The 108349-nt window shown below is 62.3% G+C and carries 125 protein-coding genes (1 of these 125 cut by a window edge); 65 read left to right on the forward strand and 60 right to left on the reverse strand.

What is annotated here, in order from left to right:
* The coding region (locus ACELLULO517_RS21775; protein ID WP_227309539.1) for a BRO-N domain-containing protein at positions 1 to 633 on the reverse strand (633 nt) is incomplete at its 3' end.
* Between the two features lie 945 nt (positions 634 to 1578).
* Here ACELLULO517_RS21775 and ACELLULO517_RS21780 point away from each other — a divergent pair.
* From ACELLULO517_RS21780 to ACELLULO517_RS21800, 5 genes are all read left to right on the forward strand, one after another.
* The gene (locus ACELLULO517_RS21780) at positions 1579 to 2385 is read left to right on the forward strand and encodes an FAD-binding oxidoreductase (protein ID WP_227309540.1); all 807 of its coding nucleotides are present in this window, start codon (positions 1579 to 1581) and stop codon (positions 2383 to 2385) included.
* A complete protein-coding gene (locus ACELLULO517_RS21785; protein WP_227309541.1) occupies positions 2385 to 2996 on the forward strand; it encodes a hypothetical protein in 612 nt (203 codons plus the stop codon). Before ACELLULO517_RS21780 ends, ACELLULO517_RS21785 begins: the two co-directional genes overlap by 1 nt.
* A 62-nt stretch (positions 2997 to 3058) precedes the next feature.
* Positions 3059 to 3859: a hypothetical protein gene (locus tag ACELLULO517_RS21790; RefSeq protein ID WP_227309542.1), complete on the forward strand. Its 801-nt coding sequence runs from the start codon at positions 3059 to 3061 to the stop codon at positions 3857 to 3859.
* Between the two features lie 12 nt (positions 3860 to 3871).
* Entirely contained in the window at positions 3872 to 4273 is a 402-nt protein-coding gene (locus ACELLULO517_RS21795) for a hypothetical protein (protein WP_227309543.1), read from the forward strand.
* A 32-nt stretch (positions 4274 to 4305) separates the two neighbouring features.
* Positions 4306 to 4527, forward strand: a complete 222-nt coding sequence (locus tag ACELLULO517_RS21800) for a hypothetical protein (RefSeq protein ID WP_227309544.1) — start codon at positions 4306 to 4308, stop codon at positions 4525 to 4527.
* A 165-nt stretch (positions 4528 to 4692) separates the two neighbouring features.
* Here the strand turns inward: ACELLULO517_RS21800 and ACELLULO517_RS21805 are convergent, their stop codons facing one another.
* Positions 4693 to 4869, reverse strand: coding sequence for a hypothetical protein (locus ACELLULO517_RS21805; RefSeq protein ID WP_227309545.1), 177 nt, complete (start codon positions 4867 to 4869; stop codon positions 4693 to 4695).
* 345 nt (positions 4870 to 5214) lie between these two features.
* Here ACELLULO517_RS21805 and ACELLULO517_RS21810 point away from each other — a divergent pair, with 345 nt between their 5' ends.
* On the forward strand, positions 5215 to 5859 hold the full coding sequence (locus ACELLULO517_RS21810) for a nuclease-related domain-containing protein (RefSeq protein ID WP_227309546.1): 645 nt from the start codon (positions 5215 to 5217) through the stop codon (positions 5857 to 5859).
* Positions 5860 to 6329: 470 nt separating this feature from the next.
* Here the strand turns inward: ACELLULO517_RS21810 and ACELLULO517_RS21815 are convergent, their stop codons facing one another.
* Positions 6330 to 6719, reverse strand: a complete 390-nt coding sequence (locus ACELLULO517_RS21815; protein WP_227309547.1) for a hypothetical protein — start codon at positions 6717 to 6719, stop codon at positions 6330 to 6332.
* A 222-nt stretch (positions 6720 to 6941) separates the two neighbouring features.
* On the opposite strand from ACELLULO517_RS21815, the gene ACELLULO517_RS21820 reads away from it, so the two are divergent.
* The 3 genes from ACELLULO517_RS21820 (at position 6942) to ACELLULO517_RS21830 (ending at position 9259) form a co-directional block, all read left to right on the forward strand.
* Positions 6942 to 7613: a hypothetical protein gene (locus ACELLULO517_RS21820; RefSeq protein ID WP_227309548.1), complete on the forward strand. Its 672-nt coding sequence runs from the start codon at positions 6942 to 6944 to the stop codon at positions 7611 to 7613.
* A 190-nt stretch (positions 7614 to 7803) separates the two neighbouring features.
* Positions 7804 to 8472: an SOS response-associated peptidase gene (locus tag ACELLULO517_RS21825; protein ID WP_227309549.1), complete on the forward strand. Its 669-nt coding sequence runs from the start codon at positions 7804 to 7806 to the stop codon at positions 8470 to 8472.
* A 43-nt stretch (positions 8473 to 8515) separates the two neighbouring features.
* Positions 8516 to 9259, forward strand: coding sequence for a DUF5677 domain-containing protein (locus ACELLULO517_RS21830; RefSeq protein ID WP_227309550.1), 744 nt, complete (start codon positions 8516 to 8518; stop codon positions 9257 to 9259).
* 118 nt (positions 9260 to 9377) lie between these two features.
* Here the strand turns inward: ACELLULO517_RS21830 and ACELLULO517_RS21835 are convergent, their stop codons facing one another.
* Together ACELLULO517_RS21835 and ssb are read right to left on the reverse strand one after the other, a co-directional pair.
* The gene (locus tag ACELLULO517_RS21835; RefSeq protein ID WP_227309551.1) at positions 9378 to 9527 is read right to left on the reverse strand and encodes a hypothetical protein; all 150 of its coding nucleotides are present in this window, start codon (positions 9525 to 9527) and stop codon (positions 9378 to 9380) included.
* Between the two features lie 592 nt (positions 9528 to 10119).
* Positions 10120 to 10572: a single-stranded DNA-binding protein gene (gene ssb / locus ACELLULO517_RS21840; protein WP_227309552.1), complete on the reverse strand. Its 453-nt coding sequence runs from the start codon at positions 10570 to 10572 to the stop codon at positions 10120 to 10122.
* Between the two features lie 455 nt (positions 10573 to 11027).
* On the opposite strand from ssb, the gene ACELLULO517_RS21845 reads away from it, so the two are divergent.
* Together ACELLULO517_RS21845 and ACELLULO517_RS21850 are read left to right on the forward strand one after the other, a co-directional pair.
* The gene (locus ACELLULO517_RS21845; protein WP_227309553.1) at positions 11028 to 11213 is read left to right on the forward strand and encodes a hypothetical protein; all 186 of its coding nucleotides are present in this window, start codon (positions 11028 to 11030) and stop codon (positions 11211 to 11213) included.
* 29 nt (positions 11214 to 11242) lie between these two features.
* Positions 11243 to 11590, forward strand: a complete 348-nt coding sequence (locus ACELLULO517_RS21850) for a WGR domain-containing protein (RefSeq protein WP_227309554.1) — start codon at positions 11243 to 11245, stop codon at positions 11588 to 11590.
* Positions 11591 to 11752: 162 nt separating this feature from the next.
* On the opposite strand, the gene ACELLULO517_RS21855 is transcribed toward ACELLULO517_RS21850, so the two are convergent.
* Complete coding sequence (locus tag ACELLULO517_RS21855) at positions 11753 to 12157, reverse strand: GFA family protein (RefSeq protein ID WP_227309555.1); 405 nt, start codon at positions 12155 to 12157, stop codon at positions 11753 to 11755.
* Positions 12158 to 12434: 277 nt separating this feature from the next.
* Here ACELLULO517_RS21855 and ACELLULO517_RS21860 point away from each other — a divergent pair, with 277 nt between their 5' ends.
* Complete coding sequence (locus ACELLULO517_RS21860) at positions 12435 to 12716, forward strand: hypothetical protein (RefSeq protein ID WP_227309556.1); 282 nt, start codon at positions 12435 to 12437, stop codon at positions 12714 to 12716.
* Between the two features lie 36 nt (positions 12717 to 12752).
* Here the strand turns inward: ACELLULO517_RS21860 and ACELLULO517_RS21865 are convergent, their stop codons facing one another.
* From ACELLULO517_RS21865 to ACELLULO517_RS21885, 5 genes are all read right to left on the reverse strand, one after another.
* The gene (locus tag ACELLULO517_RS21865; protein ID WP_227309557.1) at positions 12753 to 13349 is read right to left on the reverse strand and encodes a Uma2 family endonuclease; all 597 of its coding nucleotides are present in this window, start codon (positions 13347 to 13349) and stop codon (positions 12753 to 12755) included.
* Positions 13349 to 13930, reverse strand: a complete 582-nt coding sequence (locus ACELLULO517_RS21870) for a Uma2 family endonuclease (protein ID WP_227309558.1) — start codon at positions 13928 to 13930, stop codon at positions 13349 to 13351. Before ACELLULO517_RS21870 ends, ACELLULO517_RS21865 begins: the two co-directional genes overlap by 1 nt.
* A 184-nt stretch (positions 13931 to 14114) precedes the next feature.
* Positions 14115 to 14324 (reverse strand): hypothetical protein, encoded by a 210-nt coding sequence (locus ACELLULO517_RS21875; RefSeq protein ID WP_227309559.1) that lies wholly within the window; start codon positions 14322 to 14324, stop codon positions 14115 to 14117.
* A gap of 58 nt (positions 14325 to 14382) precedes the next feature.
* Positions 14383 to 14973 (reverse strand): hypothetical protein, encoded by a 591-nt coding sequence (locus ACELLULO517_RS21880; RefSeq protein WP_227309560.1) that lies wholly within the window; start codon positions 14971 to 14973, stop codon positions 14383 to 14385.
* Positions 14974 to 15989: 1016 nt separating this feature from the next.
* The gene (locus tag ACELLULO517_RS21885; RefSeq protein ID WP_227309561.1) at positions 15990 to 16202 is read right to left on the reverse strand and encodes a hypothetical protein; all 213 of its coding nucleotides are present in this window, start codon (positions 16200 to 16202) and stop codon (positions 15990 to 15992) included.
* 341 nt (positions 16203 to 16543) lie between these two features.
* Here ACELLULO517_RS21885 and ACELLULO517_RS21890 point away from each other — a divergent pair, with 341 nt between their 5' ends.
* The 3 genes from ACELLULO517_RS21890 (at position 16544) to ACELLULO517_RS21900 (ending at position 20008) form a co-directional block, all read left to right on the forward strand.
* Positions 16544 to 17098, forward strand: coding sequence for a hypothetical protein (locus ACELLULO517_RS21890; protein ID WP_227309562.1), 555 nt, complete (start codon positions 16544 to 16546; stop codon positions 17096 to 17098).
* 48 nt (positions 17099 to 17146) lie between these two features.
* Positions 17147 to 18502, forward strand: a complete 1356-nt coding sequence (locus ACELLULO517_RS21895; RefSeq protein WP_227309563.1) for a hypothetical protein — start codon at positions 17147 to 17149, stop codon at positions 18500 to 18502.
* 72 nt (positions 18503 to 18574) lie between these two features.
* The gene (locus tag ACELLULO517_RS21900; protein WP_227309564.1) at positions 18575 to 20008 is read left to right on the forward strand and encodes a hypothetical protein; all 1434 of its coding nucleotides are present in this window, start codon (positions 18575 to 18577) and stop codon (positions 20006 to 20008) included.
* Here the strand turns inward: ACELLULO517_RS21900 and ACELLULO517_RS21905 are convergent.
* The 8 genes from ACELLULO517_RS21905 to ACELLULO517_RS21940 form a co-directional block, all read right to left on the reverse strand.
* Entirely contained in the window at positions 19960 to 20379 is a 420-nt protein-coding gene (locus ACELLULO517_RS21905) for a hypothetical protein (RefSeq protein WP_227309565.1), read from the reverse strand. The two genes, ACELLULO517_RS21900 and ACELLULO517_RS21905, sit on opposite strands and share 49 nt — an antisense overlap.
* Positions 20376 to 20696 (reverse strand): hypothetical protein, encoded by a 321-nt coding sequence (locus ACELLULO517_RS21910; protein WP_227309566.1) that lies wholly within the window; start codon positions 20694 to 20696, stop codon positions 20376 to 20378. Before ACELLULO517_RS21910 ends, ACELLULO517_RS21905 begins: the two co-directional genes overlap by 4 nt.
* A gap of 198 nt (positions 20697 to 20894) precedes the next feature.
* Complete coding sequence (locus tag ACELLULO517_RS21915; protein WP_227309567.1) at positions 20895 to 21104, reverse strand: hypothetical protein; 210 nt, start codon at positions 21102 to 21104, stop codon at positions 20895 to 20897.
* Between the two features lie 124 nt (positions 21105 to 21228).
* Positions 21229 to 21414, reverse strand: coding sequence for a hypothetical protein (locus tag ACELLULO517_RS21920; protein ID WP_227309568.1), 186 nt, complete (start codon positions 21412 to 21414; stop codon positions 21229 to 21231).
* Positions 21411 to 21683 carry a hypothetical protein gene (locus tag ACELLULO517_RS21925; RefSeq protein WP_227309569.1) on the reverse strand — a complete coding sequence of 91 codons (273 nt, stop codon included), beginning with the start codon at positions 21681 to 21683 and terminating at the stop codon, positions 21411 to 21413. Before ACELLULO517_RS21925 ends, ACELLULO517_RS21920 begins: the two co-directional genes overlap by 4 nt.
* Positions 21670 to 21933, reverse strand: a complete 264-nt coding sequence (locus ACELLULO517_RS21930) for a hypothetical protein (RefSeq protein ID WP_227309570.1) — start codon at positions 21931 to 21933, stop codon at positions 21670 to 21672. Before ACELLULO517_RS21930 ends, ACELLULO517_RS21925 begins: the two co-directional genes overlap by 14 nt.
* Entirely contained in the window at positions 21930 to 22307 is a 378-nt protein-coding gene (locus ACELLULO517_RS21935; RefSeq protein WP_227309571.1) for a hypothetical protein, read from the reverse strand. Before ACELLULO517_RS21935 ends, ACELLULO517_RS21930 begins: the two co-directional genes overlap by 4 nt.
* Positions 22308 to 22380: 73 nt before the next feature.
* Positions 22381 to 24060: a ParB/RepB/Spo0J family partition protein gene (locus ACELLULO517_RS21940; protein ID WP_227309572.1), complete on the reverse strand. Its 1680-nt coding sequence runs from the start codon at positions 24058 to 24060 to the stop codon at positions 22381 to 22383.
* Between the two features lie 368 nt (positions 24061 to 24428).
* Here ACELLULO517_RS21940 and ACELLULO517_RS21945 point away from each other — a divergent pair, with 368 nt between their 5' ends.
* Positions 24429 to 25046: a cation transporter gene (locus tag ACELLULO517_RS21945; RefSeq protein ID WP_227309573.1), complete on the forward strand. Its 618-nt coding sequence runs from the start codon at positions 24429 to 24431 to the stop codon at positions 25044 to 25046.
* A gap of 290 nt (positions 25047 to 25336) precedes the next feature.
* Here ACELLULO517_RS21945 and ACELLULO517_RS21950 read toward each other — a convergent pair whose 3' ends face one another.
* Positions 25337 to 25897: an NUDIX hydrolase gene (locus ACELLULO517_RS21950; protein WP_227309574.1), complete on the reverse strand. Its 561-nt coding sequence runs from the start codon at positions 25895 to 25897 to the stop codon at positions 25337 to 25339.
* Positions 25898 to 25934: 37 nt separating this feature from the next.
* Entirely contained in the window at positions 25935 to 26339 is a 405-nt protein-coding gene (locus ACELLULO517_RS21955) for a MerR family transcriptional regulator (protein ID WP_227309575.1), read from the reverse strand.
* 67 nt (positions 26340 to 26406) lie between these two features.
* Between ACELLULO517_RS21955 and ACELLULO517_RS21960 the strand changes: the two genes are divergently transcribed.
* The 9 genes from ACELLULO517_RS21960 (at position 26407) to ACELLULO517_RS22000 (ending at position 33894) form a co-directional block, all read left to right on the forward strand.
* Entirely contained in the window at positions 26407 to 27054 is a 648-nt protein-coding gene (locus ACELLULO517_RS21960) for a cation transporter (RefSeq protein WP_227309576.1), read from the forward strand.
* Positions 27055 to 27683: 629 nt separating this feature from the next.
* The gene (locus ACELLULO517_RS21965) at positions 27684 to 28055 is read left to right on the forward strand and encodes an ArsR/SmtB family transcription factor (protein WP_227309577.1); all 372 of its coding nucleotides are present in this window, start codon (positions 27684 to 27686) and stop codon (positions 28053 to 28055) included.
* Positions 28048 to 28575: an arsenate reductase ArsC gene (locus ACELLULO517_RS21970; protein ID WP_227309578.1), complete on the forward strand. Its 528-nt coding sequence runs from the start codon at positions 28048 to 28050 to the stop codon at positions 28573 to 28575. The genes ACELLULO517_RS21965 and ACELLULO517_RS21970 overlap by 8 nt, the downstream gene beginning before the upstream one ends.
* An 8-nt stretch (positions 28576 to 28583) precedes the next feature.
* Entirely contained in the window at positions 28584 to 29009 is a 426-nt protein-coding gene (gene arsC, locus ACELLULO517_RS21975) for an arsenate reductase (glutaredoxin) (protein WP_227309579.1), read from the forward strand.
* A gap of 9 nt (positions 29010 to 29018) precedes the next feature.
* On the forward strand, positions 29019 to 30074 hold the full coding sequence (gene arsB, locus ACELLULO517_RS21980; protein WP_227309580.1) for an ACR3 family arsenite efflux transporter: 1056 nt from the start codon (positions 29019 to 29021) through the stop codon (positions 30072 to 30074).
* On the forward strand, positions 30074 to 30796 hold the full coding sequence (gene arsH, locus ACELLULO517_RS21985) for an arsenical resistance protein ArsH (RefSeq protein ID WP_227309581.1): 723 nt from the start codon (positions 30074 to 30076) through the stop codon (positions 30794 to 30796). The genes arsB and arsH overlap by 1 nt, the downstream gene beginning before the upstream one ends.
* Before the next feature lie 74 nt (positions 30797 to 30870).
* Positions 30871 to 31194, forward strand: a complete 324-nt coding sequence (locus tag ACELLULO517_RS21990; RefSeq protein ID WP_227309582.1) for an ArsR/SmtB family transcription factor — start codon at positions 30871 to 30873, stop codon at positions 31192 to 31194.
* Between the two features lie 46 nt (positions 31195 to 31240).
* Positions 31241 to 32635 (forward strand): FAD-dependent oxidoreductase, encoded by a 1395-nt coding sequence (locus tag ACELLULO517_RS21995; RefSeq protein ID WP_227309583.1) that lies wholly within the window; start codon positions 31241 to 31243, stop codon positions 32633 to 32635.
* Positions 32632 to 33894: an MFS transporter gene (locus ACELLULO517_RS22000; RefSeq protein ID WP_227309584.1), complete on the forward strand. Its 1263-nt coding sequence runs from the start codon at positions 32632 to 32634 to the stop codon at positions 33892 to 33894. Before ACELLULO517_RS21995 ends, ACELLULO517_RS22000 begins: the two co-directional genes overlap by 4 nt.
* Positions 33895 to 34045: 151 nt before the next feature.
* Here the strand turns inward: ACELLULO517_RS22000 and ACELLULO517_RS22005 are convergent, their stop codons facing one another.
* The 20 genes from ACELLULO517_RS22005 to ACELLULO517_RS22100 form a co-directional block, all read right to left on the reverse strand.
* Positions 34046 to 39154: a lactate dehydrogenase gene (locus ACELLULO517_RS22005; protein WP_227309585.1), complete on the reverse strand. Its 5109-nt coding sequence runs from the start codon at positions 39152 to 39154 to the stop codon at positions 34046 to 34048.
* 107 nt (positions 39155 to 39261) lie between these two features.
* The gene (locus ACELLULO517_RS22010; RefSeq protein ID WP_227309586.1) at positions 39262 to 39639 is read right to left on the reverse strand and encodes a DUF6876 family protein; all 378 of its coding nucleotides are present in this window, start codon (positions 39637 to 39639) and stop codon (positions 39262 to 39264) included.
* Positions 39640 to 39812: 173 nt separating this feature from the next.
* On the reverse strand, positions 39813 to 40064 hold the full coding sequence (locus tag ACELLULO517_RS22015; RefSeq protein ID WP_227309587.1) for a hypothetical protein: 252 nt from the start codon (positions 40062 to 40064) through the stop codon (positions 39813 to 39815).
* 21 nt (positions 40065 to 40085) lie between these two features.
* Positions 40086 to 40889 carry a phosphoadenosine phosphosulfate reductase gene (locus ACELLULO517_RS22020; RefSeq protein WP_227309588.1) on the reverse strand — a complete coding sequence of 268 codons (804 nt, stop codon included), beginning with the start codon at positions 40887 to 40889 and terminating at the stop codon, positions 40086 to 40088.
* A gap of 57 nt (positions 40890 to 40946) precedes the next feature.
* Positions 40947 to 41945 (reverse strand): adenine nucleotide alpha hydrolase family protein, encoded by a 999-nt coding sequence (locus ACELLULO517_RS22025; RefSeq protein WP_227309589.1) that lies wholly within the window; start codon positions 41943 to 41945, stop codon positions 40947 to 40949.
* Positions 41939 to 42190 carry a hypothetical protein gene (locus tag ACELLULO517_RS22030; RefSeq protein WP_227309590.1) on the reverse strand — a complete coding sequence of 84 codons (252 nt, stop codon included), beginning with the start codon at positions 42188 to 42190 and terminating at the stop codon, positions 41939 to 41941. Before ACELLULO517_RS22030 ends, ACELLULO517_RS22025 begins: the two co-directional genes overlap by 7 nt.
* Positions 42191 to 42275: 85 nt before the next feature.
* Positions 42276 to 43250 carry an ArdC family protein gene (locus ACELLULO517_RS22035; protein ID WP_227309591.1) on the reverse strand — a complete coding sequence of 325 codons (975 nt, stop codon included), beginning with the start codon at positions 43248 to 43250 and terminating at the stop codon, positions 42276 to 42278.
* A 345-nt stretch (positions 43251 to 43595) separates the two neighbouring features.
* Positions 43596 to 45689 carry a DNA cytosine methyltransferase gene (locus ACELLULO517_RS22040; protein ID WP_227309592.1) on the reverse strand — a complete coding sequence of 698 codons (2094 nt, stop codon included), beginning with the start codon at positions 45687 to 45689 and terminating at the stop codon, positions 43596 to 43598.
* Positions 45690 to 45820: 131 nt separating this feature from the next.
* Positions 45821 to 46048: a hypothetical protein gene (locus ACELLULO517_RS22045; protein WP_227309593.1), complete on the reverse strand. Its 228-nt coding sequence runs from the start codon at positions 46046 to 46048 to the stop codon at positions 45821 to 45823.
* A complete protein-coding gene (locus ACELLULO517_RS22050; protein ID WP_227309594.1) occupies positions 46006 to 46869 on the reverse strand; it encodes an XF1762 family protein in 864 nt (287 codons plus the stop codon). The genes ACELLULO517_RS22045 and ACELLULO517_RS22050 overlap by 43 nt, the downstream gene beginning before the upstream one ends.
* Positions 46856 to 47218 (reverse strand): DUF6915 family protein, encoded by a 363-nt coding sequence (locus ACELLULO517_RS22055; RefSeq protein WP_227309595.1) that lies wholly within the window; start codon positions 47216 to 47218, stop codon positions 46856 to 46858. Before ACELLULO517_RS22055 ends, ACELLULO517_RS22050 begins: the two co-directional genes overlap by 14 nt.
* Before the next feature lie 9 nt (positions 47219 to 47227).
* Positions 47228 to 47710, reverse strand: coding sequence for a DUF6878 family protein (locus tag ACELLULO517_RS22060; RefSeq protein ID WP_227309596.1), 483 nt, complete (start codon positions 47708 to 47710; stop codon positions 47228 to 47230).
* On the reverse strand, positions 47707 to 48012 hold the full coding sequence (locus ACELLULO517_RS22065) for a hypothetical protein (protein ID WP_227309597.1): 306 nt from the start codon (positions 48010 to 48012) through the stop codon (positions 47707 to 47709). Before ACELLULO517_RS22065 ends, ACELLULO517_RS22060 begins: the two co-directional genes overlap by 4 nt.
* Before the next feature lie 116 nt (positions 48013 to 48128).
* A complete protein-coding gene (locus ACELLULO517_RS22070) occupies positions 48129 to 48578 on the reverse strand; it encodes a hypothetical protein (RefSeq protein WP_227309598.1) in 450 nt (149 codons plus the stop codon).
* Between the two features lie 355 nt (positions 48579 to 48933).
* On the reverse strand, positions 48934 to 49848 hold the full coding sequence (locus tag ACELLULO517_RS22075) for a Fic/DOC family protein (protein ID WP_227309599.1): 915 nt from the start codon (positions 49846 to 49848) through the stop codon (positions 48934 to 48936).
* Positions 49849 to 49854: 6 nt separating this feature from the next.
* The gene (locus tag ACELLULO517_RS22080) at positions 49855 to 50067 is read right to left on the reverse strand and encodes an antitoxin VbhA family protein (RefSeq protein WP_227309600.1); all 213 of its coding nucleotides are present in this window, start codon (positions 50065 to 50067) and stop codon (positions 49855 to 49857) included.
* 289 nt (positions 50068 to 50356) lie between these two features.
* Positions 50357 to 52339, reverse strand: a complete 1983-nt coding sequence (locus tag ACELLULO517_RS22085; protein ID WP_227309601.1) for an ATP-dependent helicase — start codon at positions 52337 to 52339, stop codon at positions 50357 to 50359.
* A 1-nt stretch (position 52340) separates the two neighbouring features.
* Entirely contained in the window at positions 52341 to 53000 is a 660-nt protein-coding gene (locus tag ACELLULO517_RS22090; RefSeq protein WP_227309602.1) for a hypothetical protein, read from the reverse strand.
* Positions 52997 to 53932: a DUF3991 and toprim domain-containing protein gene (locus ACELLULO517_RS22095; protein WP_227309603.1), complete on the reverse strand. Its 936-nt coding sequence runs from the start codon at positions 53930 to 53932 to the stop codon at positions 52997 to 52999. Before ACELLULO517_RS22095 ends, ACELLULO517_RS22090 begins: the two co-directional genes overlap by 4 nt.
* A gap of 254 nt (positions 53933 to 54186) precedes the next feature.
* Positions 54187 to 55311, reverse strand: coding sequence for a sugar-transfer associated ATP-grasp domain-containing protein (locus ACELLULO517_RS22100; protein ID WP_227309604.1), 1125 nt, complete (start codon positions 55309 to 55311; stop codon positions 54187 to 54189).
* A 130-nt stretch (positions 55312 to 55441) separates the two neighbouring features.
* On the opposite strand from ACELLULO517_RS22100, the gene ACELLULO517_RS22105 reads away from it, so the two are divergent.
* The 3 genes from ACELLULO517_RS22105 (at position 55442) to ACELLULO517_RS22115 (ending at position 57740) form a co-directional block, all read left to right on the forward strand.
* Positions 55442 to 55939, forward strand: coding sequence for a DUF192 domain-containing protein (locus tag ACELLULO517_RS22105; protein ID WP_227309605.1), 498 nt, complete (start codon positions 55442 to 55444; stop codon positions 55937 to 55939).
* A gap of 94 nt (positions 55940 to 56033) precedes the next feature.
* Positions 56034 to 56468, forward strand: coding sequence for a LexA family protein (locus tag ACELLULO517_RS22110; RefSeq protein ID WP_227309606.1), 435 nt, complete (start codon positions 56034 to 56036; stop codon positions 56466 to 56468).
* 3 nt (positions 56469 to 56471) lie between these two features.
* Positions 56472 to 57740 carry a Y-family DNA polymerase gene (locus tag ACELLULO517_RS22115; RefSeq protein WP_227309607.1) on the forward strand — a complete coding sequence of 423 codons (1269 nt, stop codon included), beginning with the start codon at positions 56472 to 56474 and terminating at the stop codon, positions 57738 to 57740.
* A gap of 736 nt (positions 57741 to 58476) precedes the next feature.
* On the opposite strand, the gene ACELLULO517_RS22120 is transcribed toward ACELLULO517_RS22115, so the two are convergent.
* The gene (locus ACELLULO517_RS22120; RefSeq protein WP_227309608.1) at positions 58477 to 59442 is read right to left on the reverse strand and encodes a replication protein RepA; all 966 of its coding nucleotides are present in this window, start codon (positions 59440 to 59442) and stop codon (positions 58477 to 58479) included.
* A gap of 662 nt (positions 59443 to 60104) precedes the next feature.
* Between ACELLULO517_RS22120 and ACELLULO517_RS22125 the strand changes: the two genes are divergently transcribed.
* Both ACELLULO517_RS22125 and ACELLULO517_RS22130 read left to right on the forward strand, forming a co-directional pair.
* Positions 60105 to 60731, forward strand: coding sequence for a ParA family protein (locus ACELLULO517_RS22125; RefSeq protein WP_227309609.1), 627 nt, complete (start codon positions 60105 to 60107; stop codon positions 60729 to 60731).
* Entirely contained in the window at positions 60724 to 61212 is a 489-nt protein-coding gene (locus ACELLULO517_RS22130; RefSeq protein ID WP_227309610.1) for a ribbon-helix-helix domain-containing protein, read from the forward strand. Before ACELLULO517_RS22125 ends, ACELLULO517_RS22130 begins: the two co-directional genes overlap by 8 nt.
* A gap of 542 nt (positions 61213 to 61754) precedes the next feature.
* On the opposite strand, the gene ACELLULO517_RS22135 is transcribed toward ACELLULO517_RS22130, so the two are convergent.
* Both ACELLULO517_RS22135 and ACELLULO517_RS22140 read right to left on the reverse strand, forming a co-directional pair.
* On the reverse strand, positions 61755 to 62861 hold the full coding sequence (locus tag ACELLULO517_RS22135) for a site-specific integrase (RefSeq protein ID WP_227309611.1): 1107 nt from the start codon (positions 62859 to 62861) through the stop codon (positions 61755 to 61757).
* Positions 62862 to 62922: 61 nt separating this feature from the next.
* Positions 62923 to 63240, reverse strand: coding sequence for a DUF7673 family protein (locus ACELLULO517_RS22140; protein WP_227309612.1), 318 nt, complete (start codon positions 63238 to 63240; stop codon positions 62923 to 62925).
* Between the two features lie 298 nt (positions 63241 to 63538).
* Here ACELLULO517_RS22140 and ACELLULO517_RS22145 point away from each other — a divergent pair, with 298 nt between their 5' ends.
* The 10 genes from ACELLULO517_RS22145 (at position 63539) to ACELLULO517_RS22190 (ending at position 71063) form a co-directional block, all read left to right on the forward strand.
* The gene (locus ACELLULO517_RS22145) at positions 63539 to 63757 is read left to right on the forward strand and encodes a hypothetical protein (RefSeq protein WP_227309613.1); all 219 of its coding nucleotides are present in this window, start codon (positions 63539 to 63541) and stop codon (positions 63755 to 63757) included.
* On the forward strand, positions 63758 to 64093 hold the full coding sequence (locus ACELLULO517_RS22150) for a type II toxin-antitoxin system PemK/MazF family toxin (protein ID WP_227309614.1): 336 nt from the start codon (positions 63758 to 63760) through the stop codon (positions 64091 to 64093).
* A gap of 75 nt (positions 64094 to 64168) precedes the next feature.
* Complete coding sequence (locus tag ACELLULO517_RS22155; protein WP_227309615.1) at positions 64169 to 65389, forward strand: hypothetical protein; 1221 nt, start codon at positions 64169 to 64171, stop codon at positions 65387 to 65389.
* Between the two features lie 70 nt (positions 65390 to 65459).
* Entirely contained in the window at positions 65460 to 65810 is a 351-nt protein-coding gene (locus ACELLULO517_RS22160) for an MbcA/ParS/Xre antitoxin family protein (RefSeq protein WP_227309616.1), read from the forward strand.
* A gap of 2 nt (positions 65811 to 65812) precedes the next feature.
* Positions 65813 to 66316 (forward strand): RES family NAD+ phosphorylase, encoded by a 504-nt coding sequence (locus tag ACELLULO517_RS22165; RefSeq protein WP_227309617.1) that lies wholly within the window; start codon positions 65813 to 65815, stop codon positions 66314 to 66316.
* Between the two features lie 483 nt (positions 66317 to 66799).
* Entirely contained in the window at positions 66800 to 67078 is a 279-nt protein-coding gene (locus ACELLULO517_RS22170; protein WP_227309618.1) for a metal/formaldehyde-sensitive transcriptional repressor, read from the forward strand.
* Between the two features lie 9 nt (positions 67079 to 67087).
* A complete protein-coding gene (dmeF, locus tag ACELLULO517_RS22175) occupies positions 67088 to 68332 on the forward strand; it encodes a CDF family Co(II)/Ni(II) efflux transporter DmeF (protein ID WP_227309619.1) in 1245 nt (414 codons plus the stop codon).
* 110 nt (positions 68333 to 68442) lie between these two features.
* Positions 68443 to 69429 carry a CobW family GTP-binding protein gene (locus ACELLULO517_RS22180; protein WP_227309620.1) on the forward strand — a complete coding sequence of 329 codons (987 nt, stop codon included), beginning with the start codon at positions 68443 to 68445 and terminating at the stop codon, positions 69427 to 69429.
* 12 nt (positions 69430 to 69441) lie between these two features.
* On the forward strand, positions 69442 to 70485 hold the full coding sequence (locus tag ACELLULO517_RS22185) for a WD40 repeat domain-containing protein (protein WP_227309621.1): 1044 nt from the start codon (positions 69442 to 69444) through the stop codon (positions 70483 to 70485).
* A gap of 68 nt (positions 70486 to 70553) precedes the next feature.
* Positions 70554 to 71063 (forward strand): Fur family transcriptional regulator, encoded by a 510-nt coding sequence (locus tag ACELLULO517_RS22190; protein ID WP_227309622.1) that lies wholly within the window; start codon positions 70554 to 70556, stop codon positions 71061 to 71063.
* A 35-nt stretch (positions 71064 to 71098) separates the two neighbouring features.
* On the opposite strand, the gene ACELLULO517_RS22195 is transcribed toward ACELLULO517_RS22190, so the two are convergent.
* Together ACELLULO517_RS22195 and ACELLULO517_RS22200 are read right to left on the reverse strand one after the other, a co-directional pair.
* Positions 71099 to 71269: a metallothionein gene (locus ACELLULO517_RS22195; protein WP_227309623.1), complete on the reverse strand. Its 171-nt coding sequence runs from the start codon at positions 71267 to 71269 to the stop codon at positions 71099 to 71101.
* Complete coding sequence (locus tag ACELLULO517_RS22200) at positions 71266 to 71598, reverse strand: ArsR/SmtB family transcription factor (RefSeq protein ID WP_227309624.1); 333 nt, start codon at positions 71596 to 71598, stop codon at positions 71266 to 71268. Before ACELLULO517_RS22200 ends, ACELLULO517_RS22195 begins: the two co-directional genes overlap by 4 nt.
* A gap of 212 nt (positions 71599 to 71810) precedes the next feature.
* Here ACELLULO517_RS22200 and ACELLULO517_RS22205 point away from each other — a divergent pair, with 212 nt between their 5' ends.
* Genes ACELLULO517_RS22205 through ACELLULO517_RS22230 form a run of 6 tightly spaced genes read left to right on the forward strand, consistent with a single transcriptional unit; the run spans position 71811 to position 77066 of the window.
* Positions 71811 to 72923 (forward strand): CobW family GTP-binding protein, encoded by a 1113-nt coding sequence (locus ACELLULO517_RS22205; protein ID WP_406566285.1) that lies wholly within the window; start codon positions 71811 to 71813, stop codon positions 72921 to 72923.
* Positions 72924 to 72969: 46 nt separating this feature from the next.
* The gene (locus ACELLULO517_RS22210) at positions 72970 to 73890 is read left to right on the forward strand and encodes a metal ABC transporter solute-binding protein, Zn/Mn family (RefSeq protein WP_227309626.1); all 921 of its coding nucleotides are present in this window, start codon (positions 72970 to 72972) and stop codon (positions 73888 to 73890) included.
* A gap of 5 nt (positions 73891 to 73895) precedes the next feature.
* A complete protein-coding gene (locus ACELLULO517_RS22215) occupies positions 73896 to 74717 on the forward strand; it encodes a metal ABC transporter ATP-binding protein (RefSeq protein ID WP_406566286.1) in 822 nt (273 codons plus the stop codon).
* Positions 74717 to 75640 carry a metal ABC transporter permease gene (locus tag ACELLULO517_RS22220; protein WP_227309628.1) on the forward strand — a complete coding sequence of 308 codons (924 nt, stop codon included), beginning with the start codon at positions 74717 to 74719 and terminating at the stop codon, positions 75638 to 75640. The genes ACELLULO517_RS22215 and ACELLULO517_RS22220 overlap by 1 nt, the downstream gene beginning before the upstream one ends.
* A 9-nt stretch (positions 75641 to 75649) precedes the next feature.
* Entirely contained in the window at positions 75650 to 76444 is a 795-nt protein-coding gene (locus ACELLULO517_RS22225; RefSeq protein ID WP_227309629.1) for a metal ABC transporter permease, read from the forward strand.
* A gap of 10 nt (positions 76445 to 76454) precedes the next feature.
* Entirely contained in the window at positions 76455 to 77066 is a 612-nt protein-coding gene (locus ACELLULO517_RS22230) for a DUF1826 domain-containing protein (protein ID WP_227309630.1), read from the forward strand.
* Between the two features lie 173 nt (positions 77067 to 77239).
* Here ACELLULO517_RS22230 and ACELLULO517_RS22235 read toward each other — a convergent pair whose 3' ends face one another.
* Positions 77240 to 77509, reverse strand: a complete 270-nt coding sequence (locus tag ACELLULO517_RS22235; RefSeq protein ID WP_227309631.1) for a TetR family transcriptional regulator C-terminal domain-containing protein — start codon at positions 77507 to 77509, stop codon at positions 77240 to 77242.
* Positions 77510 to 77586: 77 nt separating this feature from the next.
* Between ACELLULO517_RS22235 and ACELLULO517_RS22240 the strand changes: the two genes are divergently transcribed.
* Positions 77587 to 78171 (forward strand): hypothetical protein, encoded by a 585-nt coding sequence (locus ACELLULO517_RS22240; protein WP_227309632.1) that lies wholly within the window; start codon positions 77587 to 77589, stop codon positions 78169 to 78171.
* Between the two features lie 294 nt (positions 78172 to 78465).
* On the opposite strand, the gene fdhD is transcribed toward ACELLULO517_RS22240, so the two are convergent.
* Entirely contained in the window at positions 78466 to 79335 is an 870-nt protein-coding gene (gene fdhD / locus ACELLULO517_RS22245) for a formate dehydrogenase accessory sulfurtransferase FdhD (RefSeq protein WP_227309633.1), read from the reverse strand.
* A 189-nt stretch (positions 79336 to 79524) separates the two neighbouring features.
* On the opposite strand from fdhD, the gene ACELLULO517_RS22250 reads away from it, so the two are divergent.
* On the forward strand, positions 79525 to 80244 hold the full coding sequence (locus tag ACELLULO517_RS22250; RefSeq protein ID WP_227309634.1) for an SDR family oxidoreductase: 720 nt from the start codon (positions 79525 to 79527) through the stop codon (positions 80242 to 80244).
* Positions 80245 to 80428: 184 nt separating this feature from the next.
* On the opposite strand, the gene ACELLULO517_RS22255 is transcribed toward ACELLULO517_RS22250, so the two are convergent.
* Complete coding sequence (locus tag ACELLULO517_RS22255) at positions 80429 to 80887, reverse strand: DUF4126 domain-containing protein (protein WP_227309635.1); 459 nt, start codon at positions 80885 to 80887, stop codon at positions 80429 to 80431.
* Between the two features lie 107 nt (positions 80888 to 80994).
* On the reverse strand, positions 80995 to 81756 hold the full coding sequence (locus tag ACELLULO517_RS22260; protein WP_227309636.1) for an alpha/beta fold hydrolase: 762 nt from the start codon (positions 81754 to 81756) through the stop codon (positions 80995 to 80997).
* 162 nt (positions 81757 to 81918) lie between these two features.
* Between ACELLULO517_RS22260 and ACELLULO517_RS22265 the strand changes: the two genes are divergently transcribed.
* The 3 genes from ACELLULO517_RS22265 to ACELLULO517_RS22275 all read left to right on the forward strand — a co-directional run bounded on the left by ACELLULO517_RS22265 (position 81919) and on the right by ACELLULO517_RS22275 (position 84828).
* Positions 81919 to 82818: an AraC family transcriptional regulator gene (locus ACELLULO517_RS22265; RefSeq protein WP_227309637.1), complete on the forward strand. Its 900-nt coding sequence runs from the start codon at positions 81919 to 81921 to the stop codon at positions 82816 to 82818.
* 426 nt (positions 82819 to 83244) lie between these two features.
* Positions 83245 to 84405, forward strand: coding sequence for an NAD-dependent formate dehydrogenase (locus ACELLULO517_RS22270; protein WP_227309638.1), 1161 nt, complete (start codon positions 83245 to 83247; stop codon positions 84403 to 84405).
* Between the two features lie 87 nt (positions 84406 to 84492).
* Positions 84493 to 84828 (forward strand): antibiotic biosynthesis monooxygenase family protein, encoded by a 336-nt coding sequence (locus ACELLULO517_RS22275; protein ID WP_227309639.1) that lies wholly within the window; start codon positions 84493 to 84495, stop codon positions 84826 to 84828.
* A 23-nt stretch (positions 84829 to 84851) separates the two neighbouring features.
* On the opposite strand, the gene ACELLULO517_RS22280 is transcribed toward ACELLULO517_RS22275, so the two are convergent.
* Complete coding sequence (locus tag ACELLULO517_RS22280) at positions 84852 to 85781, reverse strand: LysR family transcriptional regulator (protein ID WP_227309640.1); 930 nt, start codon at positions 85779 to 85781, stop codon at positions 84852 to 84854.
* 107 nt (positions 85782 to 85888) lie between these two features.
* On the opposite strand from ACELLULO517_RS22280, the gene ACELLULO517_RS22285 reads away from it, so the two are divergent.
* From ACELLULO517_RS22285 to ACELLULO517_RS22315, 7 genes are all read left to right on the forward strand, one after another.
* Positions 85889 to 86125: a CDGSH iron-sulfur domain-containing protein gene (locus ACELLULO517_RS22285; RefSeq protein WP_227309641.1), complete on the forward strand. Its 237-nt coding sequence runs from the start codon at positions 85889 to 85891 to the stop codon at positions 86123 to 86125.
* Positions 86126 to 86197: 72 nt separating this feature from the next.
* Positions 86198 to 86779, forward strand: a complete 582-nt coding sequence (locus ACELLULO517_RS22290; RefSeq protein ID WP_227309642.1) for a YceI family protein — start codon at positions 86198 to 86200, stop codon at positions 86777 to 86779.
* A gap of 25 nt (positions 86780 to 86804) precedes the next feature.
* On the forward strand, positions 86805 to 87416 hold the full coding sequence (locus ACELLULO517_RS22295; protein ID WP_227309643.1) for a cytochrome b: 612 nt from the start codon (positions 86805 to 86807) through the stop codon (positions 87414 to 87416).
* Complete coding sequence (locus ACELLULO517_RS22300) at positions 87413 to 87997, forward strand: YceI family protein (RefSeq protein WP_227309644.1); 585 nt, start codon at positions 87413 to 87415, stop codon at positions 87995 to 87997. Before ACELLULO517_RS22295 ends, ACELLULO517_RS22300 begins: the two co-directional genes overlap by 4 nt.
* Positions 87994 to 88878 (forward strand): pirin family protein, encoded by an 885-nt coding sequence (locus ACELLULO517_RS22305; RefSeq protein WP_227309645.1) that lies wholly within the window; start codon positions 87994 to 87996, stop codon positions 88876 to 88878. Before ACELLULO517_RS22300 ends, ACELLULO517_RS22305 begins: the two co-directional genes overlap by 4 nt.
* Before the next feature lie 141 nt (positions 88879 to 89019).
* The gene (locus ACELLULO517_RS22310; RefSeq protein WP_456304401.1) at positions 89020 to 89994 is read left to right on the forward strand and encodes a glutathione S-transferase family protein; all 975 of its coding nucleotides are present in this window, start codon (positions 89020 to 89022) and stop codon (positions 89992 to 89994) included.
* Positions 89995 to 90231: 237 nt separating this feature from the next.
* A complete protein-coding gene (locus tag ACELLULO517_RS22315; RefSeq protein WP_227309647.1) occupies positions 90232 to 90822 on the forward strand; it encodes a nitroreductase family protein in 591 nt (196 codons plus the stop codon).
* 434 nt (positions 90823 to 91256) lie between these two features.
* Here ACELLULO517_RS22315 and ACELLULO517_RS22320 read toward each other — a convergent pair whose 3' ends face one another.
* From ACELLULO517_RS22320 to ACELLULO517_RS22350, 7 genes are all read right to left on the reverse strand, one after another.
* Positions 91257 to 92330, reverse strand: a complete 1074-nt coding sequence (locus ACELLULO517_RS22320; RefSeq protein ID WP_264481613.1) for a maleylacetate reductase — start codon at positions 92328 to 92330, stop codon at positions 91257 to 91259.
* Between the two features lie 358 nt (positions 92331 to 92688).
* Positions 92689 to 93312, reverse strand: a complete 624-nt coding sequence (locus ACELLULO517_RS22325; protein WP_227309648.1) for a glutathione S-transferase family protein — start codon at positions 93310 to 93312, stop codon at positions 92689 to 92691.
* A 108-nt stretch (positions 93313 to 93420) separates the two neighbouring features.
* Positions 93421 to 93678: a glutathione S-transferase N-terminal domain-containing protein gene (locus tag ACELLULO517_RS22330; protein ID WP_227309649.1), complete on the reverse strand. Its 258-nt coding sequence runs from the start codon at positions 93676 to 93678 to the stop codon at positions 93421 to 93423.
* 12 nt (positions 93679 to 93690) lie between these two features.
* The gene (locus ACELLULO517_RS22335) at positions 93691 to 93987 is read right to left on the reverse strand and encodes a YciI family protein (protein WP_227309650.1); all 297 of its coding nucleotides are present in this window, start codon (positions 93985 to 93987) and stop codon (positions 93691 to 93693) included.
* 11 nt (positions 93988 to 93998) lie between these two features.
* On the reverse strand, positions 93999 to 94871 hold the full coding sequence (locus ACELLULO517_RS22340; protein WP_227309651.1) for a dioxygenase family protein: 873 nt from the start codon (positions 94869 to 94871) through the stop codon (positions 93999 to 94001).
* 64 nt (positions 94872 to 94935) lie between these two features.
* A complete protein-coding gene (locus tag ACELLULO517_RS22345) occupies positions 94936 to 95463 on the reverse strand; it encodes a YciI family protein (RefSeq protein ID WP_227309652.1) in 528 nt (175 codons plus the stop codon).
* A gap of 405 nt (positions 95464 to 95868) precedes the next feature.
* Positions 95869 to 96762 carry a helix-turn-helix transcriptional regulator gene (locus tag ACELLULO517_RS22350; protein WP_227309653.1) on the reverse strand — a complete coding sequence of 298 codons (894 nt, stop codon included), beginning with the start codon at positions 96760 to 96762 and terminating at the stop codon, positions 95869 to 95871.
* Between the two features lie 197 nt (positions 96763 to 96959).
* Here ACELLULO517_RS22350 and ACELLULO517_RS22355 point away from each other — a divergent pair, with 197 nt between their 5' ends.
* The 4 genes from ACELLULO517_RS22355 to ACELLULO517_RS22370 all read left to right on the forward strand — a co-directional run bounded on the left by ACELLULO517_RS22355 (position 96960) and on the right by ACELLULO517_RS22370 (position 102662).
* Complete coding sequence (locus ACELLULO517_RS22355; RefSeq protein ID WP_227309654.1) at positions 96960 to 97382, forward strand: hypothetical protein; 423 nt, start codon at positions 96960 to 96962, stop codon at positions 97380 to 97382.
* A gap of 433 nt (positions 97383 to 97815) precedes the next feature.
* Positions 97816 to 99051 carry a molybdopterin molybdotransferase MoeA gene (locus ACELLULO517_RS22360; RefSeq protein ID WP_227309655.1) on the forward strand — a complete coding sequence of 412 codons (1236 nt, stop codon included), beginning with the start codon at positions 97816 to 97818 and terminating at the stop codon, positions 99049 to 99051.
* Between the two features lie 175 nt (positions 99052 to 99226).
* Positions 99227 to 101506, forward strand: a complete 2280-nt coding sequence (locus ACELLULO517_RS22365; RefSeq protein WP_227309656.1) for an FdhF/YdeP family oxidoreductase — start codon at positions 99227 to 99229, stop codon at positions 101504 to 101506.
* Positions 101507 to 101837: 331 nt separating this feature from the next.
* Positions 101838 to 102662 (forward strand): alpha/beta fold hydrolase, encoded by an 825-nt coding sequence (locus ACELLULO517_RS22370; protein ID WP_227309657.1) that lies wholly within the window; start codon positions 101838 to 101840, stop codon positions 102660 to 102662.
* A 135-nt stretch (positions 102663 to 102797) separates the two neighbouring features.
* On the opposite strand, the gene ACELLULO517_RS22375 is transcribed toward ACELLULO517_RS22370, so the two are convergent.
* Both ACELLULO517_RS22375 and ACELLULO517_RS22380 read right to left on the reverse strand, forming a co-directional pair.
* Positions 102798 to 103724, reverse strand: coding sequence for an NADP-dependent oxidoreductase (locus ACELLULO517_RS22375; RefSeq protein ID WP_227309658.1), 927 nt, complete (start codon positions 103722 to 103724; stop codon positions 102798 to 102800).
* 10 nt (positions 103725 to 103734) lie between these two features.
* On the reverse strand, positions 103735 to 104208 hold the full coding sequence (locus tag ACELLULO517_RS22380) for a nuclear transport factor 2 family protein (RefSeq protein ID WP_227309659.1): 474 nt from the start codon (positions 104206 to 104208) through the stop codon (positions 103735 to 103737).
* Positions 104209 to 104313: 105 nt separating this feature from the next.
* On the opposite strand from ACELLULO517_RS22380, the gene ACELLULO517_RS22385 reads away from it, so the two are divergent.
* The 3 genes from ACELLULO517_RS22385 to ACELLULO517_RS22395 form a co-directional block, all read left to right on the forward strand.
* Positions 104314 to 104754 carry an RrF2 family transcriptional regulator gene (locus tag ACELLULO517_RS22385; protein WP_227309660.1) on the forward strand — a complete coding sequence of 147 codons (441 nt, stop codon included), beginning with the start codon at positions 104314 to 104316 and terminating at the stop codon, positions 104752 to 104754.
* Between the two features lie 254 nt (positions 104755 to 105008).
* Positions 105009 to 105392: a Cif family virulence factor gene (locus ACELLULO517_RS22390; protein WP_227309661.1), complete on the forward strand. Its 384-nt coding sequence runs from the start codon at positions 105009 to 105011 to the stop codon at positions 105390 to 105392.
* A gap of 532 nt (positions 105393 to 105924) precedes the next feature.
* Positions 105925 to 108349, forward strand: the 5' portion of a protein-coding gene (locus ACELLULO517_RS22395) for an ATP-binding protein (protein ID WP_227309662.1). The gene runs 473 nt beyond the window's last position; 2425 of the gene's 2898 nt are visible here — the first part of the coding sequence; its start codon is at positions 105925 to 105927; its stop codon lies beyond the right edge, outside the window.

Here is a 108349-nt window from a genome sequence, read left to right on the forward strand (position 1 = left end):
CCACCAGACCTCGATGCCCTTCAGGGCGTAGCAGAGACCCTGGACATCGAGTGAGGTGTTCTCGGCCAGCATTTCCGCGGGACCGGTGCGCCGGATGTGCGGCGGCTGCCCAGGCAACCCCACAACCACATATCGCGTGCGTCCATCGAGCGGGGGTAGGACGATGCAGCCGTCTTGGCCGATCTGACCATTTGCCGAGTACGAACCGGTGCGCCGGATCTGCGGTAGGACTTCGCCCGTGACCCATCTCCGGAACGCCCTCGCCTGCGGTTTCCGTGACTTGAAGATCAGGACATACAGGGCGCTCTCGGTAATGAGGTTGACGGTCTGCTCCCCGCCAGGGGTGTCTATAGTGCTTACCCCCCTCTCGTCGGGATCAAGGGATTTTACCATCATCCGCGAGTTGGTCAGCTCCAACGCATCGCAGACTTCAGATGCCACGAACCAGGTCGATCCGGCGATATAAAAGGCCCGAACCAAGGTTCCCTGGAAGCGATATTCGCCGATCACGGCTTCCCGAAGGTCCACCTTCTCATCCGGAGTGGCGCCATTAACCCCTTGATCTAGTGGTCCTTCGGTTAATCCACTCTGCGCCAATTTCTGGCTGTTCCTAGAAGCATGTTCGCGTTTCATTCCGACTTTCTCCGGGCTCCCCGGAAACCTTTTTCCGGTTTTCGGAAATCATTTTCCCGCGAACAAATGCGAACGGCGACCTCTTAGAGACGATCGCGGAGCTGTGAACGGTCGGGCCGGCAACGCGATCACGCGCCCGTTACCTTCCGGAAGCCCGAACAAAAAGCACCGATGGTGCATTGGTCCATATATCCCACTTTGCTGTCCCGTTTCCGTCCCGCTTGTGTCGCGTTAGCGTCCCGCTTCTGTCCCGTTCGCGGGAGCGCGGGACGCAAAAAAGAATGCCGTTCGCAGAATCACGCTTCAGCCTGGGGGCATGACAGTGCGAAGACGCGACACCCAAGCGATCCTGAAGACGGTCAAGCGCAGCGAGCGACGCTCGCCGCTTTTCCGCTGGATGGTCAAGCACCACGACGAGTTGGTTGAGGCCTCGCGGCTCGAGCGCTTTCATTGGCCGAGCTTCTGCGCCGAGGCGGCGAAACGGGGCCTGACCGACACGCAGGGACAGCCCCCCACCCCCGAGACCGCTCGCAAGACATGGGCGCGCGCGAGGAAGGCGTATCAGGAGGGTCAAGTCTTGGCGGCGGCAAAGCCGCCCCGCCCGAAGCCCCCTTCCCGCTTTCCGAAGGACTGGTCGCCGACCGTCTTACGGGAACAGGAGATCCCGGTCCCGGCCTATCTCAGGCCGGCCGGGGCAGAGGTGCCCCCGTATCTGAGACCGCCGAGCACGGCGGCCTCAGTGCCAGCACCATTCCATCCCCCGCCGCTGCCGGCGACGACCGCAGGGCCGGCCGGCAGCGAAATCGTAACAGGGCGCCCCAAGCGGGGATCGATGGCTGCTGCCTTGGACAAGCTTGGGGAAGGCGACTGGTGGCTGGGCGACGGGCGTCGGAGGCCGCGGAGTGATGAGCGTTGAAGAGAGTTAAACCCGAGAGGAGAGAGACTATGCCTGATGGACATGTGAAGCCGGTGGATCGGTTGCCGATCCTGTGGATTGCCTTGGGGCGGCAGCGGGTCGGGAAGACCGCGATGCTGAACACGGCGGTCCAGTATTTCAGGGCGAACGGGAACCCGATCCGGGTCTGGAACGCGGATCAGCAGAACCGGAGCCACACGCTCTCGGTTTTTTTTCCGGATGCCGAGACGGTGCCCAATTCCGGGATCGAGGATGGCAAGGCTTGGATCGAGGGGCGCCTCGAGGACCTGATCCAGCACCGGTATGACGCGGTGCTGGATGTCGGTGGCGGCGCGACCGGCTTTTCGCGGCTGGTTCAAGAGGTCCCCCTGCTTGAGGCGATCGAGGGGAGCGCCGTGCGGGTAGTCGGGCTATTCTGCATCGGCCCGGAAACCGCCGACCTGGACTATTTGGAGCTGTTCGCTGAGACGGACATGTTCATGCCAAGCGCCTCGGTCATCGTGCTGAACAGCGGCCTGGTCCTGTCCGGCCGCTCGACGAAGGGTGCGTTCCAGCCGATCGCCGAGCATAGGGTCATCACGAAAGCGACCGACAATGGCGCTTGCGTCGCGGTCTTCCCCGCCCTGACCTGCATGTCGGCCGTGACGGATCGGGCGCTGACCTTCCAGGAAGCGATGAATGGTAAGGCGAAGCCGGGAGGAGAACCCCTGTCGCTGTTCGACCGGGCGCGGGTCAATCGGTGGTGGAGCCGCGATGTCCCGGAATTTTTCGCGAGCATCCCGCGCGATTGGCTGCCGCATGCGGCAGCCAACGGGCAGGAGAGCGAGGCAAGCTGATGGACAGCACGGGGCCGATCACGCCGGCACCTTCCGAGGGCGTAGGCCCGAAGGATTGGGTGGCTGAGTTTCGTCGCCAGACCGAGGAAGTCCGCTCGGCGGCGGCGGAGTGGGCGGTGCGCTGGAATGAACCGGAGGGCCGGTTCATTTCAGCGATGCTGGGCGCGCTGGAGATCGTGGGCAAGCTGACGGCCTCTGTTCATGGCGCGTTCGAGCAGACTTCGCGGGAAGGCCGTATTGCTGCGGAGGCCGACCTTTTGAGGGCGAAGGAGATACACCGGGCGGCGCAGCTAGCCTTGACGCAAATCCGCAATGTCGAACTGGCGGCGAAGGCCGAGCACGAAGCCGTCACCCTGCAGATGATCGACCGGACCATGCCGTTGTTCACCGAGCGGCTGGAGAGGGTGTTGGTCATTCGTGAGCAACGCTGGAACAAGGACGTGGCGCGTCGGCGGTATGCGACGGCGGGCGCGGTTGTGCTGGCAATCTTCCTCGGCGGCTACGGCCTGTCCCGATGGCAAACCCATGACACGGTGTCGCGGATGGAGGCGTGCCAGCTCCACCCTCTCCAAGCGGCCGGGCATTTATATTGTCAGATCGATGGGCAATGATTCGGCGCGCCGTTCGCAGTCATCCGCGCCAGGGTTGGTCGTCTCGAAAAGGAGGACGATCGATGCGAACAGGACAGAGGGGGTTATGGCACGCGGGCGTTGCCGTTAGCGCGCTGACAGTGGTGCTCGGGAGCGGTCTTTCCGCGATGGCGCAGGTGCCGATTCAGGTGACGCCGTATGCGTCCGAGCCCGGCGTACCGACAGTGACGATCACGAGTTCGACCAACCCGCTCGCCGGGGATGGTGACCCGACTTCGGGGACGGGGACAGGCGCCGGCACTGGAACGGGGACGAGTTCCAGCGCAGGGAGCAGCGACGCCCTGGATACGATGCTCGGGCAGTCCTGGGGTGCTCAGGCCGTGTCGGAAGCGGAGGCGGTGGGCGTCAACCCATCGGCCCTCGCGGCGACATGCGTTGTCGAGAGCGGATGCACCAATGCTGGCACAAACGGGACCGCCACGGGAGCGTTCCAGATGCAGCCGGCCGCATTCCAGGAGGGGTTGCAGACCGCGCTCGCGGCCGATCCCGCGTTGGCGTCGCAAATTGTTCAAGGCTCGGCGGGACAGAGCGACCCCGCGACCGAGGCCGTAGCCGCGTCGGGATATTTGATGCAGGCGAACACGGCGCTGGCCAGCAATGGCATAACCAACCCCACGGTGCTTGACGCGCGTGCCTATTACAATTTTGGTCCCAATGCCGGGGTACAGATAGCACAGGCGCAAGGAACCGACTTGATGAGCCAATACATCAGCCCGGCTGCGATGGCGGGAAATAATATTTCGTCAACGGAGACGGTGTCTCAGTGGCAGGCGTCGGTGAGTTCGAAGATCGGGAACGCCGCTTCACAGACGGTAATGTCGTAGGAGGTTTGAGAAATGAGCAGGAAATGGATGTTACTCGCGGCATTGGCTGCGATTGGTGTTGCTCCGGTTTCGAGCAAGGCCGCTGGACTCACCGTGCTCCGTCCGGAGCCCGGCTTGAAGTGCATGCTGCTGGATGACCAGGCTCTGCAAGCTACCGTACAGAGCCAGTTACCGCCGCTCCGCTCGGCACCATCCGCGACCGCGCCAATTGTTGGCTATCCGGCGGAGATCGTTTTCGTTCGTTGGCCGCTACAAGAGAAGGCGGGCTATGTGGTGGCCGTCAAGTTCAATGCCCAGCCGGGATGGATCGAGGCAGACAAGCTCCAACCGTGGCACGCGATGAACGGGCGTCCTGGAAAGTGCATCCCATCGTTAATGTCGAATGGGCTGCTTGGAACGCACATCGAGCAATGATCCAGCTTCGTAGGTAGAGGGGGTGTCTCAGGATGGACGACATCAGCGGCAGTGGATTGGCCAGCATGAAGCGGCGGCCGAAGCGGAGGTTCCGTCTTCGGCCGCCGTCGCCGTTCGTCTTCATGATCCTGAGCGCGGCGCTATTTCTGATCGGTGCTGCGAGCTTTAACGGGCACGGGTCGAGGGAGATGGCGGAGATCGGGGTGGGTGGCGCGGTCCTGGTGATCGCGGTGATCGCGGGGTTCATACTGTAATCTTGATCCATCACCCCGGAGAGGCCGCCAAAAAGCGCCGCTTGCGGCGCGCGGCCTCGTAGGCCCGGAGGGCGCGCGAAGCGCGGGTTGTTTCCACCAGCGCGCCCTGTTGGGACATGACGAAAAGGCCGACCCTGACCGGGCCGGCCTTTCGTGTGTCGGGGCTTAGTAGGGGAGGTCCGCCTCGGTCAGTGCCGGGGCTTCCCAGATGATGCAGGAGTGGTCGAAGTCCAGATGGTAGGTTTCGATGTGGCGGATGGTGTAGCCCTGGGCGGTGAGAGCGTCGTTGTCGGCGTGTGCGTCAATGTCCGTGGCGATGGTTCCGTTGTTGAGGTTTGTCATGTCCCGTGTCTCCGATCTTTTCAGCGGAATTGCTGATAGGCAGTGCGATCGACGGGCTTCGGGACGGGTCAACCTCCGCGGAGGGAGGACCGGAGACACGCGCAGCCACGCGCAGGCGCTACTTCAGCGCCAAGCATGGCGAGCATGGCGAGGACCGGACTGGAGCGGCCCCGAAGGGGTGCCCGCAGGGCAAGGTTGACGCGGCACGACCTTGCCCGGCGATAGACTTGAAGATCAGCAGGCGAGCTTTTGTTGGTGGGGTGGGGCTGCGCGGGTGCCGTTACCTCCCCTCCCCCGCGCCGTTCGCAATCCGATGGCCCACCCTGGCGGGATGGAGGGCCGTGGATGGGTGCTGAAACCGTAATCGAGGCATGGTTGTCCCGCTTCAAGCGCCGCCGAGAGGCCGGCGAGGTGGATGCCCAGGAGACACAGCCTGACCGCGCTGCCGCTATTGGCGCGCTGGGTGAGGCATTGGTGGCTGGGGCGCTTCGCGACATGGGTTGGCCGGTGCTGCGCAACGTCGTGCTTCGCGAGCGCGGAAGATCGACTGAAATCGACGTGATTGCGCGGGCGCCGGGCGCGCTGGTGGTACTCGAGGTGAAGACCTGGTCGGGGTTCATCCAGGGAGCGGCGCAAGCCCCATTATGTACGCGCCATGGTCGAGGCAACGAGACCGTAGCGATGCCGAATGCGGTGACTCAGAACCGCGCACATGTCACCGCCGTCGAGCGGGCGATCGGCGATCGAGAGGTGCCGGTCTGGGGTTTGGTGGTGAGTGCCGGGCACGCGCGCTTTGCTCCGGCGTTGCGGGCGCATGTTGTGCCGGCGGCGGATCTGACCGCCGTGCTGAAGGATGGCGCGCGCGGCGACCATGGGAAACGCCCGAAGATGCAACGGGCCTGGGCCGCACTCAGTCGAGAGGCGGCCCGCAGCCCCGAGCGGCAGACCGATCATATCGCTTGGCTAGTGGGGCGATCGAGACGAAAATAAATTGAGCGCAGCGCTCTACGACACGGGATGATCGTGCAATTCTGTGGATCGAAATCGCGTGGGGCGACCGGGAGGACGACCGCCGCGCAGCAGCACCCGCCCAATCAACGATCCTCTAGGATCACACCACGCCAAAGGCAAAGTGGATTGCGAGAGCCGCCCAAACCCAAACCAGCGCTATGATAGGCTCCCGCCCCTTGCGCCAGTTAAACCCAGCCTCTCGACGGCTTCGCAGATACAGCCGACCCATCTTCCAGCAACCGACCAACGTCATGAATAGGCTTATGACATTCATCGCAGCTCTAGCGTAGGGATTGGACATCACAGCTCCAGCATTCGGCAGAGAAGCGCTGCTCGGTCGAGCATCGTAGCAATCAAGCCATACACGGCAAGTTCGAACTGGTTGATCGTCGAGCCCTTCGGCCGTGGCAGTTGAGGGCCACCTACTGGCGGAACCGAGGGCGCAGCCTTCACGTCCCGGGCCAGGGCAGCGGCTGAATGCGCTCAGCAGGTAGGTGCTGGAGCATCGTATCCCAGTCGGCATAGCGCATATCTTCGGTCCAGCCGAGTTCCTTGAGAATCAACGAGCAGATCGGGCACTCCATTGCGGTGTCGATCAGGGAGCGGACGGGCTGTCTGACGTGATAATCCTGCTGCGGGCCGAATTCACCCGTGTCTTCGTCATAAACAGGACGCGTGTCTGGCTCGGCCTGAGCGAACTGGATGGCAGCCCGGAGCCTGCGCAGGAGGGCCCGCGCGTAGGCTTCGTTACATTTCTGTGTCAGCGCAAGGCGCTGTTCGGCCGTGAGATCGTCGATGTAAAAGATTCCGGCCTTTGCCTTCTCGATTGCTCCGGTCATTTTCGCCTCCATTGTTGACCATGACCTTTGCGCCGCCTTCAATCCGCTAGCCGCGCTCGGGCGGGTCTTCTGGAAGCTGTGCAGCGGCACGGGTCAAAGGCGCGTTAGCGGGACCAGAGCCACGCGCAGGCCTCGGCCGAGCATGGCGAGGACCCACCCTTTGACCCTGGTAAGCGTGCAGCTTATGACCCGCGGCCCGAGCCGGCGGATTGAGAGGGCGGGATGGCTGAGCGTGCTGTCTTTGAGGATGACAAGCTGATCGGGGAATTCGCCGAGGAGGCGATTCGGGCCTATTTCGAGGCGAGCGGCTTCACGATGCATCGCATGGGAATTGAGCATCTGCTGCCGGGCACGATCGACGCCCTCCACGAAGACCTTCTGCCGGACCCGCGTGTGGCGGGTCACAAGGACGCCATGGACCAGAATTTGGAGCTGGTTGCGCGGCTTCGCTTTCTGCCCGACTTCCTGGCGATATCGCGAGATCTCAATGCGCGTGGCGTGCGGGACATATTTCCGGTCGAGGTCAAGTTTCGGACCGAGCGGGACTTCTCCGCCGACGGATTGACGCTTCGAACCGTCCGGCTTTCTCGCAAGAGTGTCGCCGCCTACAGGGATCTTTGGCCGACGACCTTGCTTGTCGTCGTCTGTTATAGGGGCCGAAGGATTATCGGAACGCGAGTTCGAAAGCTGGTGGAGATCCCAGATGGTCGCGTTTCCATTCGGGATTCATTGTGGCGTGGAAGCTGGTTCTACAGCATCAGGTCTTGCGAGTTTCTTGAACTGCCGCGTTTCCGCCAAGGCTGCTTCGACGCTGACGGCGCAAAGGTCATCGTGGACGAGGTGATCACGTTTGCGGAAGAAGTCCGCATGTCGCGGGATTTCGATGAGATCTGAGTGCGGCCGCCTTGGGAGGCAAGTCAGCGACCTTGCCTGGCTCGTGGCCGGCCGGCGCTGGAGGGTACGATTATCTCCCGGTGCCACATGCGCAAAGGATCGTGACCCGGTGGGCCGAGACCCTTGAGGGGCTCGGAGAGCGCAGCGAGGAGAGCCTAGCTGGCACCCGCAGTCGTGCTACAGAAACGGCATGTGTTCCAATTACCAGCGCACTAAGACCTATCGGAGCTATGTGGAGGAATTCACCCACATCCGGCTGCCGCTGCGCTTTCCGGAGCCCCATGCGGCGCCGAACCTCGAGCCACAGCCCGAGGTCCGGCCGACCGTCACAGCGCCAGTCTTTCGCCGCCGCGAAGACGGGGTTGAGATGGTGAGCGCGAGGTGGTGGTTGGTGCCCTGGTGGCACAAAGGCACCCTGAAGGAATTCAAGCTGGCGACTTTTAACGCGCGCGCCGAGACAGTCGCGAAAAGTCGGACCTTCCGCGACGCCTTCAAACAGCGTCGGTGCTTGGTTGCCGCAGAAGGGTGGCACGAATGGACCGGCGAGAAGGGCCAAAAGACCAAATGGCGTTTTACGCCGAACGACGACGCGCCGATCTGCTTCGCGGGCCTCTGGGACCGCTGCGTGACGACGGATGCCGGCGAGATCGAAAGCTACACCATCATCACGCAGCCGGCCGGATCTATGCTGAACGCCTACCATGACCGGGCGCCGGTCGTGCTTCGGCAGAGCGACTGGTCAACATGGCTGGATTTGCAAGCCGATCCGCTACCGCTCCTCGGTCCTGAGAGCATCGACCAGTTCAATGTCGCCTACGTCTCCGGGCCGGAAGTGCCGTTTCGGCACGGTGATGTATGAGCATGAAATCATCTAGCATAGGGCGACCCCACAAAGGATTATCATGTCCCAAGGTGAGTTGATATCGAAGTGGTTTAGCTTAGCGGCTGATTTGAGGGATGATTGTTTGTCGCTTTTAAGTCAAACCAAGGTCGAATTGACTGAGCCGCTTGATGAGAATCCCGACCTATTCGCCTTTCTGCTCTTTTGCCGCACGATCACGAATTTCAAGGGCGCAATGAGCCTCTATCAGCAAGGTCTCATCATAGAGGCCCAAACGCTGCAGCGCTCATGTTTCGAGAATTCCATTTGGCTCAGAAGGTTGGCGCATGAAGGGCCGGCTTTCGCGAAAGCGATCTGGGATGATGGGCGATATAATGAAGCCAGCTTTGCGAGTGTGTTGGTCGCTGGGACCACGGACCTAAGCACGCGTGCCGAGATTGAAGAGCGCATCAAACTTGGGAAGGGTGGAAAACGGATCAACGCCAAAGACGGGCAATCATTGGATGGCGCCAGTGAGGACTATGCGGAATTTCGCCGGCTTAGCATGAGCGCGGCACATCCATCTTCAACAGCGCTCCTGCGGCATTTCGTGAGAGATGACACGACGGGAGAGCTGGAGATTTCTGTTGAGGTGGTCGAAGACGATGGAGAACTCGTTACGAACTTGTTCTTCACAGTTGCCGCGATGATGCACACGTTAGATTCGTTCATCGAGTGTCTGTCCTCGCCGGAGGGATTGAGTATCCGGAACGCTATGGCGGCCCGGATCGTCGAATTGCAGGCACAATCACGAATAGCCGGTTAGCGCTCACCCGCCTCGCCTGATGCTGAGCCTCACTCGATTGGCGCGTAGCGCCGGCATGCGAGGTAGCCGCGCTTTGGTGCGGTAGAGTCGGAAGGGGATTTCGTCCCGGCGGATGGGGTCATCCGTCATGGCCCTGGTCCCGCTCGAATTGATCGGCGAGTGCCAGAATGCCGTCCTCGATTTCGGGCGGTATGGTCTCCAGGGTGAAGGCCGTGCGGGCATCACCTGGCCGGTCCTTGGAGAGTTTATTAAATTCATCGATGCTCATGAGGACGAACCGGGTTCGGCGGTGGTGAATTCTCGCATGACGCCTCTCCATCCAGAATATCCATATTACACGCTCGGACTGTGGTCTAGGCGGTCGGCGGGGCTCTGGGGAGCCTCGACGAGTCTCGGCAGCGAGACGGGCAACGATGTTGCCATGGCAAGGGAGTCCTGCATCTTCGGACCTGCGACTGAGCCAGCCCTGTTGCGCTATAGGTGGCACTTTGTTGGGGGAGATGGTCATCCATCTCCCCCGTCTGACGCGCGTCTGCGCGGCGGGAGACGCCAAGGTTGTTCGGCGTCGCGAAACCTAAGCAGGTCCGCTGTCCGCGGCCTCTCGGCGAGCCTGCTCAGAGGGATGTCATGTTTGGCTTCCTTTTCGAGATGAGGCTGTGAACCAGGCGCGCAGCGCCGGCATGCGAGGTAGCGGCGCCGGGCTGCGGGAGGCTGTGGGGCGAAGCCCTGCAGGCGAGCGGCCCTGCGCTGCGCACGCGAGCGTGCCCCACTCCTTGAATCCACCCCCCAAAAGGCCGGCCGAAGCTGGAACGCAGAAAACGCCGGCCCCGCGAGGGAACCGGCGCTTTGGTGTGGCAGAGTCAGAAGGGGATTTCGTCCCGATCGAGTTCATCGACGGGCGGGCGGCCGCCGACACCGACCGGCTCGCGATCGTCCTCGCGGCGGCTCTGGCGATTGGTGGAGGGCGCATCGAGCAGGACCAGCTCACCGGCGTAGTTTTCAAGGTGGATTTCGGTCGTGTAGCGCTCGTTGCCGGCGTTATCGACCCATTTGCGGGTCCGCAGCTTGCCTTCGAGGTCGAGCTTGCTGCCTTTGGTGACGTATTTCTCGACGATCTTCACCAGGCCCTGGTTCCAGACCACGATGCGGTGCCATTCGGTGCGCTCGACCCGCTCGCCGCTGTTGCTGTCGCGCCAGCTATCGCTGGTGGCGAGGGAGAAGCTTGCGACGCGGTTGCCGTTGCTGACGGTGCGGATCTCGGGGTCGATGCCGACGTGGCCGAGCAGGTTCACTTTGTTCTTCGATCCAGCCATCTTCTTCACTCCTAAAAACCTTCGGAGGTGAGCCGGCGGCGCCGGTTCCGACCTCTCGGGGTGCGGTCGATGGGACTGGCCAGGAGCGTGCGGAAATCCCTGAGAACGGCAGTGGTGCGGGAGCGCAGCGACCCGGTGCCGTTCGAACCGGAGGCGCTTTGCCCGTCAGAACAGGCGCCTTGGCGCCTGGACGGCAAAGCGGGGATTGAAGCGCCAGCGACGGCCGGTCTAGACCGCAGCACCCTCCCGAGAGGTCCAGAACCGCGTCACCGTCTCCCTCCCGTTCGGGTCCAAAGGAGTGAGGTTGGGTGGTCTCGAGAAGACCAGCGTGCAGCTCGACCCCATGACGGCTCGACCGGGCTCCGTCTCTCACCGCCAATGGATCCGGGCGAGCGCCCTCCCTGTCGCCGGCGCCGGCCGCGAGAGACTGGGCACAGCGGCGCCCGGTGCCCCGCATGGCAATGCCGAACGTGGGCGTGGCCGGCGGCCGGAAGGTTCGCGGAGAGATCGCCGCCAAGGGCGATCGCAATACGAAGGCATGCCGGGCGCGCCCCGACGATGCCCCGGCCGAAAGCGGTTCCGACCGAAGAAAATCTTCGATCCGCGCTGTACGGCTGGGAATGATCGTGCGATTCTGCTGAATCGAAAGTCGCACGAGGGGATCAGGAGAATGCAGGATCGGTTCGTCATGCTGCGGGCGGTGAACACCGAGCGGAATGTGAACCGTTCCTGGGTCTGCCGCATCGAGCGGGATCTGTTCGGGGCGTGCGTGGTGAGCGTGACCTTCGGGCGGGCCGGGACGAGTGGCCGGACGATCTGCCGCATGGTTCCGGACGACGCTGCGGCCGACCGATTTCTGGCGAGTGCGATGACCCGCCGCCGGGGGTCAATGAAGCGCTGCGGCGCTGCCTATCGCATCATCGAAATGCGCGGCTTTGACGGCGGAGATTCAGAGATCGCGAAGGTCTTGCGCGAAGGATCGTTACCGGAACGGCCGAGACCCGCAGGGGCTCGGTGAGCGCAGCGAATAGAGCCTGGCCCGGAGCGGAGCGAAGGGACGCGCCCTAGTGGTCAAAATCTGACACTTGGTACCCAAACGCGAGATGTTCACTTGCGCTCAATTGCGGTCGTTCAAGACCGACCGACACTCATCGGAAAGCGCTCATTCCGAACCCACTCATCAGCCAATGATCCGAGCCTCCTGCACATAGCCGAAGGCGCCCTTGCCCGACCAAGCTCGTCCGTCAGGATAGCGCAATTCTATTCCGGCGAGGTCCTTCTCATCCGCCAAACGCATATTGACGCCCATCTGGACGTTGCCGAACTTCGATACGGCGCTTGCGGTCAAATTAAAATGTGTTGTTGAACCACAATTTGGACAGAAATGGATTTCTGCAGCCGGGTCTTCCTTGTCTTCCCGGCTATATCCCTTCGTCGTTCCCACGACGCTGACTTCCGACGGATGGGAATAGGCCCAGCGGGCGCCCGATTTGCTACAAAGCGTGCAGTTGCATTCGTTGATGAAGTCCGGTCGCTTTGGGATTTCGATGCGGACTTGGCCGCAGAGGCAGGAGAGCTTCAACATCGTCATTATCCTCAGCAGAGCCTCTCGCTTGGTAGAGGTCGTTCGATTTCCACATTCATCACGCTTCCGGCTCGGCCGCGCCAGTGTACCAAGCGTCAGGTTTTTACCACTAGCCCCTGTAAAAACCCAAACCGGCGGGAGTTCAACCAGTCGCGACAAGCATTTTGCCAACGTCGGCCAAGAAGAACACTCCGCGCGCGGCATCGAATTCAAACTGTGTTCCGCATGCCGAGCATATGGCGTAGATGTGGCGCACCAGGCGAAACCGAATAGTAGGATGGGTGCGCAAGATGGCCACATGTTGGCTCCAGGCGGCATCGGCGCGCTGCAACGATGCGGCGCCCAGTATTACCCCACAATGGTCACACCGGGTATTTTCAGCGCTGGCGCGGATGCGTCGCTGGTCGCGGCCGTGCTGAATGATTGCGATCGGAAAGAGTATTGGGAGAGCGACTGCAACGCCGATCGTCGTCAGGACGAAGACCGCTTTATTCATGCCGACCCACTTGCCGCGGCGAACAGCATGACGATTATCGACCCGGAGGCCAGCCTGCTGTGAGAAATCCGCAGAACCATTGCCAGCTCTCAGGCAAGCTTACGCTTGCCGGTTATCCTGATCGGTGAAATCGATACCGTCGTAGAATTCGGAGACGGGGATTTCGATGCTGATTTCGGGCATACGGAGGATGTCGTCGGCGGTCAGGACGGTCGTTTTCCAGACCTCATCGGATGATTGCCTGTCGAGCACCATCAAGCCAATGCTGGATGACTCGACAATGACGTAACGGCGGATGGAAGGGACGGCGGCGTATTCGCGGACCTTGATGATGCGATCGATGTGGTCGGAGCCGGGACCAACGACTTCGAAGACCATGCCGGCGGCGGAAACCAGGTATGCCGCTGCGTCTACTTGTGAGCACGTGACGAGGGCGTCGGGGTAACGCACGGCTTTGTTGATTGTTTGGACTCCCACGCCGAGGCGGAAGGCCTGACATGGACTGCCGCGCAGGCGTTTATCCAATGCGTAGGCGATGTTGCCGCCTATGAGGCTATGGCCAACGGTCCAGCCGGGTATGGCGACGGGCTGGCACCCATCGAATTCGTATCCGATGTCCCGGGCTTGGGCCCAGGGGAAGAAGTCTTCTTGTGTCGAAGGTTCCCCCCCAGGCGCCCTGTGAGTGCCGGGTGCCATTAAGCGCTCGCCACCTCATCGTCGGGGAAAGTCATGCCGTCGTAGAATTCGGCGACGGGAATCTCGATGCCGATTTCGGGCATCCGGAGGATATCATCCTTGGTGAGGGGAGCAGCGCGCCACATCTCGTCTGAACCGGAGCGCTCGAACACGGTCAGGGCGATGGTTGTTGATTCGAGGATGACGTAGCGGCGAATGGACGGGATCGCGGCGTATTCACGGAGTTTGACGATGCGGTCGATGCGGCTTGACGAGGGGCTGATGACCTCGAAGACGACGACGACACCGGGGACGAGGTATCCTTCTCCCTCAACCTTCGAGCAGGTGACGAGCGCGTCGGGATACCGAACTGCCCTTCCGGCCGTCTCGACGCCGGCGTTAGGTCCGAGTGGTTCGCATGGTCCGTTGCCGAGGCGGGCGTCGAGGCTGCGGTTGAGTTTCCGGGTTATGCGGTCGTGATTGATGGTGCCGCCTGTCATGGCGACGGGCTGGAAACCGTCGAATTCGTACCGCGGCTCCTGGCGTTCCGCCCAGGAGAAGAACTCTTCCTGTGTCCATGCTTTGCGAAGGGGCGCGTTCATGGGCTCAGTATTAGCATGGGCTGGCATGTTTGGCTTCCTTTTCGAGAACTGGAAATGAAATCAGGCGCGTAGCGCCGGCATGCGAGGCAGCGGCGCTGGTCTGCGCAGGCTGTGGGGCGAAGCCCTGCAGGCGAGCGGGCCTGCGCTGCGCGCCCGAGCGTGCCACCTCTGCGGTTGGGCGTCCTCATGGGTCGCCTGGTAGAGTGCCCTGGAAATGGCCGCACGCGTTGCAGCGCAGGCCGCGGTAGATGTTGATCGAGCCTTCCGCGACCTCGTGGCGCCAGGCGAAGGCTTGGGCAGGGCAGTTCGGGCAGGGCTGGTGCCAGGTGGCGCTTTCGAGTTCGAAGCCCTCGGGCTCGACGGTGGCGCTTGGGCCATAGACGAAGCTGGACATGGGGGTCTCCTTCGTGAAGCGGAAAAGGCGGGGACCCGAAGGCCCCCGCCTGCCCTTCTCAGCCCAGGGCGTCCATCTGGGCGGCTGTGGCCTGGGCGCTAACGCTGCGGGACGGTGCGGTCGGGGCCACGTAGGGCTTCCATTCCTCGCCGGTCAGCTCCTTGAAGGCGTGAACGGCGCCGGACGCTGCCGCGTAGAGGGCGAAGGCGGTGAGGCCGGACTGGGCGGCGAATTCGCGGGCGCGTGCCGCTCTGCTGTCGAACCCGGACACGCCGTCCCGATCTTCGTCCCGATCCTCATTGGCGAGCTTCATGGTCAGCTCGCGGGCGACCGTGACCTTGTTGGAGTAGAAGGTGGCGGCGCCGTGGGCGGAACCGACGAAGGCGCCGACGATGCGCTGGAGGTGGATCTTCAGGGCTGTCTCGTTGACGGTGGGGTGCAGGGCCTTGGCGGACAGGGTGAACTGCTCATCGGTGGCTTCGCACACGCTGTCGAAATCGACCGGATCGAGGCCGAAGGCGGCGCTCAGCTTATCGGCCTGGACGGGGGTTGGGGTGAGAAGGGCGACGAGTTCGAGGGTGATCGGCTGTTGCGTTTGCGGGGCGCGAGCGGGCTGGGAAGCGGACTTCTGAGCGTTCTTCTGGGCCATCTGACTGATCTCTCTACAAAGCCGGGGGATTGCAGAACCCGATGTCCTGCTCTTCCGCCTCGGTGCGGATCGACCAGGCCGGGTAAGGTGAGGGCTGCACCCCTGAAGGACGGCAGTGGTGCGGGAGCGCAGCGACCCGGTGCCGTCCGAACCGGAGGCGCTTCGCCCGTCAGAACAGGCGCGCATGCGCCTGGACGGCGAAGCGGGGGTAAGCGGCCCGAGACGGCCGGCCTAGATCAGCGCAACCGAAGGCCGGAAAGCAGGCTTTGGGTCTGTGAATCCCTTCCCCCGGCTGTTGTGAGATGGGAGATGGCCATGGAACGCTTGGGTAGCAGTCCGCTCCCTGCCCGCCCCGGCCCGAACAACAGCACGACACCACCCCGGGCTAGGCGCTCACCCCACCCGGCCCTGGCGGAGGCGACGCCGCCCCTTAAGCCCGCAATCCGGTTCCGATCGACAGCATCGAAGCCTCGGAGCGAGGACGCCCCGCCGAGGGACCGACCTTGCCAACGAGACGGCCTGTGGCCACCCCCGCCAGATGTCGGGCTTCCCGACCGGATCGCCCGGAGATAGCCGCCACCCCAACAAGGATACCGCGGCCGAGGGCCCGAAGCTCGCGGTGCAGGATCGGGTATCGGGAACGAGGGCTTGGGCGACGGCAACGCCGCCGCTGCCCGCGATGCCAAGCCCGGAGTAGTCCATCGCAGCCCGTGCCGCTGCCGGCTCTGACACCAGGCCACACGGGGTAGACCCCTGGCAAAAGAGAAGCCTCGCTGGCCCCTGCGCCGTCTTGCTGTCAGCGGCAGCCACGGACGCGGAGGATGCGCGGTGGGATGGGCTGGCGTGGGCGCCAGGCCCCGCTGTTGTCAGGTGGGAGACGGCCGCAAGCCCGTCGCGGCCGCAAGGCCATCGTCCGATCCGAAGGAGCGGACCTGAACGCGATCTCGGCCAGGGATGACTGGACGACAGAAACCGGCGCGGCATCGAGCCGCGCCGGTGAAGACCGGCAAAGCCGGTCAGGCCGTGCGACGCTTGCGTGCGTGACGGTTGTCGTTGGCTGGAGATTCAAAGGATTTCTTGTAGTGCAGCTCCATCTTGATGAACGGCGGGATGGCGATGGTGACACCGAACGTCAGTTCGGCCTTCCGGAAGAGAGGGCTGAACAGGCGATGGAAGTAGCGGGCAACGCGGCGGCTCATATTGGCGAGTGCTTCAACGGTTGTAGTCATGATCGGCTCCTTTGGGTGACTTGCGAATTGCGGAGGCGATCAACGGACCGGATAGAGCCTGTTGGCACCCGTTAGGGGCGCAACGGAGAGGAGCACCGCGCAGCGGTTGCCAATAGGCGGCCGGGCCGTAGCCTCACCGCATTAGAATTCGCAAATCCACCCAAAGGAGTCGGTCATGACGGGCAGCACCTCGGCAAGTTGGGACTCGAAAATGCTGCGAAAAGAATCAGTTCCGGACTCTCTTTCGGACGGTTAGAAAAGCGAGACATTACAATAGTTTGTAGTTGCAATCAGCAAGAAATACTATATATTGAATCTCAGACACTTTGTAGGAGGTTCCCATGGCAGATGATCTCTTGCCCGGAACGACCAATGTGGTGCGCTTCCCGGTGGAGGAGCGCGGTCGTCCGACACTGGACTTGATGCGGTTGCTGGCACCCGATGTCCGCACACTCGACATGCTCGCGGGCGCCTATGACCTCGATCTGCCGATGATGGATTTTCGGGATCGCGTCGATGAGGAGGCGGCCGAGCACATCCTCAATCATCTCGACTCCGAACCGGGTGCGCGACGGAACGTACAGCTCCGCGCGATGCTGGATCCGCTGGTGGCAACCGCGGTCGAAGCCGCGCGCTCTGCGCGACGCGCCTGGTCGGCCGTGGGTGAAGGCCGCCGCCAGCTCACACAGGCGAAACGCGATAGCGGCTTCTGGTTGCAGGCGCTCGAGGAGCGGCTGAACGAACAGGAGCGCCGGGCGGCAGAGGCCACGATCGAGGCGCATCTTCGCGCCGAGGAAGCCGAGGGTGTCGCGCGCGCTGTGCATCTGGCGCAGGAAGGCCAGATGTGGTTGCCGCGTGACGTGGCCGCCGACATGGATGCCCTGCTCGCGAGCTAGTCCCGCGCCGTTCGCAAACTGCCATGGCAAAACCTCTCGCTATCGGTGATGGCGGGAGGTTTTGCTATTCTGAAGGCAGCGCTCAAGGGCGACATCGACGGCGCCACGCCCCTCGATGTCGAGGAGGATAATCTCATTCGCGCGGCGTTCGGCCGCTACGGCGGAACCGAGAAGGCGCGCGCCGACGCGATCCCGATCATTCGTCGTCTTCAGACGACGGACCGAGGCTATTGGGTCCATTGCGATTGCCGCCCCGGATTGCCGGCGCCGCCGGTGCTTGTGCCGGTGCTGGAGACCTTTCTGCGCCGGCACGTTACTGACGAATGGCCGCAGCATGCCGAAGCGTGCGAGTTTTACCGCGAGCCCGCCGAGCAGGCCGAGATCAGCGCGAGCTATCAGCCCAAGCGAAAGAACATCCGCCTGGTGCGATCCTTCATGATCGCATCGGCGGCATCGCCGATGCGGCGCGAGATCGCGTCCTCGGCCAATCGCCGGCCGCAGCTCGCGGCCTTGCTGGTGCGGCTGATGACGGAAGCGGGCTTGCAGCGGGTCGAGGCAGGCGGCTTCAAGCCACCGCCCTTGCCCGAGCAGATGCGTCCCATCTGGCCGGTGGCGCGGGAGATCCATCTCGATAAACAGGTGCGCCTGGCGGACGCGCTGTGCATGAGCGTCGCCAAGCTGCCGGCCTTGGCGGCGAATATCGAGGCGGCCAGCGACGAGACCTACCCCCACACGCGGCCGCATGGCGTGCTGCTGGTCCGCGCGCAGTCCGTGCGCGCCGGCATGCTGCGCACGCTGAACGGCGAGGAGTTGCCGGTGACGGGGAGGATGGCCGTCTTCGGGGATCGTCCGGAGGACGAACCGGGCATAGCCGTTGACGCCCGGGCGCCCTATCTCACGCTCTGCATCGTCGCCCGGCCATCGCCGGGCGCCCGGGCACAGATCACGGCGGCCTATGTTCATCCCTGCGCATCGCTCGACCGGCTGATGCTGGTCGATAGCGATGCCGAACGGCATACGCTGATGCTGTTGAAGAACTTCCAGTATGCGATGCTGAAGGGAAGTGGCTCGATCGTCACGATCGACAAGCCGATGGACAGCCTGGTTTCGGACAAATGGCCGGATGGCCGGTCACGGCCGCCGGTCATTCCGGACTTCATCGTGACGGCGCGGGACCGCGACGGCCGCGCAAAACGCGCCGTCGTCGAGACGATGGGCTATGCCGATGAGGGCTATCGGGAGCGCAAGGCACGACTGCATCCTGAGATGCAGGAGGCCGCGGGCGCAGCAAGTGTGATTAACCATGATTTTCAAATGCCGGCGCATTGGCAGCAGGAGTGGCGCGACAAGCAGTTTCGGCGTGAACTATGGCGTCAACTCGGTACGCCAAAAAATGAGGAATAGACTCTCGATCGGCCGCGCCGTGCGCAAAACGCGCCGCTATGAGGATCGTGGACGCGCTGGAGAGACGCCACGATGATTCGAACGAGCCGGCCTTGGTTCGATTGCGACCGGGAAGCCGCCCTGATGGCGATGCTGTCGGCGGGCGTTGCGGCGCCGGCCAAGGGCGAGCCCCAGGGGCTGCTTCGCCACTTCATCCCGCGTCGAGTCCGCAACGACGAATTCGCGCTGTTCTCGTCCTGCTCTGCCATGCCGCTGCTGGACTGGGCGTATGAGACCTGCGAGGCGCCCTATCATTACGTGATCAATGGCCAGGATCGTGGCGACGTTAAAAACCTTCTGGTGGAACTGAAACGCCTTTTCCATGAGAAACTCCTGAAGGCGATCTCAGCGCCGCCGGGAACGAAAATGCTCGTGGCATCGTCGCCAGCGGATGCGTTCCGGATCGCGGCGATGCTCTTTACGCTGGCGTGCGATGGAGAGCCGATGCGCTGGCTGGCGCCGAGCTTTGGCGAGCTGGGAAGTGACGTTCCTGCCGGCATGCGCGGGCACGTCGTCCGGCCTGGCGAGGATCATGGAGACGCGCTTCTGGCGGATAATATCGAGGTCGTGGAAATCTCGCTGCGCCAAGCGCGTGGCGAGTTTATCGACGACGCTGACATTGCGGAGACCTACCGTCGCCATCAACGGGCATCGGGGGGCCGATCCATCGGCCTTTTGACGTTTGGGGACGCGACAGGTGCTGCAGGTCCGCTTGCGATGCAGGCGGACATGATCGATGCGACGCAGATGCGGGTGCGCGCAAGCCGCATCGCCGATTTCCTCAAGCTCGGATATCCGACCGTGATCTCGGGCTCGACGTTCCTCGGCGGGCCGTTGCCATCTGGTGCGCTCCTGGTGCCGCCAAACACCTTCGGCGAGACGGTGATGAACCAGGCGGCTGAGCTACTGGCCGAGGATACCGGGCTGAACTGGAAGTCCGGCCTGGGGTTCTCGCGTGGTTTCGGGAACATGCTGCGCTGGATGCCAGGTCTCCATGCCCTGGAGCAATTCGTGGATCTCGGCCCGAAGGCGGATATCCGCATGGCACAGATGACGATGGAGCTGAAGGACTTCCTGGCCGAATTCCCGGATTTCGAGGGGTTCGAGAGCCGGCACATCCACCATGTCGCATTCTGCGGCCGGGATTCCGGCATCGTGCCCTTCGCCGTACGCAGGGGCAAGCGGGGCTGGATGTCGATGCCCGAGTTGATCGGGCTCTACGACACGCTGGCGGCGCAGAATGTCCTGCTGGGATTGCCGATCACGATCGGTAATCGCGCCGCATTGCGGTTATCCCTGGCGGCCGGTGATATCAGCGTCGGCAGTATCGCGCACAAGCTGGGAAGGCTGGCGGATGCCCTGGAGACGGTCGGTTTCCATAGGAGACGCCGTGTCAGTTCAGAGAGCGGCTCGCTCCTTCATGCCGCGCGGGCGACGTGTCGTCCGGACGGCATTTGCCTGCAGTAGGGAAGCGCCGGCAAATCGGGATAGCCGCCACCATCGCGCCGGAGGCCCTCATCCTCATGAAGGATCAGGATTCTGACGGCGATCTGCCGGCGGCGACCGCTGCGAAGCGAGCGGATCACCGCCATGTCCGACCGACGTGCGGCGTAGACGTTGACCCAGAAACCAGTGCCGGGATCACGCCGGGCGGCGGCGATTTCGCCATTGAGAAATGACTCGACAATCCAGGGCTCGCGGCAGGTAGGCCGACCGCGAAAGCGGTCGCGCCACCATGGATCGTCCTGGATATAGAAGATGGCGCCGGCGGGGATGATGCCGACGCGCAGCGGATTGGCGCCGCCTTGGCAGCGTTGGGCGAAATATTGGCGGATCATCGGGACCTCCGGATAAAGTTGATGGCCTCCCGCTGCGCCTGGGTGGGTGCCTGGTCGAGCTTCGCGCCACGATCGGCGCGCAGCCGCTCCATCATCTCAGGCGAGAGATCGGCGAAGGGTGCGAGGCACCGGGCCAAATCCTCAACGGTGAGGATTTCACGAGGGCGATCGGCACCGACCCAGAGGATGATGGGGTCTTCCTCGTCCTCATCATCCACCGGCCGGGAGACCTGTGCGAAAAAGGTGCTGAGCGGATTATCCCAGCCGACCGCGACGGTGTGCTGGGGGTTGCGGGCTGGGATTTCGTGACGGCTCATGGGTCATTGCTCCATGGTTGAGCTGGCAAATCGATCGCGCAGTGCAGCCACGCATCGGCACAGGCATCCGCGGCGATGGCCTCGCGCATCAGGATGTCGCTCGAATCCTGCAATAGGTGCGAGCGACGGGCGAGCTGGCGGAGGAGATTTGCTTCCCTCCGCCAGGCGTTGTTGCTGGCGAGGCAGGAGCGCCGTGTGTCACGGTAGCTCCAGGCGCATGAGGATCTCTTCGGCGCCGTAGACGCCGCTTTCCCCGCAGATTTCACACTCGTATTCCTGGGCATCGGGCTCGACGCCCTCGGCGTCGGCGCCGCAATGCAGACAGAGCCCAGGATCGTCCAGAGTGGTCAGGCGGCGGTTCGCCGCGTCCATGACGCGCTTCAGCGTCACGGAGGAATGGATCTCCATGATGTCACCTTTCGGGAGGGTAGGATTGGAAGCGCCCCCGTGCGGGCGCATGAGCACAGTGCGGCCATGCCAGACGGTTAGCGCGGCATCGTGCGAACGGCACCCGCCGGGCTCGCCGGAGCTGCTAGCGGGGTTTCAAAACCTCGATAATCTCGTGGCGATGCACGATGAAGTCGCGCCAGCCCGCGTATCCGACGAGCGGGCGACCCTGATTGTCGAAACCGCGAACAACCCGGGTCGCCATGCGATACCTGTCGCGGGTTGCGGCCTTGAACTTGATACGATCGCCGACCTTGATTTGCTTTCTCATCGGTGATCCGCCCCCCGCAATCGCGCCCAGAAGGCGGGGTCAGCCCCTGGCGTAGCCCACCCCATGAGCGAGCCATGTTTCATCGCGCTGATTTGGGCCTCGGTCGGCGGGGCCGAAAGCTTCGCGTTGAGGCATTCCGGCGAGCAAAGGGTTTGCGCCGGCCGGTAGCCATCCTCGTTCCGAAGGATGGCGACGGTCTCGCCCGAAGTCGGATGACGGATGTAGCAGATCGGCGGGAGGCCACGCGCATCGAGGTCAGGCTGCGGCATGGTGTCCTCCCTCGATCTGCAGGAGGTTCCGCAGCTCGCCTGCGAGCTGGGACCGACCCTGAGCAAATCCGGTCTTTTCGCCCTGTACGTGCCCTGCCTCGTAGGCCGAGGCCCATGACCCGATCACCGCTCTCGGCGTGAGCATGGGGAATTCGCCAGCAATAACCCCATGCCGGCGAAGGGTGACGCGACCGTCCCGGTGTGTGTCGCTGGCAAAACCCTCCGGGAGGTCCTGATCCGGCTCGATCATGCGACCCTCCTGGTATTGGTGGGCAGCGGATCGGCCAGGAATTCGAGCCGGGTGACTTCGGCATAGAGGCGGCGCAGGCGCGGCATGTAGGCGTCCTGGCAGTCGCTGGCAGCGGACAGGTAGCGGTCCCAAGTCGCCCTGTCCCAGGTTTCACGCTCGCCGAGCCGCGCGGTGCCGCCGGCAGCGCGAGCGGCGGCGCGTTCCGAGGCGCTACTCCATTCGAGTTCCAACGCGGCGATCTGCGTGCGTTTAGCGAGGATGGCATCACGGATGCGATGCGGATCGATGCCCATGGGGGCGCTCCCGGTGGAGAAGTTCGGGGCGTGGATCGGCGCAGCCGGCCGCGGCCCGCAATCAGGGCTGACCTGGTTCATGATCGGTCTCCATGATGGAGGGTTTGGGAAAGCGGCCCGGCCATCCGTTAGGACAGCCGGGCCTTGCGGATGGCTAGGCGGCGACCGAATAGGTGGACTCGTCATCCACCTCGTCCTGCGCGCTGCCGTCCTCACTCAGGTCTTCCGCCCCGTCAGCCGGCTCGGCCCCGTCCTCGCCGGCGGAGAGACCCGGCACCCACTGCCGACCGCCGACGCTTTCCGCGTCGCGCTCGGCTGCGCTGATTGCGAACACGGCGTCGGGGTAATGCCAGGTCGCCCCGGCGAAGTGCTTGACGACGCCGGCCCGTGTGTCTTTCACCCGGACCTCGACGCGCACCTGGTTGGCCGCCGCTTCCCGTTCCAGCGCCTGACGGGAGAGGCAGGACAGGAACTCGTCCGTCGCCATGCTGGGCAGGCGGAGCGAGGCGCCGATGGTCTCGCCGGCAACGCGCGCGACAAGGCCGCTATTGGACATATTCTCCCGGCAGGACAGAACCTGGGTCAGCATGTCGCGCGCAGCCGTGCGGATCACATCGTCGTCCAGCGTCAGCGTGCCGTCGGGCGACAGGCGGTCGCAGATGTCCGTGCGATCCGCGCCACCCGCGTTGAGGCCGCTCTGGACCACGACGTTGCGCCCGCCCAGGGCTAGCACCAGGAGGCCGATCAGCTTGACGTCGTCGATCGGGTCGGCCTTCAGCGCCTCGTGCAGAGCGTCGGTGCGCAGATCACCGATGATCGCCAGGCCCTTCTGGGTGACATCGGGTCGCTGGGCCTTCGGAGGAAGCTCGACGGGCGCGTCTACTTGCCCTTTGCCTTTGGTTGCCTTCTTGTCCTGGGGCATCCGGAAGGCGACGGTTTTGACCTCCGCCGTGCGCGGATCGAGGAAGTGGCCGATGCTATCGCCCTTGCCCAGCTTGCCGTAAACACGCTCCGCCTTTTTGGGCAGCGCGGCCTGGCCGTATTCGTCAACCGGGATCACGACGCCGGCCTTCGGCAGGTTGTTCTCCAGCCATTCCTGCTGGGCGCCGAAGAAGCCCTCGACATCGGTGGTGTAGCGCGTGTCCTCGTCGGCCGGCGCGAACAGATCATCCAGCCAGGTGACACCGTACTGTGCGGCGAGCACGTCATCGAACTTGGCGGCCGAGAACGGGATACGGCGTTTCGAAAGCGCGCGTGCGATGCTATACCAGGCCGCGTCTTCGTTCTTCTTGGGCTTGTGCTTCTTCCACACCTGCGCCTGCTCTTCGAGCGAGGCATTGGCGATCAGGCGCAGTTCGTCCTCGCTCGGCATGCGCCCGCGGGTCATGGCCCCGAGCATCGGCTCGTGAATGTGCGCGAGGAGCTTCACGCGACGTACGATCCGCACCGTCAACGCCAGCGCGTCGGCGATTGATTGCTCGTTCCAGCCCAGATCCTCGAGCTGCTTCACGCCGCGCCAGATATCGACGGGATGCGGCGGTGCGCGATGCGCGTTCTCCGACAGCGACATCATCTGGGTGACGCTGGCCTCGGAGTTTTTGACGAGAACGTCGATGGTCGAGAGATCCGCTTCGATGGCGGCCTTCACCCGGCGGTGGCCGACCTTGATGATCAGTTCTCCCTCGTATTCCCGGACCACGGGGGGCTGAATGATTCCGATGGCGCGGATCGAGGCCAGCAGTTCCGCATCCATTTGAGGGGGCACCGGGACAGTGCGGGTGTTGGTGGTGCTGGGCTTGAGTGTACGCGGATCGACGCTACGAAGTTCGGTCATGTTTTGATTCCTTGTGGGTTGTTCCGTCCCCCTATTTTCTCGGGAGACCCCTCCCCGCGGCTGCGCCGGGCTTGCCCGGGGCAAGGGCGAAGCCGGCTTGCCGGACGCGCGCTTGCGCGCGACCCTTGCGGCGGGCGAACCGAGCGCGGCATGCGTTCCCCCTTTTTATCGATCTCCTTCTCGCCCTGTTCAGAACAGGGTCGGTTGCTCAGGGGAAGATGTGTTGCGCGTGGTGCGCGGAGCCGGTGTGGTCAGGATCACCGGCTGGCAAGAAGGCGGCGGCGGCGCCGTCGCCTTCGTATTGCGCCTTCGATCGAGCCAGCGCCGCGCCGCCACTCGCCACAACCGAGTGGCTTTGTGGTAGCTCTATGAAGATGCTGCACACCCACTCGAAAATACTGCCCAACCGCCTACTCCGACGCGGGCTCTGGCTGGAGTACGCCACACTTGCTTGGAACGTGGTGGGCACACCGGTCATGATCGCGATGGCCATCGCGTCGAGTTCGACAGCCATGGCGGGCTTCGGGCTCGACAGCCTGATAGAGATCTTCGCCTCTGTCGTTGTCATTTGGCAACTCAAGGGCGAAGATTCCAGCAATCGTGAGCGTATTGCCCTCAGACTCATCGGGGCAGCGTTCTACCTCCTGGCGGCCTATGTGCTCATCCAATCGATCTGGATGCTCGCCAACCGCCACCACCCGGTGCAGTCGTCGCTCGGTATAGCGTGGCTCGCACTCACGGTCGTAACGATGGTGTCGCTGGCATATGGCAAGCTCGTCACAGGGCGTGCACTCGGCAACATCGTCCTGCGCACCGAGGCGCGCGTCACGATGATCGACGCCGCGCTCGCGGCCGCCGTCCTGTGCGGCGTCGGGCTGAATGCCCTGCTCGGCTGGTGGTGGGCAGACCCGCTCTCCGGACTGGTGATCGTCTTCTACGGTGTAAAGGAGGGACGCGCAGCGCTCGGCCACGTGAGGGACGGCTGAACTCGAGCCGGTCCGGAATTATGCAGGGTGAGCGGGTGCGGCTGCGGCGCCTCGCTGGTGGCGAGACGCCGCGGGTCGGTCGGCTCGACCATATGAGCTTGTGCTCGGCGTTGTCGCCCTGGACCAGGGAGGCGTAGACCGGGCCGGTGAAGGACGGACCCTCGGCGCTGCGGTCGTCTCCCTGTCTGCTTCCTCGCTTGGCGTGCTTACCCACACTCTCTGACTTGTGTGTCGAGTGTCCCGAGCCGTGGAGGGCGCATTGTCTTGTTCACACCCTGGCCTGGGGAGAGCTACTCGGAAACCTTCGCCTCTTCGGCTCTTTGCTTGGGCACAAGCTTGCGCTTCGCTTCCATCTTCACGGAAAACGCCTCCAGTATTGGCCTTAGTCCGTCCTCATCGGTCAGCGCACCGGCCTCGCTCGCGGCCACCCAACGGGTCTCGCGCTGCTCGACCTCTGGCCAAACCTTGAGCTGCCGCTTCACCGTGAGGGAAAAAACGGTAACCTCGCAGATGACGGCGCGCCCGTCCTCGTCGAGCAACTTGTTGTAGGTGAAGCGTCCGAGCGGCTTGCCGCTGATTACCCCACGTACGCCGGCTTCCTCGAATGCTTCGCGGGCCGCTGACTTCGCCGGCTTCAATCCTTTGATCGGCCACCCCTTCGGGATGATCCAGCGCCTGCGTGTACGCGATGTGAGGAGCAGAACTTCGACCTCGCCGGCTTCATTGCGGCGATATGGCAACGCTCCATATTGCACCCGAACAGTGCCGCTCTTCGACTGCTGCTTTGCGATGGATTCGTCCTCCTGGCGCTGATCTCCGTCACTGTCTCCGAGTGAAAGCCGGTTGACCACCTCTCGGCAAAGGCTCGGCGAACCGGGCGGGCAATCCCTAAGCCGGAGCCGGTGCGAGCGTCTCGATAATACGGCAGTCTGCGACCGTGCCCCGCTGGCAGCCTCCAAGCACGTCGGAAAGTTCGACGCGCAGGGCAGTCAGATCGGCGATCTTGCGTTCCACCTCGGCCAGATGCTGGCGAGCGATGACGTCCACGGCCTCGCATGACCGATCACGCTGGTCAGCGAGATCGAGGAGTTCACGGACCTGATCGATGGAGAAGCCAAGGTCGCGGGCACGCCTGATGAAACTCAGACGTCCAAGCTGCGCTCGGTCATACGAGCGGTAGTTGCCTTCGGTCCGCGCTGGTTCGGGTAGAAGGCCGATGCGTTCATAGTACCGGATCGTCTCGACCTTGGTGAGCGTCCGCTTGGCCAGTTCGCCGATGGAGAAGTCTGCCATGCCCCTTGACCCTGTAGTGACAACAGGGTCCATATAGGGCGTCACATCGGATCTGGCGAGGTGACATATGGCCGGCTGCTGCCACAACGATACGTGCTCTTCAAGCGAAGCCCAGAACAACCCGCAATGGCGGCTAGCGCTCTGGATCGCCCTCGGCATTAACGCCGGCATGTTCCTCGGCGAAATCGTTGCCGGCGTCGCCGCGGGATCTGCATCGCTCCAGGCCGATGCGATCGACTTCCTCGGCGACGCGGCAAATTACATGATCAGTCTCAGTGTTGTCGGCATGGCAATCACCTGGCGCGCGCGGGCGGCACTGCTGAAGGGCTGGTCCCTTGCCCTTCTTGCCACGGCGGTTCTGGCCTCTACCGCGTGGCATGCCTACGCAGGCAGGTTGCCTGGGGCAGACACGATGAGCATCGTCGGCGTAGTGGCGCTGTTCGCAAACGGCGGCATCGCGCTGATGCTCTACCGCTTCCGCACCGGCGATGCGAACATGCGCTCTGTATGGATCTGCTCGCGCAACGACGCGATCGGCAATCTTGCCGTGCTCGCGGCCGCTGCCGGTGTGTTCGGGACGGGCACCGCATGGCCGGACCTCGTGGTCGCCGGAGTCATGGCCATGCTCGGCATGAGCGGCGGATGGCAGATCATCCGTCAGGCGAGCGGCGAGCTGGCCGAATCGAGGCTGACTCCTGTCAGTGCTGCGGGCTGAGCCTGTGCCCACGTCGACAGAGTCCTCTACGGTGGATTCGACACCCGTCGACGCCGGGGCCGGCCGTTGAGATAAGGACCCGGCCGGCCTGTTGTTATGTTGCGATGGCTCGTGCGGGAGTGGCTTGCTCTGCCGCTGTCGCTGCCGCTCCGCGTCGTTCTCCCCGGGATGACTGTGCCCAAGCCGCCCAAACGGCCTCTCTGCAGGCTGGTCTGGCGCCGGGCCGGACCTTAGGCCCGGTCTACGCCTCTCTGGTCCAGGGCGACAACGCCGAGCACAAGCTCATCTGGTCGCGCTGACCGACCCGCGGCGTCTCGCCACCAGCGAGGCGCCGCATCCGCTCACCCCTTGGGATTATGCGGAGCATGATCAGGGTGAAATGCACGAAAATCCTCGGCTCCGTCCCGGCCACTCCGCATCACGCCTCACTCCGCATAATGCGTATTATGCGGCCGGCGCGGTTATGTGGTGCGATCGGACTGACAACGAAAAAGTCGTTCTTCTCGCTGCACTTCGTGTCGTCGTTATCGGACGTTACTCCTCACAGCTTTGGCGGGTGGCTCCCTCTCCCTTCACCGTTTTATACGGAATTTCTTGCGTCCCGTCCGTATGTCGGGTAATATCGACATATGGACACAGATCAAGCCATCCTCGCATTCTCGGCGCTCGCCCAGTCCACCCGACTGGAGGTGTTTCGGCTCCTGATGGAGCACGAACCAGACGGGCTTCCGGCCGGCGAGGTCGCGCGCCGCATGGGCGTGCCCCACAACACCATGTCGACGCATCTGGCCATCCTGACCCGCGCCGGGCTGATCGAAGCTGAGCGGCAGAGCAGGTCCATCGTCTACCGCGCCCAGCTCGAGGCGGTGCGAGGGCTCGCCGGCTTCCTCGTCAAGGACTGCTGCGGCGGCCGGCCGGAGCTGTGCGCGCCGCTGATCGCCGACCTGTCCCCCTGTTGTTCGCCACAAAAGCCATCGTCCAAGGAGGTCGCCCATGGCTGACCGTATCTACAATGTGCTGTTCCTCTGCACCGGCAATTCCGCCCGCTCGATCCTGGCCGAGAGCATTCTGCGCAAGGACGGCGGCGAACACTTCCGCGCCTTCTCAGCCGGCAGTCACCCGAAGGGCCGGGTCAATCCCTTCGCGCTGAAGGTGCTCGAGAGCTTCGACTATCCGACCGACGGTTTCCGATCGAAGAGCTGGGAGGAATTCACGGGGCCTGACGCACCGGTGATGGATTTCGTGTTCACCGTCTGCGACGACGCTGCGGGCGAGACCTGTCCCGTGTGGCCCGGCCAGCCGATGACGGCGCATTGGGGCATCCCGGACCCGGCGGCAGTCGAAGGCTCGGATATCCAAAAGGAAGCCGCTTTCGTCACCGCGTTTCGCTACCTGAAGACCCGCATCGAGGTGTTCACGGCGTTGCCGTTGAAGAGCCTCGACACGATCGCACTCGGCACGAAGCTGCGTGAGATCGGTCAGAGCGAAGGCGCAACGTTTCCACGCCCGAGCGCAGCATGAGGCAAGCCATGGACATCATTATCTACCACAATCCCGACTGCGGGACCTCGCGCAACACGCTGACGATGATCCGCAATGCCGGCATCGAACCTCACGTCATCGAGTATCTGAAGACACCACCCTCGCGAGCGATGCTCAAGCAGCTCATTGCGCGCATGGGCATCCCCGTTCGCGCGCTCCTGCGCGAGAAGGGCACGCCCTATACCGAGCTTGGCCTTGGTGATCCGAACCTGACCGATGACCAGCTTCTCGACGCCATGCAGGCGCATTCGATCCTGATGAACCGGCCGATCGTCGTAACGCCCAAGGGCGTTCGGCTCTGCCGTCCTTCCGAGGAAGTGCTCGATCTATTGCCGCCGCAGGGCGGCGAGTTCGTCAAGGAAGACGGTGAGCGCGTGGTGGACGAACACGGCCGCCGCGTTGCGACAGCATAAGGCAGCTCCATGTCCACCTTTGAACGTTATCTCACCCTCTGGGTCGCGCTCTGCATCGTGGCCGGCGTCGCGCTCGGCCATTTCATGCCGGGCGTGTTTCATGCGATCGGCGTCGCCGAGATTGCCAAGGTCAATCTGCCGGTCGCGGCATTGATCTGGCTGATGATCGTGCCGATGCTGATCAAGATCGACTTCGCCGCGCTCGGCCAGGTGAAGGAGCATTGGCGCGGCATCGGCGTCACGCTGTTCGTCAACTGGGCCGTGAAGCCGTTCTCGATGGCGGCGCTCGGCTGGCTGTTTATCGGATATCTGTTCCGGCCGTATCTGCCGGCCGCGCAGATCGACAGCTACATCGCGGGTCTCATCATCCTCGCCGCCGCGCCCTGCACGGCGATGGTGTTCGTCTGGTCGAACCTCACCAAGGGCGAGCCGCATTTCACGCTGAGCCAGGTCGCGCTGAACGACTCCATCATGGTGTTCGCCTTTGCGCCGATCGTCGGCTTGCTGCTCGGCCTCTCGGCCATCACGGTGCCCTGGAACACTCTTGTCCTGTCGGTTGCGCTTTACATCATCGTGCCGGTGATTGCCGCACAACTCCTGCGCCAGCGCCTCCTCGCGGGTGGCGGGGAACCGCGGCTGAAGGCCTTTCTCGACCGGCTGCAGCCCGTCTCGCTCATCGCCCTGCTTGCGACACTGGTGCTGCTGTTCGGCTTTCAGGGTGAGCAGATCCTGGCGCAGCCGCTCGTCATCGCGCTGCTCGCCGTGCCGATCCTCATCCAGGTCTATTTCAACGCGGGGCTCGCCTATCTGCTGAACCGGATTTCCGGCGAACAACACTGCATCGCCGGCCCCTCCGCCCTGATCGGCGCCTCGAACTTCTTCGAGCTTGCGGTTGCCGCCGCCATCAGCCTGTTCGGCTTCCAGTCCGGAGCGGCCCTGGCGACCGTCGTCGGCGTGCTGATCGAGGTGCCGGTCATGCTGACCGTCGTGTGGATCGTGAATCGGTCGAAGGGCTGGTACGAGCGCGGCCAAACAGCGCCGCGCGTCGTCAAAGAGGCGCGCTGATGCAGGCGCCCGATTTGGTGGATTTGCCGAACATCGATGCCGATGCGTTCGAGCGCCCGACGACGGCTGCGCTGATCCCAGATCCGCCGACGCACCCGCCGCGCATCCTGCTGCTGTACGGCTCCCTGCGCGACCGATCGTTCAGCCGGTTCCAGGCCCAGGAAGCCGCTCGTCTTCTCGAAGCCTTCGGCGCTGAGACTCGCATCTTCAACCCCAGCGGCTTGCCGCTTCCGGATGATGCACCCGTCGATCACCCCAAGGTCCAGGAATTGCGCGACCTGTCGGCCTGGTCGGAGGGACATGTCTGGTGCAGCCCGGAGCGCCATGGCGCCATGACGGGCATCATGAAGGCGCAGATCGACTGGATACCGCTGTCTATCGGGGCGGTCAGGCCCACCCAGGGCAAGACGCTCGCGGTCATGCAGGTGAGCGGCGGATCGCAGTCCTTCAACGCCGTCAACCAGATGCGTGTTCTCGGCCGCTGGATGCGCATGATCACGATCCCGAACCAGTCCTCAGTAGCCAAGGCCTATGAGCAGTTCGATGAGGGCGGCCGGATGAAGCCGTCGCCCTATTACGATCGCGTCGTCGACGTCGTGGAGGAGTTGGTGAAGTTCACCCTTCTGACGCGCGGCCCCTCCGCCTACCTCACCAGCCGCTATAGCGAGCGCAAGGAGGCGGCGGAGAAGCTCGGCGCGCGGGTCAAGCTGGCTGCGATCTGACCCTGGCGGTCTATTTCAAGGATCATCGAAATAGCAATTGACGGCGGGCGTTTGCTGGCAGTAAAGCTATTTCCATGAATATCGAAGAAGCAGCAAAGCAGCTCGAAGCGCTCGGCAATCCGACGCGGCTCCAAGTCTACCGGACACTGGTTCGTGCCGGTGACGGGGGGCTGCCGGTCGGCCGTCTGCAGGAGAAAATCGGGATCGCCGCCTCCACGCTGTCCCACCACCTGCACCGGCTGATCCTGACAGGTCTCGTCACCCAGGAACGACAGGTGACGACGCTGATCTGTCGGGCGAACTACCCGGCCATGAACAGCTTGGTCGGCTTCCTTGTCGACGAGTGCTGCGTCGATGCGGCCTGCACAACCGAACAAGACGGAGAGGCGGCTGCTTAAGCCTTTCTTGTTGCCTTTAATTTCCATAATCCCGGAAGGATCGAATATGAAGACGCCCTCACTCGACTCCCTCCCCATCGCCGTTATCGGCGGCGGCCCGGTCGGCCTGGCAGCCGCGGCGCATCTCGTCGCGCGGAATCTGCCGGTGAAGGTCTATGAGGCCGGGCCAGCCGTCGGCGCGAACATGCGCGACTGGGGTCACGTCCGGGTCTTCACGCCGTGGCGCTACTGCATGGATGCAGCCGCCGTCGCGCTCCTTGAGCGCACCGGCTGGCAGGGCCCGCGGGCGGATGTCTTCCCAACAGGCGGCGAGATCGTCGTCCGCTATCTCGAACCGCTCGCCGCGACGCCAGAGCTATTTGGCGTAATCGAGACCGGTGCGCACGTCACAGCCATCTCGCGGCGCGGCTTGGACAAGGTCGTAAGCCGGGGCCGCGAGCAACGCCCGTTCGAGCTGGTCATCGAGACGGCCAGCGATGTGCGTCGCGATCTCGCCCGGGCGGTGATCGACGCCTCCGGCACTTGGACGGCACCCAACCCGCTCGGCGCGAACGGTCTGCCGGCGGAGGGCGAGGTCGAGCTTGCCGATCGGATAGCCTACGGAATCCCCGACATCCTGGGACGGCATCGGACACTTTATGCCGGGAAGACGACGCTGGTCATCGGTGCGGGCCATTCGGCCGCCAATGCGCTGCTCGACCTGGCGCGCCTCACGGAAGCCGAGCCATCGACGACCTTCACCTGGGCGACACGCGGCATTGACCTCGTTCGCATATATGGCGGCGGTGACGCCGATCGGTTGCCGGCGCGCGGCGAACTCGGCGCCGAGACGCGCGAACTGGTCGAGAGCGGCCGGGCGCCGCTCGTCACCGGCTTCTCAACAATCGCCATGCGGAGCGAAGGCGGTCGGATCGTCGTGGAAGGCGAGACATCGGTAGGGCCTCGACAGATCGGACCCGTCGACCGGATCATCGCGGCTACCGGCCAGCGTCCCGATCTGTCGCTGACCCGCGAACTGCGCCTGGATCTCGATCCCTGGCTTGAGAGCGCCAAGGCGCTCGGACCGCTGATCGATCCGAACGAACATTCCTGCGGCTCCGTGCCACCGCATGGGCATCGCGAGCTGGCGCACCCGGAGGCCGGTTTCTACACCGCCGGTATCAAGAGCTACGGCCGTGCGCCGACCTTCCTGCTTCTGACCGGTTATGAGCAAGTCCGTTCGATCGCTGCGGCGCTCGCTGGCGACTTCGTCGCGGCCGACGATGTTCAGCTCGTGCTCCCCGAGACGGGCGTCTGCACGACGACGTTCTCGGTCGATGCCGGCGACGGTTCGGGATGCTGTGGCGGTCCGGCTCCGGCGGAGGCGGACGCATGCTGTCTCGCCGACGCAACGGCCAAGGAAGCCGGTAAGAAGGGCTGTGGCTGCGGAGTGGCGGCGTGACCGTCACTGCGACCGAGCCCCTCTCTGCAACTGAGGGTGCGCCACGCCTGCGGACGATCATTCCCGTCCTCGGCGTGGCGCAGATCCTCGCCTGGGGTTCGTCCTACTATCTCCTCGCCGTGCTCGCGAAGCCGATCGCGGACGACACGGGGTGGTCGCCTGGATGGATCGTAGGCGGCCTTTCGCTTGGCCTTCTCGTCGCCGGCATCGTCTCGCCGCGTGTCGGCGACACCATCCAGCGGCTTGGTGGTCGCATGGTTCTGGCGACAAGTGCCGTGTTTCTCGCGCTCGGCCTTATTGGTTTAGCGCTTTCACCCAATCTGCCAATCTATGTCGTGTCGTGGCTCGTGCTCGGAATCGGCATGGGCGCCGGCCTGTACGATGCGGCCTTCGCCACGCTCGGTCGGCTTTATGGTCAGCATGCCCGATCAGCGATCACGACACTGACGCTGTTTGGTGGTTTTGCCAGCACCGTCTGCTGGCCGCTCTCGGCTGCACTTGTCTCTCACCTTGGCTGGCGAAACACTTGCCTGGTCTATGCGGGTATCCACGTCGCTGTTCTGCTGCCGCTCTACCTCTTTGCGCTGCCAAAGGATCCCACTAAAAAGACCATCGTATCCGCTGATGCAACCCATGAAGGTGGATCTCGCGTCGACGGGCCGGTGCGTAAGGGAGAGCGACTGTTGTTCGCTCTGATCGCCCTCGTCATCACCATCAGCTCTATGATTTCAGCGCTGCTCTCAGTCCATCTGCTGACTATTCTCCAGGCCCGCGACATCGCACTTGCGGCTGCGGTCGCCTTGGGGGCGATCATTGGCCCGTCACAGGTTGGCGCTCGCGCGATTGAGATGCTGATCAGTCGATTTCATCATCCGATCTGGACGAAGCTCGCATCGACCGTCCTCGTCGCCACGGGTGTCGGGCTTCTCTGGATGGGCTTCCCGATCGTCGCGGCGGCGCTAGTTTTCTATGGCGCCGGTATCGGCATCGAGTCGATCGCTCGCGGCACGCTTCCGCTCGCCGTCTTCGGTGAGCATCGGTATCCCTCGATCGTGGGCCGTATTGCCATGCCAAGTCTGGTCATGCAGGCGGCGTCGCCATTGCTCGGCTCGATACTGATTGAGCGTTTAGGCGCGGATGGAGCGCTCGGCGTGCTCTTCGCGGTAGCTCTCACCAACGTGCTGTTGGTGATCATTCTCGTCCGAATGGTGTCGAGGCATTTGCGGCCGGAGATCATAGCCGCCTCGGCAGGCTGTTAAGACGGATGACTGTCCATCGCACCGGGGGCAGCACGCAATTCCGATTTGAGCGTCGGGCGTCTGCTCCCCCGCGTGGGCGCAGCGACTCCAGCAGCGCGTTCGCTGCCCTGAATCGTCCTCTCCGCAGCTCTGGAGGCAATACTGCTTCCATTTAGGCCGCTTTTTGCGCGGTCTGCGCGAGATCGGCATCAAGCCGTGCGAGCTGGGCCAGCTTTGCGTCGAGTTCCGCTTGCAGTGTGAACGCCTGGCCACTGCGCTCCTGGTAGCCATTCAGGCGATTGAGCGCCTCGACAGCGCGGCGTTCCTGCTCCTGTAGGTCGATTCCGAGACGATCGAGGATATGTTCGATCCGAGACATGAGCCCGAGTGGCGTCAGCTCGTCGTCGATGGGGATTTCTTGATCGAGCCCGTTGCGGCGCAGGAGAAGGCTCGCCTCGAATTCCCGCCGCCAACCGCGGTCGGCGTGGCAGGCGAGCGCGAAACCGCCAATGCTACCGATATCCTTCTCCATCGGAGTCTTCGCGCGTTCGGCGAGGCGCACCTTGGAGAGAAGCGATGTCCCGGCCACGCGGCGATCAGTGACAAGCCGTCCCTCGAATTCCATGCGAAAGGCATCGCCGCGCGTGGAGACGTGCTGGATGAGGTCCTTGCCGATGTCGGCGATCCGCCTCGTGGCGTGGCGATGTTCGGCCTCGGCGTCGGCGATGCGGCGCCGGATGTTCAACTGATCGTCGAAATGCGCCGCGCGCTGCCTGTCCAGGCGAGCGACCTCGGCTTCCAGCCCGGCCTTCTGCATCAGCCGCGCATCCCCCGACGCGATGGCCTTGGCGAGCGCGAACTGGTTGGCAGCCTCGCCGATATCGTCGATGGTCCGGATGCTGCGATCACCGGAAAGGGCAGCGGACACGAAGCGCTGTTTGCGCTCGTTATTTTGCCACATGGTCGCGTCGAGGGAGCCAAGCGTCGCGTAAGCGTAGATTTCGATCTCGTCGTACTGATTGCCCTGACGCTCGATCCGGCCTTCCCGCTGCTCGATGTCAGAAGGCAACCAAGGCACATCGAGGTGGTGCTCGGCCTTCAGGCGCCGCTGGACGTTGGCCCCGGTGCCCATCTTTTTGGTCGAACCGATCAGGACACGAATGCGGCCCGCATTGAAGTCATTGAACAGGCGCTGTTTATCGGCTGTCCGATTATAGTCTTGGACAATGGCAATGTCCGACACCGGAACGCCGAGGCGAACAAGCTCGTTCCTGATCCAGCGATAGGCCGAGAAGCCGCGCGTTTTTTCAGCTTCCAGCGTGCCAAGGTCGCTGAAGATGATCTGTCCACCGCCGGGGATGGGATCAGGCGATCCGTCCGGCTTCTTGAAGCGATCATTGGCCGTGCGGAGCCAGATGTCGTGAACAGTGGCGATCAGTTTGTTGAGCTTGTTATCAGGTTCATTATCGTTGGCGAGGCCGACCAGGCGCATGTCGATGGCGGCGTGACGGCCGTCCGTGATGACAGCAAGCAGGATGTCGTCGCCCTTCTGGACCTTGCGGGTGCGGCTTTCGATCTCCGAGATGCGATCGGCAAGGTGCGCCTGGTAGTCGCGAAAGGCTTCGCTAGCCTCGGCGGTGACCAACTGGCGCTGACCGGTCTTGATTTTGGGCAGACGGAGATATTGCCGCAAATCCTCCTTGAGGACGATATCCGAACAGGCGCGGAACATGTCGATCAGCTCGGGCACGTTCACAAATTGCGAGAAACGCTCGACCGGCTTGTAGGAGCCAGAGGGCTGAAGCTCCAGCTCCGTGCGTGTGTCACCGAACGAGGCGGCCCAGGCGTCAAACTCGTGAACGCCGCGCTCGTGAAGCGTCGCCTCGTTCTGGAAGCGTAGCAACGTGAACATTTCACCAAGCGTGTTCGTGATCGGCGTGCCCGAGGCTTGGATGAGGGCGCGACGGGGGTTCCTCGAATCGATGAAGCGCATCTTGACGTAAAGATCCCAGGCACGCTGCGAGCCTTCGGGATCGACGCCCTTCAGGTTGAGGCGGTTGGTGGCGAAGGTGAGTTTGCGGAACTCCTGGGCTTCATCGACGATGATCTGCGAAACGCCGATCTCGTCGATCGTCACCATGTCGTCTCGCCGGTCCTTGATCGCTTCCAATTGATCCGAAAGGCGCTCGCGCATCGCCTCCAGGCGCTTGCGCGTGACGCGATCGTCAGTGTCAGCCTTGAGCTTCAGCGCCTCGAAGGTATCGATCTGCTGCGAGATGATCCCGCGCTCGAAATCGGAGGGGACGCCGATGAAGCGGAAGGCCGAATGCGTGATGATGATCGCGTCCCAGGAACCCGTGGCCGCGCGCGCCAGGAAGCGGGCGCGTTTATCCTTGGCAAAGTTCGTCTCGTCGGCGACCAGGATGCGGGCGATCGGGTAGAGCTGAAGGAACTCCCGGCTTGCCTGGGCCAGGCAATGGCCAGGGACGACGAGCATCGCCTTCGAGATCAGCCCAAGGCGGCGCTGCTCCATGATCGCGGCCGCCATCGAGAAGGTTTTTCCGGCGCCGACCGCATGCGCCATGTAGGTGCTGCCGGACGTGATGATGCGCCAGATGACCCGCTTCTGGTGGCCATAGAGCCGGATGATGTCGCTGGCGCCGGGCAAGGTCAGGTGCGAGCCATCGAAGTGGCGGGGCACCAGGTTGTTGAAGCGGTCATTGTAGAGCCGCGAGAGCCGATCAGCGCGTTCGTGATCGGCCCAGACCCAGGTCGAAAACGCGGTCTTGATCTTGTTCAACTTTTCCTTCGCCGCCTCTGTCGCCTCCGGGTTCAGCACCCGGCGCTCGCTGCCGTCCACGATCTCGGTATCGAAGATCTGCGGGGTGGCACTGTTCAGCGCGTCGTGCAGCAGCGCGCCGGCATGCCGCCGAGGGGTGCCCCATTCCGAGGTTCCGGCGGCGCTCGTGGCGAAGCGATGACCGTCCACGGTCCATGTCGCGACTTCCTCCATGTGGAAGATGCGCGTCTCGGTCTCCATCACCTCGAGCGTGAATGCCTCGATATCCTTCGTCGGAATCCAGGGCGCGCCGAGGCGGGCCGTGATCCCCGAGGGGGGGATGTCCTGCGGCTGCGCTTCCAGCAAAGCCTCGACGTTGCGGGCATATTGAGGATCGAGGAGCGCGGCGTCGCGGGCAACGGCGAGCTTGGTGCGAACCGGCCCCGAGAGGTAGGCATCAGCCGTCTCCCAACCTTCGGTCAAAGGATTGCGAAAGACGGTCGCACCGAGGCGGTCGAGCGCGTCCTTGGGTTCGCATTCCAGCAGCTCCGCCAGACGCTCCGGATCGACGAAGCCTACCTCGTTCAGCGCCACGGCCAGCGCGTCAGTGGCCGAGGTGATGACCGGGGTCATCGGCGGCGACACCACGCGTTGGTCAAAGATCGGCCCCTTTTTCGCGATACCGGCCTCCAGGTCGTAATCCTCGATCGAGGCGACCAACCAGCAATCCGGGTCGTCGGAAAAATGCGCCAGGTTCGGCCGGCGGTGGGATTCCTTTTCCTCACCGCTGTCGGCGTCGCGGGTGACGGTGACGACGGTATGGTTGATCGGACCGTGGTAGCGGATGAAGGTCGAATAAGCGGTGCGAAGGCGGATCTGCGCCTGCATCCAAGGCTGCCCTGCGGCCTGGGCGCGCAGCACCTCGCGCACCGCGTCGCGGATCGGCATGAGGGCGCGGATGACCTTAGCGGCCTTCGGCGTCAGGCCCTCACCGCCTTTGCCAGTGCGGATGGCGACCGGGCTGCTTCGGCCGTCGATGATCTGACAGAGACGGCCATCCTTCCCGGCGACATAGGAGCCCTCCCTGACCGTGGCCCCATCGGCGGCACGGCCGACGGCCGATATATCGTCGTCGTCCTCACGGTCATGGTCGGCACTCGGCGGGGTCGTAATGCCGACGGGCAGAAGGGCGAGCGCCTGGTCGAGTTGCTCCTCAATCGTGGCGAGCGGCGCGTTCGGGCGGCAGGTGTAGGACCAACCGGGTCCGTAGATGCCTCGGCGCTGGCCGTGCAATCCCAGGACCATCTCGGGGTGAGCCGCGAAATACTCGTTGATCTGGACCACGCCACGGCGCAGATGCCGGTGCGCAGGCTCTGCGCTTCGATCGATATCAGCATCGCTAGAGTCCCCGCCCTCGCCGCCGTCGAGGGGAAGTTCGGTAAGGTCCATCCAAGGCGCGCCGGTTGCGGGCACACCGTCAGGGCGCCGCTGGAAGGCCAGAATGTCGATGACGACTTCTGTGCCGGCCGTGGCCTTCATGCTGCCCTCGGGCAGGCGAACGGCGCCGACCAGATCGGCCATCGATGCGATATGCTCGCGGGCGGTGCGGCTGGCCTTGTCCATGGTGCCGGTGCTCGTGACCATCAGGGCGATGCCGCCGGGGCGCAGCCGGCTGATCGACCGCGCGATGAAGTAGTCGTGCAGGCGCAGCCCGAGGCTCGCCGTCGTCGGGTCGCCGCGCACGATGCGGTCGGCAAAGGGGGGATTGCCGATCGCTAGGTCGAAACCACCCCCGAGGCGGCTGCGGGTATAATCCTCGCAATGGATGCGCGCTTCGGGGTGGAGCAGCCGTGCAATGCGCGCGGTGATCGGATCGTACTCGATCCCGGTCAGGCGCGATGACCCACGCAGCTCATCGGGCATGAGCGCGAAGAACAGGCCAGTGCCCATGCCGGGCTCCAGCACACGGCCGCCGCCATATCCCAGATGTTGGGCAGCGCGCCAGATGGCGCGGATGACCGGCTCAGGGGTGTAGTGCGCGTATTGCGTCGCGCGCTGAAGAGCCGCGTATTCCCCGTCGCTGGTGCTGCTGACCAGGCTTTGGCCGAGATCCTCCCATCCGTCGCGAAACCCATCGGCTCCCGGCAGCGGGAAGGCGTTCTGCGCCAGGTCCGTGGCGCCGAAGCCGATGAAACGAAGAAGCTGCTCCTGCTCATCGCGGGACGCTGCGCGGCCGGCGTCTTCGATCTCCTTCGAGAGGGCGATGGCTCGAATATTATCGAGCGCGCGGCCGTTCCAATTGCGGGCCAAGACACGCTCACCGTCGAGCCGGAAATTCTTGCCCGGAGCGATCCGCGTCGCGGGCCGAGCGGCATTGACGCACGGCGTTGGTTCGACAGCCGGAACTATGGGTTCGATCGAGGTGGTACGTGGGACATCGAGGGTCCAGCCAAGGGCGGTCGTGTCGAACAGGCCGAGGCTGTATTGCGCGGCATTGGTCATGATTCTCTCCGGGAGGGGCGCGCGCGACGGCATCCGCCGGAGCGGACCAGGAGCGGGCGGACGGGTTGAGGGGAGGTTTGGAGGCGCGGGCGCGCCAAGCCGGCGGCTCAGTATTCGCTGGGCAGCAACAGCACGCCGTTGGTGAGGTAGAGAGTGATTTCCTCGAGCGGGAAATCGGTCCAGGGGACGTGCTGGCGCAGCAGTTCTACGCCATTGCCGTCATCGGCGATCAGCTCGGCCGATTTATCGGCGTTGACCCGGAGCCTCCAAACGACGAACTCTTCGCGGCTGACGCTCGGGTTCAAGCGGCCCCAAGCCACGTTGTCGATCAGCCAGAACGCGTTCGCTTGTTCGGCGAGAAAATGGACGCCTTCAGTGAAGAGCATTGCCCCGGCCCAGTGCCTGAACCATGTCTCGGTTCCCGTGTGCATGGCCAGACCCGCCTGCAGCTCAGCTCGTTTGTCAGTTGTCTCTTCCGTTTGCATGCGACTTTCCTTTCAGATCTTCTTGTTCGAAGACCCTTTCCGGAAGCCGCTGGGCGAAGGACGGGGCAAGGGCGCGAGCCGGCGAAGCCGGGCCGTTGCGCCATACTTCGGCGCGACGGACCCTTGCGGCGGACATCGCTCAGTGGCAGCGCTTCATCTCTCCAGGTTCGTTTTTAGTTTTCGCACTCGCAGTTCGTCAGCACGTCGAGTGATCGCACGAGATTCCATTCCGCCGTGGCCGCTTCCTGGCGGGATTTGAAGGTGGGGCGCTGTTCGAAGGGGCGAGGGTCGCAGACGATGCGCCATTTGCGGTCGCTGTAATTGCGCGACACGCATCCAACGGCGCCCGAAGGATAGCGAATGTTGTCAACATACCAACCACCATGGCGCCAGGGCGAATACGTGAAATTAGGTGCGATCTCCATACTGTTTCTCCTAATGCTTGATTACTCGGCGGTGACGAGCGGACGGGGATTGCCCAAGCCGAGATGTTCGGACCACGACCATCGGCGGCCGAGCCCCTGAGTCGTGCGCAGCCCTCGGGCATGCGCGCGGCGTTCCATTTCAATGGCGGCGTCTGCGAGATCGGGATGCTCCGCGGCGAGCCAATCCACTTCGGCCCGCTTCGAGGCCGGGCACATCCAGCAGGCGGATTTAACCGGGGCTGACAGACCCTCGGCCGCAATGACTTCGGCGCAGAGTTCACGGGTCCAACCCCATTCCCCGAGCGGGTAGCGGTAGCGATGGCCGGGAGGCCATTTCCCAGCAGCGTTCGCCTGGCGGCGGCTGTCGCGAGGCCCCGCGTCGTAGCCGATCAGCTTGGTCACGTAGGGACCATGAGGCCAGGATTGGCGCCGGCGATCCCAGCCGAAGAATCGCTGGGTGTATCGCCATTGCGGGTCAACCTTCCATTTGAGGCTGCACGAATGGCCGCCATAGGCGAGAGAGGGCAGCACCGATTTCCGCAGGCATTCGCCATGCAGCGAAGTGTCTCCGGCACGCGGGCTGGTACGCTTGATCACGGTGACGGGTGGCATCGCCTGCGCGGCGAGCCAATCCTGGATGACTGGCAGATACGCCATGGTCTCCGGCTTCTCCGAACCCGTATCGGCGAACAGAATGAGGTCGATGCGGACCTTCCGGTTGCGCAAGCCAATCAGCATGGCGGTGCTATCGACGCCCATGCCATAGGCGACAACGATCGGATCCGCGCCGAAGGCGAGCGCGGCCGTGGCGCGGCGAGGTGCCATGGGATTCTCCTGCGGTTGAGATGTGGAAGTGGGGCAACCGGCGAGAGGCCGGATAGGCTAGGTGGGACCGCCGCCTGTGCCGAACGCGCCGGCCGGGAGTTGCCAGTGGCGGGAACCGACATGGACCGGATCGGTCCAGTCGCCACTCAGCGACCGGCGAACCAAGTCAGGTTGCGCGAGGGCCGCCTCGTAGGGACGGCCGCGATCGGCAAGCTGGCGAATGCCACACAGCCGCTGGATCGTGCAGCCGAAGCCGTCCTCGTAGCGGGCGATCCGATCGAACCATTCGGGAGCGATGGTGCGGAGGCTGGCCCATTGGTCTGGGCCACCGAAGATGCAGGCGAGGCACGATAGCCGCGACCAACCAAGGCGGTAGGCTGGCGCCGACACGATGCCGTGGCGGCGCATCAGGCCCCAGATCGCAGCCTCGTCGAGATGGTGGACGGCGCGCCAGTGATCGACATGCCGCTGCCGGCGCGTGCCGTTGCGAGTGTCAGTCCGATCGGGCTCGAAGGTGAGGTAGCCCGCTCGAGCACGGCTTTCCTGGGCGCGCTCACCTGTGACGATCAGCGTCCGCCGACCAACGAAGCGTGGCTGCGCTCTTATCAGCGCCGCCATGATGTCCACCTTCAAATATGCGCTGCACCAACGCTGGTTTAAGTTGGCTGTCACCTGCGGAAAACGCAGTCTTGTGCCGAGGGGGCCGGTGCCACCCACGGTCCCAATTTTGCCGTTCGGCAGCTCGAAGCGAATGGGCGCGGTTGGCTGATTGTGGCGCAGCATTTCGCGCAGGAACCCGCCCTCCTTCCAGGATAGATAGAGGGGCACATCGAAGTGCTGGGCGATGGCGCGGCAATAGGCGGTCGTGCTCGGCCAGTCCATGAAGGGCGCGCCCTGCCCGTCCACATCATGATGATGTAACTCGATGCACTCTGGCCGTGCCCCGGCCTCGATCAGGGACAGTAGAGACCCGATGGAATCCTTCCCGCCCGAAAAGGCCACGACGATGATGTCGTAGCTTCGAAGGTCCGGATTCGTGGGCGGCGGCGTTACCATGGGCCACACAGATGTTCGATCACGCGGCGCTCGCGGGCATCGACGAGTTCAAGCGCCACGCGATGGAGTTGAGACCCCTGTCGAGCCAGGCCGACCACATGGGTCCAAACCTTGTGATCGTCGGCGAAGATCTGGGCATCGTCGAAGCGCTGGATTTCGATCCGCGCTGAGCCGTCTTCGCGCTGGCCTGCATCAAAGACGCCCCAGCCTTCAGCCAGAGCCTGTTCCTGGTCGAAGTTCGTCATAGCGTTCCGCCTCCTCGCGGTCGCACGGGCGCGAGCAGTCTCCCGACCGCTCGTTCCTCTTTTTTGGGGTGGATGGGAAAACCGGTTAGGCAGCGGCCTTGAGAGGCGTTTCCGTCTCGCCAGGGGCTTCACCTTCGGTGCTGGCCGCCGGCGAGTTTAGGCGCGCCGCGTAGTCGGGATGGAAAGCCAACAGGAAGTCCGCAGCGCGTTGTGCGTCTGCCGCAACGCGGAAGATTTCGCGCTTATCCTCGCGCAAAATTTCGAGCCAATGCGAGAGGTAGGCGGCGCCGTTGACGAAATCGCAGTCGGCGATACCGAGCGTGCTGCACACGTTGAGTTGACCCAATTCGGCGACCAGTTCTTCGCGCGCGTAAGACTTCGATCCAAAACGACCGGACATATCGCGGTTGAGCCGACGCTTCGATCCGCTCCAGTGTATTCCTTCGTGAATTTGAACGCTGGACCATGCAGCGGGCGAATGAAACGCGACGGCCGGCGGCATTTGGATATGATCCGTCACGGTCGAATAGAAGGCGCGAGGACCGCCGATGCGGATCTCGGCGCCGCTCTTGGCGAAGAGGGTTTCGACCGCATTCGGCGCGCGCCAGGGCGCCTCCTCAACGGTCGGCGGCAGATAGTCCGGAATGCCGTCGATCTGGCTCGCGTGGAACAGCGTGAAGGAGCGCAGCATCGGAAACCATTTGCCCTCGCCCGTCGTCCCGCCCTCGTTCTTCGCACCCTCAACCTCGATGCGTTTGTAGAAATAGCCGGTGACGCCGCGAGAGCCTTGCTTCACCTGCCAGCCCCGTTCCTGGGCCTGCTTGTAGGTCGCCCAACGCGGATCTCCGGTCATGAAGGCCGCTCGGTTGATGCCGAGGGTGAGGACGTTGATGCCGCGATAGCCCGCGCCCGTGACGGCGTTCTGAGGCATGGAGGGACCGCCGGCTTTTCCGGAATCCCAGGGTTGGCGCCAGGGCGGCGTCCCGGCTTCGAGCGCTTCTATCACCTGTTGGGTGACTTCCTGGTAATGGTCGCGCGGGTTCTTTTCCTGCTTTGGCATCTGGATTCTCCATGATTTGGATGACCCCTCCCTCGCCCCGCGGCTGGGCCGCCGGGGCAAGGGCAAAGCCGGCGAAGCCGGGCGCGCGTTCAGCGCGACCCTTGCGGCGCACGGCCCACGGCGCGGTAGGGAGTTCCTATCGCCCGCGTATCTTCTTCAGTTCTCTTCGAAGATCCCTTTCGACCTTCTCGTCGCTGTGGCCGAAGAGATCGGCGACTAGAGACGCAGTAACCGAAAGGGCTGCGGCCTCGTCCTCATCGGCCTCAAGCCATTCGGTGTCGTCGTAATCGATGATCCATTGTAGAGCCCGACGGTAACTCGGGCGCGTGGCTGGCGGCCGCCGGGTCATTGCGCGGCAGCCTGATCCAGCGAGATGCCGACGGCGATCTGCTGGACCCAAATGGGCATGGCGGAGAGCATGAAGCTCTCGCCCGACCAGGCCAGGAGGAGCGTCGTGCCCATCGTATCGGCGATGGCCTGCGCGGCATCCGGCGGAACGGCATTGCCAATTCTCTCGCGCCAGTCCGCATCGGAGAGGCCGTCGAGTTCGAGGTATCCCTCGGGATCGACAAGGCTCTGCAGAGACGCGAGTTCGAGGGTCGTGAAAGGGCGATGCCAGGTCCCGTCGAGGCTGCGGATGACCGCGACCAGTCGGTCCTGGGCAGTCGGAAGGCGGGCCTCGTCCGGCCGATCATTGCCATCCTGGTGACGGGGGTCAGCGACACTCCAGGCTCCGTTGTCGTGCTGGCCGCTTCCGGAGACAGTGTTGGCGGTGTCCGACCACCCGATGACACCGTAATGCCCGCCATTCGCATAGGCATCGCCCTTTTCGCGCTGGAGGTTTGGACGGGGATCGGCGACGGCGAAACTGCCATTGCTGGGCAGGCTTTCGCCCGCAACCGTTCCGGTGTGATCGGTCCAAGCGGCAACGCCCAAGGCACCGGAGCGGCGTTCGTCCGTGCGCGGATCGGCGACGCACATGGCACCGCTGCCAACGCGGTCGGAGCCGGTGACAGTGCGCGCGGGCTCCTCGAAGCGATGCACATGGAGCTTGCTGGTATGGGCGCTATCGGGCCAACCGGTGCGCGGATCGGCGACCGCGAAGCCACCGTTGCCCGTGGTCGAGCTGCTGATGACCGTGCCCGACGCTTCCTCCCAGGACGTGACCCGGTACTTGCCCTGCCCCTCGAAGCCGGATGTTGGCCGGGGATCGGCAATGCAGCCGTCCCGGCTGCTTGTGACGGCGGGACAGGGCTGATTCCAGGGAACGATCCGGTAGACGTTGTTGAACTTGGCCGGTCCGCCATGGCGCGGATCGGCGACCGCGAACGTGCCTTGACCCGGCGATTTGACCCCGGTGATCGTGCCCGAGGTGTCGTTCCAACGCCTGACCCCGTATTGCTGGCCGTCACGCCAACGGTCAGACGAAACCCACCTTGGATCCGCGACGCTGAAGCTGCCGGTGCCAGGGCGGCTATTGCCCGTCACCGTGCCGGCGGGGTCATCCCAAGACTCCACACCGAGAACGCCGTTGCGCCACGTTTGGTCGGGCGCCAGGGCATAGTCGGTCAGATGCCCGTCTTCGACCCGCAGGCGCTTCAACGAGCGCCAATCGGACCCCGCCTCGACGAACGCAAGTCGGACCCAGGTCTGCCATTGCAGAGACGGGACGCGGTGCATGGGGCCAGCCTGCATAACGTCACCCGGTAGCGGCAGGCGGCCGAGGATGTCGCCGACGGAGCGCAGGCTGCGCTTGGGCGGTTCGTATAGGAATGGCGGAACCTTTTTCTGATGGCGCGCGACCAGGAGGAAGCGTTTGCGCGTCTGGGCGAGGCCGCCCAACTCGCCGCAATCATGCGTGGTCTCGGCGACCGCGTAGCCGTAATGACGAAGGAGAGCGACGATCCGGTCGAGCAGCGCGCGGCCGCGACGGGCGATACGCGGGACGTTCTCGAACAGAATCAGTTCCGGCGGATCGTCCTGGAACGCTTCGAGCATCAACCACACACCGCGCAGCGTGAGCTGGTTGAGCGCCTGGTATTTGTCCGTCAGACTGAGCGCCTCGGCCAACAAGCCCGAGAACCCCTTACATGGCGCCGAAAGGAAAACGATGTGCGGCCGTTCGTTGCCGGCGGCGCGCTGAATGTCCTGGGGCGTGGCCTGGCGCCAGTCGGCCGGGGCCGATCGGCCGTGAAATGCTGCATATTGGTCTGCGTCGAACAGATCGAGCACAGTGCCGGGCACGCCGGCGAGCCGTTCGAAATCTCGGATCGCGGCTGCGGATACGTCGATGCCGCCAAGGCATCGAAAAATCGCCTGCATGTTGCCGACGCGGGCACTGCCGCGATTGAAGCCGCGGGCGCCGCCGCCGAGGCCGCAGAATAGATGAAAATGACGGATCTCTCTCAGCTCGACCGCTGAGGATTGGCGTGATGACATCGGGGTTCTCCTTGTTGGATTACCCCTCCCCCACCCCGCGACCTGGCCGTCCGGGGCAAGGGCGAAGCCGGCTTGCCGGACGCGCGATCAGCGCGACCCTTGCGGCGGTACGGCCACGGCGCGGTAGGTCTTCATTCCCCCTTTGCTTCTGCGACTTTCATGATCGCCTCGGCCCGCGCTTCGCGCGCCTTGTGGGCCTCCAACTGTTCGGGTGTCATCAAGGTCGTATCGAGCACCATGCCCTTGCGTCCCATCTTGCTCTCGGCAAAGGCGATGGCCTCATTGCGATCCGGGAAGTAACGCGTCTTGGGTTTGCTTACGCCGGCGTAAACCCGAACACTGATCCGACCGTCGTCCAACCGGTCAACATAGATGCTTCGCATGAAGTCTCACTCCTTCTGGGCGGGGGTTCTGAATGAGATCGCGGGTGAAGCGCACGGCTCCAGCGGATCTTGTCGATCCAGCCATTTGCGTTGGAACGCGGGCGCCGAGTGCTGTGCCAGCCACGTCCGCGAATCTTCGCTTCCTTGAGCCAGCCCGACGCGACAAGCGTCGTGCCGGGCTCATCAATCCGCGTGTAGGTGATGATCTTCTGAAAGCCGCGCCGTTCTGCTTCTTGAGCGCACCACCCATAGAGCATCGAGGCGGCGTTCCACCGGAGCGCCGCCGGCGTGTCGCGGCGAATGCAGAGTCGGTTCACCTCGACAATGCCACGACCTGAGAGGGCCCGGGCGACGGGATTGCCGACGATGGCGACACCCATCAAAGTTCGGCCATTGAAGACGGCCCGATGAAATCGCCAGGCAGTCGGAATGCCGCAATGGGCATGGTGGCGGGCAATGAAGCGGCGTACTTGCCCGGCGCTGGCCGAGCCAAGCTGTAGCTGCCAATCGAGTATCATCCCGACGCAGCCATCATCGACTACACGCCGCAGCCGTTGTCCGGTCAAAGGCTCGATTTTGAGCCGGCGCAGCAACGCTCGTGCCCAAACGGGATCGTCATCCATGTCCTGAACGATCTGCTGGTGCAGACCCTCACAACAAGTCTGGAGCATGAACTCATGGCCCCAGATTTCGTGGATTTCGACGAATTCCGGCGCGCCACAGAAGAGGCATGGCAAGGGTTCTGTGCACGATGTCGGCGTCCCGGTGGCGCCAGGATCGTAGTCATCGCCGATCATCGGCCGTTCCCTCAGCATTAAGCTTGGTGCCGGTTCGTCCCATCCAGGGCTCGGGACGGATGCAGCGCACCCAATCGGCGAAAGACGGTATGCGTCCAAGATCCTCCAAGATGTGTTGCTCGGCGATGAGCCGGACCGGCACCTCCTTGCCGGCCTCATTGGTGATTGTGGTGCCGAACAAGGCCTCGGCAGCAAAGCACCCCTCCGAATGGTGCCGGAGTGCCCGGTGTCGGAAGTCAGCAATGATCAGCTTCGACCCATCTAGCCAGTTGTGGATCGCCTGATAGTCCGCCGGTTTCCCGCCGAATCGCTTCGCGGAGGAAACCGCATGGTAATAGGCGTGCGCCATCGGTCCCTCCTAGAAGCTGTGTTCTTCGAAATTGGTCTCGATGTATCGCTCGTTGTATTCGAGCGTGATCGAGCGGTCGGGCACCGACAAACGGAAGTGGCCGAATGCGCCCTCGCCATCCTCCCAACCATCATGTGTGTCTTCGAGGAAATCACTGACCATTTCCTCGATCGCGCTCGCAAGTAGAACGCTCTTCTCCTCGACCTCGCCGGTATCGAAGACAACCGATTTCAATATCACGGAAACTACCGGTACGTCGGTCCCTTCTTTGAGGCCGTGTTCTACTCCAGCGTGATAAGCTGTCGTCCCCTGGAACTGACCGTCATCGCCATAGCCATCAAACTCGAGGATGACGCATTCGATGCCTGCACTCGCGAGCGCGTCGAACAGCACCGCCTTATTATGCGGCAGGATTTGCTCCCATACCTTATCGAAGCGGCTTTGCTTCGCCTCGTAGGCCGCAAACCCGTTGTCTGTCTGATGCGCGCTCACGGCGTCACCGCCAGGTCGAGCACCTTGCGAGCACGTAGACGCCATTCGGCAAACCAACCCAGCAGATCGGCACCGGAGATCTCTACGCTATCGGGGTCGGTCTCCTCGAATTGAGCGGCCCAGGCTTGAGTGGCCTCCATCAACAGGCCCGCCATCTCCTTGCTGGCGGCAAAAAGACCGGCGTTGGCGAAGGCTTCGGCCTTCTCGTCGAGCGAAGGGCCGACGGCATGAACCTTTCCGACCCATTGCTGCGTGCTGCTCACCTGCACGCCCCATGTCAGAAGCACCGTGCCATCATGCATGGTCTGCGTCGTAGAAAGCCGTCGCCAGAGGCCAGGGGTTTCTGCGCCAATTTGGTGTGTCGCGGCTTCGCCATTTGGCAGGGGCGAATGATGTGAGTGGGACATCGGAATCTCCTTCAGAATTCGCTGTTGAGGACGTAGTCGTGCCAGCCTTCGATGATCGACTTCAGCGGGCCATTGGGCAGGTCCGGGAAGGCAGCCTCATCGAGGTCGGCCTCGGCGATGTTGAAGATCTGGGCGCCCGCTTTTCGGTAGGCGGCCGCGACCACCCCGAGCGGTGCGTAGGAGAAAGCGTTCCAGGGTGGCGGGTCGGGTGCCTTGTCCACGGCGATCATGGGGCCGCGAACCGAGAGGTTAGCTGCCTGATCCATTGCAATATCGCGGCTGTCGATCACTGGCAGGCCGGCCGCAATACATGCGGCCTTCACCGCGTCGCAGTCATAGCCGCTCAGGGATGAAGACGCGGCGTGGAGGCTGTAGCCGGCTCGGCCGATATGCAGATGGCCGCCAGGTGTCTGCTTCGCGGCCTCGATATAGGGCTCGATACGAAAGGGCTCCTGGCTCATGGGGAGTCCTCCGCGGAGATGGGAACCGTGCTGCTGGCATCCGACAGAAAACCGGGCGCGCAAAGGAGCAGGTAGATACCTACGGCGACGACGACTGCGCCGGTAAGTCTGAATGCGAATTGGATTATTTTCATGCTCGGCTTCCTTTCCAGATCTTCTTGCTCGAAGACCCTTTCCGGAGGCCGCATCGCGGGTTAGGCGGGGCAAGGGCGGAAGCCGGCGAAGCCGGGCGCGCGATCAGCGCGACCCTTGCGGCGCCGCACGCGTATGCGGCACCAGCCCTTACCCGATCTTCATTTGTTTCTATTTCCCATTTTCTTCACCCAAGACACGGGGGCCAGAGCGCCGCCAAACGCTATGGGCCAATCGATGGCCCAGGCCGAGCTGTCGCTGTTGAGTTATCGTCAGGATCGGGCCATCGGGAAGGAAACACCTTCACGCGCGCACCGCTCCCCGTATCAGGAGATGGAAGGTCCGAGCGCTGGCCGATCAGGATCGTTGAATCCGTGCGCGACAGGAAATGGGCACCGTTCACCCCTGCGACCGTCAAGTCTTCGACATGGCCGGGCTCCAGCGTCGCGACGTAGCAATCGTTCCACGGATATTTCGCCGAGTTGAGAAAGGCGATGGCCGGTGTGAGCGCAGCGACGCGGTGCGGGTTGCTGATCTCATCGAGCATGCGCCGCATCGGCCCGATATCGCGATCCTCATGCGCGGCGATGCTCGCCTGGACCATGCGCTCGCGGGAGACCACACGAAATTCAAAGCTATGGCCTGCGCTTTCGGCTAGCTCCTGCATGAAGATTCGCTGCGTTCGTCCGTTTCCCTCGCGGAACGGGTGTATTGAATTTGCCTCTGCCAGCACGCTGGCGGCGCGCGCAGCGAACTCAGCGCGTGGCAAACCTCTCAAGTAGTCCGCATCGCGAAGCTTAGCAGCGAGAGCGTCTAAGCCATCGCTTATCTGCGGGCCAACGGCGAAAGGTTTGCTACCAGGCCGATACAGCAATGGCTCCGACGCGATCGTGCCGTCCGACAGACGTACCTGCTCGTCTCGTGTGCGGCCGGCCCACTCGTAGACATCCTGGAAGAGATGACGATGGATGGCCTTCAGATGTGCCGCGTCGAAGGTGCGGGCGATGCGGGGTTCAAACGCATGCTCGATCTGCCTCGCCTTGACGAAATCGACCTCGATCTCTTCAAGTTCCGAATGCGATGTGGCGCCGAGCTTGTTCTTAACCGTCTCACCGTCAGGAAGGGTGTAGTTCGGCACGGACCGTCACCGCAGCCCGTGCCGCTCCTTCAGGAGACCGATCACATCGCCAATCTCCAGCTCGCCCTGGACATAGCGATCGAAGATCGCCTCGCTTTCGGGAGAGGAGAACTGGCCTTCAAGACGCGCGTTCGCCGCGGCCTGCGACACTGCCTCGCGCCGCCGGTCGATCTCAGCGGGCGACAGCTTGGCCTGGATGGGTTTTACGAAATCGTCCATGGCGTTTTATACTCCTTTTCGACCAAAAATGCCAGTTTCCTGGCCTAAAACAGGGTTGTTTTCGGGGGTTCCAGAGGTGGAGGGTTTTCCGGGCGAACCTGCCGATCAACCTCCTCTCTATGGTCCCCGCAGGCCCAGAGCATGATCCCAGGGCGGGTAAGCGGTGGCCCGAAGCCAAAAGGGGGGTATTTCGCGCCGCAAACAACGCATCGGCGCTGCTCATATTCCGCGACGGAGCCGGACGCCGGTTTGGTCGGCTCTGGCGGGCCATCGGAGAAAAGGCGCGAAGTCATCTGGCTACCGATACAGCGCGGTACGCCGGTCGGGATAGCGCCGGATGGTCATGCCAACCCTCGACACGGTTCACCTCCGGGATGTCCTCCAGGAAAACGGACGGCGTCGCAGGCCCGCGCCGGAAACTGGCGTGGGAGATGGTGACGCGCTTCATGCCCCGGGTCACGCCAACATAGGCGAGACGGCGCTCCTCGTCGTGGTCGCCATAGAGCGGCGGGAACAAGCCATTTTCCCAAGCAACCAGGAAGACATGCGGGAATTCAAGGCCTTTCGCTCGGTGCAGCGTCATCAGCTTGACGGTGTTCGTTGCATCCTCGCCAGGACCGCTGGACGAGAGGGCGGTGTGATCCAGTAGCTCGCGCGGGGTGTGGAAATTGCCGGCGAGCTGAATGAGTTCCTGCACGTTATCGAGCCGTCCTTCCGTGGTCTCGGCTTGGCTCTCGCGCAGCATCTTGCGATAGCCCGTGTGGTCCAAGGCCAGCGAAAGCAGATCAGCAACCGTCGCGCCTATCTGGCGGCCGACATTGCGAAGGGCATCAGCGAACAGCAGCCCGGCCGCGCGTGCCTTGGGCGGCAACTGCGCGGTGTCGAGCGCCTGCAGAAGCGAGACCCGGCGCCATGCCGCTTCCTCTTCCAGCACCGCCATGGTCTTCGGCCCGAAGCCGCGTGCCGGCGTGTTGATGATGCGACGGAAGCTCTCGTCCCCCTGTCGATCGTCGGGGGCGATGACCAGGCGCAAAAGCGCCAAAGAGTCCTTGATTTCCGAGCGGTGGTAGAACCCCACATCACCGACGATGGTATAGGGCACACGGCCGCGCATCAGGGCCTCTTCCAGCAGGCGGCTGAGCGCGTTGCTGCGGTAAAGGATGGCGAACTCGTCCCAGCCCTTACCCTCCGCGTGATGTCGAGCGATCTCGCGGGTGACTTCGGCGGCCTCGCTCTCGCCGCTGTTGAACCGCACGATTTCCAGCGGCGTGCCGTTGCTTTTGCGGGTGAACAGGGTTTTGCCGAGACGATGGTGGTCGCGGCCAATGATGCCGTTCGCGGCGGCCAGGATGTGACCCGTGCTGCGGAAATTCTCCTCGAGGCGAATCTGCGCGGCACCTGGAAAATCCCGCGTAAAGCGGCGGATATATTTGATGTCGGCTCCACGCCATCCGAAGATGGACTGGTCATCGTCGCCGACCGCGAAGATCTCCTTGTGCCCGGCGCTGAGCAGCCGGAGCCAGGTATATTGGGCGCGATTCACGTCCTGGTATTCGTCGGAAAGGATTCGATCGAAGCGTCCCGCCCAACGCTCGCGATAGGTTCGGTCTTGCATCATCGCGCGCACCGGCCAGAGCAGGAGATCGCCGAAATCGGCGGCGTTCGCGTCCTGCAGGATGCGCTGATATTCGATATAGACCCGCGCGCAATTTCGTAGCGTGTTGGGATCAACCGGAAATCCGTCATGGTCAGCGCCGGCGATCGAAGCTTCGGCCAAGGCCGGCGCATCCTTGGGGATGACCAGTTCGTCCTTCCATTTCGAGATCCGGTTGCAAACGGTCTTGATCGGGTCTCGGCCACCGCCACCCTCTTCGTCGCTGCCGGCGAGGTTCATCGCTTTCATCACCCGCTTGACCATCCGGCGCGTATCGTCGGCATCCAAGATGTCGAAGCCGGGTCGAAGGTCCGCGACTTCGGGTTCGATGCGGAGCTGACGCGCGCCGAGCCCGTGGAACGTGCCGGCCCATCTCGGCGCCATGGCCTCGCCCAGAACGAGCTTGATACGCCCCGTCATCTCAGCGGCGGCCTTGTTGGTGAACGTCACCGTGAGGATGCGCGCGGGCTCGATCTTGAGATTTGCGATCCGGTGAGCAACGGCCGCGGTGAGCGTCTTGGTCTTACCCGTGCCGGCGCCGGCGATGACCAGCGTCGGACCGGGCTGAACGGCGGCGGCGTGTTGTTGCGGTGTGAGGTCGTCGAGAATGCTGGGCATGTTAGGCAAGCTCCGCGTTGCGCGCGAGATCGGGGATCCCGGCCATGTCTGATGTCAGAAGAAGGAGGGCATCGAGGAACCGCTCGGCCGCGTAGCTGGCCGGCCAAGGTTCCCAAGGTGCGAAACCGACCGTTCCAGGGAGTGGGTCTTCTGCGACGGGTTCTATTGTGATTCTCAAATCGTCGCGGATCGACGCCCGCGACCAGCCGACGACGTGGACGGCTTCGCTTGCGGCGGCCAGGTGGTCGGCCGCTTTATGCGCGCGGTAGGCGTCCTCGTCCCAGGCAGGCAGTCGGTAGCGGATGTCCACCGCGGTCTGATGGAGGGCCACGAGCCGCTGATAGCCATCGCCGAGATGCGGCTTCAGCGGTGTGATCGGGTCGTAGCCGCCGAGCAAGGCCTCGGTGGCGTCGTGCAGCAGCTCGCGGCGGGCTTCAGCATGCGTGAGGCGGCGTTTTGCGGCGTTTTGCCGAAGCTCCAACACCGTGAGGCTATGCTGGGCGACGGAGAGCGGATGATCCCATGCCGAATAGCCCGACCAGCGATAGGTCCGCGAGAGGCCGATGGCGAGGTCGCGATCGGTCCAAGCGTGCGGATCCGGGGCCAACAGGTTGAGGCGGTTGCCGGAAGGGAGAAGAACCCAAGCGCGTTGCGTGGTCATGCTCCCCTCCCCCGCTTCAGAACATCGTTCCAATCGAGATCATCGGGTGGTCGCAGCCGCCTGAAGGCGACGCCGGCGGCCTGGGCGATTCCGGCATGGCGCTCGGCAAACCTGTCGCCCGCGCGATTGGCGTCGGCCGCGCTCTCGACAATGCTACCGGGGCGCTGGCTGAGGTCGGCGCAGATCGCCTCGAGCGCGGCAAGCGTGCCAGGTCCCATCCCGCCGCCGGTCGCAACGTAAAAACTGTCGGTCCGCTTGCCTTCAAGAGCGGCAACGCTGAGCGCGTCGATCGGCGCCTCGGCGATGACAAGTCTCGTGATCGGCGCCGCGCCAAATTGGAAGCGAAAGAGCTTCTTACGTCCGCCCGTCAGGGAGCCCTTAAAGTCCGGCCCACGGATCTCGACATGGGTGACTTCGGCCCGTTCGCGGTGGGCGAACCAAGCACTGCTATAGGCGCCGTCCCGAATGATGTCCTGCTCGCCCGCGGCATAGAGAACATCGGCCGGAAGACCACGCGCTTCCAACAGGTAGCGCCAAGCATGGCTGCCGGGGCGAAGCCGTGGCCGCTTTTCCCATCGAACAGGGACGGGTTGATCAGCGGCCCGCTTCCCTTTCCTTGTCCGTTCGGCAGGGATGTATCGCGGAGTAATGCCGACGAACCGCCGAAGAACCTTGCGAACATGTCCAAAGTTGAGATTGGGCTCTAGGTGCTGAACGAGTTTGAAAACGTCGCCCTGCGCGGTTGACAAAGGATCAAACCATCCCCGCCCGTCGTGGATGATAATCAAGACCTCGTCTTCGGCTCTACGATATTTTAGGGCTCGGCGCGTGCTCTCTGCTTTGTCGAGGCGCCAAGGTTGGCCCATGTTTTCGAGGACAGCTGCGCAGTTTACCTGGGCGCGGAATAGGTCAAGCTCGGCATCTTCATTCATGGCTCTTCGCTCCGGATTTCGGGGAGATCGTCTTTCCGGGCGGCTTCTTGCTTGCCCTTCAATCCGATCCTTTCGAAGCCCGGCGACCGCGAAGCCTGCGGGGGACAAGGGCGCTGCCATCGGCGGCGGCCGCAAAGCGGCTTCCCTTGTGGCCCGCTTGGCGCGAGCGGTAGCGGCCCCTTCCTCTAATTCCATTTCCATCCCAGCATCCTGCCGACCCGCTTTGCGAATGGCGTGTCGGGCGGCCCCTCCGGTCAGCCGCGATATCCGCACTCGGACAGATGACTCCGGTACGCTTCATCGAGCACGCCGCGGCCCTCGGCGAGCTGCGCCAGATTGAGGTCGCCGCCGTAATTCACTTCGAGGCAGACCGGCCCGCGATCGGTCAGCGCGATATCCCAGGATTGCGTGCGAATGCCTGGAAAGACGCAGGCGGCTTTCGTCACCAGATTCCGCAGGCTGATCCAATCGGGGAGCGCGGTTCCGACCAGCGCGGCGCCGGTGTCCGGGTGCGTCGTACATACGGTCAGATCGGCGCCGACACCTCGCACCACTCGCTTTATCTGGCCAGTCATCGTGTCCAGGGCGGCCACCATATTGCCTGGCCGCCAGTAGTTGTCGGCCGGGTTCGCGCCCGTGGCGATCTTCGCGAGTGCACGATGAATCACCGGCCGATCCGGACGGACCAGCACGAGGACGCGCATGGACCACAGGCGGGGCCCGAAATTCTCCGCCAGCCTGGGATGTGGGTTCATGCGGCGCTGCAGGACGTAGCCATTCCGGCCCCTCATCTGCTCGGCGGCTTGCGTGGGAGAGATGGTCTCGCCACCGAGGAGGACCAGTTGACCGCTGTCTGGATCGAAGCGGTCGATCGAGAGCACATTGAGGCTGTATTTGCCTGCCGCCGGCTTTGCGAAGAGCGGGTAAATCGTGGGATTTCGGAGCCAAGCCGCGAGTTCTTCGGCGCCGGACAGCGCCAGGGCCTGGGGGAGCCAGCGCATCGACTGCGTGACCGCCAGGGTCTCAGGGACCGGCAGCCCGGCGCCGTTCATGATCGTTTGAAACAGGATTTTGTCGGCGGCGGTTTGATACCAGTGACGATCATTGCAAGCGAGGTGCATCAGATGCTGCGCCTTCTTGCCAACGAATGCCCGTTTGTCCTCCAGGCTGAGGCTTCGCTCCCAAAGCCGGTAATAGAGATATTCCGGGACACTGAGCTTACCGGCGCCGCGCATGAGGCGGACCGCCTCGATGAGCAATGCGATGCCCGGCCGCCCATCGCGCATCGCCATCATGGTGTTTTTGTTGATGTCGAGGCTCGGGGTTCCCTGGAGCGCGGGCAGCATGCCCATCTCCGAGACGGTTGCGATCTGATTCATCGGGCATGTGCTCCTTTACCAATGCCAGGGCCGGTTGCTGCCGGCATGGCCTCGGTAGCCCGTGATTCTGCGAACGGCGCGTCCCGCGAGTGCGGTTCCCATTCGCAAAGCGGCTTGTCAGCGTCGATCCATGACACCATTGCGCAAATCACCGCTCGCCTGGGCGTTCGCGCCGGCTCTACTGCTCGTGCTCTGTGGCGGTTATCTCAAAATGAGCGAGCGACCTCAGAGAGGGCTGCCGGAAAAGGCCATCACCGTGACGAACGGCCGCGGTGCCGTGGTCCGCTTCGTCGTGGAGATGGCGGTGACACCTTCGGAGCGAGAGAAAGGGTTGATGTTCCGCCGATCGCTCGCGGCGAATTCAGGCATGCTCTTTATGTTCCCGAAGGCCGAAGTCGTTGATTTTTGGATGAAGGACACGATCCTGCCGCTCGACATGATCTTCATCAGAGCGAATGGGGTGGTTGACTCCATCGCTCGCGATCAACCGGCATTCAGTCTTGCCAATACGTTCAGCGCTGGCCCCGTGATTGCTGCGCTCGAAATACCAGCGGGAAGTTCAGACCGGCTCGGCCTGAAGGCTGGAGAAAAAGTGACGGGGTTTGGGAGCCGATTACCGCCCCTGTGATCTCTACCGGTGGCCCGAGCACGACGCGCCCCTGGACTCTGCGGCGGGAGTGTTCCTAATGTGTTCTCATTCGCCTAGTCTATTGGACCCACCCATGTTGCTCATCGCCGAGCCTGCTTCCCGCGTCACGATACCCTTTTTCCTCGATAGGTTGCCGGCAGGATTTCCGTCGCCGGCGGCCGACTACATCGAGGGCCGCCTTGATCTCAACGAGCATCTCATCGCTCGGCCCGCCGCGACCTTCATCGTGCAAATCTCTGGCGACAGCCTGATCGGAGCCGGTGTCTATGATGGTGATCTGGCGATTGTGGACCGTTCGGTGCAGGCCGAACGTGGCGACCTTGTCGTGGCGGCTATCGACGGAGCTTTGACCGCCAAATTCCTACAATGGGACGGCCCGCGCATCGCCCCTTCCAACGTACGGTTGGTGGGTGCCAACCCTGATTTTCCGGTTTTCCGCATCGCGGACCTGCAGACGCTCGAAATTTGGGGGGTAGTGACATCAACGATCCGCCAGCGTCGGCGCTGATACATGCCGGCTCTGGCGTTGATCGACATGAACAACTTCTATGTTTCTTGCGAACGGGTTTTTAGACCGGATTTAGAGGGGCGCGCGGTCATTGTCCTCTCCAACAATGACGGCTGCGCGATTGCTCGATCGCAGGAGGCCAAAGACCTCGGCATCAAGATGGGTGACCCTTGGTTCAAAATTCGTGACGCCTATCGGCGCGCTGGTGGCGTCGGTCTATCGAGCAACTACGCCTTGTATGGTGACATGTCCGCTCGGATCGGCGATGTGCTCGCCCAGTTCTCGCCCGACATCGAAACCTACTCGATCGACGAAAGCTTCGTTAGCCTGGAAGCTGTGCCGCCGCAGAGCCGCTTTCAACTCGCTAAGGATATGGCTACCACAGTACGGCGGTGGATTGGCATTTCATGTTGCGTTGGAATTGGGCCGACCAAGACTTTAGCCAAGCTGGCCAATTTCACGGCCAAAAAACGGTTGCTCGATAACAACGGCGTCGCCGATCTGATGGACGAAGAACGCCGTGCCCGTGCGATGGCAGTGATTCCTGTCGGCGAGATTTGGGGGATCGGCCGAGCTTCCGCCACGAAGCTCAACGCGCTCGGGGTCGAGACGGCCGCTGATCTGCTGCGCGTCGATCGCCGACTTGTGCGCAATGTGCTTACTGTCGTCGGCGAGCGCATTGTCGCGGAGTTGGCCGGTGAGTCCTGCGTCGATTTGGATTTGGAGCCGCCGCCCCAAAAAGGGTGTGCGGTTACGCGCTCGTTTGGTCGGTCGATCTGCGAATGGACTGAGATGGAAGAAGCCCTGGCGTTCTATGCGGCTCGGGCGGGCGAAAAACTACGCCGCCAGAACCGTGCCGCGTCCGTCATGCAGGTGTTTATGCACACAAACCGGTTCAACGGAGACCCGCCTTATTCCAACGCGGCCACCGCCCGCTTGCCGGAAGCCACCACGGACACCCGGGATTTGATCGCGATGGCACTCGTACTCGGTCGCCGTATATGGCGCCCGGGTTATCGCTTCGCCAAGGCGGGTGTGATCCTGGATGAGCTGGTTGATGCGAGCGCCGTGCAGCGCTCATTCCTGGTCGATCCGGACCGGCGGGGAAAATCAGCTCCGTTGATGGCGGTGATTGATGACATCAACAACCGCATGGGTAACGGCACCTTGACCCTGGCGGCGACCGGAATCTGCCGGCATTGGAAGATGCAGGCCGGCATGCGGACCTCTCGCTATACCACCCGATGGGACGAGCTAGCGCGAGTGCGGTAGCTCGAAGGCGGGAAGGACACGATTTTTGTGAAACGGGAGCGGGCTTGGCCTTCCGGCCCAGGACAAAGTGGTGCCAGCCCCCTCCCCTGTGATGGTTAGCTGATGCCGCCTCAGCGGAATGGCATCTAAAGTCCACACATCGGGCAGGCGAGTGGCAGTGGCAGCGCTGCCACCACTGTAAGCCTACTAATGGAGTGGAGAAGTCTCATCTGGCCACATTTTGTGGGTGGCAATCGGCCCTATCCGCGGGACTGGCATCTAAAGTCCACGATGAATGTGCGTCAGGAGGAAAATTGTCCTCCTGCGGGTTCGAGGCCGACGCCAAAGTCCACACCTGATGGTCTTTCGGCATCTAAAGTCCACGGCCCTTGATCGACTCGGGCCAGCCCCTTCACCAAACAGATTAGAATAGGGCGCTAACTAGCTGTTTTTCCGTCTTTGGGTTAGCCCCGACTCGTCTAGCCCGTGGACTTTGGATTTTTTGCGAACCGCAAGAGGGCCGAAAATAGAAATCGGCGAGGGAGACGCGTGACTCGCATCACAAAGCTCTGCGACTCGTGGACTTTAGATGATGAGAGGGATCGAGGCGGCTTCTATGGCGGCTAGATGCAGTCAGTAGCCGATCGTCGAATGGCCCTTCAACAGCCCCTGCTGGGAGTGCGGGCACTCTCTTAGGGTTCAGCTGACTATATTCGCCTAAACAGTCCTCAGCGGGCCAATGTAATCGGCATGAGACCTAGGAGGTCACCAAGCGGAAGTTGGCAGAACGGGGGAGCGTCTTTGGAACAGGGCTGTCTGATGGATGTAAAATCAGCCCTTGCTCCTGAACTTCTACCTTGGCCTCTGGGTAGACAGCCAAAGCGAGTGTCAGAGGATCTTTGATGTTGCTTACAAAGGCCTTCTGGGTGCTGCAGCCGGCTCCAAACTGCTGGTAGAGGCTTTTCCAGGAAACTGGAGTAGCGCGTGGCAGAACGTGAAGTCGGTAGGACAAGAAAACATATAGGTCGAGCGCGGTGCTCTTTCCGGCAAGTTGCTTAATTGCGGACTCACGTAAGGGAAGAGGATGCTCCTTAAGCGATTCGAAGAACGCATCGTCGAGTTCGACCGTATCTTGGAAAGGATCCCGCCCATCTAGGTCGTTACCATCAACAAAGACGGCGTTCTTGACGAACGATCCCTTATTAACCAGCGTATCGCGTCCACGTTTGTTGAAAAACGTGAGGCGACACATGCTGATTCGTCTGGACTGATCGCGGACCAGGGTGAATGTTTTCCCGCCCGGCGTGACCCCCATTCGCTTCAGAAAGGCTCTCATAGAGGAGCCTAGCTCTACGACGCGACTGTTATTCCTCACGGCTTCGGTCGAGAGGTGGATCAAGATCAAGCGGGCAATTGAGCCGTAGGGGATACCGTAGGGCTGTTTGTCGGTTCCGTAGCCGGATTCCACATGTAGCGTTACCTCGCCGGAGGCCCCCCCAGTACGCTGCCAGATAACTTCCTTCGTGTTTCGATGTGGTAACGCCGTTAATGCAAAGCCAGAGTGAAGCAGGTTCATCTCGAAACGCTCGTCCGACATCACCGCGGCCGCCGCGTCGAGGCACTGGCGTTCGAGCTTGGTGCCTGCAAACACTTTCGCGCCGTCAGCACCGTAATCCAGGAGTAGTTGATGAACCTGAGCCAACCCTTCTTCCTCGTGAGCCATCTTGTTCCTATCCACAAGCACGGTCTTCGCCTGGGATGCAAGGTGGACTTTAGATGCCAGGCTATTTGAAGAATATTAGAAGTAACTATTAGTATGCGGTCTAAAGTCCACGGGAAAACCGCTATCGACTCGGGTTTGCGTTTCTAAAGTCCACAAACCCGTCCTTCAGAGTCCACGGTAAGGCCTGTGGATAACTCAAGTTTTCGAAGCGAGGCATCCAAAGTCCACTGGCACTCTGTGGATAACTTTGCTGTTGGAAACGCCTTCGTCAATCGGTTTTTGCGACTCGGGCGCCGCTGCCCGTGGTGGCGCGGCATTGGGTATGAAGAAAGTCTGACCCGTCGTTCCGTGAGCTGTTGACGATTCAATTCACGCAACATGCTTCGATCGGTCGATTCGCAGCATGGCAACGTAATTCGGTTCGGTCGCCAACCTATTGGGTGAGCCTAACCTCGTGTTGTTCCGAGGCGCGCTGCTCGGGCTGTGGCCGCGGAACGCGCGCCGTTTTTGCGACGGTATGGCTCCAGGGACGCCGACCTTCTGCTTGAAATCGCCGTCAAGATTCTCGCCGCTGCCCCCTCCCCTTCCGGATCGCCTTGCAAATTCCAGCTTAGATGGTTACAAGTCTGGTTACAAGTAACGAACCATAGGAACAACCGCTCATGATCACAATTGTGATGGCCAACCAGAAAGGAGGCGTCGGAAAGACCACTTTGACCGGCCATCTTGCCGTCCAGGCGCAGGCGGTTGGCGATGGACCAACGGCTGTCATCGATATGGACCCTCAGGGAAACCTCGCAGAGTGGGTAAATGCCCGCCAAGCCGAAACACCGATCTTTCTCGATCCAAGCCAGCTTGGCGGCCTGGCGGCGGCCCTCAAAAAGGCTGCTGAGAGCGGCGTCGGTGTCGTGCTGATCGACACCCCTCCCTCTAAAAGCCCCCTGCTCGAAGAGGTGTTAAAACACGCCGACTTGGTCGTCTTGCCCATACAAGCAAGTCCGCACGATCTTCGTGCCGTCGGCCCGACCATCCAGCTCGTGCAGCAGGCAAATCGCCGGATGATCTTTGTCCTGAACCGGGTCAAGGAACGGGCCAAGCTGACAAACCAAGCAATTATGGCGCTGAGCCAACATGGCACGATCGCCCCAATAATGGTGATTGATCGCACCGACTTTGCAAGCTCGATGGTTGACCAAACCATTATGGAAGTGGCGCCGGGATCGAAGGGCGCGATCGAGATCGAGAAACTCTGGGCCTACGTGAAGGAAAAGGCATCGTTGAATGGCTAACAAGACCCCTCTCAGCCCCAACCTGGTCGCGCTCGGTGTTCCTCGTGGGCAGGCGAAATCCGAGCAGCATCTGCCGGGCGCGCTAGCAGAGCCAGCAGAAGAAGCGCCACCATTGCTCCCCTCCCTCCCCTCCCCACCCGTCCACGAGCCTGAAAACGCGCAAGCCGTGGTTGAATCAGAAGAAGAAGCCGCGCCGCTTCCGGCGGTGAAAGCCACGCGGCAAGCGCCGCGTCAATCCACCCAAGAACCGCGGAAGGAACACCCAAAGGTGGCATCAAGCTCGGTCAGCAAGTTCGCCCGCAAGCAAACGGCGGAGGCGCGATCGGGCATAACAATCAGGGTTCGTGTAAGCGCTGCTGAAAGGCTGGACAACTTGGCGAAACGTACGGGGATCAGCAAGCAAGACCTTCTGGATCAAGCAATCCAAGAAATGTTGGACGCAGCGGACCAGGAAGGCAACCTGACCGCTCCCCTAACATAGCACCATGCATGTAACGCACCATGTAACCAAGATTGTAACCAGGCATACAGACATAAGGCCAGCAATGCCGAGATGGTCAGTCCGTCGCAAGCGTTGACGCAGTGTTGGCAGCATTGGTGGTCATCACAAAGGAGGAAAGCGTCGACGTCCTGACCATTGCCGGGAGCCATGAAAAACTCGGGGACAGCCCGCCGGTAAGCTTTGTATAATTCGGGCGGTCCGGAAACGACATCGGTCCGGAGCATTTCTCTGGAAACACGATGACCAACGTTGAGACGAACGAGCGGAGAGGGGCAGGGACCCTCGCAATTTTGTTACGTCTGGCAATGGCCGCCTTTATTTGCCTTGTGGTGGTTTGCGTACCCCGCATTCGCGGTGATGGAGGCTCTTGGGAGGCGGTCCTAACGGCGGTGCCCTTGCTCTTGGCGGCGTTGCTGCCGGAAATGTCGTCCGGCTTCTGGCGGATGGGTTTTCGGCCTTTGGGCGCCGACGATCTCCTACCCGATAGTCAGGCGACTTGTGAGACCCGGCGCCTGCTGGGATTAGAGGACACTGCGTAACGGGTGACGCTCAAACAGATCACCGAACTCCAGGTATTCCCCGAGGACGTCGAAGCTCTTATGCCGCCCCATCCGCTTAAGGTCGGCCGGATGAACGTGGTTCTCCATGCCGGTCGTAATCGCGCCGCGCTTCAGGCTATGGCCGCCGAAGCTGCCGGGGTTGAATCCCGCGGCGAAAGCGCGGGCCTTGATCATGTTGGCGATGGCCTGGGTCGTCAGCGCATCATGGCCGATTTGGGGTAGGGCAGGGGGCTCGCCGGCTCCGCTGGCTTTCGGCAGCCAGATGCGCCGGAAGACAGGACCATCGGCGATCGACGCGGCCTCCAGCCACCGCTCCAGCGCCCGCACCGGGCACAAGCCCGTCTTGCCGAAGGGCAGGGGGACCGCCACGGCCTCCGTCTGCGATCCCTTGGTCTGGGGCAGCAACAGCCGGATGCCCTTTTCAGTTCGCTCGACGTGGCGCATCTGGATCGCCGCCAGCTCGGAGCGGCGTAGCGCGCCGGCGAAACCCACCAGGATCAGCGCACGGTCCCGTAGCCCGCGCAGGTCCTCCGGAATCGGCGCCAGAAACTGCTCGATGATGCCGGCCGTGGCCGCCGCCTTCTTCCGCGGCAACTCGCCCTTTCCCGCTGCATCCCGCCGAATGCCCGCGATGGTCTCAGAGACGCAGGCGTCGTCGGTCGGGACGGGACAGCCTGCCACCCGGTGCAGATAGCGGATGCCGGCGCGCCGCAGATCGAGGGTGTTGGCCTTCAGGCCCCGCAGCCGCTCGCTCGCCAGAAACGCGGCCACATCCTGGCTGGTGGCGGGGAGGGGAGGGAGGTTGCGCTTGGCGCACCAGTCACACCAGGCCGCGACGGCGGACCGATAGGCCCGCCTCGTATTGTCGGCCTTGGCGAGCCGTTGGAAGGCGTTCGCGGCGTCCCGCTCAGCGGCAAGCGAACCGTCTGCGGTGGGGAGGCTGACCTCGGAGACCGCATCGAACCATTTGCGGATACGGCCGGGTTCGGCGCCGATCGGCGCGGGCAGCCCGGCGAGTTCTGCTACGGCCGGCAGCTCGGCCAAAGCACCATCGATGTCAGCGGTCACGGGTATTGTCTCGGCTGCATTTCGCAGGGCGAGGGCAGGGGCCTTGGGCGCGTGCCGGCCGTCAGGCATGGTGGGGCGCAGACGGCGCGCCGAGCTGGGGGCGCCAGTCCTTGACCAGCCGCTCGAACGCCTCCCCGAGGCCGTAGGCGTCGGGGTAGCTCTGCCGCAGAGCGATCAGGCTGAGGACGCTCAGGATATCGTCGGCGATCGTCCGATCGACCATCCAGAGGTCGCGGAAGTCGAACCGGCCGCAATCGTCGGCATTCCACCAGGCGAGCAGGAAATCGGCAACCCGGCGGGCCTGGCCGGTATCGCTCTGGGCGATGGCGATGAGGCGGTTGAGGGCGGCGAGCGGCGGGTCGATATCGAGAACGGTCATGATTTGCGGGCCTCCGGAAGCGAATCTGGCGGCCGAACCCGCCCATCATGCCTGCTTTCGTACGCTAAGAGGCTACTTTCGACAAGACAGATTATCGAAAGTAGGGTCCGCAGGAAGGCGGGGGAGGGGCTTCCAGAAATTAATAGCGGTCTTTTGACCCTAACTATGGATTACGGTAAGCTAGCGTTTAATGAACTGGTTTTACGTAGGTTTTGGGGATGACGGTTCGCGCGATTTCGACCATGAGACAAATTCATGCCGCCCTGCTAAGATCCGTCTCGAGGAAGGGATTCATCGCGTGCAGCAGATCGTCATCGACGCCCCGGCGGGGCAGCTCTCGGCCGAACTTACACGCCGCGGCATTGCCGCGGACGCCAAGGTGCACGTCGTTGTCGAATTGCTCGAGGACGAGTCCCTGCCGATGGCGGCATTGGCCGAAGCCGGCCGAGCGCACGACTGGCTGGCCGACGAGCCGGACCTCTACAGCGACGCCGACCTGGTCGAACGCGCAAGCTGAGTGTTCGCGTTCGGCAGCATCGTCCTCACCCGCTTCCCCTTCACCGATCTCTCCGGGGATAAGCGGCGCCCCGCCCTCGTGGTGTCGCGCGACAACGACCGCCGGACCGATCTCGTGGTCTGCTTCATCACCTCGGTGCCGCGCACCGGCCCTGACCTCGCCCCCCTCGACGCGATCGCGGGCACGGGTCTCAAAGTCTCATCGGTCGTACGCTTCGACAAACTCGCCACACTCGACCGCTCGGTTATCGCCGGCAAACTCGGCGAGGCGCCGGCCGAATGGCTCGCCACCCATCGGCAAACCTTCCTGGGCGTCTTCGGGTTTAACACGCTCTAACGCGGGCCGCCCGGTGCCGCATTGTCCAAATGCGTGCATGACCCCGGGTCCCCTTGCCACTTACGGCAGGCATCAATGACCGGCGACAACCCTCTTGCGGGGTTGATGACGCTAGGCGGTGATCGGGTTGGGGTCGTTCATGCGCTGGCCGAAGCCTCGGCCGCGATCGCCCGTCTTGACCAGGCCTTGACCAGTCACCCGCTCCGCCAGGCCGTCCTCCACCGATCGCGTCTTGAGGCCGTCCGTCGGCAGGCGGCCGTCGATGGTCAACTGATCGATCCTTGGCACCTGGCGGCCACGCTTGAGGGCCTGCGGCTGCGGATGGACCCCTATCTTCGCATCATCGATCGCGGCCAGATCATCGATGCCGCGCGGGCGGCGCTCGAACTGCATCAATGGATCGTCGAGCCCGATTTCGATCAGGAAGGCGAGGTGCAGCGCGCAGAGGCGATCCTCGCGGACCAACCGGCCACCCTTCCCCCGCTGCTCGCGGCCGCCCAGGGCTTTCGGGTATGGATCGACAGTGGCGGCATGCGCGCGCCACTCCGCTCCGCCGTCATTCGCTACTGGCGCAAGCGCAACCTTCTCCGAATGCCCATGCCGCTGACCGGCGCGGCTGCGCTCCGCGCCGAGCAATCATGGGAGCCCGGAGACTGGACGCCGGCGTTCCTGAAAGCGCTCGCGACCGAGGCGGCGGATGGTCTCGATCTTCTCTATACGTTGGAGCGCGCCTGGTTCGAGGCCCGGCATGGGATTGCCGGACGGCGCAAGCACTCACGCGCCGGCATGGCGATCGACGTGCTGGCCGCGGTGCCGGTTCTGTCGGCGACCTCGCTGGCCGGGATTCTCGGCATCGCGGTGAAGAACGCCCTCCGCATCCTCGACGAGCTGGTGGCGGCCGAAATCGCCATCGAAGTGACCCATCGCTCGAAGCGCCGGTTGTTCGGGCTGAAGGGGCTTGCCCCCCTGCGCGACGTGATCCGCCCGCCCTACCGTCCTGACCCTGAGCGCGGCCGGGGACGCCCACGGCTCGAAACCGAGGATGATCTGTCAGAGCCTGTGCCGCTGCTGCCGCTGCCGCCTTTGACGCCCATTGAGCGCCGTTCCTTCGACTATACGGCGCTTGAGGAGGCCATGGCCCATCTTGACGCCGTGGTTCGGCGCACACGTCACGTCCTTACCCGCAGAGGGCCGGACTTGTTGTCCGCGTCGGAGACGCGACCGATTGAATCTCAGGCCGACATCCTCGGTGAGGAGGACGACACTATCATGACCCAGCAGGCAATATCGCGTTGACCTTGATCGCCACGCTGAAAGACGCTATATAGCGTCAGTCCATGTGGACATAGAAGTCAGGTTACGAGCTATGAACCTCCAACATCTCTCCGACAACGGTTTTTTCGCGCCGCAGAAGATAGCCAGGGAGCTTAAGACGACGAGCGAGGATGTCGCTCATTCGGCGGGCCTAGGACGGGATGCTGTTCAGCGGAAGGAGCGGGTCCGCTCGGACAAGACGCAGCGTCGGCTTCGAGAAATGGTCGAGACCCTGAACAAAGTGGAGCCCCGCTTCGGCTCGATGCTGATGGCCTACGCGTGGTATCGCTCGGAGCCGTTGCCTGGTTTTTCCGGTCAGACGGCGATGCAGCTCGTGTTGAATGGGCAGGCCGATGATGTGCTCGAATATATCGACGCGGTTGACGCCGGTGTCCACGCGTAGCCGTGGCGCGTTCGTATAGCGGCAAGCTCTATCGCGCGCTCAATCCGATCTACGCCAGAGAGCCGCTATCTGGAGAGGGCGCTCGGCGCTACGGGGGCCGGTTCAATCCGAAGGGGACGCCAGCCCTGTATTGCTCCCTGTCGATCATGACGGCCGTGCGAGAGGCAAACCAGGTGGGCACGCTGCAACCCACGACGCTGGTTGCGTATGAAGCCGAGCTTGAGAGCATCTTCGACGCCACAGATGAGGCGGCCCTGCGAGACGAAGGGATGGACGCTGCAGCTGTCGCGGCTTCGACTTGGCGCGACGAGATGAGGGCAATGGGGGAAGCGCGAACCCAGATTTTTGCACGCTCGCTGATCGAGAGGGGATACAGCGCCCTGCTTGTTCGAAGCTTCGCGCCGGGCGCCTCGCGGCGGGATCTCAACATGGTGCTCTGGCGGTGGGGAAACGCACTGCCCGCGCGGCTCACGCTGATCGACGACGAGGGCCGCTTGGCGACCTAAGCCTGCCGTAGTCATGTTGCCGTAATTGATGAGACGCCACGGCCAGAAAAACCAAGGACATCCGATTGCCGCATGAGACGCGAAATTCCCGTCATCTTGATAATCTGCCCAACCATAGTGCCGTAAACATAAGAAATTCAGGCCTTAACGTGACTGCAAGATCAAAGAGACCACTGCCGACTTCTTCGAAAGGTAATCGGGATATTTCAATACGTTGAGATCCAAAGGGCAGCGCAGAGTCTCGCCTATTGCGGCAATATTGAGAAAATGCTGCGTGGCGTTTTCTCATCTTAAACAGCAGCGTTCTCGCGAACGAACTCTTTTCTCACCTACTGCGGCCACATGACAATCGCGAACAGGATCGGCGTTGCTATTCCAGTGTCGTGAAGCAAACCCGTTACGCTTTGCAGAAGATCGCTGAGAATTTCGAACTGCTAGGGAAGATTTTGACATAGGGTCCCCCCCTATGGTACATATCAACGGATGGCCCACACTATCCGTGAGAAGCAGAAGCTGCTGAGCCGCGTGCGCCGGATGAGGGGCCAAGTCGAGGCGATCGAGCGCGCCCTCGAAAGCGAGGCTGGCTGCGAGCAGGTCCTTCATCTAATCGCGGGTGTGCGCGGCGCGATGGCCGGTCTCATGGCGGAAGTGGTCGAGGACCACGTTCGAAGCCATCTGGTCGATGCTGAGAAACATCCGGGGGCGCTCAACGCAGAAGCTGCGGAGCAACTCATGGATGTCATTCGAACCTACCTGAAATAGGAGGCCGCGGTGAGCGAAGCCGACGGGCTCACGCCTCCCTCAGGTCATAGCCACGTGTATTTGGGCGAAGGCCACGAACGTGCCGAACGGCGGAGCTGGGCAGTCATCTGGCTCTGCAGTGCGATGATGTTCCTGGAGATTGTCGGCGGCGTCCTGTTCGGCTCGATCGCCCTCGTCGCAGATGGCCTGCACATGTCCACACACGCGAGTGCCCTGTTGTTGGCGGCGCTTGCCTACAGCTACGCCCGTAGGCACGCGCATGACCCCCGCTTCACTTTCGGAACAGGGAAGCTCGGTGATCTCGCCGGGTTTACCAGTGCCATCGCGCTGGCGATGATCGCGCTGTTGATCGGCTACGAGGCCGTCTCCCGCCTGTTCGCCCCCGTCCCGATCCACTTTGGGGAAGCGATCCCGATCGCCGTTCTTGGCTTGCTGGTCAACATCGGGTCCGTATGGCTGTTGAGCGGCGGGGAGCACCATCATCATGGGCATGGCCACAGTCACGCGCGTAGCCACACACAACAGGACGATGAGAGCGAACACCGCGTCGAGAGCAGCGTTGGCCCATTGACGCTGTCGATTTTCGAGGATGGCGTGCCGCCGCGCTTTCGGCTCCGCGGCGTCGAGGGGGACTTGGCAGAGACGTTGATCATCGACACCCTTCGAACTGATGGCGCACGCCAGAATTTCGCCATGGCCGTGCAAGACGGTTACCTGGAATCGGTCGATGAGGTTCCCGAGCCGCATGCCTTCGCGGTACATATCCGCCTTCACGAAGGCGAAGTTCATGCCGTCACGTTTGAGGAACATGCGCACGCCGATCACAAGGCCGCTCGCGACAACAACCTGCGGGCCGCGATCATTCATGTGACCGCGGATGCGACGGTCTCGGTCCTGACAATCGTCGGGTTGTTGCTGGCTCGGGCGTTCGGCTGGCTGTGGATGGACCCAGTTGCCGGTGTCGTCGGCGCCCTCGTCATAGCCGCTTGGGCCTACAACCTCGTCCGGGACACCGGCGCAATCCTGTTGGACATGACCCCTGACCAAAGCCTGGCAGCGACATTGCGGCAAGCAATCGAGGTTGACGGTGACCGCTTGTCTGACCTGCACCTCTGGCGGCTCGGGCCCGGGCATCTCGGCGCCATCGTGGCGGTCACCACGGCGAAGCCGCGTGGGGCGGAGTTCTATCATGCCCGCCTGTCCCGCTTTCCGGCGCTGTCCCATCTTACGGTGGAAGTGCAACGGTCTGCCTGAAAGGCGGCATGGCCAGCATCTCGCGATCATGAATTGATACAACGTATCACATAGACTAGGATCACCTTCACGCAGGTGGCCGCCCCGGCCGCCATAGTTTGGAGAGTGCCATGTCCGCGACGGTTCAGACGCCAACGACCCGGCCGCAGATTCCTGTGACCGTCCTGACCGGCTATCTCGGCGCCGGCAAGACGACGCTGCTCAACCGCTTGCTCACCGAGGAGCACGGAAAGCGGTACGCCGTAATCGTCAATGAGTTCGGTGAAATCGGCATCGACAACGAGTTGGTGGTCGATGCCGACGAAGAAGTGTTCGAGATGAACAATGGCTGCATCTGCTGCACCGTGCGCGGCGACCTAATCCGTATCATCGGCAACTTGCTCAAGCGCAAAGGCACGTTTGACGCCATTCTGATTGAGACCACCGGCCTCGCCGATCCCGCACCCGTCGCGCAGACCTTCTTTGTCGACGAAGAAGTTCGCGCAGTCGCCAAGCTCGATTCGATTGTCACCGTGGTCGATGCCAAGAACGTCGTGGCGCGGCTCAACGACAGCCACGAGGCGGCCGAGCAGATCGCCTTCGCGGATGTCATCCTTCTCAACAAGGCGGATCTCGTTCCCGCTGCAGAGTTGGTGGCCCTGGAGACGCGGCTGCGCACAATCAACCCGACCGCCATCATCCACCGTACCGAACGCTGCATGATTTCGCCGACGGAGATCCTCGACCGACGGGCTTTTGACCTGGACCGCATCTTAGCCATCGAACCCGACTTCCTCGGTGAGGACGCTCATGAACACGACGATGCCGTCACCAGTGTGGCGCTGCGCGAGACCCAGCCAATCGACGTGAACCGGTTCAACCAGTGGATTGGAACGTTGCTTCGCGAGAAAGGCCTCTCGATCCTGCGCTCGAAGGGCATCCTCGACCTGAAGGGCAGTCCCAACCGCTTCATCTTCCAGGGCGTCCACATGCTGATGGAAGGCGACGATGGCAAGCCTTGGGGCCAAGACGAGGCGCGGGATTCCAAGCTGGTCTTCATTGGCCGGGATCTCGACGCGGTTGAGCTGAAGGCTGGGTTCGCGGCCTGCGTGGCCTGACGGGCCCAGGCAATGTCGCTCGCCGAGACTGGCGTTCTAACCCCACCTGGCATCGAGACAGTGGTCGATGCCGGGATCACAGGTGCTGTTTTCTCGCAATCCGGTCTGCTGGCGGTCTCACTGGGCGACGGGGGCGTTCAGCTTATCGACCCGGCCGGCGGTGTTCAGACCGTACCAGCGCATGACGGCGCAGTCCTGTGCCTGGTGCTCGACATTGACGGGCGAAGCTTTCTCACCGGTGGGGATGACGGACGGCTAGTCCGGACGACAGAGGACGCCGGCACCTCGGAAATAATGCGCACGCCGGGGCGGCAGATCGATGTGGTGGCGGTTTCTCGTTTGGGGAAGGCGCGAGCGGTTGCGGTCGGTCGGGAGGTGCGGCTTATCGACGGAAGCGGAAATGTTCGGGCATCTTCGTCCGATCACCCGAGTACGGTCTCTGCACTGGCCTTCAATCCTAAAGGCAAGCGCCTGGCCGCCGCGCATTATGGCGGCGTGACCTTGTGGTGGTCCGCGACGCTCGGACAGACCCCAAGCCGGCTGACGTGGCGCGGCTCGCATATCGGCGTGTCTTGGAGCCCGGACGGTACGCACGTGATGACGGCGATGCAGGAACGCGAACTGCACGGTTGGCGCGTCGCTGACGGGAGCGATCTCGCGATGCGGGGCTATGCGGCCAAGGCTCGCTCGGTGGACTGGCTGGCCAAGCCGCCAACCCTCGTTACATCGGGAGCCGATTGCGTCGTGGCCTGGCCGTTCTCCGGGTCCGGACCACAGGGAAAACCGCCGATCGAAGTCGGCCAGGGTATCGGCCAGCTGGTTACGCAGGTAGCCATCCATCCCGTTCGCCCCCTGGTGGCCGCCGGCTTCGATGACGGCCGCGTGGCGATTTGCGAATTGACCGCCGATCGCGAGAGCAGGGCCATTCGGGTCCGCGCCGCCGATGGTAGCAAGGTATCGGCCCTGGCATGGTCGCAGGATGGTGCGCGTTTGGCGGCGGGAACCGATAGCGGTGCGCTTTCGATCTTCGATTTGACGAAGGCTTCGTCCCAATAGCGAAGACGCATCCGAAAACCGCCTTTGAGAGGCTGCACGCGAAGCCGCGGTGCGCTATGATCGGAACGGTGGACGATGAGGAGACTGATTTGCCAGGCGGGCGGGACCGGATGCATGAGCTTGAAAAGGCCCAGACGATCTGCCGCGCACGGGGCGGGCGTCTCACGCCGCAGCGCCGGATTGTTTTGGCGAAGCTATTGGCGGCAAGCCGGCCGTTGACCGCTTACGAGTTGCTCGACCTCGTTCGGCCGGAAGATTCCGCGATTACACCCGCGAGCATCTATCGCAGCTTGGACTTCCTGCTTGAGGCGGGCCTGGTGCATCGGCTGGACAGTACAAAATCCTTCGTGGCGTGCGAGCATCCCGACCATCCGCACGCCGGGCAGTTTCTGATTTGCCGCGCATGCGGCACGGTGGTCGAGGCCGAGGATAAACGAATAGACCGCGCAGCCGCGGATCTGGGCGAACGGCACGGCTTCATGCTGGAGCAACGCAGCGTGGAACTGACTGGGGTGTGTGGTCCTTGCCGGGCGGGTGACGCGGACGCGTCCAGATCTGGTTTAACGCCCGGTTCCTGACCGGACCGCTTGCGCGGCCCGGTCGATCGGAAATGTCAGCCGTGGCAGGTGCAGCCGGCGTGTTCACAGCCGGCGCCGCTCGTGTGGTGCTCAGCGCAGGATTCGCCGCAATAGATGCGGCCGTTGCGCTTTACACCCTTCTCCACGCTGACAACGCAAACGCAGTCGCCGCATGCGCACTTAACCTGTTCGATGGTCACGCTCATGGTGTCACTCCTGTTTCGGGGTTGATGTCGTCGTCCAGTTCATGGGGTTCGATAAGGTGCTCGACCATGTTGGTCAGCATCTCCCGCACATGGCAGTCGGGGATGCTGTAGAAAATCTGCTTCCCTCGCCGACCTGCCTTCAAGAGCCGGGCAGCGCGCAGCAAGCGAAGATGGTGGGATACCAGCGACTGGCTGAGCGATAGCCGGGTGGTGATTTCCCCGACGCTGAGAGGCCCGTCGAGGCAGCTGGCCACGATCCCCAACCGATTCGGCTCGCCAAGAAGGCGGAATAGTTCGGCAAGCTCGGTGGTTTGGTCCGCGTTGAGCATCAAAATGTTCCTATGAACACGTATTCATATGTCGCATGTACAAGGCCGCGTCAAGCCTGTCTTGTGTGGGACGGGACTTGATACATTATATCAATTCATGTCAGTGTCCGCGCAGAGCTTGGCAGGACATCGATGATCGCACCCTTCCCCATTTATGCACCCACTGACGCGCATCCTGGCGTCACACGCGGCATCATCGAGCAGGAGCAATGATGAGCGCGGCTCCGGACGAACTCATCCCGATCACCGTGCTCACCGGGTTTCTCGGCGCCGGCAAGACGACGCTGCTGAACGGCCTTCTCAAGCAGATGGAATTCGCAAATACCGCGGTGCTGATCAACGAGTTCGGCGAAATTGGCCTCGACCATCTGCTCGTCGAGCCGCTGCGTGACGAGGTCGTCTTGCTGAACGCGGGCTGCCTGTGCTGCACGGTAAGGGGCGACCTGGTGAAGGCCCTGAGGACCTTGTTCTTCCAAAGGGTCCGAGGTGAGATCCCGCTATTCGCGCGGGTAGTGATCGAGACGACGGGTCTGGCCGATCCTGCACCGATCCTGCACACCTTGATGACCGACCCGATGATCGCAGCGCGCTACCGGCTGGACGGCGTGGTCACGATTGTGGACGCAGCTAACGGCCAAGCCACGTTGGATGCTCAGCCGGAGGCCGTAAAGCAAGCCGCCGTGGCCGACCGGATCGTGCTCACCAAATCGGACTTGGCATCATCAAGGCAAGTCGCCGAACTCTGGGAACGCCTGCGCAGCCTCAATCCCGGCGCACTCATCGTGCCGGCGAAAGATGGCGTGATTGATCCCAAGCTGCTGCTTGACCTCGGCCCCTTTAGGCCGAACGCCAAGATCGACGCCGTGCTCGGCTGGCTGAACGAGGAGGCCTACGCGCAGGATCACGCCCATCGGCATGACGACGACGGCGGGCATCACGGGCATGATCATTCTGCCCACAACGATCCCAACCGGCACGATGCTCGCATCCAGGCTTTCTGCCTGACCTTCGACCACCCGCTGCAATGGAACGGGATCGGCACCTTCTTGCAGATGCTGATTGCAACCCGAGGCGAAAGCCTACTGCGCATCAAGGGCGTCCTAAACCTCGCCGGGCAGGATCGGCCGGTGGTTATCCATGGCGTCCAGCACATCTTCCACGAGCCGGCGCTGCTGCGGGAATGGCCCGGCGGAGACGATCGTCGGTCCCGCTTGATATTTATTACGCGTGATCTCGACCGATCCGTGATCGAGGGCGGCGTTGGTGCTTTCGAGCAAGCAGCCGGATCCGTACTCGCAAAATCATCCTACGCAACAACGACATGAGCGCACGCGCTCAATTTTGTAATCATCTCCCAACCGAAAGACCGAAATGAAACGTCTCCCCGTCCTTACTGCACTGACGCTCGTTCTTGCAGCTGGTCCAATCGGCCTCGTCGCCGCCCAGGCGGCGGGGCCGGTCAAGGCGATCGGTGTCGAAAACGAATACGCCGATGTAATTTCTCAAATTGGCGGGAAATACGTCGAGGTCCAGGCGATCGAAACCGACCCGAACACTGACCCGCACACCTTCGAAGCCAGCCCCAAGATCGCGAAGGAGATCGCTGCGGCCCAGCTCATCGTCGTGAACGGCGTCGGCTACGATGACTGGGCGGACAAGCTCATGTCCGCCTCGGCCCGGCCCGGCCGGAAGGTCATCAACGTCCAGAAATTCCTGGGCCTGCCGGACAACACGCCGAACCCGCACCTCTGGTACGATCCGAAAACGATGCCTGCCGTCGCCAAGGCCGTGGCGGATTCGCTTGCCGCCTTGGAACCCGCGCAGGCTGCATATTTTCGATCAAACGCCGGTACGTTCGTCGCGTCTCTCGCACCCTGGAATGCTGCCATCGCCGATTTCAAGGCGCAGTATGGCAACACGCCGATCGCCGTTACCGAGCCCGTTGCGGACTACATGCTGCAAGCCATGGGGTTCGACATCGTCACACCGTTCAGCCTGCAGGCCGCGATCATGAACGGAACCGACCCCTCCCCGCAGGACGTGTCGCTCCAGAACGGCTTGTTTTCTGGCCACAAGGTCAAGGTTTTTGCCTACAACCAACAGGTAACCGACAGCCTGACCAACTCGTTCCTTGAGGCCTCCAGAAAGGCAGGGATCCCTGTGGTCGGCGTTTATGAGACCATGCCCACGCCTGGCTACACATACCAGAGTTGGATGCTGGCCGAGGTCGCGGCTTTGAAGAGGGCGTTGACGGACAAGATGTCCACTGAAACGCTGCAGAAGGGGCACTGAGCGCCGTGTTGGCCAGGGGCGAGGTTCTCGCGGTCCGACAGGCGAGCGTCTCGCTTTCCGGCCGCAGCATTCTCAAGGATATCGATTTCTCCCTGGAGGCGGGCGAGTTCTGCGGGCTGATCGGTGCCAACGGATCGGGCAAGACGACGCTGCTGCGGACCATCCTCGGCTTTATCGCACCGAGCAGCGGCAGCGTTACCATCGATAGCGGCGGCAAGCTCGCCTCGGTCGGCTACGTGCCGCAGAAATTTGCGCTGGATCCCTACATGCCGATGCGCGCGCGCGACCTCGTGGCGCTGGGCCTCGATGGCAACCGGCTGGGAGTGCCGCTGCCGTCGCCAGGGCGTCGCCGAAAAGTCGATGAAATGCTCGAATCGGTGGACGCGACGCGGTTCGCCGATCAGCGGATTGGCAACCTGTCGGGTGGCCAGCAGCAACGGGTGCTGATCGCGCATGCCCTAATCCGGCGTCCACGCCTGCTGCTGCTGGACGAACCGCTCGCCAACCTGGATATGCGCAGCGTCGCTGGCGTCGTCGCCCTGCTGCGCCGCCTGTCCCAGGAGTTCCAAACCTCGGTGTTGCTGTCGGCGCACGACATGAACCCGCTGCTTTCGGCAATGGACCGCATCGTCTATCTCGCCCATGGCCGCGCGGCGAGCGGCAGCACCGACGCGGTCGTGCGCACCGAAGTGCTGAGCCAGCTCTATGGCTATCATATCGATGTCGTCCGAGTGCACGGGCGCGTCATCGTGGTCGCGGCAGAGGCCGAAGATGACGCTCAGGCCGCGGTCGCGCACGACCCGGTTCATGTGGCACAGGTTCCGTGATGGACGTGCAAACACTGCTCTCGCTCCTCTTCGAGCCGGGGTTCTTCACAAGCGAGCCGGTGCGCACCGCGGCGGTGATCGGAGCCGCCGCCGCCATTGTCTCGGGGGTGGTCGGTGTCTTCACCGTGATCCGTGGGCAATCCTTCGCCGGTCACTCCCTGGCCGATGTCAGCAGCGCCGGTGGGTCTGCCGCGTTCTTGTTCGGGATCAACCCGCTACTCGGGTTTCTCGGCATGGGCGTGCTCGCGGCGATGAGCATGGAACTGGTGCGCGCCGATCGGGCGAGCGAGCGTGACCTGGTGACGGGCGTCGTCACCGGCGCCGGGCTCGGCGTCGCCGCGCTGTTCCTCTATCTGGACATGACGACCAGCAGCACCACGGGGGCCGCGGTCACCGTGATGTTCGGGTCGATTTTTGCGATTCCGGCTTCGCTCGTCCCGCTGGCTCTGCTGGTCGGGGCCGGCGCGCTGCTCGCGATCGGTGTGCTGTACCGGCCGTTGCTGCTCAGCTCGCTCGATCCAGACCTCGCGGCGGTGCGCGGGGTACCCGTGCGTCTGATGGGACTTCTATTCCTGATCGTGGTGGCGCTCGCCGTCGCTCTTTCGGCCATTACCGTCGGCGCCATTCTGTCCACGGGGCTGCTCATCGGTCCTGCGGCGATCGCGCTGCACCTCGCCAAGCGGCCTGGTCTGGCGATTCTATTGGCTGCGGTGATCGGCGTCGCGGTGACCTGGGGCGGAATCCTGGTTTCGTATGACAGCTACGAATGGACCGGGGGACGCGGATGGCCGGTGAGCTTTTGCATCGTGATGCTCATATTCGTGGCCTATGCCGTCGTCGCGCAGACCGGGCCTGCCCGCGAACGACGGCAGGAGCATCCACTGCCAAGTGGCGAGAAGCCTCACGTTACGAGTGCTGGGTGAGGCAGGACGATGTTCGAAGACTTCATGGTCAATACCTGGATCGCCGCCACCTTGGTCGCCGTCGTCGCGGGGATTGTCGGGTTCTTCGTCGTGATCCGGGGCGCGTCCTTCGCGGCGCATGCGCTGCCGCTCAGCGCCTTTCCCGGTGCCGCGGCGGCCAACCTGGTGGGTGTCAACCCCCTGCTTGGCCTCCTCGTCTTCTCGGGTCTCGGCGTCGCGGGCATAAGCCAGCTCGCACGGCGCGGCCGCCGCGACTTGGCTACCGCGCTGTCGCTGGTCATGCTGCTCGGCCTCGGGGCGCTGTTCCTGAGCCGGACCACCGAGTATTTTCAGGCGGTCTACGCGCTCCTGTTCGGCGAGGTGCTCGGCGTCAGCAACGCGGACCTTGGGCCGGTCGCCTTGCTTGGCGCTGTCTCGGTTGCTCTGATCGTGATCCTGTTCCGTCCACTGCTGCTCAGTTCCGTCTCTCCGGAACTGGGCGAGGCCAGAGGCGTATCGGCTCGTCTGATGGAAGCTCTGTTCCTAAGCGTGGTGGCCCTCGCCACGGCGATGGCGCTACCGGTCGTCGGCGCGCTGCTGGTGTTCAGCCTCATGGTGGGTCCCGCTTCTGCTGCGCGCGCTCTGACCAACCGGCCACTAAGTGCAATGCTGCTCTCGGGCGCCATCTCCGTTGTGACCGTCTGGGCCGCAATCGCCCTTTCTTTCATCTCGGACTGGCCGGTCGGGCTTTTCGTGGGGGGCCTGAGTGCCCTTACTTATGGCGCGGGGCGAAGTTGGGCGTGGGCCGGGGAGCGCGGCCTATGAGCGGCGCAAAATGCACACCATGATGCCCGGTGCCTCGCGGCTGTTGTTGGTGCGCCGACGGGAGGTGCCATCGGCGATCGTCAGTGGCTTCATGCCATCCGTGCTCGATCGCATTCATTCCTCCGATACCGGCCTCGCTATCTGGCGGCGTTTCACCCGATTGAACCTCTTGGTTTCGGCCAGCACGCTGCTGACCCGGCCGCCATTTACGTTGACCATTGCTGACGCGCCGGAGATGGCGGCCCGCCGTCTCTGCCATGACCTTCTGCTATTTCATTGGGCGCTCTATGCCGACTTTCGACGGCTTGCCACACGGTTCTCCACTCTTGCAGCATCGCCTGTCGTTCGGATGCGGCTCGAACATGTGACCGACGACTCATGCGGCAAATTCCATGTGGATGCGGTGGGACTGCGTTTGCTCTGCACATATGTCGGTCCCGGGACTGAATGGGTTGATCCTGGCGGCAAGATCCGCCGAATGACGACGATGGAGGTCGCTGTCTTCAAGGGATCGGCTTTCCCGGGAGCCGGCCCGCGCGTGCTCCACCGTTCGCCGCCACTCAGCACCGGCACGCTTGTCGGCCAGTCCCGTCTGGTGCTCTGCATCGACGCCGTGCCGTGACCGCCTCGCCGGAAATACGCACGCGCCAGATTCGCTGATCCTGGCGGGGCCGGGAGTTCTCGTTCGGCGTAGACGATGCAGGCAGCTGCGATTAGACGTCGCTCAGTGACCCCTCTCATCTCAGCAGGATCAATCAAATAACGCGCCGATCGGCATCGGGACCCCGCGCCGAATCACACCATGGTCTTCGAGCCGTCCATCACGCCGATCAGGATTGTCGCTGCCAGTTCCGGGTCGAGGCCGGGATCGACGCGATTCTGTTCCTGGCCCTTGCGCATGAGATCAGCCAGAAGCGTCCGGGCGCACCGGCTGTTCTGCTGCAGAATCTTGGCCAGCGCCGGGTTGCGGCCTGCCTCCGCCAGCATGTCGAGCAACAGGGCCTTCCTCGCGCCGGCGTGACGTGCATTGACCTGCTCCCTCTCCTGGACGAGGGCTGCGACCACGTCGTTGCTTTCCGTGACACGACGCGACGACGTAGCTTATGGAACGTAGCCTGTCGTTTCATCCAGGAGTGAGAATCATGGCGCGTCTCGCCAAAGCCAATACGATCGGCAAGCCTACGCCCATAGGTCGTACCCCTGGCCGGCCCGCTGGCGCTAAGACTGGTGTCGGTAACAAGGCAGCAAGCATCTCCGCCAAACGGACAGTTGCGGCCACCGAGGCTCCTGAGCGCCGCAAGCCGGGTCGCCCGGCGAAGACAGCTGCACCGGCCCTCCCGCAGGCGGCGAAGGCAACAAAGTTGGTTGCACGATCGCCCGCGGTGCCACCTGCACCAAAGGTCAGCAAGGACGAACTCAGGGCCCAGGTCGAGAGGTTGGAACAGCTCGTGGCGAACCTTCGCGCCAAAAGCCGCGAGGCCAACAAGGCCGCAAAAGCAGCCACGGCGCGGATCTCTGAGTTGGAGGCGCAGGTTGTGCAGCTGGAGAAGAAAGCAGCAGCCTCGGTGCCAGTGTCAGCACGACAAGTGCAAGCCAAGAAACCGCCACGCGCCAAGCGCCAGCGTCGCGAGATCGACCCTGGTGACGCGGTGCCGCCGGGGGTGGCTGTGCAGGAGCCTGCACCTCTCGACGAGGAGGCAGAGATCACTTTGAAAAACCTGGAATAGCACCTTAGCCACGACTGATCTCAGCGAAGCAGTGCGCCGGCTTTTGCCGGCGCCATTGCCGTAACCCGCGCCTCGAAGCGGGCGCGCGCGGGACACTCCCGTAATGGACCCGCACTTCGCCATCACTGTTCCGATTTCGCCGCACGTCGCGTCTCCAGAGCCCGTTCGCGCGAGGCCGCCTTCCGTCGCTCAACCCTCAACTCTTCGATGGTCGGCTGCCACCATCCTCGCGCCGCGGCCCGCGCGTACGAAGACCGTCCGGACCCCTTCTTCAACATCAATACGCCGGAGGGCCTAGCCAGGGCCGAGGATGCGCTCCGCGTGCGTGAAAACCTCGAATCCATCATCGCGCGCGATCCCGATGAGGGTCATACCCGTCGCCTCCGCCTCCCGCACCGCGAGAAGGGTGGGCGCTGAGACAGCAGCCAGAACTTGGACCCCCATGGTGGCTGCCTTCTGGATCAGCTCGATCGAAACTCGGCTCGTCATCACCAGCACGCCGACTGAGGCGCTTTGCTCATGTGCGACCAGGGTGCCCGCCAGCTTATCGAGTGCGTTATGGCGACCGACGTCCTCCCGCACCGCGACCATTCCGCTTCCCGGCATCCAGTAACCAGCGGCGTGAACGGCCCTGGTCAGGTGTCCGATCTGCTGAGCGAGGGAGAGAGCGGCGCAGGCGGCGGCTACCTCCTCTGCCCTTAGCTTGAGCCCCATTGGCACCGAAGGTGGCGGTCGTGTTGCCTCCTCGAGGCTTTCGAGTCCGCACAGGCCACAACCCATAGCTCCCGTCAGGTGGCGGCGCCGATGATCCAGGGCCTCCATGCGCTCCTCCGCGATCCAGAGTCGCAATTGGAGTGCATCACGCGGTGCCGGGAAAACTTCGATCTCCTCGATTTCTCCGGGAGCCCTGACGATGCGCTCATTCAAAGTGAAGCCGAGGGCAAAATCCAGTAAGTCCTGAGGCGTCGCCATCATGACGGCATGGGATAGGCCATTATAGACGATCGCGATCGGCGTCTCCTCCGGCAGTATTCGGTCTCGGCGTTCGAAGCGCTCGCCGCGCCAGGCAAGAGCGTTTTGGCTCGCGGAAGCTGCCGGAACATTTTCAGCTTCCCCGCCGGAAGGGTCGCTCCCTGACGGAGCATCTGAATAGTTGATCCTCATGCCGTTACTCTCCTGCCATTATCCGACCCGAAGAGGCTCTGCTGACGGGCGCGGTCGGTGACGCTCTAAAGACCTTATGCCCCGCCTCCGCTTCCCGGCAGCCCTCCAGAGTAAGGCAATCCGCAACCGATTACCGGAACCACGGCGGATATCACCAACAGCAACCGACGGCTTTAGGATAATTCGACCATGACACAGCGGACCTATCTCGTAACCGGCGCGACCAAAGGTATCGGCCTCGCCGTCTCCAAGCGCCTGGCAGTAGCGGGACATTCTATCGTCGGAATCGCTCGTGAACCGGTTCCCTCGTTTCCTGGAACCCTCGTCTCGCTCGACCTCAGTGATCATCGAGCTTCGGCACAGGCATTTGCCGAGCTTGCCCAGCGCCATGCGTTTGATGGCGTCGTCAACAATGCCGGGACTGCGCATATGCAGCGCCTGGGAGAAATCGATCTGGACGCTCTGGACGAACTGCTGCGCTTCAATCTTCATCCGGCTATCAGCGCCGTACAGGCGGTCCTGCCGACTCTCAAAGAGAAGGGGTGGGGACGTATCGTCAACATTACCAGTCTGGTCACCCTCGGGATGGCAAACCGAACAGCCTATGCGGCAAGCAAATCGGCGCTGGGCAGCTTCACGAGAACCTGGGCGCTCGAACTCGCTGAGACCGGCATCACCGTCAACTCCGTGGCGCCAGGCCCGGTGGAGTCGGAACTGTTCCGCCGCAACACGCCTGCGGGCAGCGAGGCCGAACGAATCTTCTTGTCGAACATTCCTATGCGCCGTCTCGGCCAACCCGACGAGATAGCCGCAGCCGTCGCTTTCCTGCTCTCGGAGGAGGCGAGTTACATCACGGGACAAACCCTGTTTGTTGACGGTGGTGGGTCGATCGGAAAATCCGCCGTGTAGGCAAGGCATCTTCGGCGTTATCGAAATACCCACGCACATCGTATCGCGCTGCCGGACTGTCGATCCGGCGAGCAAGGACCGCACGATCAAGATGGCGTTGCGATCTATTGAAGCTTGGTGTTTCCGGGCCTTGCGGCATGAATCCTGGGGAGATTCATGCCGCGACCTCGAACATCCTGAGATATTACGCTACCAAGCCGATCACCGCGGCAGCCAAAAGCGCCACCACATCCTCGACGATTGCGGCTGGGCGGTCTTTGCCGAAGGCAGCCGCCAGCCGGGCCCGCCCCGCCGCTCCACCTAAGGTGCCGGCGACCGCGCCGACGATCCCGGCCACAGCACCGCCGATCCAAGCGCCTGACGGGGCAGCAATCGCGGCGCCGCTTAAGGCGCCCATGACGATCCTGGCGCCGAACTGAGGGGGCACCTTACGGCTGGGCGTAGAAGGAAGCTGATCCGTCACCAGTTCGGCAATGGCGGCAACGCTCAGGATCCACGGCGTCCAATGATAGCCGAGGAAGGCCAGCCAGGTGCCCGACAAGTTGATCAATCCGAGATGGGCCGCCCAACTGACGGCGGCCGGCGCCAGCATGGCGCGCAAGCCCGCCACGACGCCAATGAGAAGAGCAAAAACGAGTATCATGATGGTATCTCCAAATAGGTCCAAACTCCTCCAGCGATGGGGGAGAGTAGGTCTGTTAAGTCATTCGGACGACGGAGCGCCTTCGCCCTCCGTCGTCCGAATCTTCATCACTTTCCTTCGGCGGCCTGCTCGATCAGTGCCGCGATTTCGTCGGGATGCGACACAGGCGACGCGTGGCTCGACGGGATGGTCACGGTCGTCGCCTTCATGCGTTGAGCGAAGAAGGCCTCGGCCTGCGGCGAAAGCATCATGTCGTTGGCGGAGATCGCGTAGTAGGTCGGCTTGAGATGCCAGGCCGCAACGATCGCCGGGGCTCCGAAGGCGGCGCCGCTGATCGGCTTCTGCCCCTTGGCCAGCGCCTCGCCTTCCGCTGCCGGGACATCGCCGACGAAGACATGTGCGTAGGCGGCAGGATCGATATAAAGGAATCCTTGAGCGTCCGGGTCCGGACGCACCGCCTTCAGGCCCTCGGTCGGCGGCCCGCCGGCGCTAAGCTTCTGTAGGGTTTCCCCCTTGTCCGGCGCGAATGCCGCGACATACACGAGGGCCTTGACCTTCGGGCTGTCGCCGGCTTCGCCGATCACCACGCCGCCCCAGGAATGGCCAACGAGGACGGTTGGTCCCTTCTGAGCGGCCAGCACCGCGCGGGTCGCGGCCACGTCGTTATCCAGCGAGGTCAGCGGAATATCCACCTCGGTGACCTTGAACCCTTTGGCGCGCAGCAGATGGGCCACCTTGTCCCAGCTGTGCTTGTTGGTGAAGGCGCCAGGCACCAGGACAACGTTGTGCGCGGTGGCAGCGGAGGCGGCGATGGGCGTGCCCATGGCTACCAGTGCGGCGAACACGGCGCCGATCTTGAGGGACTTCATTGGCTCAATCCTTTCATATCACGACGGCCGGAATATCTGCATGATTCGGGGCAGGCGGCTCGGCGCGATGGGTTGGTTTTGTCTTCGTGCATCCTCATGTAAGATCAATAGGATGACCCTCTGTGGATGGGCCGAATATAGGTAGGGACAGGATACCGAGCCATGACGGATACGCTGGAAGACTTGACCGATCTTCCGAAAACGTCGGATCCGACGCCCGATCTGCTGTCACATGTGCTCGGGCAAATCCGCCTGACTGGAGATCGTATTCGCTCTCTCGCGCTCGCGCCGCGCGACCGGCTGGATCTGCCCGCCGAGGAGGCGCATCTCTGTGTCGTGACTGATGGCCGCCTGCATATCGCAGGTGGAGAGCAGGGGCTGCTCGTCGTCTCAGCTGGAGACCTGATGATGTTTCCCCGCGGTCCAGGCCAGCTTCAACTAGCGGCTCGGGATGCTTCCGCCAGCGTCGTGCTCTGCCGTTTCCGTTTCGACACGGACAGCCTTCGTGACATGATGTCTGCCCTTCCTCGCTGCATCCACATCGGGCGGGCGGAGGGCGCCGGTTGGCTGGATGGCATCGTGCATTTTCTCCTCCTCGAGGCGAGCGACGAACAGCCTGGCGCAGCTCTGATGGTCTCTCGTCTGATCGACCTGGCTGTGATCCGCACGCTGCGAAGTTGGATCCACCGCGGCCCGATCTCGGGCTGGTTCGGCGGCCTGACCGACCCGCGGATCGCAAATGTTCTGAAGGCAATTCACGAGCGTCCAATGCAGAGGTGGAGTATCGATGCGCTGGCCAGTATCGCCGGCATGTCCCGGTCGAGCTTCTGCGAGCGCTTCACGACCCTGGTCGGACGCCCGCCTCTGCGTTACCACAACGAACATCGCTTGGCCCTGGCGCGGGATTTGCTGACGAAACGAGGCGCGCGCGTCGGCGAGATTGGTCTCAGCATCGGCTATGAATCGGAGGCAGCCTTCAGCCGTGCCTACAAGAGCCTTTTCGGACACTCTCCTCGAACAGAATACAAATATGACGAGGCGGACCGGCACAAGATGCAGTGATGTGCCGATCCTGAATCCTGCCCCTTCACCAAGTCGCATGCGGGATACACCTGCGCACTCGAGCATCAAGGAGGCGGTGAACGGCGCCACGACGACGCACTCGCAAGGATAGCAGCGCAGTGCGCGTCGCTGTGATTGCGAGGTTCAGGGCTCCTTCGGATCTCCGGCCAGATGATCTTGCAACCTGATCCCGAGACGCGACGTTCCGCAAATTGCAAAAATCTTAGCGGAGTCCAGCATCGCGGTTTGAAAGCCCGGATTGATAGAACCGTCTGCCAACCCATGAGCGAGTTGCATGATTCCAAAACGGGTTTCGGTCATCCGAGCGGCATGGTTAACACCGCATTGCGCCGCCTTACGACACGTAACACTCAATTCGATCGTCCCCGTGCCATCGTTTGGATCACTATGTTTAGGGAGTGAAAGATGGCGAAGATCCTCTGTGTCCTATATCCGGACCCCGCGACCGGCTATCCGCCGAACTATGCGCGCGACGACATCCCGCACATCGCCCAATACCCGAACGGCCAGACCGCTCCGACCCCCAAGGGCGATCTCGGCTTCAAGCCGGGCGAGCTTGTGGGCTGCGTGTCCGGCGAACTCGGTCTTCGTCCCTATCTCGAGGCGAATGGTCACGAACTGGTGGTGACCAGCGACAAGGAAGGGCCCGACAGCGAGTTCGACCGGCACCTGCCGACCGCTGATGTCGTGATCTCACAACCTTTCTGGCCGGCCTATCTGACCGCCGAGCGCATCGCCAAGGCCAAGAACCTGAAGCTGGCCCTCACCGCCGGCATTGGCTCGGATCACGTCGATCTCAAGGCGGCCACCGAACATGGCGTGACGGTCGCCGAGGAGACCTTCTCCAACAGCATCTCGGTGGCCGAGCACGCGGTGCTGACCATCCTGGCGCTGGTCCGCAACTACATTCCCTCCCACGAGATCGCCGCGAATGGCGGATGGGACATCGCCGACTGCGTGTCCAGAAGCTATGACGTCGAGGGGATGCAGTTCGGCACCATCTCGGCGGGGCGCATCGGCCAGGCGATCCTGCGTCGCCTCAAGCCCTTCGACATGAAGCTCCACTACTACGACCCGCACCGGCTGCCCGCCGATGTGGAAAAGGAGCTAGGCGTCACATATCACGAGACCCCGGAGTCCCTCTTGAAGGTGTGCGACGTGGTCAACCTCCAGGTTCCGCTCTATCCGTCCACGGAAGGGATGATGAACGACCAGATGCTGTCGTTGATGAAGCGCGGGAGCTATCTGATCAACACCGCCCGAGGCGCGCTCTGTGATCGGGACGCGATCGTGCGCGCCCTCGAGAGCGGCCATCTGGCCGGATATGGCGGCGACGTGTGGTATCCTCAGCCAGCGCCGGCTGACCATCCGTGGCGGACCATGCCGCATAACGGGATGGTCCCCCACATCTCGGGTTCGTCCCTCTCCGCCCAGGCTCGCTACGCGGCGGGTACTCTGGAGATCCTGCAGGACTTCCTGGAAGGCCGGCCGATCCGGCCCGAGTACCTCATCGTCGACGCGGGCAAGCTCGCGGGCGCTGGGGCGAACGCCTACAAGCTGTCCTAGAGCCGCATCGGGATGCCCGGCACTCCGCGCCGGGCGTCATCCGACCTTGCGATGTCACCTGTCCGGCCTTCAGTGAGGAGAAGCGGAGTGACTGAGCGCGCTGCAAACGATGGCTCGATCATCCTGATTAACGTGTTCACGGTCGAGCCCGCCAACCAGGGACGGCTTGTTGAACTTCTGACCCAGGCCACGGAGGCTTCCGTGCGTCAGGCGGCGGGCTTCCTATCCTCGGTCCTCCATCGCAGCCTGGACGGCACGAAGGTCACCATGTACGCGCGATGGCGTAGTGCGGACGACTATCAGGCGATGCGGCGCGATCCCGCGCCGTTTCCGTTTCTGGAAGAAGCGCTGACCATCTCGAAATTCGAACCCGGCATGTACGAGATCGTGCGGACCTTCGTACCGGCAGGCGACCCCCACTGACGTGGACCCCTGGACGCCGCGTTTCAGGTGGGCAGGGCGAAGGGCTTATCCCAGTAGGGCGTGCCGCCAAATCGCTCGCTGAGGAAATCCACCAGCGCCCGGACCTTCGCCGAAAGCTGACGGTTTGGCGGCCAAACTGCGTGGATCGATGGATCAAAGAACTCGTAGTCACCAAGCACGACCGTCAGCGCCCCGGCGGCAGCAGCATCCCCAACTACGAATGTCGGCAGCACGGCCAAACCCAATCCGCCGACAGCGGCGTCCCGGAGCACTTCGCCGTTGTTGACCCCGAGCCGGCGCGCCATTGCCGGCGCCTCCTTCCAATCCTCGCCCACTCGAAAACGCCACTGCTCCGACGCTGGCCGGTTGCTGTAGACGAGGCAGTCATGGTTTTGTGCGGCGAGGTCCGACGGGCTGAGGGGGGTGCCGCGTGTGGCGAGGTAGGCCGGGCTGCCGCAGACGACATGCCGGCAGGGGGCCAGCGTGCGAGCAATCAGCGAGGAATCCGCCAGCTTGCCTATCCGTATCGCAAGATCGTAGCCCTCACTCACGAGATCGACCCGGCGGTCATTCAGGTCCAAGTCGATATCGACTTGGGGGTGAGCGCTCAGAAATTCCACGATAGCCGGCGATAGGTGGCGCGCGCCGAAAGACATCGGCGCCGCCACCCGCAGCGTGCCTCTGAGTTCACCCTGCAGTCGCCGCGCAATATCATCCGCTTCTGCGACGTCCGCCAGGATCCGTCGGGCGCGTTCAACATAGGCCACGCCCGTCTCCGTCAGGCTGAGACGACGCGTGCTGCGGTGGAAGAGGCTCGTTCCGAGCCGTGCCTCAAGCGCGCCGATCCGGCGGCTGACAATGGACTTGGCGATGCCGAGCCGCTGTGCCGCGCCGGAAAAGCTCCCGGCTTCGACCGCATTCACGAGCACGGTCATATCGTCGAAAAGACTCATTTGGTTCCGAATTTGCGAACAGACATGTCGCAATTTTGCGGATTATCGCATCAAGAGCAACTGTGTATTTCCTTCTAACAGTATCAACCAGCAAGGGGAGCAGATCTATGGAACCGAGAATCGCGCAAAAGGGGCCCATCCCCGTCGAGCTTGAAGCCGGTAAGGCCATCTACTGGTGCGCGTGTGGACAAAGCGCCAATCAGCCGTACTGCGACGGCAGCCATGCGGGATCGGAGTTCGGTCCCTTGCCCTACACCCCTATTGCCAGCGGCACGGCCTATCTTTGCGCCTGCAAGCGCAGCAAGAACCCGCCGCTGTGCGACGGCTCGCACCAGGCGCTGTAAGCGCTCGCGCATCCGACATCCCTAGCGCGAGCAGGGTAGTCCGCACTCATCAAAGCAATGAAGGATTACACCGTGGTTGGCCTCAAGACTCTCTATATTGCCGCAGCTATGGCGTCGGTACTTCCCTCCGCGGCTATGGCCGCCGACACTTTCGCGGTCGATCCGGCCCACACCCAGACTGTCTTCACCATCAACCATCTGGGCTACTCGATGATCACGGGAAGCTTTCATGACCTGAAGGGAACCCTTTCACTCGATCAGAAGAAGCCGGCGCAAAGTTCGGTCGATGTCACCATCGGGACGACAAGCATCGATACCGGGTTCGCGTCGCGCGACGATGTGCTGCGATCGAAGGCCTTCTTCGACGCCGCCGATTTCCCGACGATGGAGTTCAAAAGCACCCGGGTGGTTTTGACCGGGAAGGAGACCGCGGACGTCCGGGGTGGCCTGACGTTGTTGGGCGTGACCAAGCCTGTGGTCCTCAAGGTCAAGTTCAACCGGTTGGCTCCCGACCAGATGCGCAACAACGCGGTCGTGGTCGGTTTCACTGGCACAACGACCATCAAGCGGTCGGACTTCGGCATGAAGGCGTACCTGCCTTACATCGGCGACGATGTGAAGATCACGGTCAATTTTGAAGGTATCCAGCAGTAGAGCTGGTCACCTTGGAGGACCGCCGATGCGCTGGCGCAGCACGACTGAGGATTGGGGCGCGGTCGCCAAGCTGCTCCACTGGGCGATGGCCGTGTGTATTATGCTCATGATCGCCATGGGAATCACGATGAGGTGGTTTCTTGGCGGCAATCTGGCGCTTCAATACACTGCCTACCAGCTCCACAAGTCGTTCGGCTTTACGCTATTGCTTCTCGCAGTCGGACGTCTTCTATGGCGTCTGAGCGCAAAGGCAGTCCCCGCTGCCCCGGACGCCGCCAAGCCGCATGAGCGTTGGCTTGCCAACGGTGTTCATGCAGCACTCTACATCGCCATGTTCGGCATGCCGATCTCGGGTCTGTTGGCGACGTCCGCGTCTCCGTTGAACGTGCCGACGGTTATTTTTGATTTGTTCACCCTGCCTCGGCCGATCGGCCCGAATGCCGCCCTCGCGACGCTCTTTTCTGGAATCCATTTCTGGCTCGCCTGTCTCCTTGTGGTTTCGCTGACGCTGCATGTCGCCGGCGCGATTTGGCACATGGCGGTATTGCACGATGGCGTCCTCCAACGGATGATCCCACGGGGACGCGGCAGCATAAGCGCCGCAAATAGCCCCGCAAGCCCGCCGAGGCCCTCATGACGGTGCGAAGGTCAGGCCGAGCGCTCGCCGTCGTTGCATGCCTCACGGCCGCGGCTGGGCCTGCCAGTGCCGCGGATTGGAGCGTCGATCCCCAGGCGAGCGCTATTCAGTTTCACGCCACAGAGTTCGGGCAACCCTTCTCGGGTGAGTTCGGGCGCTTTGCAGGCCGTATCGCGTTCAATCCGGGCTCGTCGCCTACAGGCGACGTCACAATCGACATCGATGTCGCCAGCCTGAAGACCGGCGCAGCGGATCGGGACACGCAAGCCCAGGGGACCGACTGGTTTGCGACCGCGAAGGCTCCGCAGGCCGTGTTTACAGCGGATCGCTTTCGGCGGATCGACGATGTGCATTACGAGGCGTTCGGAAATCTGCTCATCAAGGGCATACGGGTTCAAATCGTGCTGCCCTTTTCGCTCCATATAGGGCCGGACGGGGTGGCGGAGATGCATGGGACGGTAACGCTCGATCGCCTCGCATTCGGCCTCGGGACGGGTTCGCTCGCCGACCCCGCGATGGTCGGCCGCCAGGTTGCTGTCGACATCCACCTTCGCGCGACGCCGGAGAGTCCGCACCAATGAAAGCCTTGACCAGTTTTCTTATCCCTCGTGATCCGCGCACTGTGACCCATTCCACCAAGGCGGTTGCCGTTATGGACGGTGACGGCGTGGCCATGAAGCGTGCAATCGGCCACGGCGCCCTGCCGATGCTGGATCCTTTTCTTTTGCTCGATGACTTCCGGGCTGACGACCTACCCGCGGGTGCAAAGATCCCGGGATTCCCCGATCATCCGCATCGCGGTTTCGAGACGGTCACCTACATGCTGGCCGGATGCATGCGCCATCAAGACAGCATCGGCACAACGGGCGTCATTGCGGCCGGAGGCGTGCAGTGGATGACTGCTGGCCGCGGGATCATCCACTCCGAAATGCCCGAACCTGTGGACGGAAACTTGCGGGGGTTCCAGCTCTGGATCAATCTACCGGCCGCGGAGAAGATGCGAAGGCCTGGCTATCAGGAATACGCTTCAGGTGAGGTCCCTGAAGTCCATTTCGAGACCGGCGCGATCGGTCGATTGATCGCCGGACGATTGGGTTCCGTATCTGGCGCTGTGCAGGATGTGCCAACCGATCCCCTGTACCTGGACCTGAGGTTATCCGTTGGCGGTTCAGCCACGGTGCCCGTGCCGACCGGACACAACGCCTTCATCTATGTATACGCTGGTGAGGCGACGGTGGCGGCAGATGAGGGGACCAGACCGGTCAGCTTGCCAAGTGGCGTGGTTGGCGTCCTCAGCGACGGTGACGGCGTCCAATTACGAACAGACGCGGGGGCAGGCCTGCTGCTCTTGGCCGCGCGCCCTCTTAAGGAGCCTATCGCGCGAAACGGTCCCTTCGTGATGAACGATCAACGCGAACTCGCACAAGCCTTCGCGGATTATCGAAATGGCGCTTTCCTATGACGACACCTGTGAATTGAACCGGCCAATCCGTAGTGTCGCTGCCAAACGCCGTGTTGACGGCAAAGTTGGGCGCGGTCAGTTAAGCGATCTGGGCGCCCCTGCACCTGCAGGCCGCCTTGGAAGGAACTAATCTTGGGCGTTATGATAGAAGGTCGTTGGCACGATCGCTGGTACGACACCAAAGCATCCGAAGGCCGCTTCGTCCGGTCCGAGAGTCAGTTCCGCAACTGGGTGACGCCGGACGGGGAACCGGGCCCGACGGGCTCGGGTGGCTTCAAAGCCGAGCCGGGCCGCTACCATCTCTACGTGGCCCTGGCCTGCCCCTGGTCGCACCGCACGCTCATGTTCCGTGCTTTGAAAGGGCTTGCCGAGACCATCACCGTCTCGACAACACACTGGTTTATGGGAGCGGAAGGTTGGACCTTCGAAGACGGCCCCGGCGTCGTCCCCGATCCGATCCATGGCGCGCGGCGGGTCCACGAGATCTACAAGGCGGCCTCCTCCAGCTATACGGGGCGCGTGACCGTGCCGGTCCTCTGGGACAAACAAAACTCCACGATCGTCTCCAATGAGTCGGCGGACATCATCCGCATGATGAACTCGGCGTTCGACGGCGTGGGCGCGACGGCGGAAGACTTCTACCCCGAACCACTCAGGCCCAATATCGACGCGATCAATTCGGAGATCTACGAGCGTGTCAACAACGGTGTCTACCGGGCCGGGTTCGCCACCAGTCAGGCGGCCTACGAGGAAGCGGTCATGCCCTTGTTCGTCACCCTCGATCGTCTTGAAGCACTCTTGGGCAAGCAGCGATACCTGTGCGGCGACAAAGTTACAGAGGCAGATTGGCGGTTGTTCCCGACGTTGGTGCGCTTCGATCCCGTTTATGTCGGCCACTTCAAATGCAACATCCGGCGCCTCTCGGACTACCCAAATTTATGGGCCTATACGCGGGAACTCTTCCAGTGGCCCGGCATAGGCGAGACGGTCAATTTCGAGCATATAAAGCGGCACTATTACGCAAGCCATGAAAGCATCAACCCGTCGCGGGTCGTTCCGATCGGGCCCTTTCTTGACTTCGACATGCCGCATAATCGAGGGCGGAGCTGCTCATGAGTATTCCATCCATTTGTATGGCGGTTCAAGACGCAGAAGCAGCCTGAGGCAGCTTCACTTCAATGACCCCAATCAGAGAAGAGCGGGATAGTTCGACCCTAAGTTTTCACCGCGACTTGGAGCCGTGCCAGATGGCCGTGATGGAACGTGCCTTACGTCAGCTAGGAATGTGCAGGCGGAGACATGGGTGCACCTGCACTTTGGGTACGTGTTTCTTTTTCCGAGGCGAACATCATCATGATCAGCAGCAATAGCCGTACCACAGACTACGAGATCAATCCGGTCTTTCTGGACCGTTGGTCACCCCGGGCCTTCACCGGCGAAGAGATTTCGGAGACCGACCTCCTGCTCCTCCTGGATGCAGCGCGCTGGGCGCCTTCATCCTACAACTCTCAGCCCTGGCGCTTTCTCTACGCCCGCAAGGGCACGGCGCATTGGGACAAGTTGTTCGGCTTGCTAAACCCATTTAATCAAAGCTGGGTGCAACACGCCTCGGCGCTCGTCATCGTCGTCTCCAACTCGACCATGCTGCCACCTGGCGCCGAGAAGCGTGTGCCCTCGCACAGCCATTCCTTTGACGCTGGCGCGGCCTGGGGTTATCTGGCCCTACAGGCGAGCATGTCCGGCTGGGCAGCCCATGGCATGGTCGGTTTCGATTTCGCCCGTGCCTTTACCGAGCTGAACGTGCCGGAAGGCTATCGCGTTGAGGCCGCAGTCGCTATCGGCCGCAAGGGCGACAAGTCGATCCTCCCCCCGCAGCTCGCGGAACGCGAAGCGCCAAGCCCTCGTCTCGCACTCTCGGAGATAGCTATGGAGGGCGGCTTTTAACGCTCAAGGTAATACCGGCATCCGCCACCGTGTTGCCGTAGCTGGCTCGGCGGTGGCGCCGGAAAAGGATGGCCTAATTTGAGATCAATCATTGGGATTGATCCGATTAACAGAGTGCTCGATCGCTTCTGTCAGGAGCTATTGAGCACTCAATTCACGAGATCCCGCAATCGACCGGTCGATCTGGGATAGCAGTTTCGCCGCAGGTCTAACTGCTGCTTCATTGTTCGAGACGAATTTTCCAGGAAAACGCTCAACGCACGCCAACCGACGGCGGCGCTCTTCCGCATCCAGACCCACGAACCTCATGCCCTGGGCAGCCAACTCGTTTTGCGCTTCCGCTCCACCCAGATCGTAAAAGAGGTTCGCGATACGTGAAGTGAATATTTGGGCGGAAATTCAAGCTCCTACATCGGCCTAGATACAGCTGGCTTCTAACGGGATGCTTGCGGCGGCTTCCCTTCCCAGGCGTTCCTCAGGAGATCGCGAATGGCCTCCAGTTCGAGAGGCCTTGGATTCCAGTAAGCATCTGTCACCGCCAAGTCCGCGGCATGAGCGATGCCCTCTTCGGGCATACCCAAATCTCGAAGTGATTGCGGCACGCCGATCGACCGGCCGAGGGCGTAGAGCCCATCAGCGGCATCGCTTGCTCCAACGGCCCTGCCGATACACTCCATGGCAGTGGGGGCTGCATCGGCGTTGTAGGCAACGGCATGAGGAAGCACCACCGCATGCGTCTCCGCATGAGGCAAATTGAAGGTCCCACCCAGTGTATGACAAAGTTTGTGGTGCAGGCTCATGCCGACGCTACCAAGACATGCGCCGGCGAGCCACGCACCGTAAAGCGCATCCGAACGACCATCTCGGTCACCGGGCGACGTGACGATTTTCGGCAACGCACGTGCCAAGGCCGCGATCGACTGCTCGGCCATGCCGGCAATGATTGGATTGCCGTCTTTAGCGTAAAGCGCCTCGACCGAATGCGCGATGGCGTTCATCCCCGAAGTTGCGGTCAGGCCGGCCGGAAGGCCAAGCGTGAGATCCACATCATAGACGATGACTTCGGGCAAAACTTTCAACGTCTTCTGAGTATGTTTTTGGCCGCCGCTGGTCTCGCCGATAATTGGCGTAGCCTCGGAGCCGGCATATGTCGTTGGAATGATGATCTGAGGCAGGTCAGTCCGTAGCGCGATAGCCTTGCTGAGGCCTGTGGTCGACCCGCCGCCAAGCGCAACGACGCAATCGGCATCGACTTCCTTCAAGGCTCGAATGGCCGCCTCGGTAACGTCAACGGGCGTATGCATCGTCGCATTGGAAAACAGCCCTACCGCCAGGGCACCAAGTCGATGAACCAGCGCCTCACCGTTCCCGGTCTGGTATGGTGTCGTCAATACCAGCGCCCGAGCTGCTCCCAATGCACTCAGCTCTTCAGCAACCCGGGCAATTGTGCCGAAACCAAAAATCACACGGCTAGGGAGAGCGACGTAAGTGAAAGGTGTTATAGTCAACTTCCTTGGCAAGCGTGGGCCTTGTCAGCACTAACGCACTTCGTCTCCCTCGATCCTGCACAATTTTGATAGAACTGCGGCACAAAGGCGCGGGCACGGCGGCGTTACTCGCATCACGGCCAGGATGACAAGGATGACGCCTATCGGACACATCTTGCGTCGGTGGGCTGCGTTCGAACTGCGACTGTTGAGCGAAAGCGATCTCTCGATTGCGGCGGTCGCTTTCAATTGTCGATTCTTGCATCAAGAACATCTGGCACGGATGTTCCGAAATACCCTGGAGCGACGGCAGCAATCTATCGCAAGGAAATCCACTGGGCGCCAAAGACGAGCTTCTGTACCCCGATTTAGGACCCCATCATGACAAGCCAATCATGACATGCTCGCGAAAGGCCTGCCTATCTTGAAGCCGTTCATACCAGGCACGCAGGCGGGGAAGCTCGGGTCCTCGCTCGACCTCGAGTGTGTACCAACGATAGGCAAAAATACCGAGCGCGATATCTGCGAGGGTCAGGGCGCCGCCGGCCAGAAACGGCGTCTCCGCCAGGCACTGGTTCAAGGTATCAAAGTTGGCACGCGCCCGAGCTTCCAATCCTCTGATCGCCTCAAGGTCCCGCGCCGCCGGATCGCACCGGATCAGCGCGATATAGAGCGGGGTCATGACGGTGTTCAGCGTGCCGAGCTGCCAATCCATCCAGCGTTCGCAATAGGCCCTCGCCGCTGGTTCCGTGGGATAGAAGGGCGACGGTCCGGATTTGTTCGCAAGGTATCTTAGGATCGTATTTGATTCCCAAATGACGACCTCGCCATCGATGATCGTCGGCACAAGTCCATTGGGGTTGAGCCGCAAATACTGTGCATCCTTGTTGCGGCCGAACGCACCGCCATAATCGTGCCGCTCGAACGGCAAGCCCAGCTCGGTGAGGAGCCACAGCACTTTTTGGACGTTGGACGACGAATTTCGGCCGAGAAGCTTCAGCATGGGTCTCTCCTAGCAATGGCTGGAATAGCCATGCCGCCCTGGGCGGCGGGCCGCGGCGCAACCGCGTCAAACCAGCGCTTCACATGGGGGAAAGCCGGCCAATCGACGTCATGAGGCGCGTTCCGGTCGACCCCGGGTAAAGCGCGATGTCGGCAACGCCGCCAGCGTGATCGGCGCGCCCTCCGGTCCTTCGGGATCGACCAGGACCGGAATTTTGCTGTTTTGGTTGAGCGCGACATATTCGGGTTTGAGCTGCTCATCCTTGGCGATATTTACCGGGCAAAGCTCATAAGGCACGCCCAGCTCTTCGGGCATGATGGAGATCTTGCGACCGTCGAGCGTGGCCCAAGTATGGAGCTGAAGCAAGATTGGCCCTCGTTAACGATCCGGATTGCCCGTCGTCCAGTCCCACGGCCGGATCTCGACGCTGGAGAATAAATCCTCCTTACGGAAGGGATCGCCAGTCGAGAAGGCTTCAGCGCTCGCGAGATCCGGCGCCTCGACGATGATCATCGAACCGATCATGGTCGCGCCATCGGATGCTAGTAGGGGGCCGGCGAGCTTGAGGGTGACACCTTGGTGATCGCCATGGAGATACTCACGATGAATAGGACGCACCCTGAGGCGTGTCTCCATCATGTTTGGCTTATCGAGGCCGATGATCGCGAAATACATACCCGATTTCCTTAAGCCTGCGGCGCGAGAGAGAAGGTGTAGTCGAGCGTGAAGAATGGCGCCTCGAGGACCGTGCCGTCGGGTGCCTCACCCCGCTCGTGGCGCTCGTATCGACCGACGCACGAACTGCGCACACCGAACACGGCATCGGAATCGAGATAGGTGTCGCCTTCGACAAAGACGTGCGTGACGAGGGTGTCGAAACCGGGCTTCTGGATCATGAAATGGATATGCGCAGGCCGCATCGGATGACGGTTCGTCGCACGCATGATGTCACCGACGGGACCATCCATCGGGATGGGATAGCTCGTCGGCATGATCGACCGGAGGCTGAACGAGCCGGCATTGTCGGTACGAAACACGGCGCGAAGCTTCGCGTTTTCGAGTTCCCAATCGGGATTCTGGACGTCGTAAAAGCCTTCGGCGTCAGCCTGCCAGACATCGACGACGGCATCCACTACGGGCTTTTCGGCACCATCGATGACGCGCCCCCGAATGAAGAGCGGGTCTCCGACATATCCGGTCGAGATATCGCCGCCATGTGCGGGCAGTTTCGGAGCACCCTCGATATGGAACGGGCCGAACACGGTCTGCTCCGTCACGCCCTCCCCGCGGCTATGGTTTTGTGCGACCACGAGCTGAGAGAGACCGAATGTATCGGAGAGCAGCACCATCTCTTGACGAATGTCATTGGACATCTGACCGGTTCTGGTCAGGAACTTGATACCTTCGAACCACTCTTCTTCAGTCAGGTTCACATCACGAGCGAAATCGTGCAGATGTGTGGCCAGGCTGGCCACGATTTCGCGCAAGCGGGGGTTCGGCGTCTTTTCGATGCGTCGCAGAAATTCCGCGGTGATGGTGTTTTCATCGAGATTGTGCATGCCATTGCCTTTCGGTTGATCTTGTGCCCGAGTTTCTCTGCCGGTCAGTACATATCCTGGCGCGTCAAAACAACTGAACGCGTTGCACGCGCCAAATGCCGGCTTGGAAAAACGGATCGCCGCTGCGGAAGGCGTCGACAGCGTGCCGGTCCTCGGCCTCCACCAGGAAGAAGCAGCCAATCGACGTCTCGTTGTCGTCCGCCACCAGCGGGCCGGAAACCAAGACCCGCACCGGCAGATCCGAACGTTCGAGATAGGCTTCGTGGGCGGCGTCATACGCCTGTCGTTCCGTCGCCACAGCCTCACGCTCGATACAGTGGATGATCCAATGCATTGGCTGGCCCCACAAATGGATGTCTAGGCTTCGCCGAGCCTCGTTGCGCGTTCGGCCGACAGAGCCGGCGTGAAGAAATCGTGGGAAACCGTCCGACCAGTGTAACCGCGCAGAGCTGCGCCCTCGGCGTCGTTCCCAATCTATATCTAGATCGATTCCCGGATAGCCTGCGGCAACAACATCACGCGCCATGCCGGCACCGAGTGTGCCCAGGCTAATCCCACCGACACGAATCTCTTTACCGGCCTCCATGGCCATCACTCTCCGCTGAAATCAGCTTTCATTGATGGACATCATGCGATCATCCCGATCGGGCTCTCCTGCACGTTTTGGGGTGACTATCGGCACAATCATTCGATCGGCCGTGAGCCCACTCCAAACGGAGCAGCGCTCGGCCAGGGCCTCTAAATCGGCCGCAGCGCTGACAAACCCGCCGGATCGCCCGAATACATGACAGCCGTCATACCAAGCGGGAGGCCGCTCCTCCGCGTCGGCTGATAGGGTTATCCGACCCGATGTGGTAGGAGACGCTTCGTTCGAACGCCAATCCCGGGGAGGCAGAAAAATGCCCGCTGGCCCCATGCCGGAATTCCTTGGGCGAGGTCAAACCACTAGGCCCGCCAACAGGGCACCCAGGCTCTTGGATGGTTGGGCAGTAACCCCTTAGGCGCTTTTTCGATGTGCGGCCGGCGTTGTGCCGGTGAAACGGCGAAACGTCCGCGTCAGATGTTCCTGATGCGTAAAGCCGCAATCGAAGGCAATGCTGGCAATCGATTGATCCGTCTCCACCAGCAGTCTTTTGGCCTGAGCGATTCGGCGGCGCAAAACATACTGGTGAGGCGGCAAACCCGTTGATGTCTTGAAGCGGCGCACGAACCATGTCGCACTTAATCCGCCTGCGGCGGCCAGGGCATCGAGTTCGATACGTTCATCCAGATGGGCATCGATATAGTCGTTGACGCGATCGAGCTGGAGTGTGCTGAGCTTACCTTGGACCGGCAGCCCCGTCGGCATAGCCCGCGTCGAATGCCCTCTGATCAGCCGCCCGGCCATGACATGCGCAATATGCTCGATATAGAGATGCGTTGCCGGATCCGGGTTTAGGAGGCTGTTGCGCACTTCAAGTGCCAACGATTCGAGGAAAGGGTCCGCCTCGCCAAGACAGGGTACCAGCTCGACACCATCGTAACCGCCGACATGGCCCAATTCCGCTCCGACCTCCTCCAGCACCTTGCGCCGCAGGTAGATGTGTACGGTATCCAGGGCGGATCGAAGCCCGATCCGAAAGCTTTCTCCCCCGGGCCAAAGAAATATGTGGCCTGGCGGTATCAAACGTTCGACGCCGCGACCACCGACAGCCCCGGTGACCCGCGCCGGACCACCCAGGTGGAGGACCAACAAGTGGTCGTCGACAGCAGGAAAAGCGCCATCGAAGGGCACTTCTTTTTGGTAGGACGCAGAAACGGAGCGCCAGCCCAGGCTTGCACTGCTGGCCCTGATACGATTGCCCGTCTGTGACACGATCCCGTGGGTGGGGATCTCGGTTGCTACGCTCATGGGAATACCAGTGGCAGACGTCATCGGCCGTAAGTGGCTTTGGCTGAAAAGTGTGCGAGGACCCGGGCGATGTCAATGCTCGAGCATTCAATAAGACCTAACCCGAGCGTCAATTCGTGCCGATAGCCACACAAAAAATTGCAGGACCTCCAGAACAATGGCCGGCAAATATGCCCTGCATAACAATGGGGAATCAAATGGCTGTATCGCAAACGTCACAACAGCTCCACACCAGCGGCTTGGCGACGTGGGCGGCCCGACTGGGTACGATTTGCTACATCATCTGGTCTTTCCTGCATTTGCAGGCGGCCTGGGCCGTCTATCATCTAGGACAATCGCTGCCGCCATCCATGAACAGCGGTCGCGTTCTACAGGACGCTTGGAATCTGGCTTTCTTTTCCATTTTTGGCTTCGCAACGGCCGTTGCCCTCAACTGGCGCAACAATGCATGGGGCTATTGGATCAATCTCGCGATCATCAGTGTCGCGGATATTGGTTTCATCATGTACGTCCTTGTCCCCGGCTTCATCCCGATTTGGCCCGGGATCGCCGGCCCGGCATTTTGGGTTCCCGGATTACTTTTGACAACGATCGGTCATTTCAGCCGCAGCCCGCGCTAGGGAAGCGTCTATCTGCCGTGAATTCGTCTGCCACTCCCCATCAGCTTGGTGTCCTGTTGTCCGTCTGTACGAATCGAAAGGAGGGTGGTGCTGACGGTAGGTTCACGGCTGTTTTTACACGATCTAACAACACATAACACGCAGCGGCGGGCCTCGTCGCTAAAGTGTACCGGCGTTTGGTATTGATCACAAAGCACACCTTGGAAGGAATCGAACAGCGTTCATTGCGCTCGGCCCGCCTTTACTGACGCGCCTACCGCTCGTGTTCACGATCGGGCTCCCAGTGTTACTACACGAGGCTTCGGAAAGTGCTGACAATACAGGAAGAGATCGACGCGCAGCGAGCAGGTTCTATCCAGATGGTGGAGGCACCGTTCCGCGGAGAAACGCCCGGATACAGGTGCGATCGAGCGAGCTTTTGGGGTGCTGGCCCTTGCTGACCGACCCGCGAGGTCTGGCAAGCTATCAGGAGTCGCTCGCACGCCTTTTGTCTCAAGTGGAAGCGCTCGGGAGCACATCGTCGCTGCTTCAGGACGCGCACGGCCGCTATCTGGCGGCTGACATCGTAGCGCGCCGAGACCAGCCTCTTGCCGCTGTTTCGGCGATGGACGGCTACGCGGTCTGCTCGCTCGAAGTAGCGCCGGACGCACAGTATAGGATCGTAGGGGCCTCTTATCCCGGCTCACCTTTTTTGTGCGATCTATCGCCAACCGAGGCGGTCAGGGTTACGACGGGTGCTTGGATGCCCAGGGACGCCCGGCGCGTCCTGGTCGATGAAATCGCAATAAGGGACGGCGACAATCTTCGTCTCCTTCGATTGCCCACCACCAAAACCCATGTTCGAGAGGCCGCTCACGATTTTCGGAGCGGTGCGATCCTCGCTACCGCGGGTACCCGCCTGACAGCCCCGGCGCTTATGGCGGCGGCCGCGGGTGAGCAGGCGACGGTTCAAGTAATCCGACAGCCCGCCGTTACAATCATTGTGACGGGCGACGAATTAGCGCCCGATCTGACCGGTGTCGGCCCATACCAGACTGTGGATTCCGCGAGCATCGGTGTGGCGGCGTTGAGCAGGGATTGGGGGGGCGTGGTCAAGGAAATTGTGCGCTGCGGCGACGTCGTCGAGGATCTACAGGAATGCCTCCGATCGGCCCTTCACGAGTCCGACATCGTTGTCATTATCGGCGGTGCCTCAGGAAGCGAGCGAGACTTCGCGCGCAGGGCGGCGGCCGGCGTCGGCGTTAAAATGATTTTCGAAGGTGTCGCAATCAAACCCGGTCGTCCAACCTGGGCGGCGCGATACGGGTCGGGCGATCGGCCATGTCTGGTGATCGGCCTGCCTGGAAATCCGTTCGCCGCCTTAGCAGCGGCGCGACTTTTCCTTAGTCCAATGATTGCGAAGGCGGCGTGTGGAACCGCGGACGATGCTCTGCAATGGAGATCAGGATCCATTCGTGATGCAATGGCGCAAGGGATCGAGACTGAGACGTTCCTCGGTGCAACCCTCGGTCCGGACGGTTTAAATCTGCTTTCCTCGCAGGACAGCTCCTCCCAGGGAGGTCTCGCGGCGCTTCATGCTCTGATCCTAAGGCCGGTCAAGGCGCCCGGATGCGCGGCTGGATCCACGGCGCCCTACCTCCAGGTGACCGCACGGCTTGGCGACCGCTGATTGGGCAGTTATGCATGAACCAAAAGTTACGAACTCTGAAAACGTCCAAGTCGGGACTGAGTAACCGTTGGCCGTTTACATCGGCTGGGATAAATTGTCGTCAAGAATTGGGCATAGCAGCCGCGTGCTCTGTTGGCCGTTGAGCACCTATTACCCGCGAGAGGGAGATCGAATTATGGAGAAGCGTGAGGTTCCAGGGGTCCACCGATACGACGCCCCGGCTGGCGGTTGGGGGGCGCTGAAGGCGACCGCTAAAGCGGTCGTAGAGCAGATGCATCTGGCCGAGGCGCCCCTTCTCCTGCTTCACACAAACAAGCCGGACGGTTTTGACTGCCCTGGTTGCGCCTGGCCGGACAAAGATCATACCTCGACCTTCCAGTTCTGCGAGAACGGCGCCAAGGCGGTGACGTGGGAAGCGACCAAAAAGCGGGTTCCGCCCGAATTCTTTGCCTCTCATACCGTCAGCGAGCTACTCGAATGGAGCGATTACCAGCTCGAGAACGAGGGGCGCATCACGCACCCAATGGCCTACGATCGCGGTTCCGACACCTACCTGCCCATAGACTGGGACGAGGCGTTTGCACGGATCGGTAGCGTGTTGCGCGGGCTGCCGGATCCCAATATGGCGGAATTCTATACGTCGGGTCGCGCGTCGAACGAGGCGGCGTTCCTGTTCAACATTTTCGCACGGGAATATGGCACCAACAATTTCCCGGACTGCTCCAACATGTGCCACGAGGCAACCAGTGTCGGTTTGCCCAAGTCGATTGGCGTCGGGAAGGGAACCGTGTCGCTGGAGGATTTCGACCATTGCGAATTGATCATCGCCATGGGGCACAATCCCGGCACCAATCATCCGCGTATGATGGGGACGCTCCACGAATGCGCGCGTCGCCATGTGCCGATCATCGTCTTCAATCCACTAAAGGAACGCGCGCTCGAACGCTTTGCCGATCCACAGGACCCCATCGAAATGGGCACCTTCCGATCGACAGACATCGCGTCGACCTACTACCAGGTGAAAGTCGGCGGCGACGCGGCGGCGCTCAAAGGCATCATGAAGTCCGTCCTTGAGATGGCCGAGACGAACGACGACGCGCTCGACCACGCGTTTATCGCCGAACACACCAACGGCTTCATCGATTTCGCCGCGGACCTCAAGAGCACCGATTGGGTGGATATCGAGAACGCCTGTGGCTTGTCGCGGGCCGATCTTGAGCGCGTGGCGGCGGCATATGTTAAGTCAAAGGCGACGATTGTGACCTTCGGCATGGGTATCACCCAGCACGCCAAGGGCACGCAGAACGTCCAACAGATTTCGGCTTTGCTCATGCTGCGAGGTAATTACGGCAAGCCCGGTACTGGTATCTGTCCGCTCCGTGGACATTCGAATGTTCAAGGCAACCGAACCGTCGGCATCACCGAGAAGGTTGATGATGTCATGTTCGGGCGCGTCGAGACGACGTTCGGGTTCAGGCCGCCGCCGCACCACGGGCACGATGCAGTGAACGCTATGAAAGCCATGGTCGCCGGTAGCTCCAAGGTACTGGTCTGCCTGGGTGGAAATTTCTCGATTGCCCTTCCCGACACAGATCTTAGCTACCAGGGCATGCGCAACCTGGACCTCGCCGTCCATCTCAACACGAAGCTCAATCGTTCGCACCTGCTGGTCGGCAAGGAGTCGATCATCCTGCCGGTGCTTGGCAGAACCGAGCGCGACATCCAGGCTAGCGGTCCCCAGTCGATCACGGTCGAGGACTCGATGACGATGGTCCACGCTTCGCGTGGCAAGTTGCCGCCGGCCTCGGAGCACCTTCGGTCTGAGCCGGCGATCATTGCCGGCATTGCCATGGCGACCTTGCCGAACAGCAAGGTCGATTGGAAGGATCTGATCGCTGACTATGACCGGATCCGCGACAAGATCGAAAGCGTCTATCCGGACTTCAAGGACTACAACCTGCGCATTCGCCATCCGGGTGGCTTTCGTCTGCCTTTAGGTCCGACCGAGCGGATCTGGCACACAAAGTCCGGTAAGGCTGAATTCCTTCCGTTCACCGGCCTTGAGGAAGACCCGGCGGTTGCCGGGCCAAACGTGTTTAAGCTCACGACGCTACGGAGCCACGATCAATACAACACGACTATCTATGGCTTGGACGATCGGTATCGTGGCGTGTTCGGACGGCGCGACGTTCTGTTCATGAGCGAGGCGGACCTGGTTGCCCAGGATCTCGAGCATGGCGACCTGGTAGAGGTCAACTCCGCCCTGCCCGGCTATGAGCACAAGCGGCTTCGGCTAACCGCAATCGCGCACGATATCTCACGCGGATCGGTTGGTGCTTACTATCCTGAAGCCAACAATCTCTGCCCGCTCGACTACCAGGACAAAGAAAGTAGAACGCCATCCTACAAATCGATTCCCGTTCGCATCCGGAAGCTAGACGCTGCAGTGGCCTGAGGCTCGAAATGCCCCATTCGAATCAATCATGGCATGGTCGCATCGGGCGTCGGGGTGGAGGACACAAATAACGCCCCTTTACATGGCATAACTCGGTTGACGGTTCATTTTGCGCTACCACCCACTAGTCGCTGCGAGCGGCTCCGCTGAGGTCTTCGCCGACTGCTTGGACTCACGGTGATGACGACTGGTTCTGGCGAGGTCGTCGAGCTGCTCGTCTCGATATCATCGTCGGCGCGGCGGTGCCGTTGCGTTGACAAGCCTTCCCCAGAACCAGACGAGCGCAGGCGCATCCCGCGCCAACTTTAGACCGAGGCAAAGGAACGACGCGATGAGCACGATTAAGACCAAAGATGGTGTCGAGATATTTTACAAGGATTGGGGCCAAGGTGAGCCGATTGTTTTCCATCACGGCTGGCCGTTGAGTTCCGACGACTGGGATGCCCAGATGCTGTTCTTCCTCCAGCATGGCTATCGGGTTATCGGTATCGATCGCCGCGGGCATGGGCGTTCAAGCCAGGTGTCGGATGGCCATGATATGGATCATTATGCGGCCGACGCCGCGGCGGTGGTGGATCACCTCGATCTTCGCAACGCCGTGCATGTCGGCCATTCGACGGGTGGTGGTGAAGTTGCGCGCTACGTCGCCCAGCATGGCCAGGGACGCGTCGCTAAAGCCGTCCTGATGTCCGCGGTCACCCCGCTTATGCTGAAGACGTCGAGCAACCCGGGTGGGCTGCCCGTGGAGGTATTCGATGGGCTTCGCGCAGGGCTGGCGGCCAACCGGGCACAATTCTACCGCGACGTTCCGAGTGGCCCGTTTTATGGTTTCAATCGTCCCGGCGCGACACCAATCGAAGGCGTAATCCAGAATTGGTGGCGCCAGGGCATGATGGGTGGTGCTAAGGCCCATTACGAGGGCATCAAGGCCTTCTCGGAGACCGATCTGACCGAAGACCTCAAAAGCATCAAGGTTCCGACGCTCGTCATGCAAGGCGACGATGACCAGATCGTCCCCTACAAGGACGCAGCCCTGATATCAGCGCAGATTCTAACGAACAGCACGCTGAAGATCTATCCTGGCTTCCCGCACGGTATGCTGACCACGCATGCCGACGTGATCAACCAGGATCTCCTGGCGTTCATCCGCGAGTAGGATTCGCCTTCGGTGGCGGTCTCTGCGTCAAGGCAGAGACCGCCGTAAGCTGCACCCAGGTCGAACTGGCCGGTGACGACGATGAAGCGGTTGGTTCATCGGCGCAACTGATTCCGAAGGCGTAAACCCCTCACGCTATGCGGCAGCAGGAACGAGGATGATCTTTCCTGGCCCGTAGGTCCTTGCCTTCAACGCCTCTTGGGCGTCTGCGGCATCCGCCAACGCGAACGAGGCCGCAACCGTCACCCGGAGTGAACCTGCTTCGACTAGGTCAACAAGCCTGGCGAGTATCTTGGTGTCCGGCCGGGCGAACACGGTTGTTACCCCGGGGCCGCCATCCGCTATTGAGCAGAGTCTCGCGCCCGGCGCCGCCGCGGCCATTGCCTTTGCCAACGCGCCGTGACCCGCACAATCCATGATGGCGGTCACACCGTTAGGTGCGTGATTTCTGACTCGTTCAACGATGCCGTCGCCATAGAGGACGGGTTCCGCCCCGATCGACGTCACATAGGCTTGATGTGGGCCAGAGGCACTGCCAATGACGGTGGCGCCCGAAGCCACCGCCAACTGGGTCGCCATAGAGCCGACACCACCTGAAGCACCCAGCACGAGAACGGTGTCCGCATCGGACACGCGCAATGTATCGATCACCGCGCGATAGGCCGTCAGACCGGCAAGCGGGAGGCCGGCCGCCTCACTCCATGAAGCGTTCCTCGGCTTGCGCCATAGGCGCTCCACCGGAACGCTCGCAAGCTCGGCATAGGTACCGCTATGCAGAATTTCCTGATGCGTATAGGCGACGACTTCATCGCCCGGCTGGAATTCGGTCACACCGGCTCCCACGCGCTCGACGATGCCGGCGAGGTCCCATCCGGGTACGACCGGAAACCAAGTCTCCATCATGCTCTCGCCCAAACCAGCCTGCAGCGCGATGTCGGCCGGGTTGATGGCCGCGGCCTTCATCCGGACGATCACGGCGTTCTGCGACAGCTTTGGCTCCGGCAAGTCACCGTATTCAAGGACTTCCGATCCCCCGAAGCGGCTATAGGAAATGCCCTTCATATGGCGTCTCCTAGAAAGCTGCCGGGAGGTCGAGATAGATGCGGTGCTGCGCCATCATCCAACGCCCATCGACCTTCTTCAGGATCGGCCGGTAGTAGCCGGTCTCGATCGGGGTAACGGTCCCTTGCGCGCCGGAAGCCCCTGCCGGCCAGCCACCTTCAGGCTTTTCCGCACCGAGGACGTTGAACACCACGAACTGGGCGTCGAGCGTCCCGGTATCGCCTTTGACTTCGATGATCGGGTCATGGGTTGTGTGATGACTCCAACCCCGCGGCGGATGCGGCTTCATCATCGTGGTGACGGCTGCACCGATGGCTTCCGGCCCGACCAGCTCACCAAGAAACTCGGGTGTGCCTGCATTGTTGTGGAAAATCTCGACCTTGCCATCAGGCAGGAAGAGTTTGCTCATTGCCGGTCCGTCTCGGTGGTCAGCCGCCCGGACATATCGAGCCAACACCTCCTGAATTTCGCGTTCATCGGACATGGAAGATCTCCCTGAGAAAGTTATGCGCCTACGACGGATATATATACAGCGCCGTCGATATGCAATAATGATAGACACATATTTTGAGAGAATTAGGAGCAGACGATGATCGATGTTCGCTTCCCGACTGCCCTGCAGATCATGCTAAGCCTCGCGTTGGCTCAGGCTGAAAGCGTCGAACTGTTGAGTTCCGCTCAGTTGGCTGAGGGGGTCGATTCCAGCCCAACTTTTGTCAGACGATTGCTGGCGCCCCTGATCCAGGCAGGTCTTGTTCGCTCAACCATGGGGCGCGACGGGGGGGTAAGCCTGAGCGTCCACGCCTCCGCAATCACACTCGGCGAAATTTATAAGGCGACTATGGGGGAGAAGAGGCTGTGGACAGGACGTAGCGATATTCCCCACCGATGCCTCGTCAGTTGCAATGTAGAGCGCTTCTTTGCGAACTTGGCCGATGAGGTGGATGAGTCAGTGGGGCGTCTATTAGGCGCGCGGACGCTGGCCGAAGCCCTCTCGGAACTCCGCACCATCGACGCGGAGCGCATATAGGAGGGGCGGCACGAACTGCTTCTGTCATCATTCGGGGAGAATGAGGCGTTTCATTTCGTTCGATGCGCCGCCGCCGCATAGCGACTCCCACTGCGTGCAAGCTGGACCAGCCCCGGAGGATCCGCCGTGCAGGCAATTACGGATATTTACGGGACATAACATGCTAACGGCGCCGACATCCTCCAGAATCCACTGGAACTGATGAGGACTAAGTGTTGGCCGACCCCCGGGCACCGAGCAGTCAAGATGGATCGTTGCCCGACGCGCAGCGTTCTGAGCAGCTAATCGCAGAACTGCCGCCGCCGATAGCTGCGTTTGTGCGTGCGGCCAATCTGGGTGATCTCCATGCACTGTTGGCGACCTTCGTGGATGACGCCCTCGTCAACGACCAGCTCCAGGATTACTGGGGCAAAGAGGCGATATCCGCGTGGGCCGCGGGCGATGTCATCGGCGAGCGGTTGACGCTGGCAGTCGTCAAAGCCGTGGAGCACTACGGCCATTGCATTGTCACCGCTCATATCGATGGTTTGTTCGACAAGCGTGGCCTCCCGGACCCTCTGGTTCACGTCTTCTACTTCTCCTCCTTCGGCAGCAAAATTGTGAAACTGATTATCCTGCGAAATCAGTCGGGCATCTGAGCAGCACATACTCGACGGGCCGATGCAGGAAGCCGGATCAGGCTGGAGACAACGTCCAGAATATCACGCTTTGTCTGGGCGGCGGGAGGGACACCCCTGTGATCGCCCTGCGGCGCGAGATCAGCGGTCCTCGGCTCGAAGTTGTCTTCGTCTTTGTCGGGGGCACGCCTGACCATGAGGCGTCTGAAATACGATCTGATTTAGCTGTCTTCCATCACAGTGCGTAGACACACATCCGGGTGCGGCAAGGGGCGACACCATTAGCCTCGACCACGCGACGGCAATTCGGGGTGTACAAGCAATTTGGTGACCTCTGTTTGAGTTCCTTCGGAGCTATGGTAGCTTGCGGGGCAGCGAGCGGCGGCGGCACATTTGTGACGAGGCGCGGTGCGCCGTGTTGAAGGTCGCAGGCGGAGTTTACATCAGCTATCGGTAGCATCTGAACTGTCTTCTGGGGGAGAATGATGAGGCGGAAAGCAAGTGCCTGTCTTTGCGCCTCATTGCGCAATAATTGGCGCCACGGAAAGGCCTGATGACTTCTGGCGACGTGATTGCATTTGGGTCTTACCGCCTGATCCCGGCGGAGCGCCGGCTCCTTAAAGGGGAGGATGCGGTCAGCGTCGGCAGTCGGGCCATTGATGTCCTTATTGCGCTCGCGGAATCTGCGGGCGAGGTGGTTGGACAGCGCGAGCTTTTGGCCCGTGCATGGCCAAATGTAATCGTAAGTGACGCCAGCCTCAGAGTGACAATCGCGGGCCTGCGCAGGGCACTCGGCGATAACGAGGACGTTCGGTACATCGCGAATGTGACAGGGCGAGGCTATTGTTTCGTCGCCCCTGTCGAGCGGTTGAAAACTCAGTTGGGGTCCCTTCGCCCGGCGGCCGATCCCACCCCGGTCCCGAAGCATAACCTTCCGCCCAGCCTGGTCCGTATGGTCGGTCGAGATGACGCGGTCGAAGCTCTGTCGACGCTGCTTGCGTCGCGGCGTTTTGTGAGCCTGGTGGGACCCGGAGGCATGGGCAAGACGACTGTGGCCGTTTCCGTTGCCCATGCCATGTTGGGCGAGTTTGGCGATGAGGTTTATTTTGTGGACCTCGTCGCTGTGACGGACGCGTCGCTTGTTGCGAGCGTCGTTGCAAGGGTGTTAGGCGCATTTGGACAGGAGCAAGATCCCCTGCCCGGTCTCCTTGCCTTTCTCGACGGACGCCGGCTTCTACTGGTGCTTGATAACTGTGAACACGTCATCGACGCGGCTGCGTCGCTGGCGGAACGCCTCCACCGCGATGCCCCGCATGTGCACATCCTCACGACGAGCCGAGAGGCGTTGCGGGTGGAAGGCGAACACGTCTACCTGCTAACGCCGTTGGGCTCTCCGGTCGCGAGGGAGGGCCTTACCGCGGCCGAAGCGCTGGCGTCGCCCGCTGTGCAGTTGTTCATGGAACGTGCTTTCGCAAGTGGGCATCACCTGGCGCTTACAGACCCCGATGCAGCGACCGTGGCGACCATGTGCGGCCGACTGGATGGCATAGCGCTTGCGATTGAGCTTGCAGCAAGCCGGGTCGGCGCCTACGGGCTCCAGGCAACGGCCGACCTGCTGAGCAATCGATTCAAGCTTCTTTGGCAGGGTCGTCGAAGCGCTCCCCCGCGTCACCAGACCCTGACGGCCATGCTGGATTGGAGCTTCAATCTTTTGTCGGCCCGAGACCGGCGCGTGCTCGGCTCGCTCTCGGTTTTCATTGGGCCGTTCACGCTTGAGGCGGCTCAGGCGGTGGCGGCTGATGAGCGGACCGAGGCTATGGAGGTTGCGGACGCGACTACCAGCTTGATCGATAAGTCACTCATTTCGGTGGTATCGATTGATGGCGCCACCCACTATCGATTGCTCGATTCGACACTGGCTTTCGCCGCCGAAAAACTCGCCTCCACCGCTGAGGCGGCCGCCGTCGCCAAGCGTCACGCTCTTTATTACACGAAGTATCTCTCGCAAAATTTCGGCCGGGACGCTGAACACTCGGGTACAGGCATAACGGTAGGTCAGCCGTACATAGGCACCATCCGCACGGCTCTGGAGTGGAGTTTTTCAGCATCAGGAGACGTGGCGATCGGCGTGCGCCTTGCGGCAGCGGTTGCACCCTTGTTCTTTGAGGTTTCCTCGATCGTTGAATGCGTTCGCTGGTGCGATCGGGGCCTGGCCGTCCTTCCCGATAGCGATGTAGGAACTGCTGCCCAATTGACGCTTTTGTCTTTCTCGGCGGCTTCAACGATGTTCACCCGCGGCAACAGCGATAAAGTGCGCAGCTCTCTCGAGGAAGCATTGAGTTTGGCTGAGAAGCTCAATGATCAGCGTTACCAGATGCACCTTCTCGTGGGCCTGAGCATCTTCTCGAGCCGCATTGGCGATTTCGTCAGTACGTTGACGGCCGCGCAACGCGGCTTCACCGTCACCCAGGCGATCGGCGCGCCGGGCGTGGTCGCCACGGGTGAATCAGTGCTCGGCGTCGCCTACCACCTGGCCGGAGACCAGGTGGAAGCCCGGCGTCACTGTGAACGCGGCTTGGCGCAAGCCGAGGTTGCCGGTGCCGCGCAAGTCTTCTTCTTTGGCTACGATCATGAGGTTCGCGCGCTGATCGCGCTCGCGCGCTGTTACTGGCTAATGGGATTGCCGGATCGCGCCGCCAGCACGGCGTGGCGCGCGATCGAGGTGGCCAGTGAGCGTGACCACCCGATTAATCTGTGCATGACACTGATCTATACTTCGACGGTATTTCTCTGGCGCGGCGACCTCGATGAGGCGCAGCGGCTGATCCAGCGTCTCACAACGCATGCCGCGCGGCATTCTCTCGGCCCTTACCGCAGCGCCGGCTTGGCCTTGAGCGGTGAACTGTGCATTGCCCGCGGCGATCTAGCGGCGGGCGTGGAACTTTTGCGGCAAGGTCTCGCAGTTTTGCAAGCGGAGA

It is taken from the genome of Acidisoma cellulosilyticum (genome assembly GCF_020621385.1).
In the GTDB taxonomy this organism is placed as follows: Bacteria; Pseudomonadota; Alphaproteobacteria; order Acetobacterales; family Acetobacteraceae; genus Acidisoma; species Acidisoma cellulosilyticum.

What these genes read in the sequence shown, in the direction of transcription:
- ACELLULO517_RS22180 (WP_227309620.1), top strand. Translation starts at nt 68,443, where the DNA reads ATGTCCGCGACGGTTCAGACGCCAACGACCCGGCCGCAGATTCCTGTG.
- ACELLULO517_RS22260 (WP_227309636.1), bottom strand. Translation starts at nt 81,756, where the DNA reads ATGAAGTCCCTCAAGATCGGCGCCGTGTTCGCCGCACTGGTAGCCATG.
- ACELLULO517_RS21990 (WP_227309582.1), top strand. Translation starts at nt 30,871, where the DNA reads ATGAATATCGAAGAAGCAGCAAAGCAGCTCGAAGCGCTCGGCAATCCG.
- ACELLULO517_RS22355 (WP_227309654.1), top strand. Translation starts at nt 96,960, where the DNA reads ATGGCTGTATCGCAAACGTCACAACAGCTCCACACCAGCGGCTTGGCG.
- ACELLULO517_RS22365 (WP_227309656.1), top strand. Translation starts at nt 99,227, where the DNA reads ATGGAGAAGCGTGAGGTTCCAGGGGTCCACCGATACGACGCCCCGGCT.
- ACELLULO517_RS21835 (WP_227309551.1), bottom strand. Translation starts at nt 9,527, where the DNA reads ATGAGCATCGATGAATTTAATAAACTCTCCAAGGACCGGCCAGGTGAT.
- ACELLULO517_RS21870 (WP_227309558.1), bottom strand. Translation starts at nt 13,930, where the DNA reads ATGAACGCGCCCCTTCGCAAAGCATGGACACAGGAAGAGTTCTTCTCC.
- ACELLULO517_RS21880 (WP_227309560.1), bottom strand. Translation starts at nt 14,973, where the DNA reads ATGGCCCAGAAGAACGCTCAGAAGTCCGCTTCCCAGCCCGCTCGCGCC.
- ACELLULO517_RS21815 (WP_227309547.1), bottom strand. Translation starts at nt 6,719, where the DNA reads ATGACCGGAGCAATCGAGAAGGCAAAGGCCGGAATCTTTTACATCGAC.
- arsB (WP_227309580.1), top strand. Translation starts at nt 29,019, where the DNA reads ATGTCCACCTTTGAACGTTATCTCACCCTCTGGGTCGCGCTCTGCATC.
- ACELLULO517_RS22375 (WP_227309658.1), bottom strand. Translation starts at nt 103,724, where the DNA reads ATGAAGGGCATTTCCTATAGCCGCTTCGGGGGATCGGAAGTCCTTGAA.
- ACELLULO517_RS21805 (WP_227309545.1), bottom strand. Translation starts at nt 4,869, where the DNA reads ATGACAAACCTCAACAACGGAACCATCGCCACGGACATTGACGCACAC.
- ACELLULO517_RS21895 (WP_227309563.1), top strand. Translation starts at nt 17,147, where the DNA reads ATGGCGGGAGGTTTTGCTATTCTGAAGGCAGCGCTCAAGGGCGACATC.
- ACELLULO517_RS21995 (WP_227309583.1), top strand. Translation starts at nt 31,241, where the DNA reads ATGAAGACGCCCTCACTCGACTCCCTCCCCATCGCCGTTATCGGCGGC.
- ACELLULO517_RS21900 (WP_227309564.1), top strand. Translation starts at nt 18,575, where the DNA reads ATGATTCGAACGAGCCGGCCTTGGTTCGATTGCGACCGGGAAGCCGCC.
- fdhD (WP_227309633.1), bottom strand. Translation starts at nt 79,335, where the DNA reads ATGAGGATCAACTATTCAGATGCTCCGTCAGGGAGCGACCCTTCCGGC.
- ACELLULO517_RS22140 (WP_227309612.1), bottom strand. Translation starts at nt 63,240, where the DNA reads ATGACCGTTCTCGATATCGACCCGCCGCTCGCCGCCCTCAACCGCCTC.
- ACELLULO517_RS22050 (WP_227309594.1), bottom strand. Translation starts at nt 46,869, where the DNA reads ATGATCGGCGATGACTACGATCCTGGCGCCACCGGGACGCCGACATCG.
- ACELLULO517_RS22035 (WP_227309591.1), bottom strand. Translation starts at nt 43,250, where the DNA reads ATGCCAAAGCAGGAAAAGAACCCGCGCGACCATTACCAGGAAGTCACC.
- ACELLULO517_RS21945 (WP_227309573.1), top strand. Translation starts at nt 24,429, where the DNA reads ATGAAGATGCTGCACACCCACTCGAAAATACTGCCCAACCGCCTACTC.
- ACELLULO517_RS22380 (WP_227309659.1), bottom strand. Translation starts at nt 104,208, where the DNA reads ATGTCCGATGAACGCGAAATTCAGGAGGTGTTGGCTCGATATGTCCGG.
- ACELLULO517_RS21890 (WP_227309562.1), top strand. Translation starts at nt 16,544, where the DNA reads ATGGCAGATGATCTCTTGCCCGGAACGACCAATGTGGTGCGCTTCCCG.
- ACELLULO517_RS22285 (WP_227309641.1), top strand. Translation starts at nt 85,889, where the DNA reads ATGGAACCGAGAATCGCGCAAAAGGGGCCCATCCCCGTCGAGCTTGAA.
- ACELLULO517_RS22280 (WP_227309640.1), bottom strand. Translation starts at nt 85,781, where the DNA reads ATGAGTCTTTTCGACGATATGACCGTGCTCGTGAATGCGGTCGAAGCC.
- ACELLULO517_RS22220 (WP_227309628.1), top strand. Translation starts at nt 74,717, where the DNA reads ATGGACGTGCAAACACTGCTCTCGCTCCTCTTCGAGCCGGGGTTCTTC.
- ACELLULO517_RS22240 (WP_227309632.1), top strand. Translation starts at nt 77,587, where the DNA reads ATGGCGCGTCTCGCCAAAGCCAATACGATCGGCAAGCCTACGCCCATA.
- ACELLULO517_RS22200 (WP_227309624.1), bottom strand. Translation starts at nt 71,598, where the DNA reads ATGCTCAACGCGGACCAAACCACCGAGCTTGCCGAACTATTCCGCCTT.
- ACELLULO517_RS21955 (WP_227309575.1), bottom strand. Translation starts at nt 26,339, where the DNA reads ATGGCAGACTTCTCCATCGGCGAACTGGCCAAGCGGACGCTCACCAAG.
- ACELLULO517_RS22310 (WP_456304401.1), top strand. Translation starts at nt 89,020, where the DNA reads ATGATAGAAGGTCGTTGGCACGATCGCTGGTACGACACCAAAGCATCC.
- ACELLULO517_RS22340 (WP_227309651.1), bottom strand. Translation starts at nt 94,871, where the DNA reads ATGCACAATCTCGATGAAAACACCATCACCGCGGAATTTCTGCGACGC.
- ACELLULO517_RS22370 (WP_227309657.1), top strand. Translation starts at nt 101,838, where the DNA reads ATGAGCACGATTAAGACCAAAGATGGTGTCGAGATATTTTACAAGGAT.
- ACELLULO517_RS22040 (WP_227309592.1), bottom strand. Translation starts at nt 45,689, where the DNA reads ATGTCATCACGCCAATCCTCAGCGGTCGAGCTGAGAGAGATCCGTCAT.
- ACELLULO517_RS22295 (WP_227309643.1), top strand. Translation starts at nt 86,805, where the DNA reads ATGCGCTGGCGCAGCACGACTGAGGATTGGGGCGCGGTCGCCAAGCTG.
- ACELLULO517_RS21795 (WP_227309543.1), top strand. Translation starts at nt 3,872, where the DNA reads ATGAGCAGGAAATGGATGTTACTCGCGGCATTGGCTGCGATTGGTGTT.
- ACELLULO517_RS22160 (WP_227309616.1), top strand. Translation starts at nt 65,460, where the DNA reads ATGAACCTCCAACATCTCTCCGACAACGGTTTTTTCGCGCCGCAGAAG.
- ACELLULO517_RS22015 (WP_227309587.1), bottom strand. Translation starts at nt 40,064, where the DNA reads ATGGAGATCGCACCTAATTTCACGTATTCGCCCTGGCGCCATGGTGGT.
- ACELLULO517_RS21885 (WP_227309561.1), bottom strand. Translation starts at nt 16,202, where the DNA reads ATGACTACAACCGTTGAAGCACTCGCCAATATGAGCCGCCGCGTTGCC.
- ACELLULO517_RS21940 (WP_227309572.1), bottom strand. Translation starts at nt 24,060, where the DNA reads ATGACCGAACTTCGTAGCGTCGATCCGCGTACACTCAAGCCCAGCACC.
- ACELLULO517_RS21800 (WP_227309544.1), top strand. Translation starts at nt 4,306, where the DNA reads ATGGACGACATCAGCGGCAGTGGATTGGCCAGCATGAAGCGGCGGCCG.
- ACELLULO517_RS22385 (WP_227309660.1), top strand. Translation starts at nt 104,314, where the DNA reads ATGATCGATGTTCGCTTCCCGACTGCCCTGCAGATCATGCTAAGCCTC.
- ACELLULO517_RS21915 (WP_227309567.1), bottom strand. Translation starts at nt 21,104, where the DNA reads ATGGAGATCCATTCCTCCGTGACGCTGAAGCGCGTCATGGACGCGGCG.
- ACELLULO517_RS22170 (WP_227309618.1), top strand. Translation starts at nt 66,800, where the DNA reads ATGGCCCACACTATCCGTGAGAAGCAGAAGCTGCTGAGCCGCGTGCGC.
- ACELLULO517_RS22265 (WP_227309637.1), top strand. Translation starts at nt 81,919, where the DNA reads ATGACGGATACGCTGGAAGACTTGACCGATCTTCCGAAAACGTCGGAT.
- ACELLULO517_RS22055 (WP_227309595.1), bottom strand. Translation starts at nt 47,218, where the DNA reads ATGGCGCACGCCTATTACCATGCGGTTTCCTCCGCGAAGCGATTCGGC.
- ACELLULO517_RS22335 (WP_227309650.1), bottom strand. Translation starts at nt 93,987, where the DNA reads ATGTATTTCGCGATCATCGGCCTCGATAAGCCAAACATGATGGAGACA.
- ACELLULO517_RS21830 (WP_227309550.1), top strand. Translation starts at nt 8,516, where the DNA reads ATGTCCCAAGGTGAGTTGATATCGAAGTGGTTTAGCTTAGCGGCTGAT.
- ACELLULO517_RS22185 (WP_227309621.1), top strand. Translation starts at nt 69,442, where the DNA reads ATGTCGCTCGCCGAGACTGGCGTTCTAACCCCACCTGGCATCGAGACA.
- ACELLULO517_RS22105 (WP_227309605.1), top strand. Translation starts at nt 55,442, where the DNA reads ATGACACCATTGCGCAAATCACCGCTCGCCTGGGCGTTCGCGCCGGCT.
- ACELLULO517_RS22020 (WP_227309588.1), bottom strand. Translation starts at nt 40,889, where the DNA reads ATGGCACCTCGCCGCGCCACGGCCGCGCTCGCCTTCGGCGCGGATCCG.
- ACELLULO517_RS21860 (WP_227309556.1), top strand. Translation starts at nt 12,435, where the DNA reads ATGGGTGCGCAAGATGGCCACATGTTGGCTCCAGGCGGCATCGGCGCG.
- ACELLULO517_RS21855 (WP_227309555.1), bottom strand. Translation starts at nt 12,157, where the DNA reads ATGTTGAAGCTCTCCTGCCTCTGCGGCCAAGTCCGCATCGAAATCCCA.
- ACELLULO517_RS22155 (WP_227309615.1), top strand. Translation starts at nt 64,169, where the DNA reads ATGACCGGCGACAACCCTCTTGCGGGGTTGATGACGCTAGGCGGTGAT.
- ACELLULO517_RS22325 (WP_227309648.1), bottom strand. Translation starts at nt 93,312, where the DNA reads ATGCTGAAGCTTCTCGGCCGAAATTCGTCGTCCAACGTCCAAAAAGTG.
- ACELLULO517_RS22130 (WP_227309610.1), top strand. Translation starts at nt 60,724, where the DNA reads ATGGCTAACAAGACCCCTCTCAGCCCCAACCTGGTCGCGCTCGGTGTT.
- ACELLULO517_RS22095 (WP_227309603.1), bottom strand. Translation starts at nt 53,932, where the DNA reads ATGAATGAAGATGCCGAGCTTGACCTATTCCGCGCCCAGGTAAACTGC.
- ACELLULO517_RS22090 (WP_227309602.1), bottom strand. Translation starts at nt 53,000, where the DNA reads ATGACCACGCAACGCGCTTGGGTTCTTCTCCCTTCCGGCAACCGCCTC.
- ACELLULO517_RS22345 (WP_227309652.1), bottom strand. Translation starts at nt 95,463, where the DNA reads ATGGCCATGGAGGCCGGTAAAGAGATTCGTGTCGGTGGGATTAGCCTG.
- ACELLULO517_RS22225 (WP_227309629.1), top strand. Translation starts at nt 75,650, where the DNA reads ATGTTCGAAGACTTCATGGTCAATACCTGGATCGCCGCCACCTTGGTC.
- ACELLULO517_RS22350 (WP_227309653.1), bottom strand. Translation starts at nt 96,762, where the DNA reads ATGAGCGTAGCAACCGAGATCCCCACCCACGGGATCGTGTCACAGACG.
- ACELLULO517_RS22120 (WP_227309608.1), bottom strand. Translation starts at nt 59,442, where the DNA reads ATGGCTCACGAGGAAGAAGGGTTGGCTCAGGTTCATCAACTACTCCTG.
- ACELLULO517_RS21930 (WP_227309570.1), bottom strand. Translation starts at nt 21,933, where the DNA reads ATGATCGAGCCGGATCAGGACCTCCCGGAGGGTTTTGCCAGCGACACA.
- ACELLULO517_RS21810 (WP_227309546.1), top strand. Translation starts at nt 5,215, where the DNA reads ATGGGTGCTGAAACCGTAATCGAGGCATGGTTGTCCCGCTTCAAGCGC.
- ACELLULO517_RS21905 (WP_227309565.1), bottom strand. Translation starts at nt 20,379, where the DNA reads ATGATCCGCCAATATTTCGCCCAACGCTGCCAAGGCGGCGCCAATCCG.
- ACELLULO517_RS22110 (WP_227309606.1), top strand. Translation starts at nt 56,034, where the DNA reads ATGTTGCTCATCGCCGAGCCTGCTTCCCGCGTCACGATACCCTTTTTC.
- ACELLULO517_RS22205 (WP_406566285.1), top strand. Translation starts at nt 71,811, where the DNA reads ATGAGCGCGGCTCCGGACGAACTCATCCCGATCACCGTGCTCACCGGG.
- ACELLULO517_RS21865 (WP_227309557.1), bottom strand. Translation starts at nt 13,349, where the DNA reads ATGGCACCCGGCACTCACAGGGCGCCTGGGGGGGAACCTTCGACACAA.
- ACELLULO517_RS21780 (WP_227309540.1), top strand. Translation starts at nt 1,579, where the DNA reads ATGCCTGATGGACATGTGAAGCCGGTGGATCGGTTGCCGATCCTGTGG.
- ACELLULO517_RS22010 (WP_227309586.1), bottom strand. Translation starts at nt 39,639, where the DNA reads ATGCAAACGGAAGAGACAACTGACAAACGAGCTGAGCTGCAGGCGGGT.
- ACELLULO517_RS21850 (WP_227309554.1), top strand. Translation starts at nt 11,243, where the DNA reads ATGCAGGATCGGTTCGTCATGCTGCGGGCGGTGAACACCGAGCGGAAT.
- ACELLULO517_RS21925 (WP_227309569.1), bottom strand. Translation starts at nt 21,683, where the DNA reads ATGCCGCAGCCTGACCTCGATGCGCGTGGCCTCCCGCCGATCTGCTAC.
- arsC (WP_227309579.1), top strand. Translation starts at nt 28,584, where the DNA reads ATGGACATCATTATCTACCACAATCCCGACTGCGGGACCTCGCGCAAC.
- ACELLULO517_RS22005 (WP_227309585.1), bottom strand. Translation starts at nt 39,154, where the DNA reads ATGACCAATGCCGCGCAATACAGCCTCGGCCTGTTCGACACGACCGCC.
- ACELLULO517_RS22065 (WP_227309597.1), bottom strand. Translation starts at nt 48,012, where the DNA reads ATGCATGATGGCACGGTGCTTCTGACATGGGGCGTGCAGGTGAGCAGC.
- ACELLULO517_RS21920 (WP_227309568.1), bottom strand. Translation starts at nt 21,414, where the DNA reads ATGAGAAAGCAAATCAAGGTCGGCGATCGTATCAAGTTCAAGGCCGCA.
- ACELLULO517_RS22025 (WP_227309589.1), bottom strand. Translation starts at nt 41,945, where the DNA reads ATGGTAACGCCGCCGCCCACGAATCCGGACCTTCGAAGCTACGACATC.
- ACELLULO517_RS22070 (WP_227309598.1), bottom strand. Translation starts at nt 48,578, where the DNA reads ATGAGCCAGGAGCCCTTTCGTATCGAGCCCTATATCGAGGCCGCGAAG.
- ACELLULO517_RS22300 (WP_227309644.1), top strand. Translation starts at nt 87,413, where the DNA reads ATGACGGTGCGAAGGTCAGGCCGAGCGCTCGCCGTCGTTGCATGCCTC.
- ACELLULO517_RS22315 (WP_227309647.1), top strand. Translation starts at nt 90,232, where the DNA reads ATGATCAGCAGCAATAGCCGTACCACAGACTACGAGATCAATCCGGTC.
- ACELLULO517_RS21825 (WP_227309549.1), top strand. Translation starts at nt 7,804, where the DNA reads ATGTGTTCCAATTACCAGCGCACTAAGACCTATCGGAGCTATGTGGAG.
- ACELLULO517_RS21820 (WP_227309548.1), top strand. Translation starts at nt 6,942, where the DNA reads ATGGCTGAGCGTGCTGTCTTTGAGGATGACAAGCTGATCGGGGAATTC.
- ACELLULO517_RS22125 (WP_227309609.1), top strand. Translation starts at nt 60,105, where the DNA reads ATGATCACAATTGTGATGGCCAACCAGAAAGGAGGCGTCGGAAAGACC.
- ACELLULO517_RS21875 (WP_227309559.1), bottom strand. Translation starts at nt 14,324, where the DNA reads ATGTCCAGCTTCGTCTATGGCCCAAGCGCCACCGTCGAGCCCGAGGGC.
- ssb (WP_227309552.1), bottom strand. Translation starts at nt 10,572, where the DNA reads ATGGCTGGATCGAAGAACAAAGTGAACCTGCTCGGCCACGTCGGCATC.
- ACELLULO517_RS22210 (WP_227309626.1), top strand. Translation starts at nt 72,970, where the DNA reads ATGAAACGTCTCCCCGTCCTTACTGCACTGACGCTCGTTCTTGCAGCT.
- ACELLULO517_RS21785 (WP_227309541.1), top strand. Translation starts at nt 2,385, where the DNA reads ATGGACAGCACGGGGCCGATCACGCCGGCACCTTCCGAGGGCGTAGGC.
- ACELLULO517_RS22030 (WP_227309590.1), bottom strand. Translation starts at nt 42,190, where the DNA reads ATGACGAACTTCGACCAGGAACAGGCTCTGGCTGAAGGCTGGGGCGTC.
- arsH (WP_227309581.1), top strand. Translation starts at nt 30,074, where the DNA reads ATGCAGGCGCCCGATTTGGTGGATTTGCCGAACATCGATGCCGATGCG.
- ACELLULO517_RS22115 (WP_227309607.1), top strand. Translation starts at nt 56,472, where the DNA reads ATGCCGGCTCTGGCGTTGATCGACATGAACAACTTCTATGTTTCTTGC.
- ACELLULO517_RS21965 (WP_227309577.1), top strand. Translation starts at nt 27,684, where the DNA reads ATGGACACAGATCAAGCCATCCTCGCATTCTCGGCGCTCGCCCAGTCC.
- ACELLULO517_RS22230 (WP_227309630.1), top strand. Translation starts at nt 76,455, where the DNA reads ATGCACACCATGATGCCCGGTGCCTCGCGGCTGTTGTTGGTGCGCCGA.
- ACELLULO517_RS21970 (WP_227309578.1), top strand. Translation starts at nt 28,048, where the DNA reads ATGGCTGACCGTATCTACAATGTGCTGTTCCTCTGCACCGGCAATTCC.
- ACELLULO517_RS21790 (WP_227309542.1), top strand. Translation starts at nt 3,059, where the DNA reads ATGCGAACAGGACAGAGGGGGTTATGGCACGCGGGCGTTGCCGTTAGC.
- ACELLULO517_RS21960 (WP_227309576.1), top strand. Translation starts at nt 26,407, where the DNA reads ATGGCCGGCTGCTGCCACAACGATACGTGCTCTTCAAGCGAAGCCCAG.
- ACELLULO517_RS21935 (WP_227309571.1), bottom strand. Translation starts at nt 22,307, where the DNA reads ATGAACCAGGTCAGCCCTGATTGCGGGCCGCGGCCGGCTGCGCCGATC.
- ACELLULO517_RS22195 (WP_227309623.1), bottom strand. Translation starts at nt 71,269, where the DNA reads ATGAGCGTGACCATCGAACAGGTTAAGTGCGCATGCGGCGACTGCGTT.
- ACELLULO517_RS21910 (WP_227309566.1), bottom strand. Translation starts at nt 20,696, where the DNA reads ATGAGCCGTCACGAAATCCCAGCCCGCAACCCCCAGCACACCGTCGCG.
- ACELLULO517_RS22250 (WP_227309634.1), top strand. Translation starts at nt 79,525, where the DNA reads ATGACACAGCGGACCTATCTCGTAACCGGCGCGACCAAAGGTATCGGC.
- ACELLULO517_RS22100 (WP_227309604.1), bottom strand. Translation starts at nt 55,311, where the DNA reads ATGAATCAGATCGCAACCGTCTCGGAGATGGGCATGCTGCCCGCGCTC.
- ACELLULO517_RS21845 (WP_227309553.1), top strand. Translation starts at nt 11,028, where the DNA reads ATGGCAATGCCGAACGTGGGCGTGGCCGGCGGCCGGAAGGTTCGCGGA.
- ACELLULO517_RS22080 (WP_227309600.1), bottom strand. Translation starts at nt 50,067, where the DNA reads ATGGACGATTTCGTAAAACCCATCCAGGCCAAGCTGTCGCCCGCTGAG.
- ACELLULO517_RS22305 (WP_227309645.1), top strand. Translation starts at nt 87,994, where the DNA reads ATGAAAGCCTTGACCAGTTTTCTTATCCCTCGTGATCCGCGCACTGTG.
- ACELLULO517_RS22270 (WP_227309638.1), top strand. Translation starts at nt 83,245, where the DNA reads ATGGCGAAGATCCTCTGTGTCCTATATCCGGACCCCGCGACCGGCTAT.
- ACELLULO517_RS22085 (WP_227309601.1), bottom strand. Translation starts at nt 52,339, where the DNA reads ATGCCCAGCATTCTCGACGACCTCACACCGCAACAACACGCCGCCGCC.
- ACELLULO517_RS22255 (WP_227309635.1), bottom strand. Translation starts at nt 80,887, where the DNA reads ATGATACTCGTTTTTGCTCTTCTCATTGGCGTCGTGGCGGGCTTGCGC.